This window comes from Streptococcus suis, assembly GCF_902702775.1.
GTDB classification, from domain to species: Bacteria; Bacillota; Bacilli; order Lactobacillales; family Streptococcaceae; genus Streptococcus; species Streptococcus hashimotonensis.
The window spans coordinates 2,076,171-2,189,829 of record NZ_LR738724.1 but is presented as its reverse complement, the minus strand read 5'-3'; the positions used below and the strand labels follow the sequence as shown (position 1 = coordinate 2,189,829).

Below are 113,659 nucleotides of genomic sequence, written 5' to 3'. Positions count from 1 at the left end.
ATTTTCCCCCTTTCACATTATATTCGTTAGAATAGTGTACCATAAAAAATAAAAGTTTTCCACAGATAATTTTAAAAATCCACACTGTTAAGAAAAAGTTTTCCACAAGATGTGAATAAAAGTCAGAACCTTTGCTGGTCCTGACTTTTTGTAATGATTTTAGTGTGGAAAAGAGTGTTTATAAAAATAAATTGTAAACAAGTCTATTTTAAATTGTTGATAATTCTTTCGAATTCATCGAGGTCATTAAAGCTAATTCGAATTTCTCCGCTCCCGTTTTTCTTCTTGAGAATTTTTGTAGCTGTTCCAAGAGTTTTACTGAGTGAATCTTCCTGTTCTTTTAAAAATTGGTCGCGTTGTTTAAGCTTAGTGTGTTTTTTCTTATTTGCAGCTATTAATTTTTCAAGCGTACGCACACTTAAATCTTTTGATAAAATGAGTTGAACCCATTCGGATTGCTTTTCTTCTGAAAATGATACCAATTGTCGCGCGTGCCCTTGTGAAATTTTTCCTTCTTCTACAGCTTGTTTAGTCTGAGATGATAGATTTAGTAGGCGCAATAAATTACTGATATATGGTCTTGATTTTCCCATGATTTGAGCAACTTCATCATGTGTTAACCCTCTACTAATCAATTTTTGATAAGAGGCTGCTTCTTCTATCGGATTTAAGTTAGAACGCTGCAGATTCTCTATGATAGCCTGATAGAGTAAATCATCATCAGTCAGTTCTTTTACCACTGCTGGTATTGTAGTCAGTCCAGCTAATTGACTGGCTCGCAACCTTCTTTCTCCAGCTAATAATTCATATCCGATAATAGAAGATTTTCTTACAATAATCGGTTGAATTAAGCCATTTTCCTTAATAGATTGAGCGAGCTCAAGTAGCTCCTTTTTATCAAAATGAATTCTTGGCTGATAGGGATTGGGATGGATTTCTGAAATATTTAGTGTACGTAATTCTTCCATATATCCTTATTCTAGCAAAAAAAACGAGACTTTACAATTGTGTAAAGTCTCATTTGTCAATTATTCGCTAAGTTCTTCTGTAGAATGTGTCAACTTAATGTCAACAGTTTGTTTCTGATTATTGCGGTAATAAGTTACAGTGATTGTGTCACCAATTTGATGTTTGTAGAGAGCGCTCTGGAGATCACTCTTATTTTGAATAGCTTCTCCGTCAATCTCAGTAATGACATCAAAAGTTTCTAATTTTCCATCTGCAGGTAGTCCACTTTGTGTAGAGACAATTACGACACCGGATGTTAATTCCGTATTTGATAATCCAGCTTTTTCTAATTGACTAGTTGACAAGGTCGTCAAGTTAACCATATGAACTCCAAGAGCAGGTCGGCTAACTTGTCCAGTTTTTTCAAGCTGATTGATAATAGCTACGGCATCATTTGCAGGAATAGCAAATCCCAACCCTTCTACAGCCACGCCTGAGCTATTTGCAGAACTTGAGGTAATTTTGCTAGAGGTAATGCCTATCACTTGTCCTTGGATATTAATCAATGGTCCTCCAGAGTTTCCAGGGTTGATAGCTGTATCAGTTTGAATAGCGTTGGTTGAGATTGTTTGTCCGTCTTCTGATTGTGAAGTAACTGTCCGACTTAGGCTGGAAATAATACCTTGAGTAACTGTATTGGCGTAGACACTACCTAGAGGACTACCAATTGCGATAGTAGTTTCTCCAACTTTGATTGTATCGGAATCAGCAAATTCAGCAACAGTAGTGACTTTATCTGCTGATATTTTTATAACAGCTATATCAGAATAGGTATCGGAACCAACGAGTTCACCGCTGATTTTTTCTCCAGATGCTAAAAGAATATCAATCTTTTCTGCGTTATTAATAACATGCGTATTTGTCACAATATAGGCATATTGACCATCTTTTTTATAGATAACTCCAGACCCCTCTCCAGCAACAGCTAGTTCGTCAGATGATTCAATATTTCCAATGATAGCACCAAGACTATTGTTGGCTGACTTTTGGTAATTAATAACAGACACAACAGCATTTTGTACTTTCTCTACAGCTTTTGTGGTGGAAGTTTCATTATTATATTGAACATTGCTGACACTAGTGATAGCAGAATTTGCTTGTTGAACCTGTGGTTGGAAGAATGAGGCTGATAAGGCCCCGATAAGACCCCCAAAAAATCCAATTACAAATAGAATCGCAAATTTCAAATATTTTTTCATATAAGGAATCCTTTCCATTTCTTTAATTTTCCTTAAGATTACTCTTGCTTTCTTAATTATAGCTTAAAGTTTTCAAAAATCAATCCACAACCTGTGGATAACTCTGTGAATTATGTGAAAAACTGTAGCCATATCATGATTTTCTAAAAATATTTTCTGTCGTATGTTTGTGGATATGTTACAATTATTTTATGAAAATAAAATTGATTACCGTTGGAAAATTGAAAGAAAAGTACCTCAAAGAAGGTATTGCAGAATATAGTAAACGATTGGGACGATTTACTAAGTTGGATATGATTGAGCTTCCTGATGAAAAAACACCAGATAAAGCCAGTCAGGCAGAGAATGAACAAATATTAAAAAAAGAAGCCGATAGAATTATGTCTAAAATTGGAGAGCGAGATTTTGTCATTGCCTTAGCGATAGAAGGGAAACAATTTCCATCGGAAGAATTTAGTCAAAAGCTATCTGATATTGCAGTAAATGGGTATTCAGATATAACTTTTATCATCGGTGGTAGTTTGGGTCTCGATTCTTGTATTAAAAAAAGAGCTAATTTGTTGATGAGTTTTGGACAGTTGACACTTCCCCATCAACTAATGAAATTAGTTCTCATCGAGCAGATTTATCGTGCATTTATGATTCAGCAGGGAAGCCCATATCATAAGTAGTTTCACGTGAAACAAGGAGTGAAAATGAATCAAAAAGATTATCGTGTTTTTGAGGGATTGAGAATTGCTTGTTCATTAACGTTTATCAGTGGTTATTTAAATGCCTTTACTTTTGTGACTCAGGGTGGTCGCTTTGCTGGTGTACAATCTGGAAATGTTATTTCCCTAGCTTATTTTTTAGCTAAAGGTGACTTTGCGCAGGTAGTTAATTTTTCCATTCCCATTTTATTTTTTGTATTCGGACAATTTTTTACCTACTTAGCAAGAAGGTATTTTGAAAAACAAACATGGTCTTGGCACTTTGGTAGTAGTGTAATGATGTTAGTTCTTATTTTACTAACTATCATTTTCTCACCTATTATGCCTGCGTCTTTTACAATTGCTAGCCTAGCCTTCGTAGCCTCTATTCAAGTAGAAACATTTAGAAGGTTACGAGGTGCTCCGTATGCCAATGTGATGATGACAGGGAATGTCAAAAATGCTGCTTATCTCTGGTTTAAAGGAGTTATTGAAAAAGATTCAGAACTTAGAAAAACAGGTAGAAACATCTTATTGACCATTATAGGGTTTATGCTAGGTGTCATTATATCTACTCACCTATCCTTCCAATTTGAAGAATATGCCCTTATCGGTCTAATTTTGCCAGTTTTATATATTAATTATGAATTATGGCAAGAAAAAAGACCTACTCGAGGTAGGTCTAAATGATTCCAGCAGGATTCGAACCTGCGACCGTTCGCTTAGAAGGCGAATGCTCTATCCAGCTGAGCTATGGAACCTTAACCATTTTATTTTACATTAAACAAAGCACTCTGTCAATACAATAAAAAATCAAAAAAATGTATTGACAAACAAAGTCACATGTATTATACTAGTTATTGTTCTAAAAATGGTCCGTTGGTCAAGGGGTTAAGACACCGCCTTTTCACGGCGGTAACACGGGTTCGAATCCCGTACGGACTATTTCTTCCGCCATAGCTCAGTTGGTAGAGCGCATGACTGTTAATCATGATGTCACAGGTTCGAGCCCTGTTGGCGGAGTAGATAAAGCATAGGAAACCTTGAGAAATCAAGGTTTTTTGCTGTTTTGGTCAAAACTTGGTCAATGAACTTACAAATATTTCAACTTCTATTGCATCTTGGATAAGAATGAAAAAATAGTGAAAAATTGGCATGAATAATCATACAAAAGGGAAATTTGGTCAAAACTTGGTCAATTGGTAGATGACATGATTTTCCTAATTTTTTCAGTTTCTTCCTCCTCTTTTTCCTTAATAAGATGAGAGTAAGTTTCTATAATCTGCTTTGTGTCCTTATGACCTACGATTTTTGAAAGTGTCCAAATATCGATTCCTTCAGCAAGTAAAATACTGATGTAGGTAGCTTTATTTTATTATTTTTGATAAATAAAAAAGCATGGTACTAACAATAATTATTGTGTATCATGCTTTTTACTATATTACTTCATCTGTTCCAATAAACTTTGAAAAGCTTTTATACTTTTTTCCTGTTTATCTTTTGGCAGTTCTGATAGTGAATCTAATAATTGTGAGAGTTCAGGGCTATTTTCCTTGATGCTGATATCAAAAAAGTGTTCAATATCTGTTTCAAGAGCCTCTAAAATTCTTTCAAACGTATCAATTTTAATATTTGTGGCTAGTTGTTCTATCTTATAAGCGTAATTCATTCCAAGGTCGGCTTTTTCTTCTAATTCGTCTTGTGTCCAACCTTTTTCTAGTCGTAAATGGCGTATTCTCTTACCAATATATTGTCTCAAACTCGCATTTTCCATCTTGAATACCTCGTTAATAATTATCTTACAAGGTTTATAGTAAAGAAGAAACTTCTTAAAAGGTTTTTAATCATCTATTTTAGTTGTTAGAGACTAAAAAATGTGGTAAAATAACCTTAAAAGATTAGTTTATTGCATATGGAGGTTTTATGAAGAAATTTGATAATACAATGAAGTCCTACGGTTCTATCCGTAAACTTCGCACAGGTGCAGTGGTTTCAACGCTTGCTACCTCGGTTATTTTTGGTTCAGCAGTTTCGGCTGAAGAGGTTGCTACTCAAGAAGTTGCTACGACTACTGAGTCTGTTGTAGTTTCAGAAGATGTTGCTCAACCTGTTGAGGTAACTCAAGCTGATGTTGACACGGCTCAAGTTCAGGTTACTGAGCTTACAAACCAAGTGACAGTTCAAGAAGATGTCGTTGCTCAGGTTTCTACTCAGGTGGAAGATTTGTCTGCTGTGGCGCCAGAGGTCGTTGCTGAATTGGAAACAGCTACAGTTAAGGCTGAAGAAACAGTTGTTCAAGCAGAAACTAATGTGGCTACTGCCGAACAGTCAGTTACTCCAGCTCAAGAGGTTGTGGCTACTCAAGAGGGTATCGTTTCCGAGGCTGAAAAGGCAGTTGAGGTTGCAAATACGACTGTTGTGAATGCAGAGAAAGCTGTAACTGATGCTCAAGCTAATGTTGACGGTTTGAAAAACATTGACGAAACACTTACTCAAGCTCAAGCTACTGTTGTAGCTGATGAGAAAGCCGTTGAGGTTGCAACTGCTCAGGTTGATACTATTAAGGTTGCCGAGCAAGACAAAGCTCAAGCTCTTGCTACTCAAGAGGGTATCGTTGCTGAGGCTAAGTCTACTGTAGATACTAAATCTCAAGCTCTTGCCACAGCTAAGTCTGAGTTGGTTACTGCAACAAATAAAGTCACTGAAACTAAGTCTACCTTGGATGCTTTGACTGCTCAAGCTACAGGCGAAGAAACTCAGTTGACTATTCCTATTTCTGCCGAGTATTTAAACACTCTTAAAGCGTATATTGCAGGCGGTAGTCGCAGTACAGAGCTTTCAAATCGCTTGAAAGAGTTGGGTGCTGAGGCTTACAAGCAAGTCGGTGTAACCTCTATGAACGTTCTTGACGGTCAACTTGTTAAGTTTCAAGATACTGACTGGATTTTGAAGTACTCAGACTACGACAACTCTCGTCGAGTTGAGATTGGTAATTTGACAGATGCTCAGCGTAGTGAGTTAAATGATTACTTCCTAGCTGTCGTGAAGCCTGTTCGTGAAGCTTTTGGGGTATCTGAGTTTAAAACTTCAGATAAGATGGTTGAAATGGCATCTGTTCTTGACTCTCGAACTAATACTCGCCTAATGGGACATGACCTTACGACTCAACGTTAGGTAGCTAAAGAATTCGGTGTACGTACTATTATTGATAATATTGGCTACGCAGGAGGTAATGAAGGTGTAGAAACTATGGCTACGCTCAAGCGTGATATCTTTAGTCAAGCTATGTTGATGTTATACGTTGACGACCATGCTCGTTGGGGACACGCAAGTTGGATGATGAGGGCTAATTTAGATTACACTACTGTAGGTGTAACTAAGTTTGTAGGTGACCCGTACAGTTCACGTAAGATTCACTTCATTTTCACTGAAGGTGTGGAGATGGCAAAACTCCAAGACACAAACGTTCGCACAGCCCCATCATCTGCAACTGACACACGTGCAACAGCCCTAGCAAATGCTAAAACAGCTTACAACACAGCTTTGGCTCAACAAGGTACTGCGAGTCAAAAAGTTACTGCTGTTGAGTTTGAGTTGCAAAATGCACAGTTTGCTTACAACTCTGCTAAAGCTGAACTTGACCGTTTGAAATCAGGCACCTCTAACCTTGCAGATGCTGAACGTACTCTTGCGGAGGCAACAGCTCGCTTGAATGCAAGCCGTCAAAAACTGGTTGAGGTTCAAGCTACTTACAATAACTTGAAAGCAAAAGAAGTAGAAGCTAAACAAACTTTGGCGACAGCTCAAAAGACACTTGAGAACGCTGAGGTTACTCAGGCTCAGGCTGTGGCTCGTTTGGACTCTGAGAAGGTTACACTTGCACATTTTCAAGGTAAGCTGGCTACAGCTCAGGGTATCTTGGACAAAGCACGCTCTACCTACGCTGAAGCGGTCAAAGTACGTGATGAGTTGAAAGCTAAGTTGAACAATGTACGCAATGCAGGTACATTGTTGGCTCAAGCTAAGGCTGACTTGGAGGTTGCTGAAACTCGTTTGGCTAACTTGAAGGTTGCTTTAGGTCGAGCTGAGGCAAATCTTACTTACTTGAGGTCACTTCTCCCAATCACTTCTAAAGGTGAGCCTGCTTACCATGAGTTACCAGCTCTTGAAATTCCAAAAGAATTGCTAGATAAGGTTGACGCTAAGGTTGACGGCAAGGTTGACGGCAAGGTTGACACTAAGGTTGATACTCCTGTGGTTACTGTTCCTCTTACAACTACTCAGGTTGCCAGCTCTGTTCCTGTTCCAGCTCCTGTAGTTGCACCTCAAACTGAGCCTGCTAAGGTTGCAGTTGAGTACAACACGTTACCTGTTACAGGAGAAACTGAAAATATCATGTTGTATATCGGAATCGGTCTACTTGGCTTGGCTGGTTTAAGTAAAAAAAGAAATAAAAGAACAATTTAATTAAGATAACTAAAAAATCTTCTTACATATTGTAGGAAGATTTTTTGGATTCCTAAAAATTTCAGAAAGACTACGCTATTCTAACAATTTTTAGGAATGTTAATAGAATTTTAAATTTTTTAGTTACTCCGAAATACTTCTTTGTCAAAACTTGGTCAGACTGTATTATTATAAAAATTCTGCATAATTTAGGAAATACATAAATATTTTATAAAATTTCATGTGGTCAAAATTTGGTCAAATTCCTTCTTTTCATTACTCCATAGATAAGTGACAAACCCTTGATTATCGCTATTTTTGTTATCTATTTTAACTTATTTTAACGTACAATTATCTGTTGGCGGAGTAGATAAAGCATAGGAGACCTTGAGAAATCAAGGTTTTTTGTTTTTTACAAGAAAAAACCGAGAAAGTTTAGGATTCTCGGTTCTTAGAATAATAGTATCTAATGAATTGATAGGAGAAAAATACAAAAACTGCACCAAAAGAAATCAGTAAACCTAGATAGAAACCATTTGGTATAAAGGTTAAAACTAGTTTAGTTTGACCTGGACTTACATCCACTTTCATAAAACCCTCTTGCGCTTTTTGGATTTTGATAGGTTTACCATCAATGGTTGCATTCCATCCTTTATCATAGGGTAAAGTAAGGAGGAGCGAGGCTTCTTTATCGGTTACAAAATCAACGGTTACTTTATTACCATCAGTTTTTGTTACTACTTGTTTTTCTTGGAGAATGGAAATAGCCTGTTGGAAAGCTAATAAGTCCAATCGATAAAATTGTGGTTTATCAAAAGAAACTTGATTATTTTCAGGAAAATATACATCGACTTGAACTTGTACATCTGTAGTAAAGCTCCCCACATTGAAGAAAGAGAAAGCATTATCTAGTGTAAACTCACTTGACTGATTATTGACAGTAATGACAATCTTTTTTTGATTCTCATTTGAGAATGTTAAATTTGGCAAATTTAAGTATACCTGGCTATTTGCAGGTATATTTACTAAGAAAGTTGCCTTTGCAGCATCCTCATTGTCAACTTTGTTGACAGTCATTCGATTGTTCAGTTCAACTGTATTTTGTGAAACAACATCTGATAAAGTGTGGTAGTATTTTTGAGATAGCCCGGTTAGTTGATTAAGAAAATTTGTTTGATTATCGAGAGTCAGATTTGTAAAATTGACATCTCTGTAAATCCCTTCAGTCAATAGTGCTAACCCTAGATTAAAACTATTTTCGTAAAGATTAATAGTAGACTGACTCTGATTCAGTGTGAAACCAAACTTATTTGGGTCCGTAGTAGCTAAATTATATTTGATTCCGAATAGGCTATCAGCAATAATTGTATTATTCTGATAACGAAGATTCAAATTGGTACCGTCTGAACGGAAACCGAGCTTATCTAGTACTGAGCTGGAAGCACGATTTCGAATGGAGGAGAATTGAGAAATACCGTTGTAATTGAATTTCATGCTATCATTGCCAGTTTGTGGTAATAGACGTTCTATACGATAAAATGAATCAGTTGTAGTCTTTGTAGACTTTACAATACTGTCAATATCTGTCAATTTTTCTTCATAGTTTGATCGGCTAGGGAAATGCCATTCATCAGAAATCCCCTGAACCTGATAATGACTATGTAATCCAAGTTCTAAGAAAGTGAAGAACAATAAAACAATATTAGTCCATTTTAAGGATGATTTATAGCGAATCATTGCTACAAAAAGAATGAAGTAGGCTATTAGAAATTCTAGTGTGAGTAGGAAATTTACATCCATTAGAAACTCATAATGATCTCTAAAAATAAAGGTAGAAGCAAAGCAAATGAGTAAAAATGAAACAATCAGAGTAAAATTTTTAATACTTACTTGACGTAGTCGTACCAATGTCTCTGCTGCTAAATAGATAACGGTTATTGATAGAGCCCATGCATAACGATAGAGGAACATATTTGGCGCATGCATACCTTGCCAAAAAAGATTGAGTGGTTGTAGGTAGAAACTTGAAATAATGAATGTAAAGAATAGAGAATAGGAGAGTTTGACAGTTGGTTTTATTTCTTTTAATGTAAAGAATAATAAAGCGAGTATTAGTGGAACGAGACCAACAGAGATCATGGGAATAGAACCGAATTTTGTTGTATCAAAGCTACCAACTAAGTTTTTTGCAAAGAAGTCCAGATACCAAGAGTCTTCGGTTTTTAGGTTGACAATTTTTGTAAATGTCTCACCGTGAGTTTTTAAATCCAAGTAGGTTGGTAACAACATGAACATGCTACTTAGAGCAGATAAAATTGACACTATTGTAAAGTTGATAAATCTTTTGATTCTCTGACTATCTATCCATGATAATTGAACCAATGTCCATAATGTTAGAAAAATAGCCACCATATACCCGAAGTAATAGTTTTGGATAAACAAGCATGTTAATGTTATGTAGTAGAGAATCGGACCCTGTTTTTTTAATAATCGATGTAATCCAAGAAGAATTAGTGGGAGGAGTATAAAAACGTCTAGCCAGTTGTTTATTTCTAATTGACTTGTACTAAAACTCATCAGAGAAAAACTAATAGCGAGTAATAGTGCCCATTCTTCTTTCAAATTTTTATGGATACCCTTTAGGCTGACATAAGTTGACAACCCAGTCAATCCAAATTTGACAATAGTGACAAGATAGATAGCGTCAGGAATGGATTGTAAATCAAAGAAAAAGACAATTGGAGACAGGAATGAACCTAGGTAATAGGAGGATAGAGCATAAAAATTGAGTCCTAAACCACTTGAAAATGTGTAAAATAAAGAGCCGTCTCCGTGTAAAGTATTTCGTAATGTTTGATTAAAAATAACATACTGATGGAAGCCATCACTGGCCAATATTGTTGTATCACTTCCCCACCAGATTCCTTGAAATGCTAAGACGATAGAAATAATAGTCAGCGGAATAAGGAAAGAGAAGAGATAATAAATGGATGTTTTTGTAAATATTTTTTTCATAGATTTAAAAGAAAAGGCGAATAAATCGCCTTTTTATTATGCTTTCCAAAGTTCTTGTACTTTAGCCTGTACTTCAGCATTTTCCAAAAATTCATCATAAGTTTCGTCGATTCGATCGATAACACCGTTTTTAGAAATGACGATGATATGGTTTGCTAAAGTTTGAATAAATTCGTGGTCGTGGCTGGCAAAGATGATGGACTCTTTAAAAGCTTTCAAACCATCGTTTAGACTGGAAATTGATTCCAAGTCCAAGTGGTTGGTTGGATCGTCTAAGACCAAGACATTTGACTTGAGGAGCATGAGTTTTGACAACATCACGCGCACTTTTTCGCCCCCTGACAAGACGTTTACAGGTTTGTTAACCTCATCACCCGAGAAGAGCATACGTCCCAAGAAACCGCGCAAGAAGGTATTGTCATCTTCTTCCTTGCTGGCAAATTGACGGAGCCAATCAAGGATAGATTCGTTTGTATCGAAGTCACGAGTATTGTCTTTTGGTAAGTAGGATTGACTAGTAGTGACACCCCACTTGACAGTACCTTCATATTCAATATCACCCATAAGAGCACGAATGAGAGCAGTTGTTTGGATGTCGTTTTGACCAATAAGAGCAGTCTTGTCACCTGGACGCAGGATAAAGCTGATATTGTCAAGAATCGTTTCACCATCGATGACAACTTTTAAGTTTTCAACTGTTAAGAGGTCATTACCGATTTCACGTTCTGATTTGAAGTTGATAAATGGATACTTACGGCTAGAAGGAATAATTTCCTCCAACTCGATTTTATCCAACATCTTCTTACGTGAAGTAGCTTGCTTAGACTTAGAGGCATTAGCAGAGAAACGAGCAACGAATTCTTGTAATTCCTTGATTTTTTCTTCTGCTTTGGCATTACGGTCAGCTTGTAGTTTAGCTGCTAATTCACTAGATTGTTTCCAGAAGTCGTAGTTACCAACGAAAATCTTGATTTTACCGAAGTCAAGATCAGCCATATGTGTACATACTTTATTTAAGAAGTGACGGTCATGGGAAACAACAATGACGGTATTTTCAAAATCAATGAGGAAGTCTTCCAACCAGTTGATGGATTGGATGTCTAAACCGTTGGTTGGCTCGTCCAAAAGAAGAACATCGGGTTTACCAAAAAGCGCCTTGGCTAAGAGAACTTTGACCTTTTCACCATTTGTCAATTCGCTCATATTTTGGTAGTGAAGGTCTTCTGAGATGTTGAGGTTTTGGAGTAACTGTGAAGCTTCGCTCTCAGCTTCCCATCCACCAAGTTCAGCAAATTCACCTTCTAACTCGGCAGCTCGGACACCATCTTCATCAGAAAAGTCTTCCTTCATATAGATGGCATCTTTCTCTTTCATGATGCTGTAAAGTTGGTCATTTCCCATGATAACGACGTCAATCACACGTTCATCTTCGTAGTCGAAATGGTTCTGACGAAGGACAGAAAGTCGTTCGTCAGAACCAAGGGAAATATGGCCAGTTGTTGGTTCGATATCTCCTGCTAAGATTTTTAAAAAAGTAGATTTTCCGGCACCATTAGCACCAATCAATCCATAGGTATTTCCTGCTGTAAACTTAATGTTAACATCATCGAATAATTTACGATCGCTGAAACGTAGCGACACATCTGATACTGTAAGCATAGTTTCTCCTATTTTTCTGTCTATTAGTTTTATTGTACTAGAAAGAACTTGAATTTTCAATGAATTACATTGGAATCAAAATATCTTCATTATACTGTTTGTGGTCTTTTTGAAGACTGAATCCACGTCCTTTAACTTGAGTTGCTGGCATGACAATTAGAAATGCAGTATCGTCGATTGCAAGAATATTTGTTTCAAGTTTTTGAATTTCTGGACGTGAAACGGTTGTCATCAGCATTCGTTGTTCTTTACCTGTAAACCCACCAACAACAGGAAATTCAGTAACACCTCGATCAACAACTGTTGTAATGTATTCTTTTATTTCTTCATGATATCTCGATATAATCATTACATTTCGAGAGGAATCAGCACCGGACATCATCAAGTTGACAATATAAGTGATGGTCATCAGTGCGAGGATGGAGTACATTACAGAATCAGGATCAAAAGCAATAAAACCTATAATAACGATTATTCCATCAATTATACCCATTAAAATCCCAATAGGAATCGGGGTTAATTTATTGAGTAATTGAGTAATAATTCCAGTACCGCCAGTTGAAGAATTTCCAAGAAAAACAAGACCAATTCCAATTCCAACAATAATACCACCAAATAGTGCTGCTAATAGCGGATCTTTAGTAAGTGTTGGAAGTGAGTCTGTGAGTTTAAGAAAAAATGGGTAAATATTAGAACCATATACGGTCTTCAAAAAGGTTGTTCTACCTAGAAAAACGTAACATGCAATAAGTAGGGGAATGTTAACGATAAATACAAAGGTGGCTGGATTTATTTCAAATAATTTGTTAATACTAATAGCCAGACCACTTATACCCCCGGAAGCGATGTTGTTCGCTAAAAAGAGGCTGTTAAAGCCAACAGCCATGATAAAGGTACCAATGGTAACTAGAAAAAACTCTTTAAATCGTTGCATAATAAGCTCCACAAAAAATAATTCTATACTATTATCCATCATTCTCTTGGTAGCGTCAAGGCTTTACTGACCTTGACTTTCTAATTTTTTGCGGTTATAATAGGAATCAATCAGAAGAGTAGTAAGTGGATAATTTTTAGAGAGTTTGTGGTTGGTGGAAACAAACAAGAGTCGCTTATGAATGGACTGAGTGAATAGAATCTGAACAAATAAGGATTCGGCTAGCAGGCCTTATGTGCGAAAAGATATAAGCTTATTTAATGCTTATAAGTGAGGTGGCACCGTGTCCTTGACGCCCTCGCACAGTTTTCTGTGCGTGGGCTTTTATTATGTAAAAGGAGAATAATTTATGAGTAAACCGATTATCCTAACAGGAGACCGTCCAACAGGCAAATTACATATTGGACATTATGTTGGTTCGTTGAAAAATCGTGTTTTATTACAGGATGCAGGTCAACATGAACTTTTTGTCTTTTTAGCTGATCAACAGGCTTTGACAGACCATGCAAAGGAACCGGAAAAGATTGTTGAATCCGTTGGAAACGTAGCGCTAGATTATCTAGCGGCAGGACTTGATCCAGCTAAGACAACGATTTTCATTCAGAGTCAAATCCCTGAATTGGCAGAGTTAACCATGTACTACATGAACTTGGTATCTGTTGCGCGTTTAGAGCGTAACCCAACAGTTAAAACAGAAATTGCTCAAAAAGGTTTTGGCGAAGGAATTCCAGCTGGCTTTTTGGTTTATCCTGTATCACAAGCGGCGGACATCACAGCTTTCAAGGCAAATTTTGTCCCTGTTGGAAATGACCAGAAACCTATGATTGAGCAGACTCGTGAACTTGTTCGTAGTTTTAATCATGCTTACCAAACTGATGTTTTGGTAGAGCCAGAAGGCATTTATCCTGAAAATGAGGCAGCCGGTCGCTTGCCAGGTTTGGACGGCAATGCCAAGATGTCTAAGTCACTTGGAAATGGTATTTATCTGGCAGATGACATGGATACACTCAAAAAGAAAGTCATGTCCATGTACACTGATCCCAACCACATCCGTGTTGAAGATCCAGGTAAGATTGAAGGAAACATGGTTTTCCACTATCTTGACGTTTTTGGGCGCGAAGAAGATAAGGCTGAGATTGAGGCTATGAAGGAGCACTATCAACGTGGTGGTTTGGGCGATGTGAAGACTAAACGCTATTTGCTGGACATTTTAGAGAGAGAATTAGGACCAATCCGTGAACGCCGTCTGGAGTTTGCACAGGATATGGGACAGGTCTATGCAATGTTGGAAGCAGGTAGCCAAAAAGCTCGCCAAGTTGCTGCGACAACTCTTGATCAAGTGAAGTCAGCTATGGGAATTAACTATTTTAAATAAGGTTAACAATAAAAGAGCAATGTTGAAAAAATGTTGCTTTTTTCATTTGTTTTACGACACAGCAAAAAACAAACGTTCGATTTTTATAGATAAAACTGAATAGAATTTTCTGAATTTTTAGGATTGACAATATTAAAGCGAATAATGATTGACAAATGATTTCAAAATGTTATCATAATTAAAATACAAATAGCAATCAAGCTACACATAAATAAGAAAAGAGGAAGAAAATGTCAAACTGGGACACTAAATTTTTGAAAAAAGGCTTTACTTTTGATGATGTATTACTTATTCCGGCTGAAAGTCATGTTTTACCACATGATATTGATTTAAAAACACAATTAGCACCAAATTTGACCCTTAATCTTCCGATTATTTCTGCTGCCATGGACACTGTAACAGATAGCAAAATGGCTATCGCTATGGCACGTGCAGGTGGTTTGGGTGTCATCCATAAGAATATGTCTATCGCGGAGCAGGCAGATGAGGTGCGTAAGGTAAAACGTTCTGAAAATGGTGTCATTATCGATCCATTTTTCCTAACACCAGAACACACCATTGCTGAGGCTGAGAAATTAATGGCAACTTATCGTATTTCAGGTGTGCCAATCGTTGAAACATTGGAAAATCGTAAATTGGTTGGTATTATTACCAACCGCGATATGCGTTTCATTTCCGACTATTCACAGCCAATTTCTACCAACATGACAAGCGATGCTTTGGTAACAGCGCCAGTTGGAACAGACCTTGCGACTGCGGAGGCTATTCTTCACAAGCATCGTATTGAAAAATTGCCATTGGTTGATGAAAATGGTCGTTTGTCAGGCTTGATTACTATCAAAGACATTGAGAAAGTCATTGAGTTCCCAAATGCTGCGAAGGATGAATTTGGTCGTCTTTTGGTTGCGGGTGCTGTTGGTGTCACATCAGATACTTTTGAACGTGCAGAAGCCCTTTTTGAAGCGGGTGCAGACGCGATTGTCATCGATACAGCTCATGGTCACTCAGCAGGTGTTCTTCGTAAGATCAAAGAAATCCGTGATCACTTCCCAACTCGTACCTTGATTGCCGGCAACATTGCCACAGCTGAAGGAGCTCGTGCTCTTTATGAAGCTGGTGTTGATGTTGTCAAGGTCGGTATTGGCCCAGGTTCAATCTGTACAACACGTGTCATTGCAGGTGTTGGTGTACCACAAGTGACAGCTATCTATGATGCAGCTGGTGTTGCGCGTGAATATGGTAAAACCATTATCGCTGACGGTGGTATCAAGTATTCTGGAGATATTGTCAAGGCACTTGCTGCGGGTGGTCATGCCGTTATGCTTGGTTCTATGTTTGCAGGAACGGATGAAGCACCAGGTGAGACAGAAATCTTCCAAGGTCGTAAGTTCAAGACCTATCGTGGTATGGGCTCTATCGCTGCCATGAAACAAGGTTCAAAAGACCGTTACTTCCAAGCATCTGTAAATGAAGCCAATAAACTTGTTCCAGAAGGAATTGAAGGACGTGTAGCCTATAAAGGTTCTGTTGCAGATATGATTTTCCAAATGGTTGGTGGACTTCGCTCAGGTATGGGTTATGTAGGTGCTGGTAACTTGAATGAATTGCATGAAAATGCTCAGTTCATCGAAATGTCAGGTGCTGGTTTGAAAGAAAGCCATCCACACGATGTTCAAATTACAAACGAAGCTCCAAACTATTCAGTACAGTAAACAAAAACAAGACCCTCTTGACAGGGTCTTTACTTTTTTGTAAATTTTATTGACAATAGTGTAAACAATCTTATTCTGACTCAGTAACCTTACCAGACTCAATATGGAAGATTTTTAAACTATCAGGTAGCTTATGTAAATGGTCTAAAGAGGTCGTTGTAATAAATGTTTGAATCGTATCTGTAATAGTTTCTAGTAGCTTGATTTGACGATTATTATCCAGCTCACTCATAACATCATCTAAGAGTAGAATTGGGTACTCTCGTGTGACTTCTTTCATCAGCTCGATTTCAGCCAGTTTGAGTGACAGAACGAGACTGCGGTGTTGTCCTTGACTACCATAATGGGCATTCATTCCATTTATAAAGAAAGCTACATCATCTCGATGTGGTCCAACTCCTGTATTTTTCTTAAATAAATCACGTTTGCGACACCTTTCCAATTCCGTCAAGAATATGTCAATTAAATTGACAGAATTAGTAAACTTAATTGAGGATTGATATTCGATAGTTAGTTCCTCTCTCTTATCTGAAATATCTTGAACTTTTCTATTTCCGAATTCCTCTAATTTCTTTAGAAAGTCAATACGATGTTGGATAACACGACTACCATATTCAGCAAGTTGCTGATCTAACACGGATAGGAAGTTCTCATCAATCTTATCTGTAGATTTGAGGTAAGTATTTCTTTGTTTTAAAACGTGGTTATAATTCGATAGGTCAGAGAGATAGAGTGGTTTGATTTGCCCGAGCTCGACATCGATGAACTTTCTTCTCAAAGCAGGGGCACCTTTTATCAGCTGTAAATCTTCTGGAGCAAATAGGACGACGTTCATATGTCCAATGTAATTAGAAAGTTTTGCTTGTTTGAGATGGTTGACCTTGGTCACTCGCCCCTTATCTGTCAAGTGAATGTCAAGTGGAACTTTACCGCTTGCGCGATGGAGTAAACCCGAAATAGATAATTCCTTTTCTTGAAACTGTAGTAGGTCCTTATCTGTCCGTGTTCGATGACTTCGTGTTAAAGCTAAAGCATAGATAGATTCTAGAATATTGGTTTTTCCTTGGGCGTTTTCGCCTAAAAAGACATTGAGCCCTTTGTGGAACTCAATATCTAATTGGTTGTAATTGCGAAAATGTTGTAACTCTAATCGTTCTAGCCACATGTCTACATACCAGGGAAACGAACAGGTTTTCTTTCAGTCTTTTTAGTTGCTTTTTTAGGAGTTTTTACCTGTTTCTTATTCTTTTTATTTTCTTGATTTAACTTTTTAACGATTGCAGCCACACGTTCTTTTTCAGTTTGATCTTCTTGGTGTTGCTGTATTTCTTCTGCACTAGGTGCGACGATTGTGATGCTGGTGTTGTGGTCTGGGAGTGTGATAACATCTCCGACACGGATTTTTTTACCGCGTCTTTTTTCATCCTCTCCATTGAAAAGAATGGTATTTTCTTCTAAAAATCCTTTAATGGCCCCTCCTGAATGGAGAATACCAGTCGTTTTTAATAATGCTTGTAATGTGATGTAGTCATCAAATAATTTAAATTCCATAAGTCACCTCGTTACAGAATATTATATCACAAAATGGTATGTTTCTGATTTTATGTGCTGAAAACCCAGTCGTATCAAGGACTTTTACAGTCCTGTAAAGTCCTGTAAACTGAATTTGTTCACCTTTTTGTACACCCTCAAAGATTCCCGAGAGCTTTTTCATAAAATGTAACAGCATCTTTTGCCCTCTCTTTTGAAAGGTGGCTATAGATGTCCATGGTCATTGATATTCTGGAATGACCAAGGCGATGCTGGAGTTCCTTATAGGGTATTCCGGAGTTAAGCAGCAAACTAGCGTGCGTGTGGCGGAAACCGTGAAAGCCGATGTTAGGCAGTCCGATATTCCTCAGGCGTGTGGTCAACCTGTTCCCTAGGGTCTTATCCTCAGGATAGTCATGGATAAAGTCGGAAAATACTACCGTTTCAGAACGTCCGAGGGTCCAAGCCTCTTGTATCTGTCGCCGTCTGTACTCTTTCAACATGGCTACCGTCTGCCCGTCGATGTTTATATCACGTATGCTGGCGTTTGACTTGGGGGAATTGATTGATCCGTAGCGGTTTAGTGTTTTTGTGATGCTGACCGTGGCGTTGTTCAAGTCAATATCTGACCAGTGCAGTGCCAGCACCTCATTGATACGGCAACCAGTGGCTAATAGAAACTTGTATAAAGTCACTTCGTAGAGGTTTCTGTACCTAGATAGGTCCAAGCCGTCCAAGTAGTCAAGAAACTGCTTAAGTTGCTTATCGTTGAAGTGCTTAACTTTCTGCCTAGTGGCTTTTTTTGCGTTCCTGGGCAATATGACTTCCCGAGCTGGATTGTATGGCAGAACTTGCATAACAACACCGTATTGCAATATACGTTTGTTCAGCGCGTGGATTTTGTCATAGTGCAGACAGGCACCAGCTTCCCCTGTATTTGTTTTGTCTGCTAATTTGATGACGATACTTTGGAGGAGTGGGGTCGTCAGTTTATCGAGCTTATAGGCTCCGAATAGTGGAATGACGTGCCTATTTAACAGTGCTTTGACATTCCCACGGGTATTTGGCTTTACTGTGTGCTTATAGCTATTCCACCACAATTCTGCCAACTCTTTATAACTGGTTGTGGTGGCACTTTGGTAGCGTGTTGCCCCGTCTGTTTTAAAAGTTGCAATAGCTTGCTGAGTTTTGTTTTTAACCTCCTTCTTGGTCCTGCCCGTGATATTAGTCTTGACTTTCTTACCAGTGATGGCATCTACTCCTAGGTAAACACTGGCACGGTAGACAATGCTACCATCTTTCTTTTTTACCTCAGTTATTTTCATGATATTCCCTTTCTATCATCAGCAGGCAAGCCGTAAAGGTTTTATATCATGCGTAAAGCCACGAGAATAGCTCTATTTTCGTTTATTTTGGCTTAGTAGGGTAAAATATATCGGTCAAGATTAAAATGCGAATATGGGCGTTTTGGAGCGTTTGACAGGGTGGATAATATTCTGATATGATAGACAAGCCCCCGGATTTTATTGAAGGGAGGTGATTTACTTGTCAAATGAAACCATCATCATCACGTTTCTTTTGCCTTTGTTGGTTGGTATTCTAACAGCATTGTTTGAGTATTGGCTAAACAACCGCAACAAGTAAAGCCTTTCGGGGCAAAATAAAAACCCTCAACGTTCGGACCGTTGGGGGCTTTTTGTTTGGACTTACTTGTCAAAGTGAAATCCTTTCATCATCTTACCCCAAGTATAGCACCCCTTTATTCAGTTGTCAAATGGTTTAACGGCATTATGTTGCGTTTTACTGCCCTAGAATGCGAGAAACGTAGGATAGTATCAAAATAGACTGGCATTATACAGTATTTTACTTCCTTGGACGATGATAGTATCACGCGCTGACAAATTGCTAAAATATACAACCTTACAAAACCTTACTTTTTTCAGCTATTAACAAAAGCTAACATTTTTAATGCGGACAAATGAGGACTTTTTTCACTCGTAACAAATCGTAACTTTTTTCACTCCCCACAGCCCACCAGAACGCCCCTGAGTTAGATACTTTTACCTAGTCGAACGATGAAAGTAGCTAAAGAATTTCCAAATGTGACAACGTTGTCAGATTTGGGAAACACAGCCCTCTACCACATCGCTATGCAGTTCCGAATTCTTCAATGTTGAAGAATTTCCTTGCAGGGTAAATATACCAGAGGAGTGTTTGAACGTGCCTGGGAGGCTCCTAGGTGCGTGGGTTAGTCTTCGGGAAAAATGGAATTGTAGCCATCTTTTTTCATTTGTTCTAGCACGCCGTCAAGGTCAGCGACAGGCTCAAATAGTCCATCTTTTTGTATTGATTGACCAAAATATTTGTAGTCAGCCCCTATATGTAAGTCAGCAATCATGGAAGAAAATGCTTGAATCTGTTGGTCAGTTAGTAAAAGTGAATTTTCTAATACAAAGTTACCGAACGCATCTTTTACTTTTTCTTTTTCCTGTTTGTATGAGTGAGTAAATATTCTGCTAGTTCGAGGATTTGTGAGAACAAGTTCATCGTCATATTTTTTAGGGTTTGTTTCATACCCCAACAGATACCCAACACTTACCCCAAAATAGTCAGCAAGTGCCTGGGCTTTGTCTGGTTTGATTTGGCTCTCTCCGTTTTCCCAATTTTGTAAAGTTCTATAATGCACACCAATTTTTTTAGCTAACTCTTTCTGAGATAGCTTTTTTTCTTGCCTTAATTCTTTCAATCTATTCATAATTTCACGACCTTTCAAAAGCGATTATATACCATAATTTGAAAAAAGTACACTTTTTTTGTGTATTTTATCAAAAAATAGTTGACAAGAATAGAATTATTGTGTATCATTCAAATCAAGCACAATAAAATTGCGCATACACCCTCCACGACCTTTCACACTTTCAATCTATGGAGGGGGATTTTTCAAAGAAAGGAGAACGGCATGAGCAAACTCAAAGGCTACCGTGTCATGTTAGGGCTAACCCAGCAAGCTATGGCGGACAAGCTAGATATTTCTTTGCAGTCATACAACAACAAAGAAACAGGCAAGACTCCATTTAATGACAAGGAAAAAAGAGCACTCAAGACCATTGTCGCGGAAATTAAGCCAGACATCACCATTGACGAACTATTTTACAGCTAGAAAGGTAAGCAAGCAATGAGGAGAAACTACAGTAAAGTCATTGACGAGCTACGCAATGGCTACGGGCTGAATCTTGTGGCTATTGGTCAACGAATAGGAACAGACCCTAGGACAGTCGGCAAATGGTGGCAGGGGAAGAACATCCCTAGCCCAAAGAGCAGACAGAAGCTGAATAAACTTTATAGAGAGGTTAAACTGAACATGACAACACAGGTAAGTATTTTTGATGAAACAAACGACCGCAGTCGCTATTTACAAGTTATCCACACGGATAATTTTCACGGACACCCGCTAGATGTTTACGGTGATTTTGAAAATCCATTATTCATGGCTAGAGAAGTAGCTGAAATGATTGAGTATACAAAGACAAGTCAAGGTTACTATGATGTACAGGCGATGTTGAGGAAAGTAGACGACGATGAAAAAGTAAAATGTACACCTTTAGAAGGTACTACGAAAAATTTTCGTAGCGGGCAGACGATGTGGTTTTTAACCGAGTACGGACTATATGAAGTGCTTATGCGTTCAAGCAAACCAAAAGCTAAGGAATTCCGAAAAGCAGTCAAGCAAATCTTAAAAGAAATCCGAACACAAGGCTACTACATGCAGGGCGAACTCATTCAGGACCAACCGACAACTCAGTCCTTACCAGGTATCAGCGACTTAACTTATATCAAAAATAAGATAGCTGAGGTGCAGGAAATGGACAATCTAGCAGACATCACCGCAGGTCTTGAGCGAGTGGCTAAGCTAGTGTCAGTGATTGGAGGTTAGTCAATGGAATTAGTCTACATGGACGGACGGAAAGAGCCGTATACATTGAGTAGCATAGTGGCAGAATGTGCAGAGGTGCAACACCACACTGTTACACGTATAATCAGAAAAAATCTTGAACGCTTTGAACGTTTCGGAAAGGTTGGATTTAAAATCCAAGCTATGGAGAGTGGGCAACAGTCAAAAGATTATATTCTAAACGAACAACAAGCAACATTGCTAATCACGTTTTTAAAAAATACCGAGCAAGTCGCAAACTTTAAGGAAAACCTAGTCAAAGCATTCTTCGAGATGCGGGATGAGGTAGCAGCCTTTCGCTACCAGAGGGCACTGGAAAAGCCTAAGCGGAAAACTTTGCACGACAGCATAGAGAACTGGGAAGCGAGACCCAGACACGCGCACAGCACCGTTACGAATCTTTTGCTAAAGGGAACAACAGGTATGAACAAACGTCAGCTAGTGGCAAAACGTGGAGGTCTGACAGGCATTGACAGCCTAACCAGTCAAGAACTAATCAGATACCAGGCACTAGAAGACATGGCAATCGCTATGATTAACCTTGGCATGACTTACCAAGACATAAAGACAAATGGTATTCAGACCATTAAAAAACGCACCAGCAGGCGCGTGAGAACAAGAAAGGACAGTACAGAGTGAACACTAGCAGAATGAACGAGCGTATCACATTTTTTTCCAGAACTGCAGGGCAGAACGAAGATGGCGAAGTTGTAGACAGCATACGGACAGACGTATATTCCTGTTGGGCAGAGGTGTCAAGTTCGAGTGTCAGAGATTTCAAAACAGCATCAGGACTTGAAAGCGGGAAGGCTACCAAAACCTTTGGCATCCGTTACCATCCACATCCGCCGTTTGATAATTCTATGTACGTTGAACACCGTGGCACAGCCTACAAAATCATTGAACTAGAAACTGACCACGCAAACAGGGGCTACATTTTAGTGAAAACGACAGCTGCAGAATAATACACAACAAAAAAGGCTTAGCAATAACCACACCGCAGAGCCTTTCAACCAAGAACTAAAACACAAATTACAAGCAGGCAAGCCGTAAGGGTTTTAGTAAATGTTTTATAGCTAGATTATAGCATATCTAGGACACTTTGACCAGACAGATTAAAAAACGAGGTAAAAACACATGAAAGATAGTAGCAGAGATACGATAATCCATTTTGAAGCATCTAGCAATGAATATGCACCAGTAAAGGCTGCAATATCGGAAGAGCTGGAAGCTGTTATCAGCAAAGTATATCAGCTAGATCATGAAACAGGATGGACATTGCACTATCTAACCGGCATCATGCTGAAATACTTTCACGAGGATGTTGTTCGAGTTCCATATGGTGATTTGACAGCAATTGAACTTGCTTTAAATAGTTTCGTTTCAAGAATTGAACATACTAGGATGCTACTCTTGAAAGCTGGTTACGAGGATAATGTAGGGGCAGGTAATCCGATGTGGTATTTGAAACTAGCTTTACAAGATTTTGAGCATATGAAAAAATTGTCCAGAAAGGAAGCTAAGACATGCAAGAAATGACAATCGAAACAGCTTTGACCCTACTAGCGATTTTTACACCGCTGAACATGGTTCTATGGTTTGGCGTTGGTTTAGGCACTTTTCAGCTTGATATAGAGCCTAAAATCAAGACCGAGGGTAAAGATACCAGACCGCTGACAAATGCGAACTATGGGGCTTATATTCAATCACAGGGCAGATACTACAATTAGGAGGACAAACATGAACAAACTAGACCAGATACTTGAGGAAATCAAAGAAAAACGCCCAGCACTCTATGGGCTTATCATTGGCATCATAGAGAACAAAATACCTAAAGAGGAAGAAGAACGCTTTTTGACACTTTCCCAAGAAGAGAAAAAGCAATGGATCATTGACTGGATGAATCTGCTGGAGGTGCAAGCATGACAGAAAACCAACTACCACCACACCTATACAAAGTTTTCAAGCTACTACCGCTTGGAATGGAATTGCCTATCACGGGGACAGATATTGAACGGCTGACAGGCTTGGACATCCGAACCATTCGGGAGCATATACGCCAGCTTATAGTTGATTATGGTATTCCAGTATGTGGCGGACGTGATAACAAGCTAGGAGGCTACTATATCCCCCAGAATGAAGTGGAACGACTTGCAGGGGTGCTACCACTCCAAAAGCAATACGACCAGGAACACAAGCGTATACACGCGCTTTTGACTGCTGACTTAGAAGATTGGAGGAAGTACCGAGATGTTTAGCCTAAGCAGAGAGAGCGAGCAGGATCTAACTCACGGCTTGCTGGATATGGTTGGTAAGTACTTGGATGCGCGTGAGAAGGTCAAACCAAGGTTACTTGGGCTAATCACTGCCCAGCAGATAAAAGATGAGCTAGATGTCGAATACAAGACCCTGAAGCGTTGGGAGGATAACGGACTGAGACGATACCAACCACCGCTAGAGGATACTAGAAAAATCTTCTATAGGGTCAGTGATATTTTGATATTTTTGGGAGTGGACAATGGCAAAAACTAAGGTATATTTCTGGTTAAAGATTGATAAGAAATTCTTTGACAATATTTTTATCAAGAAATTAAAGACAACCCCTAATGGCTACGCAATGACAGTAATATACATGCGTCTTCTACTGGAAAGCCTTGACAGTGATTGTATCTTGTACTATGAGGGTTATTTTGATAACCTCAAAGATGAATTGGCATTGAAACTAGATGTTTCTGAAGAAGACATGGAAATGACCATAGAATATTTTACAAAATGTGGGCTGATTCAGATTGATGAAGACAAAAACGCAGAACTAACACAAGCCAAAGCAATGGTTATGAGTGAAACAAACTGGGCAAGTTACAAACGTGGACAACGACAAAATAAAGATAGTTTGGACAATGTCCAAAAATCTTTGACAAATTCCAACTCGTGTCCAACAGAGATAGAGTCAGAGATAGAATCAAAGATAGAGTCAAAAAAAGAGATAGAGATAGAATTAGAAGCAGAGTCAAAGTCAAAAAAAGAAAAAAACTATATCTTTGATTTTGACGAAGCATCACCATCATTTGTAAAAATGGCTTTGTCTAATACTGGTTATTCTGTTGATGTTATGAGTGATGAATTTCTGATAGATGCAACTGACGAAGAATTCATAGCAGGTTTAACATATTACTCTTTCAATCGTGAACCAGATACTTATGAAATAAACACCATAAAGAAAAGGTTGAACAAGTTCGATAGATTATTAGTTAAAGAGATATACAAACGAGCAGGGCTTCATGGAGCTGATTCGGTTGCTTATGTTACTACGTCTTTGCAGAATCTGGAAAAAGAGAATGTATACACCATTGAAGATTGGGAAAAATTCCAAAACCTATCTGTTGAGGAGGAGACCGAAGACCTAATCTAGCTTACACTCTCCTCTCCTCTCCTATCCTTACCTAACCTATGCGGACATTTGGTTGGCAATTGGTTGGCATTTGGTAAACCCCAGTATTATCAAGGGTTTAGTGGTATCAGGGGTATACATAGGTTACTATAGGACAAAAAGAAAAATAAAAAAATTAAGACATAAAATACATATATAAAATTAGTACAAAAACAAAAAAATAGTAAATGTATATAAGAAAACCCCTGTAACCCCCTGTACCCCTGTACCAAACCAGTAAAATCAAGGGTTTATCGGTATCAGGGGTCTGTGGCTACCCCTGTAAAAGTATCAGGGGTCTGACCAAAAATGGAGGAAAAAACATGGAAATCAAATTATTTTATGGGAAACACAAGCGGATTGTAAAAAAAATAAGTAAATGACAAAAAGAGGATATAGATATGACCGAACAAGATTTTTTTGAGCAAGCAGAAAAAGACATCGCAGAACTTGACCAACGAAGGGCTGAGTTTATGGCCATGGATTTTGAAGAACTGAACGAAGCAGACTATAAGAACTTTTTAGAAATCGGGAATCGTATTGCGGCTGAGGACGTGACTTTGAATGTTTACGAACTCTACAAACATCCAGATACTCGGGCGAAGTTCTTTGCTACAATCGCCAAAATTGCTTATCACGTCAATAATTTGTTTCAGACTGCAGACCGCATGGAAGCAATGATTGAAAATCTAGAACTACACTTCCAGAATACAGTCAAGAAACTGGTATATCAGACAGATAGTGACAAATTGGCAGAACTGTTGTTGGAAGTCAAGAAGGGCAACCCGAATATGACGGCAGAGCAGGAAAGCCAATTTATCCGAGATATTGCAGTCAGTGGACTATTAGCAATGCAGTAGGAGGCGACACCGTGACCGATGATGCCGAAATAATAAGGAAACTTTCCAAATTTATCAAACAACTAGGGAGAATAAAGACATGACATACAAAACATTTTCAGATACACCAAACACATTCACATTCAACTACACATTCAAAGACTTTGACACCGCACAAGTTGCAGGTCACGCGCTTATGGGCTATATGACAGGAACTTATGATCAGCCAGTTATTGAAGTCAGCTACCACAATGACGGACAGGGCGGAGTTCATAACCAATTAGCAGTTGAGTACGTGGAAGATGATGACCTTATTAAGGTATTCCAGCGTATTTGTGATAGTTTTAAGGACTACTACAACAATCCTGATGATTTAAACGAATACGAACAACAGCAAGCGACTGAACAAGAATACATCCGTAAGCGCGTGGAACAGTTCAAACAAACAGAGAGCTTTGATAGCTTACTGGAAAAAACAGCCAGATTAGAGCTGGAGTTTATGGAACTTGCTGACAGCGTACTAGATGATGACTATCCAGATATGGCAGTGAATGGCGTGCACAGCAACCTAGAGGTGGTAGATGACGAGGCTATGGCTTTACTGAAAAGTCTGGACACAGAGGGAGAGTTTAAAGCCTTGTGGCAATATGCCAGCCGTGATGAATAGTGAAGAGAGCCCCAGGGCTCTTTTCGTGCATATACAGAAAGTAACAATTAGAGGGGGTGGTACGATATTATGACCGACAAACTGAACAAACGACAAGAGACCTTTTTGGCTAACTTACTTTTGACTGGTAATGTGGCAAAAGCGTCTGAACTATCCAACATCACGCGCAAAACAGGTTACGAATATTTGAAGAGCGCAACCTTTAAGCGTGTTTATCGAGAACGCAGGAGCGAGCAACTGAAAGAAGCGACAGCTCTTTTACAAGTGGCAAGTATTAGGGCGGTCAAGGTGCTTACTGACATCATGGAAGATGAGACCGCTAGCCCTTACGCTAGGGTACAATCAGCCCAGACAATCCTAACAACAGCATACAAGGCAGTTGAGGCGGTGGAGATTGTTGAACAGTTGGAAGTATTGGAGGCCAAGTTATTAGATGAATAAGGCAATTAAAAGACGACTAGAAAAATTGAAAGAGCGAACAAATCAACAGGGAATAGGCCTTATTTTCATAACTCCCCTAGAGTCTGGAAATTATGAGGTTAAGCACCAAGATTATACTAAGGGTTTTACTGAAGTAAATTATACTTATCAATCAGAGGAAGAAGCGCACCGAGTGGCTAGTGACATTGCACGAGAAGGCAACTATATTCTATTTTTTGACTATGTGGAAGATGACGAATGAATAAATCAATAAAGAAACGACTGGAAAAGCTAGCAGGATACGCCGAGCAAGGGGATATTATCTTTTACCACTACAGAAAAACAAATGATACTGTTATTATTAAAGATGAATGGTATAACGGCGAATAGGATACAAAAAAAGCCAGCACGCTTGTACCGACTCTGTGAATAAAACTCTAAAACTATTATATCACACGGAGGGCGTTGACTTGAGCAAACAACTAGCAAAAAGAAAACTAAAGGAGTTTCCCCGCTGGTGCAGGGTGGTAGTTCTGCATCATGACATGATACAGGTAGATGAGAATTGGACCATAAAGCTGTTTGAGTTTGACCCTGAAGACTACAAGGGCAAGGTACACGGCTGGCAACGTGAGGCACCAAACGAGGTCAACGAGATTTTGAAAGCTATCAACGCGATAGCTAAACCAAGACATCGAGCTATACTTATCATGAGTTATATATCACCCGACAAGTTACGATCAGTAGAGCAGGCACAACAACTTGGGATAGCTGAAAGTACTTACTACTTGGCTAAAAATGAAGCTTTGCTAGAGTTCGCTGGTCAGTACCGTAGTGGCGAACTACTGCAGCACTTGGATAGTTAAGTTTGGGACCATTCGGAAATACCCCCATCTTTTTTTGAACGGGGGTGGGTTTGTTCGGGAATAAACAACGCCGCCCTCTTCCGTGCACGATTTTCCCTTTTTGAAATTTTTGAGCAATTAGCAACCACGCGCCGCAGTCTATTTCGCCAAAATGGTATTTTTGAACGGATACAGTAAAACACAGTAGGAAACAGTAGAAGCATGATATAATACACTTATCAGCAATCAAAAAAGCGTACCGAATGGATACGCTAGTCCTTGCCTGCTGAACTCATTATTTTTAGTCTATCATGCTATAAATGATAGGCTTTTTTTGTTCCCCTTTTTGTACACTTTCTAGGGAAATGTAACGCTGTATAAAGTTTACACTTTTTTTCAAAAATCCAGTAAAATCAACTGAAAAGGCGTGTAAAGCAACCAAATGCTAAAGCCAAGCATACCTTATCACAAAATGGTATAATGGAAGGTACAATGTTTGAAAGAGGAAGAAGATGAAATTACAAGAGGGAGTAGATCTTCATTTTATTGATACAGATCAGTTTACGACAAATCGTATACGTATTCGCTTTGCAGCTGAAATGAGTGAGGCTACCGTTGCTGGTCGTGTGTTAGTTGCAAATATTTTTGAAATGGGTAACCAAGAATTTCAGACTGCTCAGGCTGTTCGGAGAAGATTGGCAGAATTGTATGGTGCTCAGTTCTCGACCTCAGTTTCAAAACGTGGTAGGGTGCACTGTGTAGATGTGACAATTTCATATGTCAGTCCTCGTCACTTGCCAGAAAATGAGGATATTACAGTAGAGATTCTTGATTTTTTATACACGTGTATATTTAGACCACTGAAAAAGGGACGAGGATTTGATAGCCAGATTTTCGAGGTTGAAAAAACGAATTTAATCAATTTTCTTCAGTCAGAGATAGAAGATAATTTTTATCATGCAGATGTTGAAATGAGTAAGCTTTTTTATAAAGATCCCTCTCTTCAAATTCCACGCGTCGGTAGGCTTGATTTGGTTGAAAAAGAAACAGCAGAATCAACCTTTCAGATTTATCGGAATATGTTGCGTATGGATAAAATTGATATATTTGTCTTAGGGAAGGTTGACAGAGAGCAAGTCAAAAGAAAACTTGAAGATTTTGGTTTTACTTATAGAAATCCAAAATTAGAGTTAGAATATCATCAGGAATACTCAAACATAACGCAAGAAAAAATCGAGCGTAAACAGGCAAGGCAGTCCATTTTGGAATTGGCATATCATTTACAGGTGGTTTACAACGATGTAAACTATCCAGCTTTGATGGTATTTAATGGTCTACTAGGTGCTTTCTCCCATTCGAAATTATTTATGAATGTTCGTGAGAAAGAAAGTTTGGCCTATACAATTGGAAGTCAGGTCTCTATTTTTTCAGGAATGCTGAAGGTCTATGCTGGAATTAGCCGCGAAAATAGACTCAGGGTAATGAAGTTAATTAGTAAACAACTACTTGATTTAAAATGTGGTAAATTTACAGAAGAAGAATTAGAGTTGACAAAAAACATGTTGATTCATTCAGCAACCTTGGCTCAAGATAGGCAGAATAATTTGATAGAACAAGTATATAATCAAGTTACCTTAGGAAATAGAAATTTAAGTTGGCTAGATTGGATTGAGGCTATCAAATCTGTATCAATAGACGATGTCATTCGAGTAGGACAGATGATTAATTTACAGGCTGTTTACTTTATGGAGGGGACAGAAGAATGAAGTTAGTTGAGAAGAAGTATCCTTACATGAAAGAATCTGTCTTTTATGGGAAAGTTGACAATGGGTTGACAGTTGTTTTACTTCCTAAAGTAGATTTCCATGAGACATATGGAATTCTAACGACCAATTTTGGGGGTATTCATACTCGATTTACATTGGCTAATGGTAATAGTGTTGTCTATCCTGCAGGGATTGCACACTTTTTAGAACATAAGCTGTTTGAAACTGAGAATGAAGAGGATATTATGAATGAGTTTGCTAAATTGGGAGCAAGCGCAAATGCTTATACCAGTTTTAGACAGACTAGTTACTTATTTTCAACGACTCAGAAAGTATTGGAGTCTCTATCACTTTTACAATCTTTTGTTCGAGAACCGTATTTTACAGAAGACAATGTAGAAAGAGAACAGGGGATTATTGAACAAGAAATTGAGATGTATCAAGATGATGCAGATTATCGCTTGTTTACGGGAATTTTATCATCGCTTTATCCAGAAAGTCCTTTGGCCTATGATATAGCAGGGACAGTTGAATCAATTTCTGCAATTACTGCGGATGATTTACATGAGAATTTTGATGTGTTTTATCATCCAAGTAACATGAATTTATTCGTTATTGGTAATTTTGATTTAGAGGCAGTTTGGAAACAAATTTCAAGCTATCAAGTAGCTCAGATGGATAATCCAGCTCAGTCGTTTGAATTGGCAGGTGTCCAAAAGTTGCCGATACAGGAGCATCTCTCAGAACAATTTGAAGTATCTACCCCAAAATTGGCTGTTGGTTTACGGGGAAATGACGAGGTTGATAAGGAGACTATTCAGAAATATCGGCTCAGTTTACAATTTTTATTTGCCATGTTGTTTGGTTGGACTTCAAAACGATACCAACAGTTATACGAGCAGGGAAAAATTGATTCTTCTTTCCAGTTCCAATTAGAGGTTACACCTGAGTACCACTATTTGATTATCTCGGGAGATACTCAAGAACCCATTACGCTTTCTAGTATACTGATGAAAGCACTTAGGAAATTTGAGGATGATGCAGATGTGACAGAGGATCATTTACAATTGTTGAAAAACGAGATGTATGGAGATTTTATTCGTAGCTTAAATTCTCTTGAGTTTACAGCTAGTCACTTTGTTTCTCAGTATTCAGAATATGAAAATGTTTTTGATATACCTCAAATGATACAAAGTCTTCAGTTAGATGATATCAGGGAGGCAGGTCGTCGCTTTATTGATCATTGTGATATGACAGATTTCACGATTTTTCCAAAATAAGTGGGCGCAACCCGTCGAAATTTCTTTGGAATTTTGTTAGAATAGTATACTGTACATGATGAGCGATAGAGAGAGGGTATTATGAGACAAAAGAGTATAGGGGAAGTACTTAGAACAGCTAGAGAAGGACGGGGTTGGACATTCGTTGATTTGCAACGGATAACAAAAATCCAAGCTAAATATTTGCAGGCACTTGAGTACAATGATTTTGATTTTATTGCAAACTCAGATGATGTTCATTCTATTTTAAGAGCATATGCTGAGGCTTTGGAATTAGATGCAGATGTCCTACTGGATGCTTACGAGACCAATAGTTTAGTGAAATATTATGAAGATGGAGAAGAAGAACTCCGATCTTCAGAATTGAAAAGAAGCTATAAGGTTCGTAAACGTAAAAAGAACTCTTATCTTCCGTTGATTTACTTATTACTTGCGACGGGTTTGATAATTATTTTTGTGACTTATATTGTTCATAGCAGGCTCCAAAATAGAGCATCTATTACGCCTACTACAACGTCATATAGTATAGTTGAGCAATCTGTATCTGAAGCAAGTAGTGGCACAGAGACGAGTTCTACTGAGCAGGCGCAGTCAAATTCAACGAGTTCAAGTAGTTCCGCTACAGAAAATGTGACTATTTCAGGATCAGGTTCTAACATTGTTGCGACCCTTAAAACAGTGACTTATCCAGTAGAAGTAACTGTAACAGCAAAAAATACAACGAGTTGGATCAGCCTTTCTGACACCTTGTTAGAGGGGGGCGTTACACTAACACCTGATAATCCAACAGTAACTACTACTATTGAAGAAGGAGTGACTTCTACTACACTTGTTCTTGGTGTTGTCAAAGGAGTAGAGGTAACTGTAGGTGGTCAAAAGTTAGATATATCAGCTCTGACAGCCGATACAGGGGCGGTCACTTTAAATTTTGAATAAGGGCAATAAAGGTATTAGAATGAAAAAAGAAAATATTCCCAATGCATTGACGATAGGTAGGATTTTGGTAATCCCAATTTTTATCTTGTTACTGACCGTTTGGGATTCAACAATTAGTCATGTGTTGGCAGCACTTATTTTTGCATTAGCTAGTATTACGGATTATCTAGACGGCTACTTGGCTCGTAAATGGCAGGTTGTAACAAACTTTGGAAAATTTGCGGATCCGATGGCAGATAAGATTTTGGTAATGACAGCGTTTATCATGCTTGTAGAGCTTGGCTTTGCTCCAGCTTGGGTAGTTGCAATTATTATTTGTCGTGAATTGGCAGTGACGGGTCTTCGTCTACTCTTGGTGGAAAATGGAGGAACAGTTCTAGCTGCGGCCATGCCAGGAAAAATCAAAACATTTTCACAGATGTTTGCAGTTATTTTCCTGCTCTTACACTGGAACGTCGTGGGGCAAATAACACTCTATATTGCACTTTTCTTCACCCTATATTCAGGCTATGATTATTTCAGGGGTGCCTCTTACTTATTCAAAGATACTTTTAAATGATGACAAATATTATCGAAGTAAAAAATCTTAAATATAAATACAACCAAGAGGATGAGCGCTATACCCTAAATGATGTCTCGTTTCACGTGAAACAGGGAGAGTGGTTGTCTATTATTGGACATAATGGTTCGGGTAAATCAACAACAGTTCGTTTGATTGATGGTTTGTTGGAAGCTGAATCAGGTGATATTTATATTGACGGTGATGCCTTAACCATTGATAATGTATGGGAGAAGCGACGCTTGATTGGTATGGTTTTTCAAAATCCAGATAACCAATTTGTGGGTGCCACAGTTGAAGATGATGTTGCATTTGGTTTAGAGAACCAGGGAATCCCTTTGGAGGAGATGCGTAGTCGAGTTGACGAAGCTTTGGAATTAGTTGGAATGACTGATTTCAAAACACGTGAGCCTGCTCGTTTATCTGGTGGTCAGAAGCAGAGGGTGGCGATTGCTGGAGTGGTTGCCTTGCGTCCAAAAATTATTATTTTGGATGAGGCTACGTCTATGTTGGATCCAGAAGGTCGTCTCGACTTGATTAAGATTGTCCGTGAAATTAAGGATCGTCATGGTATGACGGTTATCTCTATAACACATGATTTGGATGAGGTTGCATTGAGTGACCGAGTTATCGTGATGAAAAATGGACAGGTTGAATCAATTAGCACTCCAAATGAACTATTTATGCGAGAAGATTTGGTAGATTTAGACTTGGATAGACCATTTACGACAGAACTGGCTTCATCTTTGCGCCAGACTGGACTTGATTTACCGCTCCGCTATTTTACAGAGGAAGAATTAGAGGAAACTTTATGGGAATTGATCTCCAAGAAGTAAGCTATACCTATCAAGCTGGCACTCCTTTTGAGGGGCGTGCGCTTTTTGGTGTGGATTTGGAGATTGTTGATGGCTCTTACACGGCCCTTATTGGGCATACGGGTTCGGGCAAATCAACGATTTTACAACTCTTGAATGGATTAAATGTACCAACAGAAGGAAGAGTAGTCATTGATGATGTTGTGATTACAGCGACGTCTGAAAATAAGGATATTAAGCAAGTAAGGAAGAAAGTGGGGCTGGTGTTCCAATTTCCTGAAAGTCAAGTGTTTGATGAAACGGTCTTGAAAGATGTTGCTTTTGGTCCACAAAATTTCGGAGTTTCTCAGGAAGAGGCTGAAACGATTGCGCGTGAAAAGTTGGCCTTGGTTGGAATTGATGAAAGCTTGTTTGAGCGTAGTCCTTTTGAACTATCTGGTGGTCAAATGCGTCGGGTGGCTATTGCTGGGATTCTGGCAATGGAACCAAGTATCTTAGTTTTGGATGAACCAACAGCTGGCTTGGACCCTGCGGGTCGTCAGGAATTGATGGATATTTTCAAAAAGCTTCATGAATCAGGCATGACAATCGTTTTGGTAACTCATTTGATGGACGATGTGGCTAACTATGCTGATTTTGTTTACATTATGGAAAAGGGAAAGCTGGTCCGTTCTGGTAAACCAGTCGATATTTTTCAAGAGGTAGATTTTTTAGAGAGTATTCAGTTGGGAGTACCTAAGATTACTAAATTTGCAGCTAATTTGGAGAGAAGAGGCTTTGTATTTGAACGTCTTCCTATTACAATTGAAGAATTTACGGGGATGGTGACACATGGATAAATTAATTTTAGGTCGCTATATTCCTGGGGATTCAATTATTCATCGCTTGGATCCAAGAAGTAAGCTTTTAGCAATGTTTGGATTTCTATTGATGATTTTTTGGGCCAATAATTTGGTCACCAATGCCTTGTTGATAGCATTTGTTTTAGGAATGGTTGTTTTATCTCGTATTCGCTTATCATTTTTTATTAATGGTTTGAAACCGATGATAGGAATTATTCTATTTACAACTTTCTTTCAGGTTTTCTTTACACCTGGAGCGACACTTTTATGGGAGTTTTGGATTTTTAAATTATCAGTTGAGGGTTTGCAACAGGCGGCGATTATTTTTGTTCGCTTTGTTTTGATTATTTTCTTCTCAACCCTATTGACCTTGACGACGACACCCCTTAGCTTGGCAGATGGTATTGAATCAGGTCTTGCACCTTTGAAGAAATTTAAAGTTCCTGTGCATGAAATTGGTTTGATGTTGTCCATGAGTTTGCGTTTTGTACCGACCTTGATGGATGATACCACTCGGATTATGAATGCTCAGAGAGCTCGTGGGGTGGACTTTAATGAGGGAAATCTTATTCAGAAGGTAAGGTCAGTTATTCCTATTTTGATTCCTTTATTCGCATCAAGTTTTAAGAGGGCAGATGCTCTTGCGACGGCGATGGAGGCGCGTGGGTATCAAGGCGGAGATGGGAGAACCAAGTATCGGATTTTGGAATGGAAGTTAGCAGATACGTTAGCAATTTTAGTTATGTTAGCTTTAGCTGGACTCTTATTTATATTGAAAAAATGAGTAAAAAACGCTAGAAATAGCGTTTTTATTGTCTAATCTCAATTTGTCTGTAATATTTGTAACAATTTCACAAAGTCTAAGTAATAGTTAGAGGGTATGATAGACACATGACAGAAAGGAATGTGACTATTATGAACATTACATTAAAGAAAAACTTAAAAACAACTATTGCTGGTTTGGTAGCGGGAATCTCCCTTTTGACTGCGGGTGTAGTCAGTGCAGAAACCTATACTGTAAAGTCTGGTGATACCCTGTCTGAAATTGCTGAAACATACAATACTACTGTTGAAAAATTAGCAGAGCAGAATAAGATTACCAACTTAGATTTTATCCATGTCGGTCAAGTTATCGAATTGGGTGATGTGACAGTGAAGACAGTAGAGAGTTCAGTTGAACAAGCTCAATCAACAACATCCTCAACTTCTACTGCAACAGCAACAACTAGCACCTATTCTTCAAACTTGAGTGCTGAAGATGCAGCAGCAAAAGAATGGATTGCAATGAAGGAATCAAGCGGTAGCTATGATGCCCGTAACGGTATCTACATTGGTCGTTACCAGTTGACAAATACTTACTTGAACGGTGATTACTCACCAGAAAACCAAGAGCGTGTAGCAGATGCTTATGTTGCTAGTCGCTATGGTTCATGGTCTGCAGCCAAGGCCTTCTGGTTGGCAAATGGTTGGTACTAAGATAAATTAGAAGAGGTCTAGCGCGATGCTAGACTTTTTTCTATTGTTGAAAGTTGTCTAGCTTTACAGATAGGGTTGTTTTGTTTATAATTGTGAAAAAATTGACTAGAAAAGAAGAACTATGAAATTACAAAAACGAATTTTTCGATTAAATATGATCATGCTTATTTTTTCCTTGGTTGCGATGCTGGGGGTAAGTGTCTATGTGGTTAATAGTATTTATCGTAACCAAGAAACATGGCAGTCCACTAGCCAGAAGACAGCAGGTAGTCAACAGAGTTTGGAAAAATTTTCGGGATTAGATTTTGCAGTATTGGCAGATGAGTTAGCATCGAATGATGCACGACTCTATGTAGAAAGTAATGGTGAGGCTGTCTTTTCAAATCTGAAAGATGATGCGGATGAGATATTGGGAGTGACAGTATCATCAACCACTCACACCTCCTATGTAGATGGAGAAATTGTGATTAGCCGTAAACTCGCCATGGATGGGCAAGTTTATTATTTATATGCCTTGTTAGAAGATTTGGAAGACCAGCAAGAAAGCCAAGAATTTCAAGCCTTCCTGATACAGCTTTTGTTAGTTGGTGGAATAGGTATCGTGGTCGTAGTGGTGCTTAACTTCTTCTTTACTCGCCGTCTCCTAGATGTCATCATGCGTCCTTTGGAGGAATTGCACAGCGGTGTAGAACGTATCCAGCAGGGAGATTATACAGTACCTCTGACCTATCAAGGTGATAAGGAATTTGAAGAATTGACCCAAGGATTCAATCAAATGCAGACTTCTTTGTTAGATGCCCGTGAGAAAAATCGACTGTATGAACAAAATCGAACCCAGATGGTTGCAGATATTTCGCATGATTTGCGGACTCCCTTGACTTCTATCAAAGGTTATGCCAAGGGAATTTTGGATGGTATTGCCAATACGGACGAAAAACGTAATCAGTATTTGACTGTTATCTATCAAAAATCTCAGGTGATGGAGAAATTACTGGAAAAATTATTTGCTTTTTCACAATTGCAGACAGATAAAATGCCATTTGATAAAGTCCAGCTTGATTTGGCTATCTTTTTACAGTCCTATGTAAGAGAGAAAACTGAGGAATTAGTAGATGAGGATATTCGGTTTAGTTTGGAAGTATCAGATGGATTGCCAGTTGAGATTGATCCAATTCAATTTCGTAGAATTCTAGATAATTTGGTGGACAATGCACGAAAATATGCCGCTGTAAAGCCCCTGATAATCAGTATTACTGGACAAATGCAGGAGCAAGAAGTTGTTTGGACTTTTACAGATAACGGAAAAGGTGTAGCAAAGGATAGACTTGACTTAATTTTTGAAGAATTTTACAGGGAAGACGATACCAGACAGCAAGTAGAAGGCCATGGTCTGGGGTTAGCGATTGTAAAAAATATTATGGAGAGACTGGATGGTCAGGTATCTGTTGAGGCGACTCCAGGTCTTCGATTTATCTTTAGATTACCTAGAAAGGATACGAAATGACACGGATTTTAATCGCAGAAGATGATGTAGAGATTGCTTATTTGGAGCGAGATTATCTAGAAATGCAGGGCTACCAAGTAGATTTGGTACATGACGGTGGTCTTGTAGAGGACCAACTCAAAAAAGAGGATTATGCTCTTTTAATGCTGGATGTCATGCTCCCAAATAAAACTGGCTACGATCTTTGTCGTGATTTACGGGATAAGGTGGACTTCCCTATTTTGATGGTTACATCCAAGCAAGAAACTATGGACGTGGTGAGAGGGCTAGGCTTGGGAGCGGATGATTACATCAGCAAACCTTTTGATCCCATGGAGTTGGTGGCGCGTGTAAAGGCTCATTTGGCTCGCTACCAGCGTTTTCAAAAGGATAATGATCATAATGAATTAACAGTTGGGAATATGACTATTTTCTTGGATAATTGGAAAGTGACTTTGGATGGTCAGGAAATCAAATTGCCTAATCGTGAATTTGAATTGCTGGTTTATCTAGCAAAACACCCTAACCGAGTATTCTCTAAAGATCACTTGTTTGAAACCATTTGGGGATATGACTATGTTGGAGATAGTGCGACAGTTGCTGTTCATGTCAATCGACTCCGAGATAAATTGGGAGCGGATTTGATTGAGACTGTCTGGGGAGCAGGCTATCGTCTTAATGATTAATTTATAAGTGTTTAGAATTTGTTTAGAAAGTTTCTCTAAAGTGTTAAAACCTATCCGCTATAATAGACTTATCAGCAAGAGCTGAAGAAAACAAGTTAAAAAGAGGACAAAATGGAAAATAACAATCAACAACAAGAAATTATTGAAGTGGTAGAAAGTAAGAAAACAGGTGTCTGGGAATCAGTCAAACAGAAGGTTACAGGCATGAGTAAGAAATCGATTATCTTATTGTCGGTAGGTGCCTTGGCACTTGTGACGGCTGGTTTTGTCGTAGCAGAAGTCTATGAAAATAAACTAGAGGCATTAGGAGATCAAATTGAGCGACAAGTTGGAATTGCAGATGATGATGACAATCAACAGGTAATAGCACAAGCTAATGCATCATCAGCCTCATCAGTAAATACAACTTCTGCTAGTCAACTCGCAACAAGTTACGGTGTAAAGTTAGTTGATACCTCTGAGCTAGATGGTACTTATACAGCAACATCTGGAAATGACTCCTACACGTTGACTGTAAAAGGGAATCAAGCAACCTTGACAGAAGTTGACAAAGATGGAGATCAAGATATTGAACAAGTTATCTTTGATTTAGATAAAAAACTTGCCTACATTGATGGCGAAGCAGATAGTTATACCTTGAATGGTCCAACTCTTACTTTGACAGAAATTGATGCCAATGATACAACCTTAGAGAAACTAACATTCACGAAACAATAAGAAAAGGGACCGTTATGGTCCTTTTTGGTTTACATTATTGTCAATCTTCTCCAAAAATTTCTTGAGCAAGGCGACGACCCGTCGGTGTAGCTGCAAGGCCACCTTCAGCAGTTTCACGGAAGGCAGTTGGTAGAGCTGCTCCAACTTGGTACATGGCATTGATGACTTCGTCAACGGGGATTTTGGATTCGATACCTGCTAGAGCCATATCGGCAGCTACCATGGCGTAGCTTGCTCCCATTGCATTACGTTTGACACAAGGGACTTCTACCAGACCAGCGACGGGATCGCAAATCAGACCCAGCATATTTTTGATGACAAAGCAGATGGCTTGGCTGGCTTGGTAGGGAGTTCCACCTGCTGCAAGAGTTAATGCTGCGGCAGACATAGCAGAGGCAGATCCGACTTCTGCCTGACAGCCTCCTTCTGCACCTGAGATGGAGGCGTTGTTGGCGATAACTAGTCCAAAGGCTCCAGCTGTAAATAGGAAGTCAAGTTGCTGTTCTTCTATCAAATTGAGCTTTTCAATAGCAACTCCTAGAACGGCTGGTAAACAACCAGCTGATCCTGCTGTCGGAGTGGCACAGACTAAGCCCATTTTGGCATTTAATTCATTAACGGCCATGGCATTTCTTGCGGCGGATAGGACAGCGGAATCTGACAGGGTTTTACCAGATTTCATATAGGCATCTAACTTGGCAGCATCACCTCCTGTTAAACCAGATACGGATTTGCTTTCAGTAAGTCCATCTACGATGGAGTCTTTCATAACTGTCAAGTTTCTTGACATAATTGTCAATATTTCTTCGCGACTACGACCGGTCAATTCAATTTCAGTAGCGATCATGAGTTCAGCTACATTACCAGAAAAGTTGTCTGCTTGCTGAACTAATTCTTCGATAGTATAAAACATGTCTTTCTCTTTCTAGTTGAAGAAGGTTACATTGTGCAGGTGTGGAATTTTTTCAATTTCTGCAATAGAATTTTCACATTGGCGAGCATCCACTTCAATAATCATAATGGCTTTTTCGCCAGCTTTTTCACGTGTCACGTTCATTTGGGCGATATTGATGTCATACTTAGAAAGGACATCGGTCACTTTCGCAATCATACCAGGGACATCTTGGTGAACAATAATAATAGTTGGCGTATTCATATTGAGATTGACAGAGAAGCCGTTGAGCTCTGTTACTTGAATGTTTCCCCCACCGATGGAAACGCCTGTGGCTGAGATGGATTTTTTATCGTTTTTTATGATGATTCTGGTGGTATTGGGATGTGGGGTATTGCTGTCCTTGTTGACACGCCAGTAAACCTTAATGCCTCGTTCTCTTGCAATATCAAGAGAGTCAGGAATGCGGGTATCATCCGTATCCATGCCCAGAATACCTGCTACCAAGGCTACATCCGTACCGTGACCACGATAAGTCTTGGCAAAGGAATTGTAGAGTTGAAATTCCACCTCTGTCGGCTCATCGCCGAAGATGGAAGACACAATTTTTCCAATGCGGACCGCACCAGCTGTGTGACTAGAAGATGGGCCAATCATAACAGGTCCAATAATATCAAAGACCGACTGAAATTTTAAGTTTGTCATAGTAATCCTCACGTTTTTCTTGCTACTATTATATCAAATTTTCCAGTTAGAGAATATGCCTAGATGAATGTGTTTTCTTATGTTAAAATTCTATCGCTTACTCTTTTTGTATGGTATAATACAAGTTGTTCAAAATCGTCAATCGTTTTTGGATAATCAAATTTTGGAATACGACCTTCAAATCGTTATTTCTACGAAAAGATGGGAGAAGATTATGTCAATTGACAATTCTAAAACCCGTGTTGTTGTCGGTATGAGTGGCGGTGTGGATTCATCGGTTACGGCTCTCTTGCTCAAGGAGCAGGGCTACGATGTGATCGGCATCTTCATGAAAAACTGGGACGACACGGACGAAAATGGCTTCTGTACAGCAACAGAAGACTACAAGGACGTGGCTGCAGTGGCAGACCAAATCGGCATTCCTTACTACTCTGTCAACTTTGAAAAAGAGTATTGGGACCGCGTATTTGAGTACTTTTTAGCAGAGTATCGGGCTGGCCGCACCCCCAATCCAGATGTCATGTGTAACAAGGAAATCAAGTTCAAGGCCTTCTTGGACTACGCTATGAACTTGGGGGCGGACTATGTGGCGACGGGTCACTACGCTCAGGTGTCACGCGACGAGGACGGCACCGTCCATATGCTACGTGGGGCAGACAATGGCAAGGACCAGACCTATTTCCTTAGCCAACTCTCACAGGAACAACTGCAGAAAACCATGTTTCCGCTCGGCCATTTACAAAAGCCTCAGGTGAGGGAAATAGCAGAGCGAGCAGGCTTGGCGACGGCTAAAAAGAAAGACTCGACAGGCATCTGCTTTATCGGTGAAAAGAACTTCAAAGAATTTTTAGGGCAGTATTTGCCAGCCCAGCCCGGCCGGATGATGACGGTGGACGGTCGTGATATGGGAGAGCATACAGGCCTCATGTACTATACCATTGGCCAGCGGGGGGGGCTTGGTATCGGAGGACAAATCGGTGGGGACAATGAGCCTTGGTTTGTTGTCGGGAAAGACCTATCAAAAAATATCCTCTATGTCGGCCAGGGCTTCTACCATGAGTCCTTGATGTCAACTTCTTTACAGGCTAGTCAAGTACACTTTACACGTAATATGCCTGAAGAATTCACGCTAGAATGCACAGCTAAGTTCCGCTATCGTCAACCAGATAGTAAAGTAACTGTCAAGGTAAAAGGTGACAAGGCAGAAGTTATTTTTGCAGAGCCACAACGAGCAATCACACCAGGCCAAGCCGTTGTTTTCTACGACGGTCAAGAGTGTCTGGGCGGTGGCATGATCGATATGGCCTACAAAAATGGGGTGGCTTGTCAGTATATTTAATCAAAAATAAAAGCTTAGCACCCTCATGCTAAGCTTTTTATCTTATCCCCAGAAAGCATCTTCGGCTTTTTGGTCGGCTGAGAAGAGCCAAACTTCCTTGATTTTGCCATCTTCCATACGGAAAAGATCGATGCCATTCATGTTTAGTTCTTCACCATCTGTTCGAGTACCGAGGAATGTTACGTTAGCGGCAACAAGAGTATCATTATCGGATACCCAGTTTGTCACTACTTTGAAAGTTCCATTTGTTTTTTCGGCGAAAGTTGCTAGATGTGCTCCGAGTACTTCCTTACCAATTTTAGCACCAGATGTTGAATGATTTCCGGGTTGATGCCAGATAATGTCATTAGCCATTTGTTTCAAAAAGAGCTGCAAAATCACCAGCGATGAGAGCATTGTTATAGGCATTAAAAATTTCCAAGTTTGTTGACATTTGATGTCCTCCAATTTTTTTGATATAGTACAATTATAGATGAAGCATTCCATTATGCAAGTAGGTACTTTTTCATTAGTTGGTATCAAAAGTGATACTATTGTGATAAATAAAGGAGAATTTTTTTGAAAAAAGTTAGTGAATATGGTATTTGCCCTTTTGCAACAACACAAAAAGTCTTGACTGGTAAGTGGGGATTGGTGATTATCTACCAACTCAGTACAGGAACGAAACGCTTCAATGAATTACAGCGACTGATTCCAGGTATTACTCAAACCATGTTAACAAGGCACCTTAGACAATTGGAGGAGGATCGCATTATTAGTCGCACGGTCTATGCAGAAGTCCCCCCTCGTGTAGAGTATAGCTTGACTGAGATGGGCGAAAAATTTCGTTCGGTACTGGATGCTGTTGAGGCTTGGGGCTTAGAATATATTGAAACGTTAGCGTAACACTAGATTTGAAATTCTACAAATCTTTTGATAGAATAAGAGTAACAATTATCATGATGGTCAAAGCTCATGGGAATTGTAGGCTTTTTTGTCCTGCAATTTTCGAGAGTTTTGGCTATTTTTTGCGATTGGGGAGAGAAGATGACCTTTTTGATATTACAAAAATTTCAGAATCAGAACTGAGTCAGTTTCCTAATCTAAAAACGATTGATGGAACAGTGTTATTGATGACAGATGATGTAAAACTGTTCTTGAAATCGAAAGGTCTTCGATTTTTGATTAAGGAGTAGCATGTCAATCTAATTGACAGATGTGTATAAAGGAGGGAGGAGAAGATGCGTGTTGTAGTTATTCAAGCTAGTACAAGAACTGAAATCAACCAGCTCTTATTTGATACAGTTTGTGAAGCTGCGGGAGAACAACATGAAGTTGGCAATCTAGGCGTATTTCCAGAAGAAATAGAAAACTACTCCTATGTGGAAGTAGCTGTTATGATTAGTCTATTGATTGAAACAAATGCAGCTGATTTTATTGTAACGGGATGTTCTTCTGGTCAAGGAATGATGATGGCTTGTAACAGCTTGCCAGGTTTACGTTGTGGATTTGTTCAAACACCTCAGGATGTCTATCTATTTGGTCGGATTAACAACGGTAATGTAGTTTCTTTACCACTAGGCTTAAATTTTGGTTGGTCTGGCGAGTTGAATTTACGTTATACTTTGGAAAAATTATTTGATGGAGAATTTAATACAGGCTATCCAGTTCAAGATGCTGAACGTAAAAAGAAGGAAGCAACTGAATTAGTGCATCTTCATCAGTTGACAACACGCTCTTTTTTGGAAATTTTACCAAATTTTGATGAGCATCTATTGACTAAAATTTTAAGAAGAAAAACATTTGTCGATTATATTTATCAAAACGGGACGAACAAACTCCTTTTAGAAAAGTTAACTGCTTATAAGGTTTGAACTTTAGAAGCAGATTTGATACAATATTTCTAACAAGAACTATGATGGTCAAAGCTCATGGGAATTGTAGGCTTTTTTGTCCTGCAGTTTTCGAGAGTTTTGGCTATTTTTTGCTATTGAGGAGAGAAGATGGACTTTCGGACAGTGGTAGGTAATCAGTCCTTTGGTGTTCGTGCGACAGGATTGTTAGTAAAAGATGAGAAACTATTTCTTGTAAGGGCACCGGAGGGGAACTACTATACCTTGGGTGGTGCTATTCAGCTTGGCGAAACAACTAAAGAGGCTGTACAACGGGAAATGCGAGAAGAACTTGGAATTGATGTGGAGGTTGGACCACTGGCTTTTATCGTTGAAAATCAGTTTAGTTTGCAGGAGAAATCCTATCATCGGATTGAATTTCTTTATCTTGTTACCCCACTGTCTGAGCCAGTTACCTATCTGGAAGAAGGTAATTCTATTCGCCAGTGTGAGTGGATTGCTTTTACAGACTTGAAAAATCTTGACCTTAACCCTGCCTTTCTCAAGACGGAACTAGTTGGTTGGAAGGGACAGTTGCAGCATTTTATTAATTGGGAAAGCTAGCCTATCTAAATGAAATTTTAGAAAAGAGAAGGAAGAATGGATTTTAGGACCAGAATTGACAATCAGATTTTTGGTGTTCGGGCGACTGCATTGATTATAAAAAATGGGAAAATATTCCTCACGAAGGACTCTAAGGGGCGTTATTATACCATTGGCGGTGCGATTGCAGTCAACGAAACTGCACAAGATGCGGTTGTTCGGGAAGTCAAAGAAGAATTAGGGGTTGACAGCTGTGTCAATCAACTAGCTTTTGTAGTTGAAAATCAGTTTACACACGAAGACATAGATTTTCATAATATCGAATTTCATTTTATTGTTGAGCCTATTGGAGAAATGCCTAAGGAGATGATTGAAGGTAAGTTGAAACAAGCTTGTGAATGGATTGAAGTTGACAAGCTTGTCAACCTAGATGTCGTGCCAGCCTTTCTGGCTCAAGAATTGCCAAACTGGAATGGGCAAGTCAAACACATCATGAATATGAAGGAGAAAACAATATGACACATACATTTGCAGAAAACTACGATGTCATCGTGATCGGTGCGGGGCATGCGGGTGTAGAAGCAGGATTGGCAGCCAGCCGGATGGGCTGTAAGACCTTGCTTGCGACGATTAACTTGGACATGGTGGCCTTTATGCCATGTAATCCCTCCATTGGTGGTTCTGCCAAGGGGATTGTGGTAAGGGAAATCGATGCCCTAGGTGGCGAAATGGGCCGCAACATTGACAAGACCTATATCCAGATGAAGATGCTCAATATGGGTAAGGGGCCAGCTGTTCGTGCCTTGCGGGCTCAGGCGGATAAGGCAGAGTACGCAGCGGAGATGAAGCGGACGGTGGAGCGTCAGGAAAATCTGACCCTGCGCCAAACCATGATTGATGAGATTTTGGTGGAGGATGGTAAGGTTATCGGTGTCCGCACGGCTACCAACCAGAAATTTTCTGCCAAGGCGGTTGTGGTGACGACGGGTACAGCCCTGCGTGGCGAGATTATCATCGGTGACCTCAAGTATTCGTCAGGCCCTAACAATAGCCTAGCTTCTATCACGCTGGCGGATAATCTGAAAGAATTGGGGCTTGAAATCGGTCGATTCAAGACAGGGACACCACCGCGTGTCAATGCCCGCACCATTAATTACGACGAAACCGAGATTCAGCCAGGCGATGAAAAGCCAAATCACTTTTCATTCTTGTCCAAGGACGAGGATTATTTGCAGGACCAGATCCCTTGCTGGTTGACCTATACCAATGCGACTAGCCATGAGATTATCAACAGCAATCTCCACCGGGCACCTATGTTTTCAGGGATTGTCAAGGGGATTGGGCCCCGTTATTGTCCGTCAATCGAGGACAAGATTGTGCGTTTTGCCGACAAGGAACGCCACCAGCTTTTCCTAGAGCCAGAAGGTCGTAATACCGATGAAATCTATGTCCAAGGGCTGTCAACCAGTCTGCCAGAAGATGTGCAGCAGGACTTGATCCACTCCATTAAAGGCTTGGAAAATGCTCAGATGATGCGGACGGGCTATGCCATTGAGTACGATATGGTTATGCCTCATCAGTTGCGGGCGACGCTGGAAACCAAGAAGATTTCTGGGCTCTTTACAGCAGGTCAGACCAACGGAACATCAGGTTATGAAGAAGCAGCAGGTCAGGGAATTGTCGCTGGTATCAATGCAGCCCTTAAGGTACAGGGTAAGCCTGAGTTGATTTTGAAACGAAGCGACGGCTACATCGGTGTTATGATTGATGACCTGGTGACCAAGGGAACGGTGGAGCCGTATCGCCTCTTGACCAGTCGGGCAGAGTACCGCTTGATTTTGCGTCATGACAATGCTGATATGCGTCTGACGGAGATTGGTCGTCATGTCGGCCTGGTAGATGATGAACGCTGGCAGTTTTTCCAGATTCACAAAAATCAATTTGACAATGAAATGAAACGCTTGGAATCTATCAAACTCAAGCCAATCAAGGAAACTAACGAAAAAGTTGTTGCTATGGGCTTCAAGCCCTTGACAGACGCTTTGACCGCCAAGGAATTCATGCGTCGTCCAGATGTGACTTATGCAGATGCGGTAGCCTTTATCGGTCCTGCGGCAGAGGACTTGGATGCCAAGACCATTGAGTTGATTGAAACAGAGGTCAAGTACGAGGGCTACATTGCCAAGGCCTTGGATCAGGTGGAGAAGATGAAACGCATGGAAGAAAAACGCATTCCAGCAGATATTGACTGGGATGATATTGATTCCATAGCGACGGAAGCTCGTCAGAAATTCAAGCTGATTTCACCAGAAACCATTGGCCAGGCTAGTCGGATTTCCGGTGTCAATCCAGCGGATATATCCATTCTCATGGTTTACTTGGAAGGACGCAGTCGTTCCATTTCTAAAAACAAATCAAAGGACAGTCACTAAGGCTGTTCTTTTCGCTGTATGTCAGCTATATGTCAACTACTTTAAAATCATGTGAAAAGTAGCTTTTTTACTGAATTTATGGTAGAATGGCAGGCAGAGGTTAGTGATGAAAAGATTTCGATTTTCGACAATTCACTTTGTCATGATAGGTGTCATTTTATTTGGGTTGGTGGCTCTTGTCCACCGACTTTTTCCAATTGGTGCCAGTACAGTTTTTGCGCTACTCATCAGCCTGTTGGTGTTGATTGCGCTGTTTATTTATCAAAAACATTCTTATGAATTTAGTGAGCTAGAACAGATTGAATATCTCAATAATCAGGCCAATTCTGGTTTGATGATGCTCTTGGATAAAATGCCAGTGGGAGTTATCAAAGTTCGACCAGATAGTAATCAGGTAGAATGGTTTAATCCCTTTGCTGAGCTGATTTTTGCTCAAGAAAATGGTGAGTTTGATCAAAAAAAACTACGTGAAATTATTGACGTTGGTCTGGATGAGGAGCGAATTTATGCGAACTTTTCAGGCAAGAGATACGCTGTTAACGTTGATTTTGATCAAGGGTTATTTTACTTTTTTGATGCGTCAACAGAGTATTCAGCGACAAATAGTTTGATCGGAAGCCGTCCTGTTATAGGGATTATTTCAGTTGATAACTATGATGAGCTTGAGGATGCTGTAACAGATTCTCAAATCAGCCAAGTCAATTCCTTCTTGGCTCAATTTGTTTCGGAATTTTGCCATGATTACGGTATCTACTACCGACGCGGTACAATGGATCGATTCTATTTCTTTACAGATTATGCTGTGTTGGAAAAATTGATAGAGAATAAGTTTTCAGTTATTGATAAGTTCCGCGAGGAGGCTAAAAAGTTAGATTTAGGTTTGACTTTGAGTATGGGATTGGCGTATGGTAATGAAAATCATCACCAAATCGGACAGGTTGCGCTCCAAAATCTCAATATGGCTGAGGTTCGTGGTGGAGACCAGGTTGTGGTCAAGGAAAATGATGAGAGTAAACAGCCACTTTTCTTTGGCGGTGGCTCGGCTTCTTCCGTTAAACGAACACGTACGCGGACTCGTGCTATGATGACTGCTGTATCAGATAAACTCAAATCGGTTGATGCTGTTTTTGTGGTGGGACATCGTAATTTAGATATGGACGCGCTTGGATCCGCGGTCGGTATGCAGTACTTTGCTCAAAATATTATGAACAATGCCTATACGGTGTATAATCCAGATGAAATGGCACCAGATATTGCACGTGCTATCAAGAAGTTGAGTGATGAAAATTGTTCTAATTTGCTAACGGTTGAGGAAGCCATGAAGATGGTCACTTTCCAGTCGTTGTTAATCATGGTAGATCATTCAAAGATTGGCTTGACTTTGGATAAGGATTTCTATGAACAATTTACCCAAGTTGTGGTGGTTGATCATCATCGTCGTGATACAGATTTCCCAAATAACGCAGTTTTGACTTATATAGAGAGTGGTGCTAGTTCTGCGAGTGAGTTAGTAACGGAATTAATTCAGTTCCAGAATGATAAACACCATAAGCTTAATCGCATTCAATCTAGTTTATTGATGGCTGGGATTATGCTTGATACAAAAAATTTCACATCTCGTGTGACCAGTCGTACTTTTGATGTGGCTAGTTACTTGCGGACTCGTGGTAGCGATAGCTTGGAAATTCAGCAGATTGCTGCGACAGATTTTGAGGAATATCGTCAAATCAATGAACTGATTTTAAGTGGGCAGAGAATTGAGTCCAATGTTGTTATTGCGTGTGCAGATGATACTAAAGAATACGATAATATTATTCCGAGCAAGGCTGCCAATACAATATTGGACATGGCAGGAATTGAGGCGGTATTTGTTATAACAAGAAATACCAAAGGGTATGTATCTATTTCTGCAAGGAGTCATAGTAAGATCAATGTTCAACGCATTATGGAAGAAATGGGTGGAGGTGGCCACTTTAACCTAGCTGCCGCTCAGGTATATGACCAGACAATCGCAGAAGTATGTGAAAAGTTGACGGATAAAATCCGCGAAGAAATAAATGGAAATTAGGAGAACAGATATGAAAGTAATCTTTTTAGCAGATGTTAAAGGTCAAGGTAAAAAGGGTGAGATTAAGGAAGTTCCAACAGGTTACGCCCAAAATTTCTTGATCAAGAAAAATTTGGCTAAGGAAGCAACAAATCAAGCGATCAGCGCCCTTCGTGGTCAGGAAAAATCTAAGGAAAAGGCTCATGCAGAGATGATTGCAGAAGCAGAGGCTATCAAGGCTAAGTTGGCTGAGGAAGCTACTTTAGTGAAATTTGTCGAAAAAGTTGGTCCAGATGGTCGTACCTTTGGTTCTATTACCAGCAAGAAAATTGCTGAAGAATTGGACAAGCAATTTGGCATCAAGATTGATAAACGCCATATTCAGCTGGATCACCCAATTCGTGCGATTGGTCTCATTGATGTACCAGTTAAAATCTATCAAGATGTAACAGGCATCATTAATTTGAGTATTAAGGAAGCTTAATTATTTATCTAGCCAGTGAGGAGGTGAGATCTTGGCAGAGTTGGATGAATTGCGGGTGCAACCGCAGGATATTCTAGCTGAACAATCGGTATTAGGAGCTATTTTCCTTGATGAAGGCAAGCTAGTCTTCGTTCGTGAATACATCGAAGCTGAAGATTTTTTCAAACATGCTCATAAGCTAATTTTTAAAGCTATGATTGCTCTTTCTGATAGAAATGAGGCAATTGATGCGACTACCATGCGTAACTATTTAGTGAACCATGGTGATTTGGAAAATATTGGTGGCTTGGCCTATTTGGCTGAAATCATTAGTTCCGTGCCGACGGCAGCCAATGCGGAATTCTATGCCAAGATTGTTGCTGAAAAGTCTAATCTCCGTAAACTGATTGCCCGTTTAACGGATGCAGTTAATCAGGCTTATGAGGGTGCGGATGGTTCAGATGACATTATTGCCAATGCTGAAAAAGCCTTGATTGATGTCAGTGAGGGAGCCAGTCGAAGTGGTTTCAAGCGGATTGATGATGTCTTAAATATCAACTTTGATAACCTTGAAACTCGTGCTAAGCAGACGTCGGATATTACAGGGATTGCAACTGGTTATCCTGCTCTTGATGCCATGACAACGGGTCTGCACGAGGAAGAGTTGATTATTCTTGCGGCTCGTCCTGCGGTTGGTAAGACGGCATTTGCGCTCAATATTGCACAAAATATCGGTACAAAACTGGGTTTGACAGTTGCTATCTTCTCTTTGGAGATGGGTGCAGAAAGCTTGGTTGACCGTATGCTCGCTTCTGAGGGAGTTATCAATTCGAGGGCTATTCGTACGGGGCATTTGACGCAGGAAGAATGGAATAAGTACATGGTGGCTCAAGCTAACCTGGCTCGGGCTAGTATCTATATTGATGATACACCAGGTATCAAGATTACAGAGATTCGTTCGCGTTCACGTAAGTTGGCTCAGGAAACGGGCAATCTGGGCTTGATCTTGATTGACTATCTTCAATTGATTACGGGAACAGGTCGTGAAAACCGACAACAAGAGGTTTCTGAGATTTCCCGTCAGCTGAAGATTTTGGCCAAGGAATTGAAAGTTCCTGTTATCGCCCTCAGTCAGTTGTCGCGTGGTGTGGAGCAACGTCAGGATAAGAGACCTGTTCTATCTGATATTCGTGAATCGGGATCTATCGAGCAGGATGCGGATATTGTTGCCTTCTTGTATCGTGATGATTACTATGAGCGCGGTGAGCAGGAAGATGGCGGTATTCCTAACAATACGGTTGAAGTCATCATCGAGAAAAACCGTTCCGGTGCGCGTGGTACCGTGGAACTCATGTTCCAAAAAGAATACAATAAATTTGCAAGTATTTCCAAGAGGGAGGATGGATAGAGAATGAGTGATGCATTTACAGATGTTGCTAAAATGAAGCAAATCAAACAAGATATTAAAGACCATGAGGGACAAATTGTTGAATTGACCCTTGAAAATGGTCGTAAGCGTGAGAAGAATAAGCAGGGGCGTATTGTGGAGGTTTATCAGTCTCTCTTTATCGTTGAATTTGAAGATCCAAACAATACCTTTGTGGAATCTTATACTTACTCAGACATTTTGACAGAAAAGATTTTGATTCATTATTTGGATTAATCGCTATATAAGGCTTTACAGAGCCTTTTTTTTGTGCTATACTAATCTTTGTGCGAAATAACAGCAGGGCAAAATGAAGCTCGTCAACAGAAGGTCAGCAAGAAGAGTAATCGTTGCTGTTTCGATGAAGGCCTCCTGCACGAATCAGGTTTGCTTAAACGGTTATTTCCTACAGAATACTTATTTTTTAGGAGGACATAACTATGTCACGTTATACAGGACCATCTTGGAAACAAGCTCGTCGTCTTGGCTTGTCATTGACAGGTACAGGTAAAGAATTGGCACGTCGTAACTACGTACCAGGTCAACACGGACCAAACAACCGTTCTAAATTGTCAGAATACGGTTTGCAATTGGCTGAGAAACAAAAATTGCGTTTCTCTTACGGTTTGGGTGAAAAACAATTCCGTAACTTGTTCGTACAAGCTACTAAAATCAAACAAGGTACTCTTGGTTTCAACTTCATGCTTCTTTTGGAGCGTCGTTTGGACAACGTCGTTTACCGTCTTGGTTTGGCAACTACTCGTCGTCAAGCACGTCAATTCGTAAACCACGGTCATATCCTTGTTGACGGCAAACGCGTTGATATTCCTTCATACCGCGTTGAAGTTGGTCAAGTTATCTCAGTTCGTGAGAAGTCAATCAAAGTTCCAGCTATCCTTGAAGCTGTTGAAGCAACTCTTGGACGTCCAGCTTTCGTATCATTCGATGCTGAAAAGCTTGAAGGTTCATTGACTCGCTTGCCAGAACGCGACGAAATCAACCCAGAAATCAACGAAGCTCTTGTCGTAGAATTCTACAACAAAATGCTCTAAGATTTGTATCGATATTTTAAAAGCCCTATTTACAAGGGCTTTTTGTCTGTATTTGAGGAGGGATTATGTGGCGTAAGTATTCTTTGCTAGTGGTATTGACTATTTTGGTCGTAGGTGGGGCATTCTTTCTATCTCAATCAGCGGCTGCACCAAATGAATCAGACTACGTGAAGGCTGTCAAGAGTTATCAGGCTATTTCGATAGATGAAGTGGAGCAAAAGGTCCAAGACGAGGAAGAATTTATATTATACATAGGTCGTGAGACATGCCCTTATTGTCGTGATTTTGTTCCTAAATTAACAGAGGCAGTAGAACAATCACATGCGACTATCTACTATTTAGATAGCGAGTCGGATCCGAATGGAAAAATTCAACAATTTCGACAGAGTCAAGGTCTTGCTACGGTTCCTAGTTTAACCTATTATAAATCGGGTAAATTATCTGGAATACTTCGTAAAGGGAGTCAAGCAACGCTATCCGAAATAGAGAATTTTTTAGCTCTTCAAGGGCAGTAAATAGTTTTAAAAATGTATGAATCGAATATCATACATTTTTTTGTTCATGTTTGTGAAAAATATTTCAAAACAGATTGAAAAACATTTCACAATCTTGTATAATACTAATATCAGATAAAAATTGGAGGTTTATCATGAAAAAGAAAGCTTGGTTAGGCTTGTTGATGAGTCTACTTGCTGTTTTGTTTTTAGTGGCGTGTGGAGGTAAGTCTGAAAAGACAGCTACATCTTCATCATCTACGACTTCTTCTTCATCAGAAGAAGCTGTTTCAGGTGCATCTGAGAAAGTTTATACAGATCCATCTGAGTTGAAAGATAGCTACGATGTTATCGTTGTTGGTTCAGGTGGTGCAGGTATGTCGGCAGCTATCTCAGCTAAAGACGCTGGTGCTAGTGTTGCTCTCTTGGAGAAAATGCCTGTTATCGGTGGTAATACGGCTAAATCATCAGCTGGTATGAATGCTTCACAGACTAAATTCCAAGAAGCGGAAGGTATTGCTGATTCAAACGATAAATTCTACGAAGAAACGCTTAAAGGTGGTAAAGGGACAAACGATCCTGAATTGCTTCGTTATCTTGTAGATAACTCTGCTGGTGCAATTGACTGGTTGGATGGAATGGGGATCACTCTTAGCAATCTAACTACAACTGGTGGTATGAGTGAGAAACGTACCCACCGTCCAGCAGATGGTTCAGCTGTTGGTGGTTACTTAGTAAATGGTCTTTACCACAATCTTGTTGAACGTGAAGTACCAATTTTTGTAAATGCAGATGTTACAAAACTTCAAGATAAAGATGGAGTTGTAACAGGTGTTGAAGTGAAGATTGCTGGTGAAACTAAGAAAGTTTCTGCAAAAGCAGTTGTATTGGCTACAGGTGGTTTCGGTGCGGATTTAGACATGGTTGCTAAATTCAATCCAGCACTTGAAGGTTATGTCACTACTAACCAAGAAGGTTCAACAGGTGACGGTATTGCACTTGCTGAATCAGAAGGTGCTGCGACTGTTGATATGGAACAAATCCAAATTCACCCAACTGTTGAGCAAGAAACTTCTTACTTGATTACGGAAGCTGTTCGTGGTGAGGGTGCTATCCTTGTCAATTCAAAAGGTGAGCGTTTTGTTAATGAATTGGAAACTCGTGATAAAGTTTCTGCGGCTATCAATAGCTTAGAGCCAAACTATGCTTATGTTATCTTTGATGATGCCTTGAAAGATCGTGTGAAAGCTATTGCTCAATACGAAGAAAAAGGTCTTGTAAAAACGGGTGCTACACTTGCAGATTTGGCTAAGGAAATTGACCTACCTGCGGATACACTTCAAACAACACTTGATACTTGGAACAAGGCTGTAGCAGATAAGAATGATGCGGCATTTGGTCGTACATCAGGTATGGACCATGCTTTGAATACTGGTTCTTACCACGCGATTAAAGTTGCACCTGGTGTTCACCATACAATGGGTGGTGTGAAAATCAATACCAATACTGAAGTATTGAAAACAGATGGTTCAGCAATTTCTGGTCTTTATGCTGCTGGTGAAGTAACTGGTGGTGTTCATGGTCAAAACCGTATTGGTGGTAATGCTGTAGCAGACATCATCGTATTTGGTCGTCAGGCTGGTGAACAAGCAGCTGGATTTGCTAAGAAATAAATTTTAATATGAGGAGTTGGCTACAGTCTAACTCCTCTTTTTGTATTGTCGTCATTCATCTAAGATGATATACTTTTAAGGTATGAAGAAGAAAATAGTATTATTGTTAGGAGCTATTGCAGTCATTGTTTTGATTTGGTCTGCTATTGCTGGCCAGCGTCAGCAATCCTATGTCGAGGCTGCATTAAGAGACCAAGATAAAATTTGGATTATCACAGATTTGCATTATTTATCACAGGATTTATTTGATGATGGAGAGGCTTTTTCTTATATCGAAAAAACAGCTGCTGGCAAGGATTTACGTTATGGAAAAGAGCGGATGGAGTCCTTGGTTGAGCAGGTTGAGCGTGAGCAACCGTCCTTGTTACTAGTCAGTGGGGATTTGACTCTCAATGGTGAAAAGCAGAGCATGGTTGAGTTGGCGCAGTATTTTACCCAGATTGAAGAAAAAGGAACAGAGGTTTTGGTCATTTCTGGTAACCATGATATTGCCAGTGGCTGGGCTAGGGCTTTTAAGGGAGATCAGCAGGTAGTGACAGATCAGGTCACCGCTCAGCAATTTTCAGATATATTTGACGATCATGGCTATCAACAAGCCAGCAGTCGTGATCAAGCCTCATTGAGCTATCTGGCCAAGCCATTTTCCAATGCTTGGTTTCTGATGATAGACAGTAACATCTACTCTGATGGCTACGGTAAAGGAGCTCCTCCAACCAATGGACGTATCAAAAAAGAGACCTTGGATTGGATAGAAGTACAGCTTCAGGCAGCCAAGGAAGCTGGAGTGAGCCTGATACCTGTTGTCCATCACAATGTCTTGCAACAGCATGCCATGCTCTCAAAAGGCTATACTTTGGATAATACTGCCGATTTGAAGGCCTTGTTCAATCAATATGGCATTCAATTTGGTTTTTCAGGACACACTCATTCTCAGAATATTGTTGAAGAAGACTTGGGGCAAGTCAGCTATACTGAAGTGGTCAATGGAGCATTTTCTATTTATCCAGCAATTATCGGCCAATTGAGCCTAGGTAATGCAAGCATTCACTATCAAAAAACTCAACTTGATATGGCTTCGTGGACAGAAAAACACCAACCTAGTGATCCAAATTTACAGGATCACGTAAAGTACTTACAAACCGTCTTTGACAATACCAGTGACATCATGGTCCACAATGTGTTGAACGATGAACGGTGGTATGATGGCGAGACGGCAGATGCAATTTCACAATTTATCATGCCAGCCAATCGTGCTTATTTTTCAGGAGAAAAATTGGACCAGACTTGGCTTGATGAGACGGTATTTCCAAGCCAAGCCTATCAGACCTTGCAAGCAGCATCACCGAGAAGTTTCTTGGCTGATTATCTTGATGTGATTATAAAACGGAGTCAAAGTCGAGATGTGGAGCAAGTGACGGTTTCTAAATGATGAATAGAAAGAAAATCCCGCCTTTAAACGGGATTTTTCTATGCTTGTAAGGGGAGAATGATTTTTAGTTGCACCCAATTATCTTCCTTGCTAAGTGTGAGACTGCCACCGTATTTATTGGCAACATACTCCATACTCTTAAGACCGAATCCGTGGTAGTCCTTATTTGTTTTTGAGGTTTCAGGGAGCTGTCCTGTGGATAAGTCTAGTGAAGAGGTATCGTAGTTGTCTAATCGAATGATGAGAAATTGCTGATGGCTGGCAACCTTTAAAGTAATCAAGCGTTGTTCAGGGTTATCTATTTTTTCAACAGCCTCGATGGCATTGTCAATGGCATTTCCAAACAGAGCTGAAATATCCATTACATCCATAAAATGAAGGGGTTCTCCCTGAACAATACAGGTAAAGTTGATTCCATTTTGCAGACAGTAATAATTTTTCTGGCTGAGAATGGTATCTAGAACGGGATTTCCTGTTTCAATCTTGGCATCAAGGGTCTGGATCACCTCGCTCATTTCCTCCAGGTATTTCTCCTTTTTTGTTTTATCCGATTCTTGCTGAATGATGGCCAGTTGATGCTTTAAATCATGGACCTTACGGTCAAGAATCTCACTGTTTTCACGATAGGCTTGGTATTGCTTGTATTGAAGTTGAAACATATTATTGATAGAAGTCAATTCCTGCCGTAAGTAGCGATCGTATTGTTGAGATTCTTGGGTAAATAGGAGCAGAAGACCAGAGAGATTGACGGTTGTCCGGAGGATGAAAATGCTGGTCGAGTCTTGAAATTGGCGCGTGCCTGAGAGGATGAAACCAATATTACTAAGAACAAAGATAGATAAGGTTGTAAAGACAGCTACCGTCACATCTCGCTGCTCAATGAATTTATCCAATTCTTCTAAGTAAACTTTTTTATCTTGTAGATAGATGAGCCAGTAAGAAAGTAGAGAAGTTATCAACAGAAATAACCCCTGTGTCCACAAGTTATCCACAGGTTGTTGATAAATCGTCAAACAGTAGAGATGCCAAGTAATGGAGGCTACTAATTCGGCAATAATAAAGGCTTTTGCTGTCAAATAGAGACTTGTCCTCTTGTGGATAACTCCAAGCAATCGAATGGAAACAAACATCCAAGCGATATTGATGCCCATTCCCACAGTCCAAAAAAGCAAAGGGAGTTTGCCAGCTACAAGTTGAAGTAAGATTTGTATGAGGAAAATCAGGAAGATACGGAACTGTTTGTGTGACCATTTTTCAGACAAAACAAGTGAGGAACAGACCAGTAGGCAGGCCAAGCTTTCTGTTAGAGCAGAATAGAAACGTGGAATATCAGGGAAATTGATCATAGTAGGCTATCTCCGATGAAGTTGGTTAGAGCTGTCATAAATTCTTTTTTTCTTGGGCGGCTAATCGGCAAGGCTGTATTTGTGACGTAAACAAGGCTACCTTCCACTTTTTGAACGTGGGACAAATTGATGATATAGGCGGAGTGGGCCCGTACAAACAATTTACTGTCTAACATGGCTTCGAGATTCTTGAGACTATTATGGGTAATCGTTAGGCCACCGTCAACTGTGTAGATATGAACCTGATGTCCTTGACTTTCTAGGTAAACAATATCTTCTTGATAGAGTTTTACAGTGGATTGCTTGCTTTTTATATACAAACTTTGTTTCTCTTGACTATCGGGTAATTTTCTCAGAATTTTTTTAAAATGTTCCTCAAAGACAAAGGAGCTCAGTGGTTTGAGAAGAAAATCAATGGCCTCAACAGAATAACCCTGAATAGCGACATGGGAATGATTGGTCACAAAGACGATGAGAACATCTTTATCCACAGACCGAATCTTTTGAGCAGTGGTCATCCCGTCCATAATCTCCATCTCGACATCTAGGTAAATCAGGTCAAATTGTTTTTGATAGTCACTAGTGATATGGAGACCGTCATTAAAACAGCTGATTTCCACTGCAATCCCAGCTTTTTGGCAGTAGGTTTTGATGTAATTGGACAATCTATCTTGCTCGATTTTTTGATCTTCTACAATCGCGATTTTCATAAAGTACCCCTTTTATTTTCTATCAGTATATCAAAATTAAAATGAAATTGTTAGCTATATTTTAGAAAAATCAAATGATAAAATAGCAAGAGTAGGATTATTTTTCTCAATTTACAAATTATGAAGGTTAAATGACAGATTATGAAGAAAGGGTTTTCATTGAGTGTGTTAATTGATATAGTGGATTCAAGAAAAAGAAAAGGCTTACATGAAAGCCGAAACGTTTAGGAGGAAGTCTTATGAAGGCTTGGAAAAAACTTGGTTTAGCAAGTTTAGTTACTCTCATGGGAAATGTCGGAGTAACGGTATTTGCGGCGGAAGATTATGCCAGTTCCTATCAAGCATGGGATGCAGCAGGGATTGCAAAGACTGTTTTAATATGTGGTAGCTTAGCAGTCGTAGCTTTATTCGCATACTATATTTACAAAGGTATGAAGAATAAGGCATTTGTTTCCAAAAAATCAAAGATCTTTACTTCACTTTTGGCATTATTAGGTGTAATAATCATTGGTGCCAACTATGCTGTCAATATGTTTGTCAATGTAATCGACACCTATTTTGCGCCGTCTTATGCAGATGAGACAAAAATAGCTGAGGCAGAAGAGGTTTCTAAATCTTTGGTAACAACTATTCAAGAAGAAGGCACTGTCTTGCTTGAAAACAAAAATCAGACCCTACCGCTTGAAAAATCATCTAAGGTCAATGTCTTTGGTATTTCTTCTGTAGCCATTACTTACGGAGGATCTGGTTCAGGTGCTGCGGATGAGTCTAAAAACGTTAATCTGCAACAAGGTCTTGAAAATGCTGGTTTTGAAGTCAATAGTGAATTGACTGATTTCTACACAGAAAACCTACCAGAAAAAGAAGGTACTAACATCTTCTCTCTTAATGGTGGAGATTACAATATCTATGAGCCAACTCAAGACAAATACACAGATGAATTGCTAACAAACGCGAAGAACTTCTCCGATACAGCCTTGCTGGTCATTTCTCGTAACGGTGGTGAGGGTGCAGACCTTCCACAAAATATGGCAGAATACCAACAAGGTGACAAGGATAAGCACTATCTTGAACTTCAAGATGTTGAGAAGGCTATGCTGAAAACTGTGACTGAAAACTTTGACAAAGTTGTTGTATTGGTCAACTCTTCAAATGCTATGGAACTTGGCTTCTTGGAAGATGCAGGTGTCGATGCAGCTCTATGGATTGGAGGACCAGGTTCAACTGGTTTGAACGGTGTAGCCAATGTCTTGGCAGGAGATGTCAACCCGTCTGGTCGCTTGGTCGATACCTATGCCTATGACTTGGAAACCAACCCAACCTACTGGAATACAGGGGACTTCTCTTATACAAATATTACTTATGAAGATACTCCATGGGGAGCAAAAGAGCCTCAGACCTTTAACTACAAATTTGTTAACTACCAAGAAGGCATCTATCTAGGCTATCGTTACTATGAAACTCGCTTTGTTGACAACGCGACTGGTCAAGTAGATGAGGCAGCCTACGATGCAACAGTGCAATATCCATTTGGCTACGGTTTGAGCTATACAACATTTGACCAAGAAATCACCAGTATGAAAGAAAATGGTGACAAGATTGAGGTCAATGTCAAAGTAACTAACACTGGTGATGTAGCTGGTAAAGAAGTTGCACAAGTTTATTACACTGCTCCATATACCGAAGGTGGCATTGAAAAATCCCATGTTGTCTTGGCTGGCTTTGACAAGACAGATGTACTTGAACCAGGACAAAGTGAAGAAATGACAATTTCCTTCGACCGTGATGACATGGCATCTTACGATGAAAAGACTGAAAAAGCCTATGTATTGGATAAAGGTGACTACCAGATCAAACTCATGAATAATGCTCATGATGTATTGGACTCAGAAACTTACACAGTTGACAGCAAGGAAGTCTTGAAGCAACGTTCATCTGACAAGGCTGAGGTAACTAATGCATTTGAATATGCTGTTGGCGATGTTAAGTATGTAACCCGTGCGGACTGGGAAAGTACTTTGCCAACTGAACGTACAAAAGATAAAGAAGCTAGTGAGCAAATTGCTGCTGAGGTTGATCGCTCGAACTTCCGCATTGACGAATCTTCAGAAACACCGATTGATACAGTAACAACAGAAGATAATGGACTTCGTTTGGTTGATTTGATTGGTGCAGACTATGATGATGAGCGTTGGGAACAATTAGTTGCTCAAATGTCTATTGACGAAATGGTCAACTTAATCGGTTATGGTGGTTATGCAACAGGAGCAGTCAAATCAATTGATAAACCAGCTGTTGTTGACTTGGACGGCCCTGCTGGTATTAACGGTATCTTCCAAGGTATCAAAGGTGTTCAATACAATTCAGAAGTTGTTGTTGCTTCTACTTGGAATACTGACTTGGCTGAAGAAATGGGTGATGCTTTTGCCAAAGAGGCATTGGCACATGGTATCGTTGGTCTATATGCCCCAGCTGTGAACATCCACCGCTCACCATTTTCAGGTCGTAACTTCGAGTACTATTCAGAAGATCCACTGATTTCAGGTAAAATGGCAAGCTCACTGGTAGCAAAAGCTCTGGAAAATGGAGTCTATACCTTCACAAAACACTTTGCTCTCAATGACCAAGAAGATAACCGTGATGGTGTTGCAACATGGTCTAATGAACAAGCTATCCGTGAAATCTATCTGAAAGCCTTTGAAATTCCTGTAAAAGAAGGCGGAGCGACTGCTATTATGTCATCCTTTAACCGTATTGGTACCCTCTGGGCAGGGGGTAATAGCGACCTCTTGAATACTGTCCTTCGTGACGAGTGGGGCTTCAAAGGGATGGTGATTACAGACTTTGCAGGTAAGGATTACATGAGTCCAGACCAGGCTATCCGCAATGGTGGTGACCTCATGTTGACACCTATGGGAAGCCTCCCTACAGCAGCATCAACAGGTACAGAAGAAGGTGTTGCAGCACTTCGTCAGGCAAGCAAAAATATCTTGTACACCGTTGCTCATTCTGCAGCCTTTGACATCTACAAACCAAAAACGAAATGGTGGATTGTAGCTTTAGTAGCAAGCAATATTGCCCTAATCGGATTGACAGGTTTCGGTCTTGTCAAGTTGACAGGTAAGAAAAAAGAAGAAAAAAACGCAGCATAACAAGGGGGGCTTTCCCCCTTGTCTTCAAGGAGACCGTATGAAAGAATGGATTGCTAAACACCCAGACTTGTGGGAATTTATCAAGTTTAATGTATTATCAAACATAGCGACCATTACAAATTTCTGTGTTCTTTGGTTGTCGACAAATTTCCTCTTTACAGCCTTGTCAAGTCAGCCATTTCACTGGTTCATCTTCCATTATTCCGTAGAAAATGGCGGTTTAAACGGCTTTCTCTCCTTCTTATTGGCCTATGTAGCGGCACAGATTGTCAACTATATCGTCCAAAGGAAGTTGGTATTTGGTGCAGAAAATGATATTTCCAAAACCCTCCATTGGTATATCATAACTGTTCTAGTTGCAGGAATTTTGTCCATTGTGCTACCACCTTATACTACTCAGCTTTTTACATCATGGGGCTTGAGTTTGGGTTGGGCACAGACAGCAGCCAATTGGGTCAATATTTTCGTTCAAGTGGCTGTCAACTATCCGATGATGAAGTTTGTAATCATGAAATAATACTCTTCGAAAATCAAACTCAGCCGTTGTTGACTTGATTTGATGAGTGGAAAGCTCCAGTGGAGGTTTCCAGCCTGTCACTTGACAATAATAAAGTGACAGAGTTCTATCTGCTCATATCGAAACGAACAAGGTTCGTCCTATCTCCCACCTCCAACAGTCTATTCTCAGACTGTTGGAGCTAGCCTGATTTTTATTTTCATTGAGTATAAGAAGTAATAAGAGCGATCTCCCTAGTATTTTCTGGGGAGGTTTTTTGTAGCAGATTATGCCTAAAATCGTACAGATTATGAAGAAAGCGTTTTAATTGCCCCTTTAGTCTGATATGATAGTGGTAAAGAAATAGAATGAGGAAAAGATGATGAAGCATCAGGAGATTATTAATCGTTTAACATTGGAAGAAAAAGCTGCACTCATGTCAGGAAAATCTGTTTGGGAAACCAAGGATTACCCCGAAAAAGGAATTCCATCTATCTTTTTGTCTGATGGGCCACATGGAATTCGCAAGCAAGAAGGTGAAGGTGATCACTTAGGGCTGAATGCGTCTGTCCCTGCAACTTGTTTCCCAACAGCTGCTACCTTGGCAAATTCTTGGGATGTGGATCTGGTTGAACGTGTCGGACAAGGTCTCGGCGCAGAAGCAAACAGCTTGGGTGTCAATGTCATTTTGGGTCCGGGGCTTAATATCAAGCGCAGTCCCTTATGTGGTCGAAACTTTGAGTATTATTCAGAAGATCCTTATCAGGCGGGAAAACTGGCGGCCGCAATGATTCGAGGAATGCAGTCGCAAGGTGTTGCGGCAACACCTAAGCATTTAGCTGTAAACAGTCAGGAATTGCGCCGTATGGCTTCAGACTCCATTGTTGATGAGCGCACGCTGAGAGAGCTCTATCTGACAGGATTTGAGATTGCTGTGCGTGAAGGAAATCCAAGGGCAATCATGTCTGCATATAACAAAATAAACGGCGTCTATGCTAATGAAGATAAGCGCCTCTTGCGTGACATTCTTCGTGACGAATGGGGCTTTACTGGCTTTGTCGTATCGGATTGGGGAGGCTCCAATGACCATGTTCTCGGTGTTGAAAATGGTAGTCATTTGGAAATGCCAGGTACAAAAAAGGTCGGTCAAAAGGAAATTGTTGACGCTGTTCAGTCTGGTCGTCTGTCCGAGCAGGTATTGAATGAGCGCGTGGATGAGCTACTTGATGTGGTTTTGGAGTTGGCCAATGCTGAAAAACAAACTGTAGATTATTCTGCACAACATGAATTGGCCCGTCAGGCTGCTGCTGAAAGCATTGTATTATTAAAAAATAAGGATCAGACCTTGCCCTTATCTAGCGAGATAAAAATAGCCCTCATCGGAGAATTTGCCCAAAATCCTCGCTATCAAGGAGCCGGTTCTTCATTAATCAATACAAGACAATTAGATAAAATAGTGGATTGTATCGCGGATTATCCATTAAATGTCATTGGTTACGAACAAGGCTATCAACGTGTAGATAAAGAGGATGGGGAGTTAGTTGACAAAGCTGTCAACCTTGCTAACCAAGCAGAACTTGTTCTGTACTATATGGGGCTGGATGAAATGAGTGAAAGTGAAGGCTTGGATCGTCAACATCTAAGTCTCCCCAAAAACCAGGTATCCTTACTGAATGCCTTGGTAGGGACAGGTAAAAAAATCGTTGTTGTCCTATCAGCTGGTTCGGTTGTGGATATGAATTGGGATGTGGATGTAGATGCGGTTCTTCACGGCTATCTATCAGGAGAAGCTGGCGCTAGAGCCATGTTAGATACCTTGACAGGTCGTGTCAACCCGTCAGGGAAACTAAGCGAGACCTATCCTGTTGAATTGGCAGATGTTCCGTCTTCTGAGGGCTATCCTGCTGAGGGAGATTTTTCCCTCTATAAGGAATCTCTCTATGTAGGCTACCGTTACTTTACAAGTGTTGACAATGTTGTCAAGTATCCCTTTGGCTATGGATTGTCCTACACAGACTTTTCTTACAGTCAATTAGAAGTGTCTGAATCAGGGATTTCCGTCACGATCACTAATACAGGAATGGTAGATGGGGCTGAAATTATCCAATTGTACGTAGGCAAAGAAGACAGTCAGATTTACCGACCTGTAAAGGAATTAAAAGGCTTTAAAAAGGTATTTATAAAAGCAGGCGAGTCCAAACAAATTTTTATCCCTTTTGAGGACTATACTTTCCGTTATTTTAATAAAGAGACAGGCCAATTTGAAGTAGAGGCTGGAAATTATCTCTTGTATGTAGGTGCAAGTAGTCAGGATATTCGCTTGGTTGGTGAGATTACCCGGCATGGTACAGTAGACCAATTTCCTGCTTCAGAACAGCTTCCGACTTATCTGACAGCCCAAGTACAGGCTGTTTCATCGCAGGATTTTGCACAATTGCTTGGACGTCCAGTTCCAGAAGAAACTTGGAAAATCGGTCAAGAACTGAGCCTGAACGATCCAGTTTTGAAACTCCAATTTGCGAAGAGTGGGTTGGCACGTGGTGTGCATAAACTATTGGTTAGCTTACTCAAAAAAGCAGAGCAGAAAGGGACTCCTGACTTGAACCTGCTGTTCCTTTATAATATGCCATTTAGGGCAATGGCAAAGATGACAGGTGACATGCTCGATTTACCGATGGTAGAAGGGATTCTAACTATTGTCAATGGCCATTTTTTCAAGGGTTTAGGCCAACTATGGAGAGCCTATCAAGCAAAAAGAAAATATCAAAAGCAACTTTCCTGAAAATGTGATAAAATAGTAACAAATTGTGTCAAATGGAGAGAAAGATGACCTTACTAAGCATTGCCATTCCGAGTTATAATTCGGAGGCCTACCTTCATTATTGTGTTCATTCCCTTGTAATGGGTGGTGACAAGGTTGAAATTCTGATTATTAACGACGGGTCGACCGATCGGACTCAGGAAATCGCAGAGGGACTAGAGAATCAATTTTCAAACGTACGTGCCATCTATCAGGACAATAAGGGCCATGGCGGAGCTGTTAATACAGGGATACGTGAGGCCAAGGGGAAGTACTTTAAAGTTGTAGATTCAGATGACTGGGTCGATACCAGGGCCTATTTGAAGATCCTGGAGAGTTTGCAGGCTTTGGAAGATGAAAATACGCCAGTTGATGCCTTTATCTCCAACTTTGTTTACGAAAAAGAGGGACAATCTCGTAAAAAATCCATGTCTTATCAATCCACTCTACCTGAGAACCGTATTTTCGGCTGGGAGGATGTGGGTGCCTTTTCTAAGGGTCAGTACATGATGATGCATTCCTTGATTTACAGGACAGATTTATTGCGCGAGGTTGGTCTCGTTCTACCAGAACATACCTTCTATGTGGATAATATTTTCGTATTTACCCCTTTACAGGCTGTGAAAACGATGTTCTATCTGCCAGTAGATTTTTATCGTTACTTTATTGGGCGAAATGACCAGTCTGTCAATGAGTCTGTCATGATTAAACGAATTGACCAGCAGTTGAAAGTCAATCGAATCTTGGTAGACAATTTAGACTTGGAGGCGATTGACAATCCTGATTTACGGAGTTATTTGCTCAATCATGTGGAAATTACCACCATTATCTCCTGTGCTCTTCTCAATCGTGCTGGAACAGCTGAACATATGATGAAAAAGCAGGAACTCTGGCACTATATTCGGGATAACAATCCATCTCTATTTAAGATTGTTCGAAAAGGGTTACTCGGTCAATTAACCAACCTTTACGGTTACCCAGGCCGAAAAATTTCCAATGCCGTCTATAAAATCGCGAAAAGAATTTATGGTTTTAACTAAAACTCAGTTTCGGCTGAGTTTTAGTTATAATAAGGAATATGAAAAGCGTTTACAAAGGAGAAGATAAATGCAAAGATTAGGACAAACAGGTCTAGAAGTTTCACGAATTGCTTTAGGCTGTATGCGAATGGCTAGTTTGACAGAGCAGGAAACTGCTAAAGTATTAGATACAGTCGTTGGACAGGGAATCAACTTTTTCGACCATGCGGATATTTATGGTGGTGGTGAGTCAGAAATCCGTTTTGCTCAGGGCACCAAGTTGGCAGGTCTCAAGCGTGAGGACCTGCTTCTCCAGTCCAAATGTGGCATTCGTAAAGGTTATTTTGATTTCTCAAAAGACTATATTTTGGAATCTGTGGACGGGATTTTGAAGCGCTTGGATACAGAATATTTAGATGTTCTCGCCTTACACCGTCCGGATGCTCTAATGGAAGCAGAGGAAGTGGCAGAAGCCTTTCATCTCTTGAAAAAAGCAGGGAAGGTTCATCATTTCGGCGTCAGCAACCAAAATATTTACCAAATGGAGTTATTGCAATCCTATCTAGATCAACCGCTTGCAGTTAATCAATTGCAGCTATCTCCTGCTCATACGCCTTTGATTGATGCAGGACTACATGTCAATATGAAAGATGATGCTGCGACTATGCGTGATGGTGGACTGATTGACTATTGCCAGCTTAAAAAAATCACTATCCAAGCCTGGTCTCCTTTCTTGATTGATTTGCAACGAGGTATTTTTGCCAACCATCCTGACTATGCTCTTTTAAATCAAACGATTGGGGAAATAGCAGAGCGATACAATGTTTCACATGAAACAATTGTCGTAGCTTGGATTTTGCGTCATCCAGCAAAGATTCAAACCATAGTTGGGTCCATGAATCCAGAACGTTTGACCAAGATTGCACAAGCTAGTCAGATTACCTTGACTCGACCAGAATGGTACGAAATATATAAAAGTGCAGGCAACATCTTGCCCTAGGAGGAAGCTATGCAGTGGGAAATAAAAGCATTTGACCAACTAAGTTTACAGGAACTTTACGGTATATTGACACTGAGAGTTGATGTCTTTGTCGTTGAACAGGCCTGTCCCTATCCTGAAGTTGATGGAAAGGATCCAAACTGTCTTCATCTTTTGGGAACTGATGAAGGAGAGTTAGTGGCTTACTTGAGAATCTTGCCAGCTGGTCTAAGCTATGACGAAGTTTCTATCGGCCGTGTGGTTATCAAGCCAAGTCATCGTGGCAAAGGCTTAGGAAGACCAATGATGGAGCAGGCAATTCGCTATATTACACACGAATGGAAAGAAAGTCAGATTAAAATCGGTGCCCAAGCCCATTTAGAAAAGTTCTATGGTTCGCTAGGTTTTGAGGCGGTTTCAGAAGTCTATCTAGAGGACGACATTCCACATTTAGATATGCTTTATACTAAACCAGTCGTTTAAGGCTGGTTTTTTAAGCCTGTACTCACAAGTCAAGTTATATAAGAGGTAGTTTTTTGAAGGAATACGGACTATATTTTGGAAAAAATAAGGCTGAGTAGCTGAATAAAAAATCTAAGATAGGTGTGCTGAACGGTGAATACAGTTTCTTAGATTTTTCTCGGCAATTTCCCCCAAAAATCAGCCATTTTATGGTAGAATGAATAGGTATAAAATCAGTAAAAGAGGAAGAAAATGAAACGTTCTATGTACGCTGGACGTGTTCGTAAAGAACATGTCGGACAGGAAATTACTTTGAAAGGTTGGGTTGGCCGTCGTCGTGACTTGGGTGGTCTGATTTTCATTGACTTGCGTGACCGTGAAGGTATTATGCAATTGGTGATTAACCCTGAGTCAGTTGAAGCTGAAGTGATGGTAAAAGCGGAGAGTCTTCGTTCCGAGTTTGTTATCGAAGTAACAGGAACGGTTGTGGAGCGTGAGCAAGCTAACGACAATATCCCGACAGGAGCTGTTGAACTGCAAGTAACCAGCTTGACAGTGTTGAACACGGCTAAGACAACTCCGTTTGAAATCAAGGACGGCATTGAAGCCAGTGATGATACCCGTCTTCGTTACCGTTATTTGGATCTTCGTCGTCCAGAAATGCTCAACAACTTCAAATTGCGTGCAGCTGTAACCCACAGCATTCGCAATTATCTGGATGACTTGGAATTTATTGATGTGGAGACGCCAATGTTGACTAAGTCAACACCAGAAGGTGCACGCGACTACTTGGTACCATCTCGTGTGTCAAAAGGTCATTTCTATGCCCTGCCACAAAGTCCACAGATTACTAAGCAGCTTTTGATGAATGCTGGTTTTGACCGTTACTACCAAATCGTTAAGTGTTTCCGCGATGAGGACTTGCGTGGGGACCGTCAACCTGAGTTTACACAGGTGGACTTAGAAACCTCATTCTTGAATGAGGTTGAAATCCAAGACATCGTAGAAGGCTTGATTGCTAAGGTTTTGAAAGATACCAAAGGAATCGATGTGACCTTGCCATTCCCTCGTATGGCCTATGACCATGCTATGAATTTCTATGGTTCAGACAAACCAGATACTCGTTTTGAAATGCTTTTGCAAGACTTGACAGAACTTGTCAAGGAAGTTGATTTCAAAGTCTTCTCAGAAGCACCAGTTGTCAAAGCCATTGTGGTCAAGGGTGCGGCGGATAGCTACTCACGTAAAGACATTGATAAATTAACAGAATACGCCAAACAATTTGGTGCCAAGGGACTTGCTTGGGTTAAAGTAGACAAGGGAGAATTAGCGGGTCCAGTTGCTAAGTTCTTGACAGGTATTACAGATAAGTTGACAGCAAGTTTACAACTTGAGAACAAGGACCTGGTTCTCTTTGTGGCGGATGAATTGGAAGTAGCCAATAATACCTTGGGAGCTTTGCGTAACCGCTTGGCAAAAGAGCAAGGTTTGATTGACGAAAGCAAATTCAACTTCCTCTGGATTGTAGACTGGCCAATGTTTGAGTGGTCGGAAGAAGAAGGTCGCTACATGAGTGCCCACCACCCATTCACTTTGCCGACGGAAGAAACAGCTCATCATTTGGATGGTGATTTGGCACAGGTTCGTGCAGTTGCCTACGATATCGTTTTGAACGGTTATGAATTAGGTGGCGGTAGCCTTCGTATCAACCAAAAAGATATGCAAGAACGGATGTTCAAGGCTCTTGGTTTCTCAGCTGAAGATGCGCATGAGCAGTTTGGTTTCTTGCTTGAAGCTATGGACTACGGCTTCCCACCACACGGTGGATTGGCTATCGGTTTGGACCGCTTTGTCATGTTATTGGCTGGTGAGGATAATATTCGTGAAGTTATCGCCTTTCCGAAGAATAACAAGGCATCTGATCCGATGACACAGGCACCAAGTACGGTTGCATCAGCTCAATTAGAGGAATTGGCTTTAGACATTACACTTGAAAATGAATAAATTTTTCAGAAAACAGCGTGTACGCTTTTTAAGAAAGGCCAGAAAGAATAAGTTTTGGTCGGTCATTTTGGGAATTTCTCGGGAAAAATATGCTGAACGGATATCGGGGTCCATTATTTATGGACTCCTATCTAGTATTGCAGTCAATTTTTTCTTTAGACCAGGGAATGTCTATTCGTCTGGAGTTACTGGTCTTGCACAAATTGTTTCTGCTCTGGCATCTTCTTACGCTGGTTGGAATGTACCGATTGCGGTGGTCTACTACGGTCTGAACATCCCCTTGCTTATCTTAGCCTGGTATAAAATTGGTTATAAATTTACTATCTTTACCTTTATTACGGTATCCTTCAGTTCTTTCTTTATCCAATTTATGCCGCCAGTTACCCTGACGACGGATCCGTTAGTCAATGCTATTTTCGGTGGTCTCATGCTGGGAACTGGGATTGGCTTTGCGCTTAGGAACAATGTATCCAGTGGTGGTACTGATATCGTCTCTATTATTATTCGCAAGAAGACGGGACGTCAAGTTGGTTCCATTTCCTTGATTGTCAATATTATGATTATGTTGATTGCAGGGATGACCTTTGGCTGGCAATATGCCCTGTATTCAATGGTTGCGCTGTTTATCTCCAGTCGCATGACAGATGCGATTTTCGTGAAACAAAAACGGATGCAGGCCATGATTATTACCAATCATCCTGAACGAGTCATTAAGAAAATCCATAAGAAGCTCAATCGCGGTGTGACCATTATCAACGGTGCTGAGGGTGCTTATAACCATGAGCAAAAGACGATTCTCATTACCATCATCACTCGTGCAGAGTTCAATGATTTCAAGCATATTATGAAAAAGGCAGACCCCAAAGCCTTTGTATCGGTAGCTGACAACGTTAATATTATTGGTCGGTTTGTGGAAAGCGACTGATTGACAAACACTACATGTAGGAGTAAAATAGTATTTACAGTCTACATGTAGTGTTTTTATATAAAGAGGAAATGTATGAAGAAAATATATTTGGTTTACATCAGTTTGAGTGGCAATACAGAAAGTTTTGTGAAACGCCTAAAGTCCTTTTTACAATTTCAAACTGACTGGGAGGTTGAACTGGTCCATGTTAAAGATTTGGTCAAGCAGGATATTCCTTTCTATCAGCTAGATGCACCCCTTGTCGCCTTTTTACCAACCTACTTAGAAGGTGGAAATGGAGTGGACAACGGAGATGTGGAAATTCTGACCAATCCTCTTGGAGATTTTATCGCTTTGGGGACCAATGCAGAGCTCTGTCTGGGTGTCGTTGGCTCAGGCAATCGGAATTTCAACAACCAATATTGTCTGACTGCTAAGCAATATGCTGAGCGATTTAATTTTCCTGTTATAGACACCTTTGAACTCAGAGGGATGCAGAATGACATTGAACGCATTGGTCGGAAGATAATGGAATTGATGTAAAGAGCCTCAACTCAGCTTTATGCTGGGTTGTTTTTTTGTCACACAAAAAAACTCACCAGCGTGACCAGTGAGTTTTAAGGAGATTATGAAAAATATTTAGGATTGACTATAGTATACCTCAGACTATATCGTGTTTCATCGGTCTAAAGTCCTATTTGTCTTCTAAAATGCAAATACTCTGTCCTGCAATTGTGATTTCTTGCTGATCACACTCTTCGACTGGAGGATAGTTGTAGAGAACTGTCTTATTTTTTTCACGTTCATAGGTAAAGTCGCTATCCGCAAAGTTGATGATAAATTGAATGGTCTTTTCTTCACTTGTCACTTGATAGCGAAGAACATATTCAGTTAACCAGTAGAAATCACAAGTTTCTTGGATACTTTCGTAGTTATCCTGGCTGAGTATTGGATTATTTTTGCGGAAGGTAATTAATTCCTGAATGAATTCGATATGTTCCTTATAGCGAATAGCTCGTGTCCAGTCCAGACGGTTGATACGGTCAGGGACATTGTAAGTATTATCTATTTCATCTTTTGTACGGAAAAATTCCTGTCCGCTGTGAATGAAGGCCATACCCTGAGAGATTAAGATGAGCTGGAGACCAAAACTTGCAGCACGTTTCTGCTGTTGAGGTGTCCAGTTTGGATTCTCAATATGGAAATAGTCAAATGCTGTAGCATTATCATGGCATTCGATGTAGTTAAGGGACTGTTGAGGCGTTAAGAAATGGCTTAATCGGCTACCAGTCAGGAGATGTTGTACCTTTTCGTGCAATTGCTTATCTACTAGACGGTTTGGATTGAGCAAGAGTTTCTTAAAGGTATCACGGTAATCGTCGTTGAAGAAGCTGATTTCAGGTAACTGCTCTGCATTGTACTGATGAGCCAGCTTTTCAAATTCGAGGCCTGTTGCCATTTTCCATCCTTCACCATAGAGGTAGACATTTGGGTAAATGGCAGATAATTCAGTTTGAATCTGGTTGATTGTTTCGCTATCTAAAATACCCATAAGGTCGAAACGGAAGCCATCAAAACCATAGAGTTCAAGCCATTGGCGAAGGGATTGTTTGATGTAGTTGCGGACCATACTGCGCTCGCTGGCAACGTCGTTACCGCAGAATGTCCCGTCTGTTCGCATGCCGTGGTCATCATAGCGATAGAAGTAGCCTGGAACGATGAGCTCAAATGCGTACTTTTCAGCATGATAGACGTGGTTGTAAACAACGTCCATAATAACTGAAATATCTGCATCATGGTAGGCCTGAATAGCTTCTTGTAGCTCTAGAATACGTGCGTAAGGATCGTTTGGTTGGCTAGAATAAGAACCTTCTGGCAGATTGTATTGCATAGGGTCGTAGCCCCAGTTGTAAACAGCTTGGGGTTTATTTTCATCTACACTGCCAAAATCATAAACAGGCAATAATTGAATATGGGTAACGCCTAGTTCTCTGATGTAATCCATTCCTAGCTTCATTCCATCCATGGTAGGAGACTCTGTCAATCCGAGAAATTGACTGCGATGCTTGAAACCAGCTTCTTTTTGCCATGAGAAATCACGGACGCTCATTTCATAGATAATGGCCTGAGAGATAGGTCGTTGGGTCTTAGCACGACGGATTTTATGAAGTTTATCTGGATTGATAACGTAGCTGTCACCTGAGTTGGCTGTGGAAGACAGGGCATAGGGATCGTGAACGGAAATCCATTCACCGTTTACTTTGTGGAGATAGTGATAGCTGTGCGCTTCTAGGTCTCCTTCAACAGTAATTTCCCAAACTCCTTTTGCTCCCTTAGTCATTGCATGTGGGTTTCCTTCTAGAACAAGAAAAACTTGCTTAGAAATAGGTGCCCATAACTTAAAGGTTGTTGCCTCTGGTCGATAGGTTGCTCCCAAGTCTTGCCCATTGTATGTATAACTTTGTTCAAAAAGTGTCGAGCGAACGATATGACCATAGCCGAGTTCAGCTTTATTACGGTCCTGGTCGTAGATGGTATAGTCCTTGTCCAATGTCAATGCATGGAGGCTGGTTAGATAATAGATAACGAGATTGTCTACTTCTAGACAGGAATGGATAAAAAGTTGAGACGTAGCATCATTTGATTCGAGTGAGAAGCTCATATGTTCGGAGTCGAATCGTTTTTCCATGACCAAGCGAATAGTTGCTACATCATCAAGGAATGCTTGGAATTGTCGTAATGCCATGAGCCAAAAGGCTCCTTTCTAAGTTAGAGTTCGGTAATGGTATGTGGAATGACACGTCGGTAGCAGACTTGCTTGTCTTCCTTGTTGTCATTGATGATTTGGTGCAGGGTGTTGAATGCGACACGTCCTAGTTTAATAGCGTGGACGTCAACGTAGGCTTCAATATCTAGTTTTGGCTTGACGGAGTCGAAAGAAATGATAGGAAGTTTGACTCCGACTTCGTTGAGATATTTGACAACACCTTCGGCAACGGAAGTGTCGGTTGTGACGATTGCATCCAGGTCTTGTTTGAGTAATTTCTTAGAAATTTTATAGGCACTATCTTCGAGAAGGAAGCCAGACACAAACTTGACCTTGTTTTCATCCAGGGGAATATTGTGCGATTTAAGGGCGTTCTTGTAACCTGTATAACGGTCTTGAGATACGACCAACTCTTTGTTACCAGCGACGAAGGCAATGTTTTTGTAACCTTTATTGATGAAGTAGTTGGTAGCTTCAAAGCCGGCCTGGATATTATCATTATCAACTAGTGATATGAATGGAGAATCCGCCTTACCAAGAATGAGGAAGGGGAATTTGTGTTGGATAGCCAATTGTACCAATGGATCGTCGGGCTTGGAATAGAGGAAGATGAGTCCATCCACTCGTTTGCCGTAGACCATCTGAGAAATCGCTTCTAGACGCTGTTCTTCATTCTTTCCTGTGGAGATTTGGATGGCATAATTATGATCTGCTGCAACTTGAGAAATTCCTCGTAAGGCAGTAGGGAAGAAGGGGTTTTGATAGAAAACATCCGAGTCATCTGGCAAAACCAGTCCGATAACCTGTGTATAGCTAGAAACTAGGCTTCGAGCGTTGAGGTTTGGATGGTAGTTGAGATCCGCCATGGCTTTCCGCACCAAGTCTTTCGTTTTTTGGCTAATGGCAGAGCTATTTTGAATGACACGAGTAACTGTAGATGGCGAGACACCAGCTAATTTAGCCACATCTTTGATGGTTGCACGCATATAGACCTCCTAAATTTCATCTCTGAATTTTGTTTTGAAAAATACCCATAACAAGCATAGCACAAATAGGATATTTTGTATGGTTAGAAGGGTAGTCACAGGTTGACCAAATAGTCCAATTAGACAGGCTATAAGAGTAGGCAGGCCCAGACAGTTGAGAGCAAAATTATAGCACTCTGCAAACGTTTCAAAATGGAAGAAACGAGACTTTTTAGTCAAAAAGAGGAAGAAGCTGGCTCCTAGTAGGATGAAGAGTAGGTTTGTTGTTAAAATAAAGGTCGAAATAAGAGTGATGGACAGTCCGACAGCTGCTCGGTTGGCTTGATACCATTTTTTAGAGATGGCTGCAGTTAATGTCTCCTTACTAGCAAAATCGTCAGTATTCAAACCTTCATAAGTCAATTCGCTTAGAATATCACTTCCTTTACGAATAGTCAGAGACTGATTGGCAAATTGATAAGTAAAGTCAGAACTAGAGCTAACAGTATCACCAAATGTCACTTGCTCCCAGTTAGTATTTCCAGTATAGGTTAGGTGGTTGTTTTCGATGACTGCATGTTGACGGAGGTCATCTACGACCTGATCTGTCAGAGGTGCATAGATACCTTCTACGAAATTTTCTAAAGGATAGGTTTCGAGATTGACAGTCTGTAGGGAGCTCGGAATGAGCAAGAGCGCCACTAAAAAAAGCGTTGTAAACAACCGTTGCCAAAGGTTCATTAGTCTACGATTGGCAAACATATTTCTTGGAGAGAAGATACTAGAAAAATAGGAAAAAGGATATGGGAGCATTCGTTGGACCTTTCATAAATATCAATGTTTCCCCTAAAAAGGGAAAAGGTGGGACAGGGTTATCCCTTGTCGCCACCGCTTGTTAAACCAGATACAAAGTTCTTTTGTAGGAAGAAGAATAGGATACTGATAGGGAGGGCAATAAGAATGGCACCTGCCGCAAAGTAGGCAATCTTCATATTTTTCACATCACTGATGAAGGTTTGAAGGCCGACAGCTACAGTATAGAATTCTTTTTCACGAAGCAAGAATTTGGATAGGATGTAATCTCCAAAAGGTCCCATGAAGGCCCAGAGCGCTTGTACAGCAATCATTGGACGAACGAGTGGGAGGACGATTTGCCAGAAACGTCTGAAGTGACCGGCACCGTCTAGTTTTGCAGATTCATCAAGTGAGATTGGCACCGTATCGAAGTAGCCTTTCATGAGCCAAGCGTTCATTGGGATACCACCACCGACATAAAGGAAGATGAGGAACCAGCTTTGGTTGAGCGCATTGAGCATGAGGGCCATAACGAAGAAGGCGGTAAGAGCAGCCATGGTTGGTACCATTTGGATAATCAAGAAGAAAACCAAACTCTGCTTACGAGCGATGAAGTTATAGCGACTATAAGCGTAACCCGCTAGTACCACTATACTTGTTTGAATAACCATTGTCAAGAGAGCAATGATAAGCGTATTGAGGTACCAGGTTCCGTATAGAGTCTCGCTAAAGAGCTTGCTGAAATTGTCTAGTGTAAAGTTGATATTGCTATCCAATTTGAAGGCAACCACGTTACCAGACTTGAAGGCGGACATGATTGTAATCAAGAGAGGATAGATGATGATAACAGACAGAACAATCAGATAGAGATAGGTTAAGGTCTGATTGATTCTACGTCTAAATTTTACAGATACTTTCATCTTATACATCCTCCATTTCAAAAGCATTTAGTTTTTTGAAGGCAATCATGGAAATACTGATGACAATCATTGAGATAATCAATGTAACTGCTGCCGCCATTGAGTATTGAGGTGATGTACCTGTGGTTAATTTATAAATCCATGAAATCAAGATGTCAGTTGAACCTGCTCCACCACCGACGCTACCAGGACCACCATTGTTGAAGAGGTAGATGATAGAGAAGTTGTTGAAGTTGAAGGTGTATTGACTGATTAGTGTTGGAGCTGCTACTGCTAAAATCATCGGAAGGGTGATGTTACGGAATTTTTGAATGGCACTTGCACCATCAATGTAAGCAGCTTCGTACAAGTCGTTTGGAATGGATTGTAAAATACCCAAGGTCAAAACATAGATATAAGGGAAACCAAGCCAAGCCTGCATCATAATGAGAGCAACTTTAGTCCAGAATGGGTCGGTCTTCCAAGGGATAAGGAAATTATCGATGAATGGTAGGAATTTGCTCAGGAATGGCAATACCTGTGTGTTAATGGCACCGACACTATCGTTGAACATGTTACTAAAAGTCAAGATAGTTACGAAGGCAGGAACAGCCCATGGGAGCAAGAAGATAACACCGAAGATGCGTTTTCCTTTGATGAATGGCTGATTTGCGATGATGGCTGTCAAGATACCGATAACAATTTGAGCTGTTGAAGCGCAGAGTGCCCAGATAATTGTCCAGCCAAGTACAGAACCAAATGCGGTACGGAATGTGCTTAGTTTCCAGATGTTTGTAAAGTTAGTAATACCAATCCAATCCAACAATGCGCTTGGTGGCAGGTGTTTGAAGTCGTAGTTTGTAAAGGCGATAAACAATGTAACGACAACTGGGAAGATGATAGCAAAGGTCATCGCAATATATGATGGGATAATCAAGAGATATGGGAAACCATTCTCATAGATACCTTTTACCATTTCTTTTAATGTGGTAGCCACTGGCATCCCTGAATTCCATCGTTTCGCGGTATCACGCGCATCTTTTAGGTTGAGTGCATAGAAAGCGAGATAGACAACCGTGATAATCAAATGGAAAGAACCGCGAATCAGCATGAATAGTGAATTATCTTGTCCACGAACACTACCGAGGGTAATCAAGTTGCCTAATTCACCAGCTGCAATAGCAATAAAATAAACAAGGAAGGCAAGGGTAACACCCAAAAAGATGTATCCTTTGGCTTTTTGTTTATTGTAGATTTGTCCGAGACCAGGGATCAGGGACAAAAGGAGTGCCTTACCTGGATTTTGTTTCATAGTCATAGTCTCCTTATATAGCTTCTGAATAGATGGTAGATTTTATCTATTCAGTTTATCGTTAAGTAATAAAGTAGACTGGGAGGAACTCCCAGTCCAACTTTAAACTTGACTAGTTGCTGTGTTTTTGAGCAATTTCGTCTGCAATAGCTTTCACAGCGTCTGTTGCAGCAGTTTTAGCGTCTTTTGCACCACTTGCAGCTTCGAAGAGCATGTTACCAGCTGGTGTCCAAACTGAACCCATTTCTGAGATGTTTGGCATTGGTTGAGCTGAAGCGAACTGGTTGATAACTGCAGTTGTCAATTCGTCGTTTTTGCTTACAGCATATTCACGAGCTTCAGTGTTAGCTGGAACTTCGTTTGTAGCGTCGTAAAGTGCTTTTTGTTGGTCTGTAGCAGTCAAGAAGTCAACAAATTTTTGAGCCATTTCTTGGTTTTTAGCGCCTGTAGGAACAATCCACGCTTTACCACCACCGAATGCTGAGTAGTTTTTACCGTTTACAAGAGTTGGGATTGTTGCTACACCATAGTTTACACCAGCTTCTTTATATGAAGCTGCTTTCCAAGGTCCTTCGATGATAGCAGCTGCTTTACCGTCTGTAAATTGAGTGTTAATCAAGTTGTTTGCAGCAGTACCGTCTTGAAGACCTTGAGGCCATTTTTCATACCAAGTTTTAGCGTATTCAATCGCTTGGATTGCGCCTTCGTTAGCAAGACCGATGTCTTTTGGATTAGTACCGTTTTCACCAAATACGTAGCCACCGTAACCAGCTAGAAGTCCGTAAGTGTAGTAGAAGTTTGTCCAGTCAGCAAGGAAGGCAGTTGTTTTACCAGCTTCTCCTTCAAAGGCATATTTGCTATCTTTAGCAAGTGTTTCAAGTTCTGCAAATGTCTTAGGAGCTTCAGTCAACAAGTCTTTGTTGTAGTAAAGAACAAGTGTCTCGATAACTGCTGGTGAACCGTAAACTTTACCACCGTTTGTTACAAGAGCTGTTGTTGTCTCATCTGCTTTGCTATCATCTGCAAGTGTCAATTCAGATAATTGACCTTCAGAACCAAGGCTACCTACACGGTCGTATGGTGCCATCATAACGTCTGGAGCTGAACCAGATTGGTTATCCAATGACAAGTTATCCAAACCAGTCAAAGCATCACCAGTTTTAACTGTAACAGTCACACCATTTTCTTTTTCGAAGTCAGCTTTGACGTCGTTGATATAAGATTCATAACCTTGGTCAACGTAGACAGTCAATTCTTTGCTACCTTCAGCAGACTTAGATGCCTCTGTTGATGAACCTGAGTTTGAGCAAGCAGCTAAAACAGCAGTTGATGCAGCAAGAAGAGCAACGCTCTTAAGGAGATTGTGTTTCATTTTCTTCCCTCCGAAGATAAATAGTTTTGTGTGACGTCTGCTTTGCGCAAACGTTTTCCTAAGTTGACTTCATTATACACCAGATCGAATCCGTTTGCAAGCGTTTTTATAAAAAAATTTAAAAATTTTTTTGAGTTTTAAAAAACATAAGAATTTTTTTGTATATATAATGAAGAGAAATATGGAATGGTGTAGGAACGAACATAATTAAAGGAAAATCCCTTGATTTGTTACCGTTTTCAGTATATAATGAAAAAGAGAAAACGTTTGCGTCGTGTAAGCGGATTAGATAGGAGAGCTTATGAAAGTAAGACAGAGTGGTGTGCTGATGCACATTTCATCATTACCAGGAAAATATGGAATTGGTTCCATGGGACAATCGGCCTATGAATTTGTTGATTTTTTGGTAAGAACTAAGCAGCGCTATTGGCAAATCTTACCTTTGGGAACAACCAGTTATGGAGATTCTCCTTACCAGTCATTTTCAGCTTTTGCAGGGAATACTCATTTTATTGATTTCGATATATTGATTGATAAAGGTTGGCTGGCAGCAGAGGATTTACAAGGTGTTGAGTTTGGGCAGAATCCTACAGAGGTAGATTACGCAGCCATTTTTTATGCTCGCCGTCCATTACTGGAGAAGGCAGTTGCCAACATGAAGGCACAAGGCCTGCCAGAAGATTATTGGATGTTCTTAGGGGAGAATGACTTTTGGATTCATACCTTTGCGGAGTATATGGCTATAAAAGAGCATTTTGATCTCAAACCTTGGACAGAATGGGAAGATCAAGGGGCGCGCTTACGTTACTACGATACCTTGGAATATTATCGTCACTTGTTGGCAGATCGAATTGATTATCACCGCATTACACAATATTTATTCTTTTCACAATGGAAGGCTTTAAAGGCTTACGCCAATGCCAAAGGTGTTGAGTTTGTTGGGGATATGCCGATTTATATCGCGGCTGATTCTGCCGATATGTGGGCTAATCCACATTTCTTTAAAACAGATGAAGAAGGCAAGCCGAGTGTGGTTGCAGGCTGTCCGCCAGATGCCTTTTCGGAAATTGGTCAGCTTTGGGGTAATCCGATTTATGATTGGGAAGCGATGAAGCATGACGGATTTACTTGGTGGGTTGCTCGTTTACGTGAATCCTTTAAGATATACGATATGGTACGTATCGACCACTTTATCGGCTTTGCCTCCTTCTGGGAAATTCCAGCAGGTGAAGAAACTGCTGTAAATGGCTATCGTGTCGAAGCACCAGGTTTTGAATTATTTGATACAATCAAGCGTGAACTTGGTGATTTAAATATTATTGCTGAGGATTTGGGCTCTGTGACAGATAAGGTCATCCAATTACGTGATACGACAGGTTTTCCTGGTATGAAAGTCCTGCAATTTGCCTTTGATCCTGAGGGCGACAGCATTGAAATGCCACATAACCATCCTAATAATGTGGTGGCATATACGGGAACCCATGACAATGATACGATTCTTGGCTGGTACGAAAATGAAACAACGAAAGAATCGCGTGCATTCTTAGATAAGTACAGCAATCGTCGTGAGGGCGAAACGGTCAGTCATGCTCTTTTCCGCCTGCTCTTTGGTTCGCCTGCCTTTATGGCGGTGGCTACTATGCAGGACCTACTTGGTTTGGATGGTTCAGCTCGCATGAACTTGCCAAATACGCTTGGTGGTAACTGGACTTGGAGAATGACGGCAGATCAATTGACACCAGAGATTGAAGCGGAATTGCTAGACCTTACAGAAACCTATCGTCGGGTTAATGTGCATTTGGTTGATGAAAAGTCAGAATAAAATGAACTCCTCTAAGCAGCTAACTTAGAGGAGTCTTTGTTATCTCTGTTTACGGACATAGAGCCAGTAGCGAATCCAGTAGTAGATGGTGTAGAGTAGGCAGGCTACGATAGTCCAAATGAAAAATGTATTCAGCACTTTAGCAAGACTTGACAATAACCAGTTAATCAGTAGAGTAACTACAAAAATAATCACTCCGATATAGGTGGGTAATTTCTTCATGAGTTTTCCTCCTTTGAATTTAGTATAACAAAATTATATTTGTAGTCAAATGAAATATATGATTGACAATACAAAAATATGAGTATAAAATATAGAAAAAAGGAGGCTATTATGAAAAGACCAATTCATTTGTATATTTTTGTTGTGCTGTCATCTATTGCGAGCGTATTGCGTGGCTTTAATATATTTTTTGCGAAGTACGATGAGGCGGTTGTGCGTCAATTGTTGCAGAATTTTAATGTTGAGGGGATTGATGAGGCATATTTTACCTACATGAGAGAATCTATCAATTTCCAGACGAATCTTGTCAATAAGGCATTTGCAGTTGTGTTATTACTTGCTGTGATTGCGACGATTGTGCTGCTTTTCCTCAAGAAAAATGAGCAGGCTTCTTATACCTACCTGGGTTATCTTTTTGTAACTCTCCTATTTTCGACCTATGCTTTTATTGGTGAGAAAGGGTTGGGTCAAATTTATACGGATTCAGTTATGCGTCAGTCAGTAGAGGCGCAGGCAATGATGAATTATATTATTCGAGTTGTCCTATTTGCTATCTATTTTGGGGTAACTATTTTCTTCCATCTACGTAAACCGAAAGAAAAACCGAGCACAGCTATTAATTCGACAGATATTTAATGAAAAAGCACAGTCTAAAAAGATTGTGCTTTTAAGTTTTGTCTTTTTTGTGATTAGGAGATGGCGATGTAGCGTCGAGCACCTGAGTAACTGATATAGCTAATCCATGTGCGACCTTCGGCAGTAATAACTTTATCATAGCGAACGACTGAGCCAGCTCCGTAGAAGGTGATTTCAGGACTGGACAGACTTGGATTGTTGCGGACACTAGAGTAGGACTGGATGGTGTAGCTACCTGACGCTGGTAGGCTGTTGTTTGTAGATGGAGTAATGGTAGGCTGGATGGCGATATAGCGCCGAGCTCCAGAATAGCTGATATAGCTAATCCATCGTTGTCCGTCGGCTTCAAGAACCTTGTCGTAGCGGACGCTTTCGCCAGCATAATAGTAATCGAGGGTAGGGCTAGATAGACTAGCTTGAGATTTGATGGCCAGTTGGCTGGTAAAAGTATAGGTGCCGCTTGGGGCTAAGGCGGGTTGAGAGTTGGTTGTTCCCGCTCCGAGGTCTTTAAAATGAATGTAGCCGCTAACGGCATTTTTGGGGATAACTCGCCTTCCGTAGGTATAGCGAACACCGTAGTTGTATTCCTCGATCTCTACGGTATCTCCATTTACCGCAGAAACCCATGCGACATGCATGGGAGTTTCCCACCAGGCAACGGCGCCGACAGTAGGTGTCCTGTTAACTTGATAACCTTCTTGCTTGGCACGATGGCCCCAAACATTGGCATCACCATAGGCAGGTGGCAATGTAAAACCGTTAACTGTGCTAAGTCGAAAGGCTACAAAGGAGGTGCACTGGCGTGTGTAGAGTCTCCATGGATCGACTGCATCAACTGCTGTGTAGGGATAGTCATTTCCTCGCGCATTGGCTGAGGCTGAAGGTGGGGATTGTAAATTGATACCGACAATGAAAATGGCGGCTAGAAGCTGACAGGCGATTCCTTTTCTTCTCAAGAATGTTTTCATTATTTCTCCTTGTGTAGTAGATGTAGAGGTATCACGTGTACCTCCCATCTATATATTCGTAATTGAAATGAATCTTTTTGATTTTCATTTGGCATAAGGAGTTGTTGTGATAAGGAATCGGAAACGATAGTAGGCAATGTGGTAGAAAAAAAGCCTCGGCTGATAGCCGAAGGCTTTGATTACATTTTTTCTGGTGCTTTTACGCCGAGAAGACGTAGAGCTTCTTTGAGGACAAGTCCTGTTGCGTAGGCAAGTGCTAGACGGCTGTCACGCTCTGGGCTTTCATCCAAGATACGCGTGTGTGCGTAGTACTTGTTGAAGGATTGAGCTAGGTTGATAGCATATTTAGCGATGAGAGATGGGTCAAATTTGTCACCGGCACGTTCTACAACGTTTGAGAAGTTTTGGATGTGCTTGATGATTTCCCAGCTTTCTGCGTCAGCTAGTTTGTAGTCATTTTCTGCGCTTGGTACAAAGTTTGCCTTGCGCAGGATAGACTGGATGCGGGCGTATGCGTATTGTACGTAAGGACCTGTTTCGCCCTCGAAGGAAACCATAGCTTCTAGGTCGAAGTCGTAGCCGTTGTCACGGTCGGTTTTGAGGTCGTAGAACTTAACAGCGCCTACACCAACTGCGTGTGCCACTTCTTCCTTGTTTTCAAGGTCAGGGTTTTTAGCTTCGATTTGAGTAAGAGCGCGTGAAATAGCTTCATCTAGAGTTGGCTCGAGTAGGATAATATTTCCTTTACGAGTAGAGAGTTTTTTCTTATCCTTGGTAACCAGACCGAAGGTGATGTGGGTCATATCGTCGCTCCAGTCGAAATCCATTTCTTTCAAGACAGCCTTGAGCTGTTTGAAGTGGTTGATTTGCTCCTGACCAACGACATAGATGCTTTTCACAAAGTCGTAAGTGCGTTTGCGGTACATAGCTGTTGCCATGTCACGTGTGATGTAAAGTGTTGCACCGTCTGTTTTCATGATGAGGGCTGGTGGAAGATTGTAGCTTTCGAGGTCAACGATTCTTGCACCTTTAGATTCTTGAAGAAGTCCTTTTTCTTCTAAGATTTGGATACCTTCGTCCATCTTATCGTTGTAGAAAGCTTCACCATTATAGCTGTCGAAGGTTACATCGAGTTTGTCGTAGATGCGGTTGAATTCAACCAAGCTTTCATCACGGAACCATTGCCATAGCTCGTGAGCTTCTGGATCGCCATCTTCCAATTTTTTGAACCATTGACGAGCTTCTTCGTCCAACTCAGGCTTTTCTTCCGCTTCAGCGTTGATACGCACATAGAGTTTGAGGAGTTCTGAAATTGGGTCTGCTTCGACCGCAGCCTTGTCACCCCAAAGTTTGTAGGCAACAATCAACATACCGAACTGTTTACCCCAGTCACCCAAGTGGTTGATGCGGATTGGCTTGTAGCCAAGCTTTTCGTGGATGTTAGCAAGGGCATCACCGATAACGGTTGAGCGCAAATGTCCAACTGAGAATGGTTTAGCAATGTTTGGACTAGACATGTCGATGGTTACATTGCGTCCTTGACCAATGTTGAGTTGACCGTATTGGTCTTTTTCAGTAATAACATCTGTCAAGACTTGGTGGGAGATAGCAGCCTTGTCCAAGAAGAAGTTGACGTAAGGACCGGTTGCAACAACGTTCTCAAAGCCAGTTGTATCGAGTTTTTCAACGATGTCCGTTGCGATAGCCTGTGGAGCCTTGCGTTCCACTTTAGCAAGTGAGAAGGCTGGGAAGGCAATATCGCCCATTTCTGATGATTTTGGTTTTTCTAGCAGATTGTAGATAGCTTCCACTTCCAAACTCGGAAGGATGGCAGCCAATCTTTCTGCAATCACTTGTTTTTGATTCATATAGGATTTCCTCCAAAGTTATTGATTCTATTTTAACACATTTCTAGGCTAATAGCGGGGAAAAGTGTTATAATATTTCTATAAATATACATTTTGAGGTAAAATGATGAATAAAGCAGGACGACATGATTTAATAAAGGCCATGATTCGTCAAGAAAAAATAGGGCGACAAACGGATATTCAGCAAGGTTTAGAGGCTCGAGGGGTAGTGGTAACCCAGACAACCTTGTCTCGTGATTTACGTGAGTTGGGAGTGATAAAAATTCATGAAAATGGGCGTTCATTTTATTCCTTAGCTATCGAAGAAGAGCGCGTGAATTTTATCCAATTATTGGCACAATATGCGTATAAAGTAGATAGGGCTAGTTTTATTCTGGTCCTTCATTCAGAGCTGGGAGAAGCGGCCTTGATGGCCAATATCATTGATGCAGAAAAGCCAGAGACTATTTTGGGAACGCTGGCGGGAGCTAATACACTTTTAGTTATTTGTCGAGATGATGTAGCGGCTCAGCAAGTTGAAGCGGAGATTAACTACTATTTGAATTAGAACAAGGAGAGATGATGGCAATAGAAAAAATTTCTCCGGGAATGCAGCAGTATCTGGATATAAAAGCACAGTATCCAGATGCTTTTTTGCTTTTCCGTATGGGAGACTTTTATGAGTTATTTTATGAAGATGCGGTAGAAGCGGCACAGATTTTGGAACTGTCCCTGACCAGTCGGAATAAGAATGCGGAGAATCCGATTCCTATGGCGGGGGTACCGTATCACGCGGCACAACAGTATATCGACACACTTGTTGAATTGGGGCATAAGGTCGCTATTGCTGAGCAGATGGAAGATCCTAAGCAGGCAGTCGGCGTGGTCAAGCGGGAAGTAGTGCAGGTCATTACTCCTGGTACGGTAACAGATTCGTCCAAAATGGGAGCCGACAGTAACTATTTGGTTGCGATTGACCGTCAGGGAGTGCAGTTCGCACTTTCTTATATGGATGTGTCAACAGGTCAGTTTTTTGTGACTAGTTTGGATGATTTTACCAGTCTTTGCGGTGAAATCCGCAATTTACGGGCACGTGAATTGGTCATCGGCTATGCTCTGTCGGAGGAAGAGGAGCAGGTTTTCTCGAATCAGATGAACTTGTTGCTGTCTTTTGAGGAGGAGGTGACGGAGGATGTTCAGCTGATTGACAACTCGCTGACGGATTTGGAAAAGGCTGCGGCTGGGAAACTCCTCAGCTACCTTCATCGGACTCAGATGCGAGATCTGAGCCACTTGCAAAAGGTGGTCCATTATGAAATCAAGGACTATCTGCAAATGGACTATGCAACCAAGTCTAGCCTGGACCTGCTTGAAAACGGTCGGACAGGTAAGAAGCATGGTAGTTTGTACTGGTTGTTAGACGAAACCAAGACAGCCATGGGTATGCGACTATTACGGACATGGATTGATCGTCCCTTGATTGACCTTAAGCGGATTGAGAATCGTCAGGCTGTCGTTCAGGTTTTTCTGGATTACTTCTTTGAACGGAGTGACTTGGTCGAGGCTTTAAAAGGTGTCTATGACATCGAACGCTTGGCCAGTCGGGTGTCTTTTGGAAAAACCATGCCCAAGGATCTCTTGCAGCTCTCCCAGACTCTGGGAAATATCCCAGCAATCAAGAATATCTTGCTACAAATCAATGAGCCTGCTCTAGGCAATCTGGTAGCTGGATTGGACCCAATTCCAGAACTGCATGCTCTCATCAGCTCTGCTATTGCCCCAGAAGCCCAAGGGACCATCACAGATGGAAATATCATCCGTACGGGCTTTGACGAAACGCTGGATCAGTACCGTCTGGTCATGCGTGAGGGAGCGGGTTGGATTGCGGAGATTGAGGCCAAGGAGCGTGAAGCGTCTGGTATCAACAATCTTAAGATTGATTACAATAAAAAAGACGGTTACTATTTTCATGTGACCAATTCCAATCTGGGCAATGTGCCTAGTCATTTCTTCCGTAAGGCGACCTTGAAAAACTCGGAGCGCTATGGAACGGAAGAGTTGGCTAAGATCGAAGGGCAGATGTTGGAGGCGCGTGATAAGTCTGCTAATTTGGAGTACGAGATTTTCATGCGGATTCGCCAAGAGGTTGAGAAGTATATCGGTCGCTTGCAGAAGTTGGCTCGGACCATTGCAACCATCGATGTTTTGCAGGCTTTTGCAGTTGTGGCAGAGCAGCAACATTTGGTTTGTCCACGCTTTACAGTTCAAAGAGAACTAACCATTGACCGTGGACGTCATGCAGTGGTGGAGAAGGTCATGGGCAAGCAGACCTATATTCCCAACTCTATTCACTTGAATACCGATACGCATATGCAACTGATTACTGGTCCAAACATGAGTGGTAAGTCTACCTATATGCGGCAGTTGGCGGTTATTGTCATTCTGGCGCAGATGGGTTCTTATGTGCCTGCGGATCAGGCTGCATTGCCGATTTTCGATGCTATTTTCACTCGGATTGGGGCGGCAGACGACTTGGTCAGCGGTCAGTCTACCTTTATGGTCGAGATGATGGAGGCCAATAAGGCGGTCCGTCTGGCGACAGATCGGTCGCTCATCCTCTTTGACGAACTTGGACGGGGAACGGCCACCTATGACGGTATGGCCCTGGCCCAGTCTATCATCGAGTACATCCACGACAAGATTGGTGCCAAGACTCTCTTTGCCACCCACTACCATGAGTTGACAGACCTTAGCCAGACCTTAGAACACCTAGAGAATGTCCATGTATCGACCTTGGAGAAGGACGGCCAAGTCACCTTCCTCCACAAGATTGCCCAAGGTCCAGCTGACAAGTCCTACGGGATCCATGTGGCTAAGATTGCGGGAATGCCAGAGGAGCTATTGCAGCGGGCGGATAGGATTTTGCAGACGCTTGAAAACCAAGCCCCTACTGCACCAACTCACCCAGCTCCGTCAGTTGTGGAAGAGCCGTCTGGTCAAATCGACCTCTTCGCAGACACGCCATCTCACCCAGTCCTCGATGAACTGGCAAAACTGGACATCTATAATATGACCCCAATGGAAGTCATGATGAGGGTGGCAGAATTGAAGAAGAAACTATAAGACAATGAAAGTCAGGACAGTTGTTCTGGCTTTTTTGCAGTTTAGTCTCTCGGAACCATTATTTCTCTCATAACCTCTGCTATTGTCGGACAAGGAACTTATCTACCTCTTCTGGTTTATCTTTATCTTGGTCTACGCTTTGCTATTTTTCCTAAATTATCGGAAAATGGAGCGGCAGATTAAGGACATCAACGGTCGTTTGTAGTATAATAGCACTATCATTTAATTGGAGTGTCTTATGAAAATTATTTTGACGATTGTCTATAGTTTAGGGGTAGTGTGGAATACTCTCTATATTGCCTACAATGTCGGTAAACTTCCTTTGTTGAATTTGCTTTGGCCTGCTGTGATTTTAGTGGCCTGTGCTATTAACCTGTACTTTTTATGGACTAGAAAACAAGAGTCAGAATAGGCTCTTTTTTTGATCCATAAATATTTTTTATGGCTGGCTATAAATAATTTAAAATATACAAAAAAGAGAGAGCATGATAAGATAGTGTCTATACATTACGAAAGGAGGGCAGGATGGGGAAACCGATTATTGGCATCACCAGTAATGAAAAGCCTGTCGCAGAGGGGATTCCGATTATGAAGTTATCGGTGTCTCGTAACTTTGCAGATGGAATCAAGCGAGCGGGGGGCCTTCCTTTTTATATCCCCTTGTCTGGTGAAACGGATGTTGTCGACTATGTGTCGGCGATTGATAAGTTATTACTGACGGGTGGTCAACATGTATTACCTCAGTTTTACGGTCAAGAAAAACTCATCGAAAGCGATGACTATTTCAAGGAACGTGACGAATTTGAACTGAAATTGGTCCACGAAGCCTTGAGACAGGAAAAACCGATTTTGGGGATTTGCAGGGGGATGCAGCTTTTCAATGTTGCACGTGGAGGAACTCTCAAACAAGCGGTAGAGGGGCATCGGTCCATGCCTTTTGATCTGATTCACCAGGTGGAATGTAAAGAGGCAACGCCTCTGGCTAGTATTTTTGGTCAGAGAGTAGCTGTCAATTCTATTCACAGCCAGGCGATAGAGAATCTGGGTCAGGGGCTAGAAGCGATTGCGCATTCTGTGGATGATGGTATTATTGAGGCTGTCCAATCAATGGATGAGACACGTTTTCTGGGTGTCCAGTGGCATCCGGAACTTCTGATTGATCAAAGTGGCGGTAATCAGAAGCTATTTGATTATTTTGTGCAGACCTTGTAGGTCTGACTTGCTGATACAAAAGGAGAATTACTATGAAATTAAGAACTATTCTATCACTGGCTGGTATTACAGCCCTTGCGACAGTTGCTTTGGCAGCTTGCTCGTCTACCTCAAACTCATCAAACACTAGCTCTTCAGAAGCGGATAAAAAAGAAACCATCGTAATGGGAACTGTTGGGACTACCAAACCTTTTTCTTATCGAGATGAGAATGGAGAGTTGACAGGGTTTGATATTGAATTGGCTCGAGCTATCTTTGATGGTTCTGACCAGTATGAATTGACCTTTGAAACAACAGATGGTAGCGGTCAATTCCCTGGCTTGGATTCAGGACGCTTTGATTTGTTAGGGAATAATACTTCCTATACAAAAGAGCGTGGTGAAAAATACCTCTATTCTTATCCAACGGCCTCTACACCGTCTGTTTTAGCTGTGCCAAAAGATACGGATATTCAGTCTTATAATGATATTGGTGGTCATTCTACACAGGTAGTTACAGGGACAACAACAGCTGCTCAGCTAGAGGAATACAATACTCAGCATACGGATAAACCAGTCGACATCAACTATACTGGTGAGAATATCACACAGATTTTGACCAATATAAATGATGGCAAGTATGATTTTAAAATTTTTGATGCCCCTACGGTTAATGCTATTATTGCAGATCAAAATTTGACAAATCTTAAAACAATCGAGCTTGAAGCAGCAGAAAAACCGTTTATTTACTATGTATTTTCTTCGGACAATACGGCTCTACAAAGCTTTGTCAACGACCGTATCAAGGCTTTGAACGAAGATGGGACTATTGCAAAATTGACAGAGCAATTCTTCGGAAAAGACTATGCTCCAACGGCAGAGGAACTAGCTGTTCCTAATGAATAGGAGTCGATAGTATTGTGACAGGAGGGAGCAGTCCAAGTGGGCTGTTCCTTTTTCATTGTCTTTTTATAATCATTAAGATTACTTATCACAGCCATAAAATATATATAAGGTTGATGTGGGTGGTTACATGATAAAATAGAGTATACGGCAGAAAATCTGTCATTTTTAAATGTTTGGAGAAGAGTATGATTGGTGTATTAGGAATAACAGGACCGGCATGGTATCAAGGTTTTTTAGAGTGGTTACCGGATGGTAAGCTATTTAGTATTAGGGCTGTTTTTGATGCCCTACCATCCATTATTGAACGTTTACCGATTACGATTGGCTTGACGCTCGCTGGTGCTTTTTTTGGTTTGATATTGGGCTTGGTTTTTGCGATTGTAAAGATTAATCGTGTGCGATTCGTATATCCCGTTCAGGCAGTTTTTGTTAGTTTTTTGCGAGGCACTCCTATCTTGGTGCAGCTGATGTTGACCTACTATGGAATTCCATTGGTTCTCAGAGGGCTTAATCAGGAATATGGTCTTAATTGGAATATCAATGCTATTCCTGCAGCTGTCTTTGCGATTACAGCCTTTGCATTTAATGAGGCAGCCTATATGAGTGAGTCTATTCGTGCTGCGATTCAGGCTGCTAGTCCAGGGGAGATTGAGGCAGCTCGTTCCTTAGGTATGACTTCTGGCCAGGTTTATCGTCGGATCATCATTCCTAATGCGGCTGTGATTGCAACTCCGTCGTTGATTAACACCTTGATTGGTCTGACTAAAGGAACTTCCCTAGCCTTCAGTGCGGGTATCGTTGAGGTCTATGCACAGGCACAGATTCAAGGTGGGGCAGACTATCGCTACTTTGAGCGGTACATTTCTGTCTCTTTGGTCTACTGGGCGCTCTCTGTTCTGATTGAGTCTTTCGGCCGTTTCCTTGAAAATAAAATGGCTATTCAGGCCCCTGAATCAGTAGATATTTCTGGAGTTGGAGGTGATCGCTAGTGATTAAAATTCGCAATTTAGTCAAGGAATTTTCAGGACAAAAAGTACTAGATGGAATCGATATGGACATTGAAAAAGGGCAGGTTATTGCCCTTGTTGGACCATCTGGAGCAGGAAAATCAACAATTTTGCGTAGTCTGAACTATCTGGAGCAGGCAGATGCAGGGAGTATCGAAATTGATGGTTTTACAGTTGATTTTACCAATATTTCAAAAGAGGAGATATTGACCTTACGCCGCAAACTGGCTATGGTCTTTCAGCAGTTTAATCTGTTTGAACGAAAGACAGCTCTTGATAATGTCAAGGAAGGGCTTAAAATTGTCAAGCGGATGGATGATGCCTCTGCAACCGCCCTTGCCAAAGAAGAATTGAGAAAGGTCGGTCTGTCAGAACGTGAGAACCATTATCCAAGACATCTGTCAGGTGGTCAAAAGCAACGTGTGGCTCTTGCACGTGCTCTTGCCATGCAACCAGACATTTTGCTACTAGATGAGCCGACTTCGGCGCTTGATCCAGAGTTGGTTGGAGAAGTAGAACGTTCCATTGCCGATGCGGCTAAGACAGGACAAACGATGATTTTAGTTAGTCATGACATGAATTTCATTTACCAAGTGGCGGATAAGGTATTATTTCTAGAAAACGGCCGTATCCTGGAGCAGGGGACACCTGAGGAGCTTTTCCATCATCCTAAAGAAGAACGGACTAGAGAATTTTTCGCCTCTTATTCAAATCCTCAATTTTAAAGAGGCATGTGGTGACCCGCCCTAGCCTATTTTCAATACATAGAGCCAGCCCTGTTAGAGGGCTGTTTTTTAGATTTTCTGATAGAGAAGTTATATCTTTACCCCAATCTGTTTTCATATTTCAATCTAGTAATTCATCCTTGTCAAGTGGTGAAATTGAGCACAGTTGTTTTCCAATTGATAGAATTTTTGAGACCTATATATAGTGCATAGATAGGTTGTTTAATATTTTTTTACACAAGATATTGATTTTTATTTTGTGAAGTGCTACACTAATAGAAGTGAAGAATTTTGGAGGTTTGTCAGATGAATGTGCAAGAAAATGTCTTACCGAGTATAGAATTATTGGTTTTGAAACGTGATGGACGGACAGTATCCTTTGATCAGGATAAGATTTTTTCTGCTCTTCGGCGGGCAAACCAAGAATTAGAACATCCTGTTTCAGAGGCAGGTTTAAAAATTGTATTAGAAGCTGTTTTGGCTGAAATTGGTCGCCGATTTGAGAAAGATGTTCAAATTTACGAAATTCAAACGGTCGTTGAACAGGAATTGTTAAAGGCTCATTTATATGATTTGGCGGAGCTTTATATTCAATACCGAACACGCCGTGATTTTCGCCGTCATCAGGCTACCGATATTAATTTTGAGATTCATAAGCTGTTGAGCAAGGACCAGTCTGTGGTCAATGAAAATGCCAATAAGGATGCGGATGTGTTCAACACTCAACGGGACCTGACAGCAGGTATTGTCGGCAAGTCTATCGGTCTCAAATTATTGCCAGCTCATGTGGCTAATGCCCATCAAAAGGGGGACATCCATTATCACGACTTGGATTACAGCCCTTATACACCAATGACTAACTGTTGTTTGATTGATTTTAAAGGGATGTTGGCACAGGGCTTCAAGATAGGAAATGCGGATGTAGAAAGTCCGAAGTCTATCCAAACAGCTACGGCTCAGATTTCACAAATCATTGCCAATGTGGCCTCTAGTCAATATGGTGGTTGCTCAGCTGACCGTATCGATGAAGTTTTGGCGCCCTATGCGGAACTCAATTACCAAAAGCATTTGAAAGACGCCAAGGATTGGGTGTTAGCAGACAAGCAAGAAGAATATGCGCGTGCTAAAACGCAAAAAGACATCTATGACGCTATGCAGTCTTTGGAGTATGAAATCAATACCCTTTTTACTTCCAATGGACAAACACCCTTTACCTCACTCGGTTTTGGGCTAGGGACATCGTGGTTTGAGAGAGAAATTCAAAAAGCGATTTTGAACATTCGTATCAAGGGTCTGGGGCGCGAAGGTCGGACAGCTATCTTTCCTAAGCTGATTTTCACAGTTAAGCGTGGATTGAACTTGGAGCCAGATTCTCCAAACTATGACATCAAGCAATTAGCGATTGAATGTGCGACCAAGCGTATGTATCCAGATATGCTTTCTTATGACAAGATTATTGAGTTGACAGGTTCCTTCAAGGTGCCAATGGGCTGCCGCTCTTTCCTTCAAGGTTGGAAGGATGAAAATGGGGAGGATGTGACATCTGGTCGTATGAACCTAGGTGTCGTAACCGTCAATTTGCCACGGATTGCCATGGAGTCTGCAGGAGATATGGATAAGTTCTGGGAAATCTTTGCAGAACGCATGGCCATTGCCAAGGATGCTCTGGTCTATCGTGTGGAACGAGTGAAGGAAGCAACTCCAGCTAATGCTCCAATTCTCTATCAATATGGGGCATTCGGCAAACGCTTAGCTAAGACAGACGCTGTAGATGAAGTCTTTAAAAATCGTCGAGCAACCGTATCTTTGGGCTACATTGGTTTGTATGAAGTTGCAACAGTATTTTACGGTGGTGAATGGGAGACCAACCCAGAGGCAAAAGATTTCACGGTGGATATTATCAAGAAAATGAAAAACTTGGTTGAAGATTGGTCGGATGAATATGGTTATCATTTCTCAGTTTATTCGACACCATCTGAAAGCCTGACAGACCGCTTCTGCCGTATGGATACAGAGAAATTTGGCATTGTTAAGGACATTACGGATAAAGAGTATTACACTAACAGTTTCCATTATGATGTACGCAAAAATCCAACACCATTTGAAAAACTGGACTTTGAGAAAATTTATCCTGCTGTAGGTGCTAGTGGTGGATTTATCCATTACTGTGAATACCCTGTGCTGCAACAAAATCCAAAGGCCTTGGAGGCTGTTTGGGACTATGCCTATGACCGTGTAGGTTACTTGGGGACCAATACTCCGATTGACCATTGTTACGCTTGCGATTTTGAGGGCGATTTTGAGCCTACGGAGCGTGGCTTCAAGTGTCCAAGTTGCGGAAATAGTGATCCTAAATTGGTAGATGTTGTTAAACGAACTTGTGGGTATCTAGGCAATCCACAGGCCCGTCCGATGGTAAAAGGTCGTCACAAGGAAATTTCGGCGCGTGTGAAACACATGAATGGGTCGAGCTTATAAGTAATAAACAGACTATGTAGAGCTTCCACAGTTCCAGTTAGCTGTGGAAGTTTATTATAAACGAACAAGAGATAAAAAAAGAGGAGAAAACAATGGGAAAATATCAATTAGACGATAAGGGGAAGGCCCTGGTGGCACGCTATCATGAGAAGAATTCTAATGTGAAGCAGGATAAAAAAGCGCGTGTGCAGGAATTGCTCAAACAAGCAAAAAACAAGAAAAAATAGCATGGACTATACAGATATTAGTATTCTCCATACCAATGATATGCATTCCTACATGGAGAATTTTCCTAAGAAGGCGCAACTGATTGCGGATATTCGGGATGGTAATGAGAAAAAGGGGATTCTGAGCTACAGATAGGTCTCGACCCTCAGATGTGGGGCATAGTCCCAGACGGTGAGGGTTTTATGGTCAATGGCAGAGCAGTCGAGCCAGATAAGGTCTATCAGATTATGACCAACTCTTTTGTCTGGAGCGGCAAGGACAACTATGATGATTTCCACAAGGCAGAAATTGTGCAGGACTTGGGACTGGATATAGACATCATCAGTGAATTTTTCAAAAGACAATATGGAGGCTAGAATGGAACTAAGAAGACCAACTGTGGCAGATAAGGAAACGATTTTGGATATGTTGGCCGAGTTTGAAGCAGCAGGCTCTGCTATGGACGGAGGCTTTATCTCCAAAGATGTGGACTTTGAAGACTGGATTTTGAGAAACCAAGATTATGAGGCAGGTCTCAATCTGCCAGACGGTTTTGTTCCTTCTATTCAATATGTGTCATTTGACCAAACAGGTCGAGCCCTTGGTTTTCTCAGTCTACGCCTACGGCTCAACGATTTCCTGCTTAATAAAGGCGGTCACATTGGCTATTCCATTCGTCCGACCGAGCGTGGAAAGGGCCATGCCAAGGAACAACTTCGACTTGGTTTGCAGGAAGCCGCAACCAAAAATATTTCCAAAGTCCTTGTGACCTGCTCGGCAGACAATCAAGCCAGTCGCCGCACGATTGTGGCTTGTGGTGGCGTTTTGGAAGATGTTCGAGACGGGGTAGAAAGATACTGGATTGAGGATTAATGGGAGTGACAAACTACTGAATCAAAACAGGAAAGGAATTGAGATTGGTTCTGCACTAGGCTTGCTGGGATCAATCCGAGCTAAAGCATTGGAAGTACCATTTATGGATAAAAACAGTCTGTGTACTGGTAAAACGGAATTCATCCAAACGATCAGATTTCATTTGCTTATGCTCAGGTATTTGAAATGAATAATCCTAAACCACAAGAATGGAAGAGCGAGGAACTTAGCCAAGGGCGAATAATGGACTACAAAGCCTTTAACTTTGTGGATGGAGAAGGAGTCCGTTGCTCTCTATATGTTAGTGGCTGTCTGTTTCACTGCGAGGGCTGCTACAATGTTGCAACCTGGTCTTTTAAAGCTGGGATTCCCTATACCAAGGAGCTTGAAGACCGCATTTTAGCAGACTTGGCCCAGCCCTATGTGCAGGGCCTAACCCTCTTGGGTGGCGAGCCTTTTCTGAATACGGGCACGGTCCTCCCACTCGTAAAGCGAATTCGGAAAGAACTGCCAGAAAAAGACATTTGGTCTTGGACAGGCTACACATGGGAAGAAATGATGTTAGAAACTCCGGATAAGTTAGAGTTACTATCCTATTTAGATATTCTAGTTGACGGCCGCTATGACCGTACCAAGCGCAATCTTATGCTGCAATTTCGAGGCTCATCGAATCAACGCATCATCGATGTACAGAAATCATTGCAGGAAAAACGAGTTGTCCTGTGGGATAAGTTAAAAAAATAGCCCTTCACAATGTGAAAGGGTTCTTTTTGACCAAATTTTGACCAAATTCACTATAAAACGAGAAAAAGCCTTGATAAAACAAGACTTTCCTCATATCAACCAATCCTCCCTGTAGGGATCGAACCTACGACCCACGGATTAAGAGTCCGCTGCTCTGCCAGCTGAGCTAAGGAAGGTAAAAAATAAAAATGCTGTATTGGTACCGGTTATCCATGGATTGTATTGATCCCGCACGCTAAAAGCAGGTGGGTGACGCGTTTCTAACTTAGTTGCTTCTGGGTGTGCCAGCTTGCATACTGTCAGAGGATCTTTGTCTCCCTAGTAATACAAAAATAGTCGGTCAACACATAGGTATGAATTCGTATACCACAGCAGTTCTTATTTATGATTTAATAATACCACTTTTTTTTGAAAAATCAAGAGAAAAATGGCAAAAATGTAAGCGGTGTCAAAGGGTGTGTGCCAAAAAACCAGTTCTATCAAGGATTTTGGCGTCTATTTTTTTTCAAATTTTTTATCTTTTCTTGGGTCATACCCAAGGCACGCTCGTATTTGCCGGTGTCGTTGGCGGTGAAGTAGTCCGCATTCAGTAACTTATCGGGCAGGTATTGCTGGTCCACCCATTTTTCAGGATAGGCATGCGGATACTGGTAGCCAATAGCATTTCCCAGCTCCTTACTACCAGCATAATGGCCGTCCCGCAGGTGATTTGGAATAGGCAGATGACCGTTTTTCCGCAAATCAGCCAGAGCTGCATCCATAGCCTGATAGGCAGAATTGGACTTGGGAGAAAGAGCCAAATCGACTACCACATTGGCAATCAAAATCCGTGCTTCTGGAAAGCCGATTTTCTGGGCAGCTTCAAGGGCCGTCACCGTATGAATCTGAGCCTCTGGATTGGCCAAGCCGATGTCTTCGTAGGCAATGACCATCAAGCGACGGGCCAGACTAGGCAGGTCTTCCGCCTCAATCAAACGGGCGGCGTAGTGGAGGCTGGCATTGACATCGCTACCCCGAATGGATTTTTGCAGAGCCGAGAGGATGTCGTAGTGGGCATCGCCGTTCTTGTCCATGCTGATGTAGGACTTTTGCAGGCTATTTTCCACGGCGTCCAGATCAATGTGGCGGCTACCGTCATCACTTTCCTTGGTCGAAAGCACAGCTAATTCTAGCGAATTGTAAGCAGCACGTAGGTCACCGTTGGTGGCGTTGGCTAGGAAATCCAGAGCCTCAGGCTCAATGGTAATGGGGAAGTCAAAACCACGTTCACTGTCTGTCAGAGCCAGTTCCAAGGCCTGTCGGATGTGGCTGGTTTGCAAAGGTTGTAATTCAAAAATCTGCACTCGACTGCGAATGGCAGGCAGAATTGAGAAGAAGGGATTTTCCGTCGTTGCCCCAATCATGATGATATTGCCATTTTCCAAGAGAGGAAGCAGGAAGTCTTGTTTGGTCTTGTTGAGACGGTGGATTTCATCGAGCATGAGGACCAGACCGCCAGAAAACTTGGCCTCTTCAGCGATTTCCTGCAGGCGTTTTTGGTTGTCGGTCGTGGCATTAAAGGTCCGAAAGGCATACTTGGTCGTACCAGCAATGGCGGACGCAATCGAGGTTTTGCCAATCCCAGGCGGACCGTAGAGAATCATGGACGACAGCATATTGGCATCAATCATGCGGCGGATAATCTTTCCAGGACCGACCAGGTGTTCCTGACCGATGACTTCATCAATGGATTTGGGCCGCATACGAAGGGCGAGATTGGCTGGCATAGGCTTCCTTTCGTTTCTTTTGTTAGCTGAATATGGTACACTTATTATAACATAAAATCGAAAGAGGTCTGATATGGCAAAACATGGCTTTTTAGATGTGCTGGAAGCGGCACTGGACAAACATTTTACTTACGATTACGAGCTTAACTGGGACAAGAAAAACCACGCAGTTGAGTTGGCTTTTATCTTGGAAGCACAGAACGCGGCTGGGGTTGAAACGGTGGACGACGAAGGCAATGCTTCTGCGGAGGATATTGTCTTGGAGGAGTATGTCCTTTTCTACAACCAGGACAAGTCCCGCTTTGATGCGGAAGACTACCTGGTCGCTCTGCCATTTGACGCCAAGAAGGGCTTTTCAGCAGAGTTTCTGACCTACTTCGCAGGTTTTCTCAAGGACACCGCCGACCAAGGTTTAGACGACCTCATGGACTTTTTGGCGGACCCAGAAGCCCAAGAGTTCGCGATTGCTTGGGACGGTGAGGCTTTTGAAAAAGGCAGAGCAGAATTGGTGGAGGGGGAATTTTACCCATATCCGAGGTATTGAGATGGTTCATGAAATGTTACTGGCTCCAAAACCGTTTGAAATGATGAAGTCTGGTCAGAAGACCATTGAGCTACGACTTTACGATGAGAAGCGCAAGCATATACAAATTGGAGATCGCATCCGTTTTTATTGTACAGAGAATCAGACGCAAACGATCGAGGTGCAAGTATTAGATCTTCACATATTTGATAATTTTGCTCAGTTATACAAAGAACTGGATTTATTATCTTGTGGGTATACGCAAAGCAGTATCAGAGAGGCGAAACCAGAAGATATGGAAGTTTACTATTCGCGAGAACAGTTAGAACAATATGGTGCAGTAGGTATAGAATTGAGGGTAATAGATTCTATTTGACATTCCGTTTCCTCTCTTGCTTGACTGCAGGCGAAACTTTTGCTATTATAAAAATAGAAAAGGCGTTGAGTTCCAGCTCAACGCCCAGTAGGACCGCTAAACGGTGGTTCAGTTCGTTAGATTAAATAACCGTCAGAACTGTGTCAAAGTTTGCTGACGGTTATTTTTTATCTCGAATAGCTAAAATGATGACGATTATCAAGCTCAGTATTTCAACAAGTAGACTTGATAAATATAAATCCAGAGATCTCCGACGCTCGAGTTTTGAAACGATATTTTTCAAAACTCGAGCTAGTGCGAGCCCTAGACAAATCTTATAGGATTTGTCGTTGCCAGATGAGTAAGTTAACTTACCATCTGGCATGGGCTAGCCTTTCTAGCAGATTTGCTGTCCACTTTCATGGGCATCACCTCCGTTCAGAAACTTGGAACCACCGTCTCAAACTTTCCTACACATGTTTATTCGCAGTGCGATTAGAAAATTTTCGAAAAAGTATTATTAGGGCTCCATTGCGTAACATTAACTTGTAAAAAAGGCTAGAAATCGGTACAATAATACAGTGATTGACGCATAGAAAAGAAAAGGAACAACAAACATGAACTCATGGCAAGAATTAACGATTCACGTGCATCGTGATGCAGAAGAAGCAGTTTCAAATCTGATGATTGAAACGGGCAGTCAGGGGGTGGCCATTAGCGACTCGGCTGACTATGTGGGACAGGAGGACCGTTTTGGTGAACTTTATCCCGAGGTGGAGCAGTCGGATATGATTGCGATTACGGCTTACTATCCTGATACTGTGGATATTGAGGAAGTTAAGGCAGACTTGGCGACCCGCTTGGCGGATTTGACAGGCTTTGGCTTGGAAACGGGTCAGGTCAGCCTAGAAAGTCAGGAACTGGCGGAGGAAGACTGGGTGGACAACTGGAAGAAATACTATGAGCCAGCCCGCATTACCCACGATTTGACCATTGTGCCGTCTTGGACCGACTATGAGGCGACTGCTGGTGAGAAGATTATCCGCCTGGACCCAGGCATGGCTTTCGGTACGGGCACCCACCCGACGACCAAGATGAGCCTCTTTGCCTTGGAGCAGGTCCTACGTGGTGGCGAAACGGTCATTGACGTCGGCACAGGCTCAGGCGTCCTCTCCATTGCCAGCTCTCTCTTGGGTGCTAAGGAGATTTACGCCTATGACTTGGATGAAGTGGCGGTGCGTGTGGCCCAGGAAAACATTGACCTCAACGCCCATACTAGCAACATCCATGTCGCGGCAGGCGATCTACTTCGTGGCGTTGACATTAAAGCAGAAGTCATCGTTGCTAACATCTTGGCGGACATTCTCATCCATCTGACCGAGGATGCCTACCGTCTGGTCAAGGACGAGGGCTACTTGATTATGAGCGGTATCATCGCGGACAAGTGGGACATGGTGCGAGCATCTGCGGAGGCGGCGGGCTTCTTCCTTGAGACCCACATGATTCAGGGCGAGTGGAATTGCTGCGTCTTCAAGAAAACCGCTGACCGCTCAGGTGTGATTGGAGGCTAGGATGCAGCAGTATTTTGTCAATGGCAGAGCACCGCAGGGAGTTCTCCAGATTAAGGATAAGGACACTGCCAAGCATATGTTTTCTGTTATGCGCTTGCAGGCAGACGACCAGATTGTCCTGGTCTTTGATGATGGCATCAAACGCTTGGCGCGGGTAGTGGACAGCCAGAGCCAATCTGTTGAAATCATCGAAGAACTAGCAGACAATGTTGAATTACCCGTTTCCGTCACCATTGCCATGGGCTTTCCCAAGGGAGATAAGCTCGAATTTGTCGCCCAAAAGGCAACGGAATTGGGCATGGCAGCCCTCTGGGCCTTCCCAGCGGATTGGTCTGTGGTCAAATGGGACGGTAAAAAACTGGCAAAAAAAGCAGAAAAGTTAGAAAAAATCGCCCAAGGCGCAGCCGAACAAAGCAAACGCAATCGCATTCCGGCTGTTCGATTATTTGAGAAAAAATCAGATTTCCTAGCTCAGCTGACAGGATTTGACCAGATTATCTTAGCCTACGAAGAGGTCGCCAAAGAGGGCGAGCAAGCCAATCTAGTGAAAATCTTGTCTGGCTTAGAAACTGGCCAATCAGTCCTTGTCATCGTCGGTCCAGAAGGTGGCGTGTCGCCTGAGGAAGTCGCTGCATTTGAAGGAGCAGGAGCGGTCAAGACAGGTCTTGGTCCACGTATCTTACGAGCGGAAACGGCTCCCCTTTACGCTCTTTCTGCCATTAGCTACGCGACGGAATTGTTGAGGTAGTATATGTTTGCCTTAGGAACGATTATCAATACCATCGCCATTGCACTAGCAGGTTTGCTAGGGTCTTGGTTTGGACATTTACTGAAAGAACGGCATCAGTCTGGGTTGACGATGGCGAGTGGTGTTGCTGTTCTTTTTCTGGGGATTTCTGGTAGTTTAGAGGGGTTACTGACAGTTATAGATGGTCAGATCACAAGTCAGAATAGTATGCTTCTGGTCATCAGTCTGGCTTTCGGTACTTTCTTAGGAGAAGTGCTTCATATCGAAGGTTGGTTTGAACGCTTGGGGATCTGGCTCCGAGAAAAGTCGGGCAATGGTCAAGATTCACAGTTTTTAGATGCTTTTCTCACGGCCTCCCTGACTGTTTGTATCGGTGCCATGGCCATTATCGGCTCTATCCAAGACGGCTTGACGGGAGATTATACCCTCCTCGCCATTAAGAGTATTCTGGATTTTATCATCATCTTTATCATGACGGCCAGCTTGGGCAAGGGGGCAGGATTTTCGGCAGTACCGGTTTTGATTTTTCAAGGCTCTGTGACTCTTTTGGCGCGCTTGATTGAGCCTTTGATGACGGATCAGGCCCTTGCCAATCTCTCCTTTATCGGCTCCGCCCTCATCTTCTGTGTCGGTGTCAATATCGTTTGGGATAGGAAAATCCGAGTGGCCAATATGCTGCCAGCCATCGTGATTGCAGTTATTTGGTCATATTTTACATGATTTGGTTTACATTTACATACTTGATTAGTTGTTTTTTAAAGAACATGTTGATATACTATAAATTGTGATAAAGATGAATGATCTGTCGTTTATAAGGAAGAAGTTTGTCCCGAAAACACGTTAGCAAATAGTGAATGTATAGCTCCGAACGATTCGAATAAACAGGATCATGATGGATTCGTTCATAGCTCAATGGTCGTTGCAATTAGCGAAGATTGAGGAGATATGTGATGGAGATTGCCCATGAAAAGATTGAGTACCCCTATTTTTGCTGCTCTTGGATTTTTCTTGATAGTCTTTGTTGCTCTTAATCAATTTGGTAGAGTTCCAGGGACTAGCTATCAGATTATCTCGGAATTGGTTTTGTATAATCAAGCAACAGAGCAGACCTATGAGTTTGAAAATCATGAAGTGAGAAAGGCTTTTATTCGTCAATTATCGAGTACGTCTAGTCGAGGTTTTCAAGCGTCTGATAGTCGTACTTCTCTCGAAGCAACCTATCATGAAACCATTATGAGTGAAAATCTGATTTCTTCGATTTACGGTGGAGAAGAAGGCAGAATTATGGAGTTTAGTCGTCCTAGAAAAACGGCTTTGGGGAATCTCATTTTTGCTTCAGAAAGCGTTTCTTACCCTGTTTTTGCAAGGAAGTATGGAAACATTCGCTTAGAAACAACGATACTTTGTCAGGAGTTTAGAGTAGAACAGCGGTTGGCGAATCAATCAAACTGGGTATATTTGGGAACCTATACAGTAAAAAGTCCTAAAGAAACCCGCTATGTACCGATTTATTGGGAGTAGCGATATACATATAAAAACGGCTCGAGTACGTCTTCGAGCTATTTTTATATGCTTTGATTAATTCATCTAGAGAGTATATGAGGGTAAAAAAAGAGCTTGAAAAAACAAGCTCTTGATTATTGCCCTGTTTTTTTACTGTCTTCGTTCAAACCTTAAAAGGTTAACTTGTCCCAATCCCTTCCAGTCTTCCTCAACTCGCCCGATTTGTTGGAAGCTATTCTTTATCAGTACCTTTTGTGAGGCTTGGTTTTCGGGTAGGACGAGGGCGACGATTTCTTTTATTTGGCATTCTTCTATCAAGTAATGGCAGAGCAGGCTAACTGCTTGGCTAGCCAGACCTTGATTCCAGAAGGCGTGGTGAATCCGATAACCAATGGTCACCGACGCAGACCGTTTCTTGTGGTCAAAAACTTCCAAAACGCCAATCAATTTCCTCCCGCATTCTACTCCTAGAAACAGGCGTTTTTTCTTGTCAAAATCTCTTTGGAAATGACCGATACGCTTGCGGAGAGTTTCTTTATTTTGTGTGGAGGTGTTGGGAGTCATCTGAAAGTGAATGGGGTTGGAATAGATTTCCCAGAGGTCTTCCAAATCGTTTTCTCGGATGAGGCGTAGGCATAAGGTTGCGCTAGTAAGGCGTGGAATGTTTTGGAACATAATTTCTCCTTTATAAAACAGAAGAGTTTGGGCTCCCAAACTCTTGCTGATTATTTTAATGTTCTTTTTTCTTAGTCCATGCGCCGACAAAACCAATCAAAGTGAGGCCAAGCAGACTAAGCATAGAGGTAGCTTCTCCTGTTGCAGGGAGTGTCTTGGTGCTCGCTTGTGAATGTGGACTAGCCAATTTATGTTGTGGAGCAGGAGCTGGTGGATTTACCGCTGGAAGAGTAATTCGTTGACCAGATTCGAGTACAATATCTTGACCTGTGTTACCTTGATCTGACTGCTGTTCATCTGGAGTCACTACTTTAGGTTCAGTATAGACGAATTTGAACTCACCGAACCCTTCGCTGGCAGTTGAAGCCTGTAGGTAGACAATACCTTCTTGGTCAGCAACTAGAGCTTTCGCACGATCTGCTGTCAAGAAGCGGAGGTCGAGTCCCTTGATGCTATCTGTAAAGGTCCAGTTATTGTCTGCTGTAGGGTTGATAACTTTCTCAGCGATAATATAATTGATGATGGCTTGGCGGTTTTCCAGGTTGAGCAAGTAGTTGACAGAAGCTTCGCGGACTCCAGGGAAAGTACCGTTTGCACGGTAGTTGTTGGTCACGACGATGAATTCTTGATCAGCCGTCACATCTTGCCCATTGTATTGCAGATTCCGAACTCTGCTGGCGGTTTCGTTGACTACCTTACCATTACGATCGTATTTATTTGGTTGCGTAATATCGTACTGATAAGTTACTCCGTCAATAACGTCAAAATTGTAAGTGCGGAAATCTGTGTTGACTAGGTTTTGTGGCTCTGTTGAGCCTGGATCAACTTGGTTGAATTGCCCTGCGGACATTTCCAACCATTCTTTGAGTTGGGCACCGTTGACTTTTAAGATAGCTACAACGTTGTCGTAGAGGTAAAGGTCTGCTACGTTCTTGATGGCGATTGGGCCAGCAGGAATGTCTGTATAGGCTGAAGCATCGCCTCGAGTACCAGCCTTAAATGGTGCAGCTGCAGATAGGATTGGTAGATTAGCTTCTGAAGTACCCGCCAACTGTTGTTTTGCATACCAAATTTGTGCATTGTTAACAATCTGTACAGAAGGATCATCTTGAACAAGGGCAAAGAAGCTGTTGATTGGAGCAGTTGTTTCACCGACTTGTTGACGAACATATTTGATGGTTTCGTTATGGGCTTCTTTAGCAAGGTCGATGATGCGACCATCTGCTACAGATGATTTTGTATCGATTTTACGAATAGCCGCTTTGCTAGAAGTAGTTGTCCATTTGCCATCTTTAAAGACCAGATTGAGGTCGATGACGCCGAGGTGATCACCGTATTTACCCGCCATGGTGACAGGAGTGCCGTTGATTTTACCATTTGTATCATCCACGCCAGAGTATTTAGCATAGAAGCTTGGTTTTTCGGCAGTTCCTGGGAATTCTGCGTGGGAGTGACCTGTGATGACCGCATCAACTCCTGACAGGCTGGCGATTTGGTAACCGACATTTTCCTCGCCGACTTCATATTGGTCATCGCCGATACCTGAGTGGGAAAGGACCAGAACGATGTCTGCGCCATTTTCTCGCATGGTTGGGATAATATCGCGAACAGCTTCAACTGCATCACGGACGATCACTTTTCCTTCTAGATAAGCTTTGTCCCAGTTGAGAATTTGAGGGGGAACAATCCCTGTAACACCGACATTTAGTGTAACACTTTTACCCTCGGTGTCTGTGAATGTCTTTTTCACAATGGTATAAGGGGTGTAGAGAAAGTCTTTTGTAGTCGGATCGAGGACATTGGCATTGACTAGAGGCATGTTGGCTGTACGAATTACTTTTTCGAGGTAGGCAAGGCCGTAGTTAAATTCGTGGTTGCCAAGTGTACCGACATCAAATCCCAGAGTCTCTAAGGCGGCGTACATAGGATGTTGTTCGCCTTCTTCAATAGGATCAACGATAGACTTGTAATTTCCAAGAGGAGTACCTTGAATGGTGTCTCCATTATCTACCAATACAACATTTGGATTTTCTTTTTTTGCCTCTTCGATAAGAACAGCTGTTTTTGCTAGACCAAGCGTTTCCACTGGTTTATCTTGGTAATAGTCATAGTTGACCAAGTTCGTATGGAGGTCAGTTGTTGCGAGAATGCGAACATCAACAGTTTGTCCTTCAACAGGCTGGCTAGTTTCAGTTGCAGCAGGAGTGACCGTGCGTGCTTCTGAAGCAGTTGTGTCAGTTGTCTCGCTCGTAGGATCACTAGTTTCAGCTGTCTCGGAAGAGCTTGGATTTTCAGCTTCGGTAGTGGCTGGAGCAGGAGATTCCGTACTATCAGCTTTCTCTGTGGTGTCAGTTTCAACTGGTACAGCCTGACTTGCTTCTGTTGAAGAAGCTGGAGTTGTATTGAGAATCTCTTCGGCTTGAGCTAATTTTGGATTGCTTGCAGCCAAGAGAGCTAGTGTGAGTGCTACAGCACACTTACTGAAACGAAAATTCATAAGAATCCTCCATTTTCTTTTTGTAATAATCTTCTACAATCATTATACAGCTAAGAAATGCAAAATTCAAGACCAATTCTGAACGTTCGTTTGAAAAACGAGTGAAAACAACGAGAAAACGAAAGAAAATAAGAACGTTCGCTGAATCTGAACTTGGTTTAGATTGTTTGTAATTAGTAGTCTTATGTTAGATTCCTTTTTCTTTTTTCGTGAAAATGGTAGAATAGTAGGAAATATAAGAGGAAGAGTAGAGATATGAAAGAAATTAACTACACTGGGGAGGAAGTGGTTGCCTTGACAGCCACCTATTTACCGGAAGAAGATGTTATATTTGTCAAGAAAGCTTTGGATTTTGCGACAGAGGCACACAAGTCCCAATTTCGTAAATCGGGCGAACCCTATATTGTACACCCGATCCAGGTAGCAGGTATTTTAGCAGGACTCAAGCTGGATGCTGTGACGGTTGCCTGTGGTTTCTTACATGATGTGGTTGAGGATACGGATGTAACCTTGGATGATATGGAGGCTGAATTTGGTCCAGAGGTTCGCCATATTGTCGGTGGTGTGACCAAGCTGGGTAAGGTTGAGTATAAGTCACATGAGGAGCAGCTGGCTGAAAACCACCGAAATATGCTGATTGCTATGTCTCAAGATATGCGGGTAATTCTGGTCAAATTAGCCGACCGTTTGCATAACATGCGGACTCTTAAGCACTTGCGCAAGGATAAGCAGGAACGTATTTCACGTGAAACAATGGAAATCTATGCACCGCTTGCCCACCGTCTAGGTATTTCTTCTATCAAGTGGGAATTGGAAGACATGTCTTTCCGCTATCTCAATGAGATTGAATTCTACAAGATTACTCGAATGATGAGCGAGAAGCGTCGTGAACGGGAAGAGTTGGTCAATGAAGTTGTTGATAAGCTAAGAGACTATACAGAAGAGCGCCATCTACATGGTCAGATTTACGGTAGACCCAAGCATATTTACTCTATCTATCGCAAAATGCACGATAAGAAAAAGCGGTTTGATCAACTCTATGACTTGATTGCCATTCGTTGTATCATGGATACTCCGAGCGATGTCTATGCTATGTTAGGGTATATTCATGAATTGTGGAAACCTATGCCAGGTCGCTTCAAGGACTACATTGCCAACCAAAAAGCTAATGGCTACCAGTCTATTCATACCACGGTTTACGGACCGAGAGGTCCAATCGAGTTCCAAATTCGGACCATGGAAATGCATCAGGTGGCGGAATACGGGGTGGCAGCTCACTGGGCTTACAAGCGTGGTGGCAAGGCAACTGCTAGTGAAAAAGAGTTGCGCTGGATTAACAACCTGATTGAACTCCAAGAAGGGGCTGGGGATGCGCAAACCTTTGTCAATTCTGTCAAGGACGATATTTTTACAGAGCGTATTTACGTTTTCACGCCAGATGGCGCGGTGCGTGAATTGCCTAAGGACTCCGTACCGATTGACTTCGCCTATGAAATTCATACCAAGGTCGGCGAGCGGGCGACAGGTGCCAAGGTCAACGGCCGTATGGTGCCTCTGACGACCAAGCTTAAGACAGGCGATCAGGTGGAAATCATCACCTCAGCCAACTCTTTCGGTCCAAGTCGTGACTGGGTCAACCTGGTTAAAACCCACAAGGCCCGCAATAAAATCAAGCAGTTCTTCAAGAATCAGGACAAGGAATTGTCTGTTTCAAAAGGGCGTGAGATGCTTCAGAACCTACTCCAAGAAAATGGCTACGTTCCCAACCAATACCTGGACCGTCGTCACATGGATGAGGTCCTGCAAAAGACCAGCTATAAGACTGACGAATCCCTTTTTGCGGCAGTTGGTTTTGGAGAAGTTTCTGCCATATCAATCTTTAACCGTCTGACAGAAAAAGAGCGTCGCGAAGCTGAGCGGGCTAAGGCTAAAGCTGTCGCGGATGAATTGGTCAACGGTGGCGAAGTCAAACACGACAACAAAGATAGTCTGAAAATCCGTCACGAAGGTGGCGTGGTCATTGAGGGGGCATCAGGCTTGCTGATACGGATTGCCAAATGTTGTAATCCAGTACCTGGCGATGAAATTGTCGGCTATATCACCAAGGGGCGTGGGGTAGCTGTTCACCGTGTAGACTGTATGAATCTCAAGAGCCAAGAAAACTACGATGTCCGCCTGATTGATGTGGACTGGGAGGATGAAAATTCGACCAAGGAATATATGGCAAATATTGACATTTACGGTCTCAACCGCTCAGGTCTTCTCAACGATGTCCTCAAGGTTTTGACCAATGCCAGCAAGAACATTTCTTCGGTCAATGCCCAGCCGACCAAGGATATGAAGTTTGCGACCATCCACGTTTCCTTTGGTATTTCCAACCTGGCAACCTTGACCAGTCTGGTGGACAAGATCAAGTCAGTGCCAGAAGTTTACTCAGTGAAAAGGACCAACGGATAAGATGAAAATTATATTACAACGTGTATCACAGGCCAGTGTGACCATCGAAGGAAGTATCCATGGGCAAATTGAACAAGGGCTTTTGCTCCTAGTCGGTGTGGGGCCAGATGACAGCCAGGAAGACCTGGACTATGCTGTTCGAAAAATCGTCAATATGCGGATTTTTTCAGATGAGGCAGGCAAGATGAACAAGTCTGTTCAAGATATAGGGGGCAAGATTTTATCCATTTCCCAATTTACCCTTTTTGCGGATACCAAAAAAGGCAATCGCCCTGCTTTTACAGGAGCTGCTGCTCCTGCCCTAGCCAGCCAACTCTATGATGCCTTTAACCAAGCCCTAGCAGCCTTTGTGCCTGTTGAAGTGGGCGTTTTTGGGGCGGATATGGCGGTCAGTCTGGTCAATGATGGGCCGGTGACCATTGTTTTGGATACGAAAAATAAGTAAAACTTTTGGCAATGGTATGTACTCTATTTATGTATTTTGATATACTAATATTGAAAAAATAGGTATGGAGGCTGCTATGAAAAAATTGCTCACAAATCATTTCTTTTATTTGACGACTGCGTTTCTTTTGATTTTAGTGATTTACTTTAGTGGAATAGATAAACATTGGATTATTTTGGCAAGTTTTCTTTATTTTATTCCATCGCAGATTTTATACCGTCGTCGCCTAAAAGAGCGACTCCAAGAAAACCAGCCCAAGTAGGCTGGTTTTTTCGACAGTATTGGTTATTTGAAAACAATCTGCTATAATAATATTGTCAAAAAGTGGTAGTTTATGCTTTGAAGTTAGGATGGGGTGATTAGGAATATGAGAAAAATTTTTCAAGACCTTAATCAAGAGTATCTGGAAACCAGAAGTTCAGTTGGAGAAGATTGGCTGGAGTGGGTTATCCAGAGAAAGATGACCTGGGGCATGCGGTGGGGGTTGGTAGGGATTCTCATGTTTGTCTTGCAGCCTTTAACCTATAACCCTCACTTTCTATTGGGCTGTTTTTATATAGGTTTCCTACTTTGGTTAGTGTATGTATGTGGGCAACTATTTTTTGCAGCCAGATCTATTTTCCGTAATTTGAAAAAGAGGTAACTATTTATTTTAGAAGAAAAAATCGCTCAGCTTGTTTAGGCTGGGCGATTGCTTTTTTCGATGAATAATTGTTGAGCGATGGCTGTTGGGACGGCGAGCTCTTTGTCCTTGTACTGGATGGTGATGGTTTGGGCAAAGTGGTCGAAGTCTGTGACGGTTAGTAAATCGCCGACAGCTAATTCATGTTGTTCCAAGTACTGAAGGAGTTGATAGAAGTCATGGATACGGACAAGCCGGTAGTTCCCTGTCTCAGTTAGCTGTGACAGCCGTGTCTGGTAGCGTTCGATGAGCGGTTGTCCTGCTTGAGGAATGCTTCCCCCGTGAGGACAAGTTTGGGGCTGTTCCAGTAGCAGGTCTAGGCGATTGATAAAGTGATCTGAAACGGTGTGCTCTAGAATCTCAGCCTCTTCATGTACTTCTTCTGGGGAGTAGCCAAGTTGCTCAACTAAGAATACTTCAATCAAGCGGTGTTTGCGATAGAGGCTGGCTACCATTTCGAGGGCGGTTTGGCTGAGGAGATAACCTGCCTTGGCATCCTTAGAAATGAGCTCTTCGGCTACCATTTTTTTGAGCATTTCGGAAACGGCTGGTGCGGAGAAGGCCATCTTCTCTGCGATGAGTTTATTGGTAATTTTTTGGTCTAATTGACCCAGTTCATAAATACATTTTAGGTAATCTTCTTTGTTTGGTGTCATGAGAACTCGCTTTCTACTGAAACTATTATATCAAAAAATTTAAAAATCAGTTGACAAAATGATTTTTTTAGCTTAATCTAATTATATAGTTAGGTATGCTTAATAAAAATAAAAGGAGAACCTATATGAAGAAAATATTGTTCAGTTTTGCTCTGCTATTGTCCCTAATAGGGCTAGGAGCTTGTCGTCCATCGCAAACCACAGAAGGCTCTAGTAAGCCAAGGGTGGCTGTGACTACTTCCTTCCTCAATGACATGGTCTATCAGTTGGCAGGCGATGAGGTGGAACGTGATTTGCTGATTCCAGCAGGAGAAGACCCTCATTTGTACGTAGCCAAATCTAGTGATTTATCAAAATTACAAAAGGCTGACCTTGTTCTCTACCACGGTTTGCACTTTGAAGGTAAAATGGTTGAAGCTTTGGAGAAGACCGGAGTAGCTGTTTCTAAAAACTTTAATGCAAAAGACTTGAATACGATGGATGAGGATGGGGAAGAAATTGTCGATCCGCACTTTTGGTTTTCAATTCCCTTGTACAAGTCAGCTGTAGCTGTAGCTTCAGAGGAACTACAAAAACTCTTGCCTGCTAAAGCTGAGATGATTCAGAAAAATACAGAAAAATACCAAGCGCAGCTAGATGATTTGCATGCTTGGGTAGAAAAAGAATTAAGTGTGATTCCAAAAGAAAGTCGCTATTTGGTAACGCCACATGATGCCTTTAATTACTTTGCTGCTAGTTATGACTTCACTCTCTATGCTCCTCAAGGAGTGAGCACCGACTCAGAAGTGGCTAATAGTGACATGATTGAGACAGTTAACCTAATCATTGACCATAATATCAAGGCTATCTTTACAGAGTCTACAACTAATCCAGAACGCATGGAGAAATTGCAAGAGGCAGTAAAAGCCAAAGGCGGTCAGGTTGAAGTTGTTACTGGCGAAGGTAAGGAGTTATTCTCAGATTCCTTGGCACCAGAAGGCGAGGAAGGGGATACCTTTATCGACATGTACAAACATAATGTTAAACTGATGGTTAAATATCTGAAATAGTACAGATCCAACGGACTTGCTATTCAATGAAGACTAGAGAAATTGCCGAAGGTAGAGTTGATAGGTACCAATATGAGGGACAATCAATTGTTTTGAGCACAAGCAGTATAGGACTTTTTCTATAGGAGGTAGCAACGCTTGGGGGAGGATAGGCGTTAGTAGCAAATCTGAGGTCCTTGACTAGAAATACTGTTTGTAGACCTCGGTGCTGTTGGTTCACAGCGGGACTTTATATATCAGTAGTCTGTGCGTGAATAGGGATTTCAAATGAGTAGTAAAAAGGACTCGGTCTAGGTCGAGTTCTTTCCGTTTTTGGACCATTTTTAACAGAATTATAAACATACAATTGAAAGAAGCATTGGTGCTTTGCGAAAATCAAATTCATGTACTGATGTGTTGAAATGAGCGCGGTATAGGGTTTGCCAGCAATTTGTTGGTACGTATCTTAATCTTATCGACTTTCTCAGCTTGGTAGATTGGTCTGATTTTGATTTTCATTGAGTATGAATGAGGTATATCATTTTTTTAAATAGGAGGAAATATGTCAGCAATCATTGAATTAAAAGATGTTAATTTAGCATATACAGCCAGCCAGACCATGGCTTTAGAAGATGTCAATTTGGTGATTCCCAGAGGGAGTCGTACGGCTATTGTTGGACCAAATGGTGCTGGGAAGTCCAGTCTATTCAAGGTCATTTTGGGGTTGGAAAAACCTGACACAGGACAGGTTCGCTTGCTTGGTCAGGAGGCAGGTCTAGAGAGGTTGATTGCTCAAAAAGTAGCCTATATTCCCCAATCCAGTCAAGTAAACTGGCAATTTCCTGCAACAGTTTTTGAAATTGTTCTGATGGGACGCTTCGCTCATAGTAAGGGAATGTTTAGAAGACCGACTAAGGCTGATAGACAGATTATTGAGCTGGCTCTAGAGCGGTTAAAAATTGCGGATTTACGCCATCGTCAGATTGATCAGCTTTCAGGTGGGCAGCGTCAGCGGGTCTTTCTAGCCAGAGCCCTGGCACAGGAAGCAGAATTGTACCTTATGGATGAGCCTCTGGCAGGGATTGATCAGGCAACAGAAATCATGATCATGGATATGCTCAAGGAGTTCCAATGTGAAGGGAAAACTTCCATTGTCATTCATCATGACTTAACGACGCTGGATGCCTACTTTGATCACCTTGTCTGGCTTCATAAGCATGTGATTGATTCTGGTCCGATGGATGAGACTTTGACAAGTGAGAATTATCAGGCGACCTACGGTATAGGAAATGGGCTGTTTCTAGGAAATGCCAAAGGAGGCAGTCATGTTTGAGGTTTTCAAAGAGTATTCTTTCTGGACAGTCGCTTTAGGGACCGTTAGCCTAGCTGTGGCAACCAGTACTATCGGAAGTATATCTGTTCTTACAAAACAGAGTTTGCTTGGGGATGCTCTTGGGCATGCTTCTTATCCTGGAGTGATTGTCTCTTTCATGATTTTTCAGTCGCGACATCCTCTCTACTTGCTGTTAGGAGCAGTGTTGTCAGGCTACCTTTCTTATGCACTTGTCCATTGGCTGCGTCGAAAAGGTGGTCACAGTCTAGTCAATGCCCTTTCGTTGGTATCTGCTTCTTTCTTTGGTTTGGGCATGGTCTTGAAAAATGCTATTCAGGGAAATGAAGTCTTTGCAGGTGCTTCCCAAGCTGGATTGCAAACCTATCTATTTGGACAGGCAGCCTTTATTCAGCTGGATGATGTGATACTCATCGGAATTATTTCTCTATTGGCTTTGGTATTGTTTGCTTTCTTTTATCAAGACTATAAGCTGTATCTGTTTGATCAAACTTTTGCAAGGGTTATTGGTGTTCGTGTAAAGTACTTACAGCAGTTGACGATGTTTTTAATGATTTGCCTAATTGCAGTAGGATTAAAGTTAGTCGGGGCTATTTTGATGAGTAGTTTTTTGATTGCGCCAGCTGTCTTTGGCTTGATGCTGGGAAAATCGTATCACAAGAGTCTGTTACTGGCAGGAATCGTTGCAATTGGGTCGGCTTTTGTAGGGACCTGGATTAGCTCTAGTGTATCTGGCTTGTCGACCGGACCGACTATTATCGTCTGTCTGACAGGTCTGACCTTGTCTGCATTTGTGTATGTTACCTATGTCAGAAAGGAGAATGGTCGTGTTTGAAGTATTACTCATTTTGATGGTTATTGCTAGTTCTTGTGGCTTGCTTGGCTCGATACTGGTTGTAAAAAATCAATCGATGCTGGCAGATGCGCTATCGCATTCTGTCTTGCTTGGGATTGTTCTGGGATTTTTTATTAGTCATAGTTTGGATTCGCCGTTGCTAATAGTTGGTGCTAGTCTGTTTGGGTTATTATCGGTTCTTGCCATTGACCGTCTGCATAGTCGAAAGATAGCGCATGATGCCGCAACAGGTCTAGTTTTTTCTTTCTTTTTTGCGGTGGCGGTTTTGCTTATTTCTCTTTTTGCTCGCAATGTTCACTTGGATGTGGATCTGGTTTTGCAGGGGGAAGTACTTTTTGCTCCGCTCCATCGTATGGATGTTCTAGCCTGGTCACTCCCTGTTAGTCTGGTCAAGTCGAGTTTGGCTTGGTTGGTTATCGTTCTATTTTTTGTTTGGGCTTACCATCGTTTACAAGTGTACCTATTTGACAGCAACCATGCTCGTTTGTCTGGCTTACGAACAAGGATGTTAGAAATGGTCATTTTGATTCTAGTTTCCTTAACTACTGTTCTGGCCTTTGAAGCGATTGGCTCGATGACTGTTATTGTTTTCTTGGTGGCACCAAGTATGGCTGCCCTACGTTGGGTCAAATCCTTTTGGCAATTGCTTCTTTTAGGGCAAGGTATCGCTATTCTAACGGTTGTGCTAGGTTTTTTAGTGGCCAATCAACTGGATTTAACCATGTCAGGGACCTGTGCCGTTGTCAGCCTTCTTGTGGTTTGCTCGAGTATTATTTTAAAAAATACTTGGTCACGGTCATCTGATAAGTGAAATTGTCAGAATTTTTTGTTATTATAGTCATTAAGAAAGACAAAGGAGAAAATCAATGACACGTTTACAAGATGATTTTTACGAATACGTCAATGGTGAATGGGCAAAAACAGCCGTGATTCCAGATGATAAGCCAAGAACAGGTGGTTTCTCAGACCTGGCGGACGAGATTGAAAAGCTCATGATTGACACGACCAATGCTTGGTTAGCGGGAGAAAACGTCCCAGAAGATAGCGTTTTGCAAAACTTTGTGGCTTTTCACAAACAAGTAGCTGACTATGAAACCCGTGACCGTTTGGGGGCAGAACCTGCCCAGGCCTTGATTGCAGAGTACAAGGCTCTTAACTCTTTCGAAGAATTCACTAGCAAGCTGGCAGAATATGAGTTGGCAGGCAAGCCAAACCTCATGCCTTTCGGTGTGGCACCTGACTTTATGGACGCGACCACCAATGTCCTCTGGGCAGATTCTCTAGGTATTATCTTGCCAGATACGACCTACTATGAAGAAGGTCATGAAAAAGGAGCCGAATTGCTCAAAATGTGGAGAGAGAGTCAAGAAGCTCTCTTGCCTAAGTTCGGTTTCAGCGATGAGGAAATCAAGGACCTATTAGACAAACGTTTGGAATTGGATGCCAAGGTTGCCAAGTATGTCTTGTCAAATGAAGAGGGGTCTGAATATGCCAAACTCTATCATCCGTATGAGTGGGCAGATTTTACTGCCTTGGCGCCAGAGTTGCCTTTGGATGATTTCTTTACAGTGATTTTAGGGCAAACGCCAGACAAGATTATCGTGCCTGAGGAACGCTTCTGGCAGGCTGCTAAGGAAATTTACAGTGCGGATAATTGGGAGCTTTTGAAGTCGACCTTGATTTTGAAAGCGGCAGGAGCTTATACAGCCTTCCTATCGGATGAAATCCGTATTCTAGCAGGAGCTTACAGCCGTGCCCTTTCTGGTACACCGCAGGCTCAAAATCAAGAAAAAGCAGCCTACAATCTGGCACAAGGCTACTTTAACCAAGCCCTCGGTCTTTGGTATGCTGGAGAAAAATTCTCACCAGAAGCCAAGGCCGATGTGGAAGCAAAAGTTGCTAAGATGATTGAGGTCTACAAGTCTCGTTTGGAAACGGCAGACTGGTTGGCTCAGGAAACGCGTGACAAGGCCATTGTCAAACTCAATGTTATCAAGCCTTACATCGGCTACCCGGAAGCCTTGCCAGAGCGTTACTATAAGAAAATTGTTGACCCAAGCAAGTCCTTGGTGGAAAATGCTATCGAACTAAACAAGATTGACATTGCTCATGGTTGGAGCAAGTGGAACAAGCCTGTGGACATTAAAGAATGGGGCATGCCAGCTCACATGGTCAACGCCTACTATAACCCGCAGAAAAACTTGATTGTCTTCCCAGCGGCGATTTTGCAGGCGCCATTCTACTCGCTGGAGCAGTCTTCATCAGCTAACTATGGTGGAATCGGTGCGGTTATTGCCCACGAGATTTCCCATGCCTTTGACTCAAACGGTGCTTCCTTCGATGAGCATGGTAGCCTTAATAACTGGTGGACAGAGGAAGATTATGCAGCCTTTGAAGCTCGTACTCAGCAGGTCATTGACCAGTTTGAAGGTCAGGATTCTTATGGTGCCAAAATCAATGGTAAATTGACCGTGTCAGAAAACATTGCCGACCTTGGTGGGATTGCAGCAGCCTTAGAAGCAGCCAAGTCAGAAGAAGACTTCTCCGCTGAGGAATTCTTCACCAACTTTGCTCGTATCTGGCGAATGAAGGCCCGTCCTGAGTTCATGCAGATGTTGGCAAGTGTGGATGTCCATGCACCAGGTCACCTACGTACCAACATCCAGTTGCCAAACTTCGATGAATTCCATGAAACATTTGGCGTTCAAGAAGGCGACGGCATGTGGCGTGCAAAAGAAGACCGCGTGATTATTTGGTAAAAATGGGAAAACAGCTAGTGAAAACTGGCTGTTTTTGTCTTTCCCAATTCCCCAAAAACGTGATATAATAGTAAAGATAATTTATTGACATGGAGAAATGACATGAGCTTCTACAATCACAAGGAAATCGAGCCCAAATGGCAGGAATTTTGGGCAAAAAATCATACTTTTAAAACGGGAACAGATGCAGATAAGCCAAACTTTTATGCCCTAGATATGTTCCCTTATCCGTCTGGAGCAGGCTTGCACGTTGGTCACCCTGAGGGCTATACTGCGACGGACATTCTCAGCCGTTACAAGCGTGCCCAAGGCTACAACGTTCTTCACCCAATGGGTTGGGATGCTTTCGGTCTGCCTGCGGAGCAATACGCTATGGATACGGGAAATGACCCAGCTGACTTTACAGCA

116 protein-coding genes, 4 tRNA genes, 1 other RNA gene, 2 pseudogenes and 1 other annotated feature (1 of these 124 running past the window's edge) are annotated in these 113,659 nt (G+C 41.4%); of the genes and pseudogenes, 92 read left to right on the top strand and 31 right to left on the bottom strand.

Annotated elements, in window-relative coordinates; all coding sequences use genetic code 11:
* Positions 1-203: 203 nt before the first annotated feature.
* Positions 204-968 (bottom strand): ParB/RepB/Spo0J family partition protein, encoded by a 765-nt coding sequence (locus tag GPW69_RS10615; protein ID WP_074391312.1) that lies wholly within the window; start codon positions 966-968, stop codon positions 204-206.
* Between the two features lie 60 nt (positions 969-1,028).
* Complete coding sequence (locus GPW69_RS10610; RefSeq protein WP_074391311.1) at positions 1,029-2,225, bottom strand: S1C family serine protease; 1,197 nt, start codon at positions 2,223-2,225, stop codon at positions 1,029-1,031.
* Between the two features lie 173 nt (positions 2,226-2,398).
* On the opposite strand from GPW69_RS10610, the gene rlmH reads away from it, so the two are divergent.
* On the top strand, positions 2,399-2,878 hold the full coding sequence (rlmH, locus tag GPW69_RS10605; protein WP_004194528.1) for a 23S rRNA (pseudouridine(1915)-N(3))-methyltransferase RlmH: 480 nt from the start codon (positions 2,399-2,401) through the stop codon (positions 2,876-2,878).
* Positions 2,879-2,902: 24 nt separating this feature from the next.
* Positions 2,903-3,586 (top strand): YoaK family protein, encoded by a 684-nt coding sequence (locus tag GPW69_RS10600; protein ID WP_053867304.1) that lies wholly within the window; start codon positions 2,903-2,905, stop codon positions 3,584-3,586.
* On the opposite strand, the gene GPW69_RS10595 is transcribed toward GPW69_RS10600, so the two are convergent.
* Positions 3,584-3,657, bottom strand: a tRNA-Arg gene (locus GPW69_RS10595). The two genes, GPW69_RS10600 and GPW69_RS10595, sit on opposite strands and share 3 nt — an antisense overlap.
* A 112-nt stretch (positions 3,658-3,769) precedes the next feature.
* Here GPW69_RS10595 and GPW69_RS10590 point away from each other — a divergent pair.
* Together GPW69_RS10590 and GPW69_RS10585 are read left to right on the top strand one after the other, a co-directional pair.
* Positions 3,770-3,841 (top strand) — tRNA-Glu (locus tag GPW69_RS10590).
* Positions 3,842-3,846: 5 nt separating this feature from the next.
* A tRNA-Asn gene (locus GPW69_RS10585) sits at positions 3,847-3,919 on the top strand.
* 418 nt (positions 3,920-4,337) lie between these two features.
* Here the strand turns inward: GPW69_RS10585 and GPW69_RS10580 are convergent.
* Complete coding sequence (locus GPW69_RS10580; protein WP_024378806.1) at positions 4,338-4,670, bottom strand: helix-turn-helix domain-containing protein; 333 nt, start codon at positions 4,668-4,670, stop codon at positions 4,338-4,340.
* Between the two features lie 149 nt (positions 4,671-4,819).
* On the opposite strand from GPW69_RS10580, the gene GPW69_RS10575 reads away from it, so the two are divergent.
* The 3 genes and pseudogenes from GPW69_RS10575 to GPW69_RS10835 all read left to right on the top strand — a co-directional run bounded on the left by GPW69_RS10575 (position 4,820) and on the right by GPW69_RS10835 (position 7,363).
* Positions 4,820-6,070, top strand: a complete 1,251-nt coding sequence (locus tag GPW69_RS10575; RefSeq protein ID WP_074391310.1) for a hypothetical protein — start codon at positions 4,820-4,822, stop codon at positions 6,068-6,070.
* 12 nt (positions 6,071-6,082) lie between these two features.
* Positions 6,083-6,679: pseudogene (locus tag GPW69_RS10840) on the top strand (SEC10/PgrA surface exclusion domain-containing protein); the annotation flags it as partial.
* A 63-nt stretch (positions 6,680-6,742) separates the two neighbouring features.
* Positions 6,743-7,363 (top strand): LPXTG cell wall anchor domain-containing protein, encoded by a 621-nt coding sequence (locus tag GPW69_RS10835; protein ID WP_269472432.1) that lies wholly within the window; start codon positions 6,743-6,745, stop codon positions 7,361-7,363.
* A 414-nt stretch (positions 7,364-7,777) separates the two neighbouring features.
* Here GPW69_RS10835 and GPW69_RS10565 read toward each other — a convergent pair whose 3' ends face one another.
* The 3 genes from GPW69_RS10565 to GPW69_RS10555 form a co-directional block, all read right to left on the bottom strand.
* The gene (locus tag GPW69_RS10565; protein WP_074391308.1) at positions 7,778-10,357 is read right to left on the bottom strand and encodes a YfhO family protein; all 2,580 of its coding nucleotides are present in this window, start codon (positions 10,355-10,357) and stop codon (positions 7,778-7,780) included.
* 36 nt (positions 10,358-10,393) lie between these two features.
* A complete protein-coding gene (locus GPW69_RS10560) occupies positions 10,394-12,016 on the bottom strand; it encodes an ABC-F family ATP-binding cassette domain-containing protein (protein ID WP_074391307.1) in 1,623 nt (540 codons plus the stop codon).
* A 64-nt stretch (positions 12,017-12,080) separates the two neighbouring features.
* Positions 12,081-12,953, bottom strand: a complete 873-nt coding sequence (locus GPW69_RS10555; RefSeq protein ID WP_024391641.1) for a YitT family protein — start codon at positions 12,951-12,953, stop codon at positions 12,081-12,083.
* Positions 12,954-13,046: 93 nt separating this feature from the next.
* Positions 13,047-13,253, top strand: a binding site (T-box leader).
* A gap of 46 nt (positions 13,254-13,299) precedes the next feature.
* Between GPW69_RS10555 and trpS the strand changes: the two genes are divergently transcribed.
* Together trpS and guaB are read left to right on the top strand one after the other, a co-directional pair.
* Complete coding sequence (gene trpS / locus GPW69_RS10550; protein WP_024391640.1) at positions 13,300-14,325, top strand: tryptophan--tRNA ligase; 1,026 nt, start codon at positions 13,300-13,302, stop codon at positions 14,323-14,325.
* A gap of 230 nt (positions 14,326-14,555) precedes the next feature.
* Positions 14,556-16,037, top strand: a complete 1,482-nt coding sequence (gene guaB, locus GPW69_RS10545; protein ID WP_074391306.1) for an IMP dehydrogenase — start codon at positions 14,556-14,558, stop codon at positions 16,035-16,037.
* Between the two features lie 70 nt (positions 16,038-16,107).
* Here guaB and recF read toward each other — a convergent pair whose 3' ends face one another.
* From recF to GPW69_RS10530, 3 genes are all read right to left on the bottom strand, one after another.
* Positions 16,108-17,202, bottom strand: a complete 1,095-nt coding sequence (gene recF / locus GPW69_RS10540) for a DNA replication/repair protein RecF (RefSeq protein ID WP_074391305.1) — start codon at positions 17,200-17,202, stop codon at positions 16,108-16,110.
* A 2-nt stretch (positions 17,203-17,204) separates the two neighbouring features.
* Complete coding sequence (gene yaaA, locus GPW69_RS10535) at positions 17,205-17,588, bottom strand: S4 domain-containing protein YaaA (protein WP_074391304.1); 384 nt, start codon at positions 17,586-17,588, stop codon at positions 17,205-17,207.
* Between the two features lie 137 nt (positions 17,589-17,725).
* Positions 17,726-18,892: a tyrosine-type recombinase/integrase gene (locus GPW69_RS10530; RefSeq protein ID WP_074391303.1), complete on the bottom strand. Its 1,167-nt coding sequence runs from the start codon at positions 18,890-18,892 to the stop codon at positions 17,726-17,728.
* A gap of 211 nt (positions 18,893-19,103) precedes the next feature.
* Here GPW69_RS10530 and GPW69_RS10970 point away from each other — a divergent pair, with 211 nt between their 5' ends.
* Entirely contained in the window at positions 19,104-19,211 is a 108-nt protein-coding gene (locus tag GPW69_RS10970; RefSeq protein WP_363316190.1) for a type I toxin-antitoxin system Fst family toxin, read from the top strand.
* Between the two features lie 604 nt (positions 19,212-19,815).
* On the opposite strand, the gene GPW69_RS10755 is transcribed toward GPW69_RS10970, so the two are convergent.
* Positions 19,816-20,322, bottom strand: a complete 507-nt coding sequence (locus tag GPW69_RS10755) for a helix-turn-helix domain-containing protein (RefSeq protein ID WP_232051804.1) — start codon at positions 20,320-20,322, stop codon at positions 19,816-19,818.
* Between the two features lie 204 nt (positions 20,323-20,526).
* Between GPW69_RS10755 and GPW69_RS10515 the strand changes: the two genes are divergently transcribed.
* The 27 genes from GPW69_RS10515 to GPW69_RS10390 all read left to right on the top strand — a co-directional run bounded on the left by GPW69_RS10515 (position 20,527) and on the right by GPW69_RS10390 (position 38,280).
* Positions 20,527-20,727, top strand: a complete 201-nt coding sequence (locus GPW69_RS10515; protein ID WP_074391302.1) for a helix-turn-helix transcriptional regulator — start codon at positions 20,527-20,529, stop codon at positions 20,725-20,727.
* A gap of 15 nt (positions 20,728-20,742) precedes the next feature.
* Entirely contained in the window at positions 20,743-21,501 is a 759-nt protein-coding gene (locus tag GPW69_RS10510) for a BRO family protein (RefSeq protein ID WP_079848510.1), read from the top strand.
* Between the two features lie 3 nt (positions 21,502-21,504).
* A complete protein-coding gene (locus GPW69_RS10505; protein WP_141668696.1) occupies positions 21,505-22,158 on the top strand; it encodes a Rha family transcriptional regulator in 654 nt (217 codons plus the stop codon).
* Between the two features lie 11 nt (positions 22,159-22,169).
* The gene (locus tag GPW69_RS10500; RefSeq protein ID WP_370695984.1) at positions 22,170-22,484 is read left to right on the top strand and encodes a phage head closure protein; all 315 of its coding nucleotides are present in this window, start codon (positions 22,170-22,172) and stop codon (positions 22,482-22,484) included.
* 172 nt (positions 22,485-22,656) lie between these two features.
* Positions 22,657-23,058, top strand: coding sequence for a hypothetical protein (locus tag GPW69_RS10495; protein WP_074391300.1), 402 nt, complete (start codon positions 22,657-22,659; stop codon positions 23,056-23,058).
* Positions 23,046-23,249, top strand: coding sequence for a hypothetical protein (locus tag GPW69_RS10490; RefSeq protein WP_074391299.1), 204 nt, complete (start codon positions 23,046-23,048; stop codon positions 23,247-23,249). The genes GPW69_RS10495 and GPW69_RS10490 overlap by 13 nt, the downstream gene beginning before the upstream one ends.
* A 10-nt stretch (positions 23,250-23,259) precedes the next feature.
* Entirely contained in the window at positions 23,260-23,445 is a 186-nt protein-coding gene (locus tag GPW69_RS10485; protein ID WP_074391298.1) for a hypothetical protein, read from the top strand.
* A complete protein-coding gene (locus GPW69_RS10480) occupies positions 23,442-23,777 on the top strand; it encodes a hypothetical protein (protein WP_074391297.1) in 336 nt (111 codons plus the stop codon). The genes GPW69_RS10485 and GPW69_RS10480 overlap by 4 nt, the downstream gene beginning before the upstream one ends.
* On the top strand, positions 23,770-24,051 hold the full coding sequence (locus GPW69_RS10475) for a transcriptional regulator (RefSeq protein WP_074391296.1): 282 nt from the start codon (positions 23,770-23,772) through the stop codon (positions 24,049-24,051). The genes GPW69_RS10480 and GPW69_RS10475 overlap by 8 nt, the downstream gene beginning before the upstream one ends.
* Complete coding sequence (locus tag GPW69_RS10470) at positions 24,038-24,931, top strand: phage replisome organizer N-terminal domain-containing protein (RefSeq protein ID WP_141668695.1); 894 nt, start codon at positions 24,038-24,040, stop codon at positions 24,929-24,931. Before GPW69_RS10475 ends, GPW69_RS10470 begins: the two co-directional genes overlap by 14 nt.
* 419 nt (positions 24,932-25,350) lie before the next feature.
* Entirely contained in the window at positions 25,351-25,809 is a 459-nt protein-coding gene (locus GPW69_RS10465) for a hypothetical protein (RefSeq protein ID WP_074391295.1), read from the top strand.
* A 79-nt stretch (positions 25,810-25,888) separates the two neighbouring features.
* Complete coding sequence (locus GPW69_RS10460; protein WP_074391294.1) at positions 25,889-26,455, top strand: hypothetical protein; 567 nt, start codon at positions 25,889-25,891, stop codon at positions 26,453-26,455.
* Between the two features lie 69 nt (positions 26,456-26,524).
* Complete coding sequence (locus GPW69_RS10455) at positions 26,525-26,896, top strand: replication protein (protein ID WP_074391293.1); 372 nt, start codon at positions 26,525-26,527, stop codon at positions 26,894-26,896.
* A complete protein-coding gene (locus tag GPW69_RS10450; RefSeq protein ID WP_074391292.1) occupies positions 26,889-27,137 on the top strand; it encodes a hypothetical protein in 249 nt (82 codons plus the stop codon). The genes GPW69_RS10455 and GPW69_RS10450 overlap by 8 nt, the downstream gene beginning before the upstream one ends.
* On the top strand, positions 27,134-27,265 hold the full coding sequence (locus GPW69_RS10830; RefSeq protein WP_269472429.1) for a hypothetical protein: 132 nt from the start codon (positions 27,134-27,136) through the stop codon (positions 27,263-27,265). Before GPW69_RS10450 ends, GPW69_RS10830 begins: the two co-directional genes overlap by 4 nt.
* A gap of 80 nt (positions 27,266-27,345) precedes the next feature.
* Positions 27,346-27,741 (top strand): ArpU family phage packaging/lysis transcriptional regulator, encoded by a 396-nt coding sequence (locus GPW69_RS10445; protein WP_074391291.1) that lies wholly within the window; start codon positions 27,346-27,348, stop codon positions 27,739-27,741.
* A 491-nt stretch (positions 27,742-28,232) separates the two neighbouring features.
* On the top strand, positions 28,233-29,486 hold the full coding sequence (yfmF, locus tag GPW69_RS10440; protein WP_014638852.1) for an EF-P 5-aminopentanol modification-associated protein YfmF: 1,254 nt from the start codon (positions 28,233-28,235) through the stop codon (positions 29,484-29,486).
* On the top strand, positions 29,483-30,766 hold the full coding sequence (gene yfmH / locus GPW69_RS10435; RefSeq protein WP_074391290.1) for an EF-P 5-aminopentanol modification-associated protein YfmH: 1,284 nt from the start codon (positions 29,483-29,485) through the stop codon (positions 30,764-30,766). Before yfmF ends, yfmH begins: the two co-directional genes overlap by 4 nt.
* A gap of 81 nt (positions 30,767-30,847) precedes the next feature.
* A complete protein-coding gene (rodZ, locus tag GPW69_RS10430) occupies positions 30,848-31,702 on the top strand; it encodes a cytoskeleton protein RodZ (RefSeq protein ID WP_074391289.1) in 855 nt (284 codons plus the stop codon).
* Positions 31,703-31,721: 19 nt separating this feature from the next.
* Positions 31,722-32,261 carry a CDP-diacylglycerol--glycerol-3-phosphate 3-phosphatidyltransferase gene (pgsA, locus tag GPW69_RS10425; RefSeq protein ID WP_014638849.1) on the top strand — a complete coding sequence of 180 codons (540 nt, stop codon included), beginning with the start codon at positions 31,722-31,724 and terminating at the stop codon, positions 32,259-32,261.
* Positions 32,261-33,097 (top strand): energy-coupling factor ABC transporter ATP-binding protein, encoded by an 837-nt coding sequence (locus GPW69_RS10420; protein ID WP_074391320.1) that lies wholly within the window; start codon positions 32,261-32,263, stop codon positions 33,095-33,097. The genes pgsA and GPW69_RS10420 overlap by 1 nt, the downstream gene beginning before the upstream one ends.
* Positions 33,073-33,915 (top strand): energy-coupling factor ABC transporter ATP-binding protein, encoded by an 843-nt coding sequence (locus GPW69_RS10415; RefSeq protein ID WP_002938195.1) that lies wholly within the window; start codon positions 33,073-33,075, stop codon positions 33,913-33,915. Before GPW69_RS10420 ends, GPW69_RS10415 begins: the two co-directional genes overlap by 25 nt.
* Positions 33,908-34,702: an energy-coupling factor transporter transmembrane component T family protein gene (locus GPW69_RS10410; RefSeq protein ID WP_044667418.1), complete on the top strand. Its 795-nt coding sequence runs from the start codon at positions 33,908-33,910 to the stop codon at positions 34,700-34,702. The genes GPW69_RS10415 and GPW69_RS10410 overlap by 8 nt, the downstream gene beginning before the upstream one ends.
* Before the next feature lie 131 nt (positions 34,703-34,833).
* Entirely contained in the window at positions 34,834-35,394 is a 561-nt protein-coding gene (gene apf / locus GPW69_RS10405; RefSeq protein ID WP_044683079.1) for an aggregation-promoting factor, read from the top strand.
* A gap of 121 nt (positions 35,395-35,515) precedes the next feature.
* On the top strand, positions 35,516-36,898 hold the full coding sequence (locus GPW69_RS10400) for a HAMP domain-containing sensor histidine kinase (protein ID WP_044683078.1): 1,383 nt from the start codon (positions 35,516-35,518) through the stop codon (positions 36,896-36,898).
* Positions 36,895-37,563, top strand: a complete 669-nt coding sequence (locus GPW69_RS10395) for a response regulator transcription factor (protein ID WP_014638843.1) — start codon at positions 36,895-36,897, stop codon at positions 37,561-37,563. The genes GPW69_RS10400 and GPW69_RS10395 overlap by 4 nt, the downstream gene beginning before the upstream one ends.
* 111 nt (positions 37,564-37,674) lie before the next feature.
* Positions 37,675-38,280 (top strand): DUF3642 domain-containing protein, encoded by a 606-nt coding sequence (locus tag GPW69_RS10390; RefSeq protein ID WP_044683077.1) that lies wholly within the window; start codon positions 37,675-37,677, stop codon positions 38,278-38,280.
* Between the two features lie 40 nt (positions 38,281-38,320).
* Here the strand turns inward: GPW69_RS10390 and sdaAA are convergent, their stop codons facing one another.
* Together sdaAA and sdaAB are read right to left on the bottom strand one after the other, a co-directional pair.
* Positions 38,321-39,193 (bottom strand): L-serine ammonia-lyase, iron-sulfur-dependent, subunit alpha, encoded by an 873-nt coding sequence (gene sdaAA / locus GPW69_RS10385; protein WP_074391288.1) that lies wholly within the window; start codon positions 39,191-39,193, stop codon positions 38,321-38,323.
* Between the two features lie 12 nt (positions 39,194-39,205).
* On the bottom strand, positions 39,206-39,877 hold the full coding sequence (sdaAB, locus tag GPW69_RS10380) for an L-serine ammonia-lyase, iron-sulfur-dependent subunit beta (RefSeq protein ID WP_074391287.1): 672 nt from the start codon (positions 39,875-39,877) through the stop codon (positions 39,206-39,208).
* A gap of 214 nt (positions 39,878-40,091) precedes the next feature.
* Between sdaAB and mnmA the strand changes: the two genes are divergently transcribed.
* Positions 40,092-41,216: a tRNA 2-thiouridine(34) synthase MnmA gene (gene mnmA / locus GPW69_RS10375; RefSeq protein ID WP_074391286.1), complete on the top strand. Its 1,125-nt coding sequence runs from the start codon at positions 40,092-40,094 to the stop codon at positions 41,214-41,216.
* A 42-nt stretch (positions 41,217-41,258) separates the two neighbouring features.
* Here mnmA and GPW69_RS10370 read toward each other — a convergent pair.
* Positions 41,259-41,649 (bottom strand): annotated as a pseudogene (locus GPW69_RS10370) (nuclear transport factor 2 family protein).
* 125 nt (positions 41,650-41,774) lie between these two features.
* On the opposite strand from GPW69_RS10370, the gene GPW69_RS10365 reads away from it, so the two are divergent.
* The 14 genes from GPW69_RS10365 (at position 41,775) to GPW69_RS10300 (ending at position 54,646) form a co-directional block, all read left to right on the top strand.
* Positions 41,775-42,101 (top strand): winged helix-turn-helix transcriptional regulator, encoded by a 327-nt coding sequence (locus tag GPW69_RS10365; RefSeq protein ID WP_014638837.1) that lies wholly within the window; start codon positions 41,775-41,777, stop codon positions 42,099-42,101.
* A gap of 53 nt (positions 42,102-42,154) precedes the next feature.
* Positions 42,155-42,391, top strand: a complete 237-nt coding sequence (locus tag GPW69_RS10360) for a hypothetical protein (protein WP_018375149.1) — start codon at positions 42,155-42,157, stop codon at positions 42,389-42,391.
* A gap of 45 nt (positions 42,392-42,436) precedes the next feature.
* Entirely contained in the window at positions 42,437-43,069 is a 633-nt protein-coding gene (locus tag GPW69_RS10355) for an RpiB/LacA/LacB family sugar-phosphate isomerase (protein WP_074391285.1), read from the top strand.
* A gap of 129 nt (positions 43,070-43,198) precedes the next feature.
* Positions 43,199-43,651, top strand: a complete 453-nt coding sequence (locus GPW69_RS10350; protein ID WP_074391284.1) for an NUDIX hydrolase — start codon at positions 43,199-43,201, stop codon at positions 43,649-43,651.
* Between the two features lie 36 nt (positions 43,652-43,687).
* Positions 43,688-44,149 (top strand): NUDIX hydrolase, encoded by a 462-nt coding sequence (locus tag GPW69_RS10345; protein ID WP_074391283.1) that lies wholly within the window; start codon positions 43,688-43,690, stop codon positions 44,147-44,149.
* Positions 44,146-46,062 carry a tRNA uridine-5-carboxymethylaminomethyl(34) synthesis enzyme MnmG gene (gene mnmG, locus GPW69_RS10340; protein ID WP_074391282.1) on the top strand — a complete coding sequence of 639 codons (1,917 nt, stop codon included), beginning with the start codon at positions 44,146-44,148 and terminating at the stop codon, positions 46,060-46,062. The genes GPW69_RS10345 and mnmG overlap by 4 nt, the downstream gene beginning before the upstream one ends.
* Positions 46,063-46,168: 106 nt before the next feature.
* Positions 46,169-48,130, top strand: a complete 1,962-nt coding sequence (locus GPW69_RS10335; protein WP_024407743.1) for a DHH family phosphoesterase — start codon at positions 46,169-46,171, stop codon at positions 48,128-48,130.
* Between the two features lie 10 nt (positions 48,131-48,140).
* Positions 48,141-48,593: a 50S ribosomal protein L9 gene (gene rplI, locus GPW69_RS10330; protein WP_012775408.1), complete on the top strand. Its 453-nt coding sequence runs from the start codon at positions 48,141-48,143 to the stop codon at positions 48,591-48,593.
* Between the two features lie 31 nt (positions 48,594-48,624).
* Entirely contained in the window at positions 48,625-49,980 is a 1,356-nt protein-coding gene (dnaB, locus tag GPW69_RS10325) for a replicative DNA helicase (RefSeq protein ID WP_002938217.1), read from the top strand.
* 3 nt (positions 49,981-49,983) lie between these two features.
* Entirely contained in the window at positions 49,984-50,235 is a 252-nt protein-coding gene (locus tag GPW69_RS10320) for a Veg family protein (RefSeq protein WP_002938218.1), read from the top strand.
* 203 nt (positions 50,236-50,438) lie between these two features.
* Positions 50,439-51,050: a 30S ribosomal protein S4 gene (gene rpsD / locus GPW69_RS10315; RefSeq protein ID WP_002938227.1), complete on the top strand. Its 612-nt coding sequence runs from the start codon at positions 50,439-50,441 to the stop codon at positions 51,048-51,050.
* 65 nt (positions 51,051-51,115) lie between these two features.
* On the top strand, positions 51,116-51,565 hold the full coding sequence (locus GPW69_RS10310; protein ID WP_074391281.1) for a thioredoxin domain-containing protein: 450 nt from the start codon (positions 51,116-51,118) through the stop codon (positions 51,563-51,565).
* A gap of 134 nt (positions 51,566-51,699) precedes the next feature.
* A complete protein-coding gene (locus GPW69_RS10305) occupies positions 51,700-53,217 on the top strand; it encodes a flavocytochrome c (RefSeq protein WP_074391280.1) in 1,518 nt (505 codons plus the stop codon).
* 82 nt (positions 53,218-53,299) lie between these two features.
* On the top strand, positions 53,300-54,646 hold the full coding sequence (locus GPW69_RS10300; protein ID WP_074391279.1) for a metallophosphoesterase: 1,347 nt from the start codon (positions 53,300-53,302) through the stop codon (positions 54,644-54,646).
* Positions 54,647-54,684: 38 nt separating this feature from the next.
* Here GPW69_RS10300 and GPW69_RS10295 read toward each other — a convergent pair whose 3' ends face one another.
* Positions 54,685-55,992: a sensor histidine kinase gene (locus GPW69_RS10295; protein ID WP_074391278.1), complete on the bottom strand. Its 1,308-nt coding sequence runs from the start codon at positions 55,990-55,992 to the stop codon at positions 54,685-54,687.
* Positions 55,989-56,702, bottom strand: a complete 714-nt coding sequence (locus GPW69_RS10290) for a LytR/AlgR family response regulator transcription factor (protein WP_074391277.1) — start codon at positions 56,700-56,702, stop codon at positions 55,989-55,991. The genes GPW69_RS10295 and GPW69_RS10290 overlap by 4 nt, the downstream gene beginning before the upstream one ends.
* Positions 56,703-56,941: 239 nt before the next feature.
* On the opposite strand from GPW69_RS10290, the gene GPW69_RS10285 reads away from it, so the two are divergent.
* The 9 genes from GPW69_RS10285 to nrdI all read left to right on the top strand — a co-directional run bounded on the left by GPW69_RS10285 (position 56,942) and on the right by nrdI (position 69,064).
* Positions 56,942-59,854 carry a glycoside hydrolase family 3 C-terminal domain-containing protein gene (locus tag GPW69_RS10285; protein WP_074391276.1) on the top strand — a complete coding sequence of 971 codons (2,913 nt, stop codon included), beginning with the start codon at positions 56,942-56,944 and terminating at the stop codon, positions 59,852-59,854.
* 37 nt (positions 59,855-59,891) lie between these two features.
* On the top strand, positions 59,892-60,371 hold the full coding sequence (locus tag GPW69_RS10280) for a GtrA family protein (RefSeq protein WP_074391275.1): 480 nt from the start codon (positions 59,892-59,894) through the stop codon (positions 60,369-60,371).
* 361 nt (positions 60,372-60,732) lie between these two features.
* Positions 60,733-63,132 carry a glycoside hydrolase family 3 C-terminal domain-containing protein gene (locus tag GPW69_RS10275; protein ID WP_074391274.1) on the top strand — a complete coding sequence of 800 codons (2,400 nt, stop codon included), beginning with the start codon at positions 60,733-60,735 and terminating at the stop codon, positions 63,130-63,132.
* 44 nt (positions 63,133-63,176) lie between these two features.
* Entirely contained in the window at positions 63,177-64,190 is a 1,014-nt protein-coding gene (locus GPW69_RS10270) for a glycosyltransferase family 2 protein (RefSeq protein ID WP_171841462.1), read from the top strand.
* 67 nt (positions 64,191-64,257) lie between these two features.
* Positions 64,258-65,169, top strand: a complete 912-nt coding sequence (locus GPW69_RS10265) for an aldo/keto reductase (RefSeq protein ID WP_074391272.1) — start codon at positions 64,258-64,260, stop codon at positions 65,167-65,169.
* Between the two features lie 9 nt (positions 65,170-65,178).
* Positions 65,179-65,631 (top strand): GNAT family N-acetyltransferase, encoded by a 453-nt coding sequence (locus GPW69_RS10260; protein WP_074391271.1) that lies wholly within the window; start codon positions 65,179-65,181, stop codon positions 65,629-65,631.
* 231 nt (positions 65,632-65,862) lie between these two features.
* Entirely contained in the window at positions 65,863-67,614 is a 1,752-nt protein-coding gene (aspS, locus tag GPW69_RS10255; RefSeq protein WP_074391270.1) for an aspartate--tRNA ligase, read from the top strand.
* A complete protein-coding gene (locus GPW69_RS10250) occupies positions 67,601-68,539 on the top strand; it encodes a YitT family protein (RefSeq protein WP_074391269.1) in 939 nt (312 codons plus the stop codon). The genes aspS and GPW69_RS10250 overlap by 14 nt, the downstream gene beginning before the upstream one ends.
* A 75-nt stretch (positions 68,540-68,614) precedes the next feature.
* On the top strand, positions 68,615-69,064 hold the full coding sequence (gene nrdI, locus GPW69_RS10245) for a class Ib ribonucleoside-diphosphate reductase assembly flavoprotein NrdI (protein WP_074391268.1): 450 nt from the start codon (positions 68,615-68,617) through the stop codon (positions 69,062-69,064).
* A gap of 151 nt (positions 69,065-69,215) precedes the next feature.
* On the opposite strand, the gene pulA is transcribed toward nrdI, so the two are convergent.
* From pulA to GPW69_RS10215, 6 genes are all read right to left on the bottom strand, one after another.
* On the bottom strand, positions 69,216-71,267 hold the full coding sequence (gene pulA, locus GPW69_RS10240) for a type I pullulanase (protein ID WP_074391267.1): 2,052 nt from the start codon (positions 71,265-71,267) through the stop codon (positions 69,216-69,218).
* Between the two features lie 23 nt (positions 71,268-71,290).
* On the bottom strand, positions 71,291-72,274 hold the full coding sequence (locus GPW69_RS10235) for a LacI family DNA-binding transcriptional regulator (RefSeq protein ID WP_002936122.1): 984 nt from the start codon (positions 72,272-72,274) through the stop codon (positions 71,291-71,293).
* Positions 72,275-72,283: 9 nt separating this feature from the next.
* Complete coding sequence (locus GPW69_RS10230) at positions 72,284-72,994, bottom strand: hypothetical protein (RefSeq protein ID WP_232051800.1); 711 nt, start codon at positions 72,992-72,994, stop codon at positions 72,284-72,286.
* 131 nt (positions 72,995-73,125) lie between these two features.
* Positions 73,126-73,968 (bottom strand): sugar ABC transporter permease, encoded by an 843-nt coding sequence (locus GPW69_RS10225; protein ID WP_024384271.1) that lies wholly within the window; start codon positions 73,966-73,968, stop codon positions 73,126-73,128.
* 1 nt (position 73,969) lies between these two features.
* Entirely contained in the window at positions 73,970-75,265 is a 1,296-nt protein-coding gene (locus tag GPW69_RS10220) for a sugar ABC transporter permease (protein ID WP_009911009.1), read from the bottom strand.
* Positions 75,266-75,371: 106 nt separating this feature from the next.
* Positions 75,372-76,631, bottom strand: coding sequence for an extracellular solute-binding protein (locus tag GPW69_RS10215; protein WP_074391265.1), 1,260 nt, complete (start codon positions 76,629-76,631; stop codon positions 75,372-75,374).
* A gap of 301 nt (positions 76,632-76,932) precedes the next feature.
* Between GPW69_RS10215 and malQ the strand changes: the two genes are divergently transcribed.
* Positions 76,933-78,453 (top strand): 4-alpha-glucanotransferase, encoded by a 1,521-nt coding sequence (gene malQ / locus GPW69_RS10210; protein WP_074391264.1) that lies wholly within the window; start codon positions 76,933-76,935, stop codon positions 78,451-78,453.
* 39 nt (positions 78,454-78,492) lie between these two features.
* Here the strand turns inward: malQ and GPW69_RS10205 are convergent, their stop codons facing one another.
* Positions 78,493-78,675 carry a hypothetical protein gene (locus tag GPW69_RS10205; RefSeq protein ID WP_074391263.1) on the bottom strand — a complete coding sequence of 61 codons (183 nt, stop codon included), beginning with the start codon at positions 78,673-78,675 and terminating at the stop codon, positions 78,493-78,495.
* Between the two features lie 111 nt (positions 78,676-78,786).
* Here GPW69_RS10205 and GPW69_RS10200 point away from each other — a divergent pair, with 111 nt between their 5' ends.
* Positions 78,787-79,311, top strand: coding sequence for an ABC transporter permease (locus tag GPW69_RS10200; protein WP_024384267.1), 525 nt, complete (start codon positions 78,787-78,789; stop codon positions 79,309-79,311).
* A 53-nt stretch (positions 79,312-79,364) separates the two neighbouring features.
* Here GPW69_RS10200 and GPW69_RS10195 read toward each other — a convergent pair whose 3' ends face one another.
* Together GPW69_RS10195 and argS are read right to left on the bottom strand one after the other, a co-directional pair.
* The gene (locus GPW69_RS10195; RefSeq protein WP_074391262.1) at positions 79,365-80,279 is read right to left on the bottom strand and encodes an SH3 domain-containing protein; all 915 of its coding nucleotides are present in this window, start codon (positions 80,277-80,279) and stop codon (positions 79,365-79,367) included.
* Between the two features lie 179 nt (positions 80,280-80,458).
* Positions 80,459-82,147 carry an arginine--tRNA ligase gene (gene argS / locus GPW69_RS10190; RefSeq protein ID WP_074391261.1) on the bottom strand — a complete coding sequence of 563 codons (1,689 nt, stop codon included), beginning with the start codon at positions 82,145-82,147 and terminating at the stop codon, positions 80,459-80,461.
* Positions 82,148-82,253: 106 nt separating this feature from the next.
* On the opposite strand from argS, the gene argR reads away from it, so the two are divergent.
* From argR to nrdG, 14 genes are all read left to right on the top strand, one after another.
* Positions 82,254-82,694: an arginine repressor gene (argR, locus tag GPW69_RS10185; RefSeq protein WP_002937036.1), complete on the top strand. Its 441-nt coding sequence runs from the start codon at positions 82,254-82,256 to the stop codon at positions 82,692-82,694.
* A gap of 14 nt (positions 82,695-82,708) precedes the next feature.
* Entirely contained in the window at positions 82,709-85,249 is a 2,541-nt protein-coding gene (mutS, locus tag GPW69_RS10180) for a DNA mismatch repair protein MutS (protein ID WP_074391260.1), read from the top strand.
* A gap of 82 nt (positions 85,250-85,331) precedes the next feature.
* Entirely contained in the window at positions 85,332-85,454 is a 123-nt protein-coding gene (locus GPW69_RS10175) for a DUF3021 family protein (RefSeq protein ID WP_074391259.1), read from the top strand.
* A 33-nt stretch (positions 85,455-85,487) separates the two neighbouring features.
* Positions 85,488-85,661, top strand: coding sequence for a hypothetical protein (locus tag GPW69_RS10170; RefSeq protein WP_002941962.1), 174 nt, complete (start codon positions 85,488-85,490; stop codon positions 85,659-85,661).
* Positions 85,662-85,774: 113 nt separating this feature from the next.
* Entirely contained in the window at positions 85,775-86,461 is a 687-nt protein-coding gene (locus GPW69_RS10165; RefSeq protein ID WP_074391257.1) for a gamma-glutamyl-gamma-aminobutyrate hydrolase family protein, read from the top strand.
* 32 nt (positions 86,462-86,493) lie between these two features.
* The gene (locus GPW69_RS10160; RefSeq protein ID WP_024384261.1) at positions 86,494-87,345 is read left to right on the top strand and encodes an amino acid ABC transporter substrate-binding protein; all 852 of its coding nucleotides are present in this window, start codon (positions 86,494-86,496) and stop codon (positions 87,343-87,345) included.
* Positions 87,346-87,530: 185 nt separating this feature from the next.
* Positions 87,531-88,334 (top strand): amino acid ABC transporter permease, encoded by an 804-nt coding sequence (locus GPW69_RS10155; protein ID WP_074391256.1) that lies wholly within the window; start codon positions 87,531-87,533, stop codon positions 88,332-88,334.
* Positions 88,334-89,077 carry an amino acid ABC transporter ATP-binding protein gene (locus GPW69_RS10150; RefSeq protein WP_013730659.1) on the top strand — a complete coding sequence of 248 codons (744 nt, stop codon included), beginning with the start codon at positions 88,334-88,336 and terminating at the stop codon, positions 89,075-89,077. Before GPW69_RS10155 ends, GPW69_RS10150 begins: the two co-directional genes overlap by 1 nt.
* Positions 89,078-89,383: 306 nt before the next feature.
* Positions 89,384-91,555: an anaerobic ribonucleoside-triphosphate reductase gene (gene nrdD, locus GPW69_RS10145; RefSeq protein WP_074391255.1), complete on the top strand. Its 2,172-nt coding sequence runs from the start codon at positions 89,384-89,386 to the stop codon at positions 91,553-91,555.
* Positions 91,556-91,647: 92 nt separating this feature from the next.
* Positions 91,648-91,782 carry a hypothetical protein gene (locus GPW69_RS10825; RefSeq protein ID WP_014638808.1) on the top strand — a complete coding sequence of 45 codons (135 nt, stop codon included), beginning with the start codon at positions 91,648-91,650 and terminating at the stop codon, positions 91,780-91,782.
* A 1-nt stretch (position 91,783) separates the two neighbouring features.
* Positions 91,784-91,918, top strand: coding sequence for a hypothetical protein (locus tag GPW69_RS10820; protein WP_258526609.1), 135 nt, complete (start codon positions 91,784-91,786; stop codon positions 91,916-91,918).
* A 14-nt stretch (positions 91,919-91,932) separates the two neighbouring features.
* The gene (locus GPW69_RS10135; RefSeq protein WP_074391254.1) at positions 91,933-92,139 is read left to right on the top strand and encodes a metallophosphoesterase; all 207 of its coding nucleotides are present in this window, start codon (positions 91,933-91,935) and stop codon (positions 92,137-92,139) included.
* A 1-nt stretch (position 92,140) separates the two neighbouring features.
* Positions 92,141-92,635, top strand: coding sequence for a GNAT family N-acetyltransferase (locus GPW69_RS10130; protein ID WP_074391253.1), 495 nt, complete (start codon positions 92,141-92,143; stop codon positions 92,633-92,635).
* Positions 92,636-92,821: 186 nt separating this feature from the next.
* The gene (gene nrdG / locus GPW69_RS10125) at positions 92,822-93,379 is read left to right on the top strand and encodes an anaerobic ribonucleoside-triphosphate reductase activating protein (RefSeq protein WP_012027991.1); all 558 of its coding nucleotides are present in this window, start codon (positions 92,822-92,824) and stop codon (positions 93,377-93,379) included.
* Between the two features lie 103 nt (positions 93,380-93,482).
* On the opposite strand, the gene GPW69_RS10120 is transcribed toward nrdG, so the two are convergent.
* The 3 genes from GPW69_RS10120 to GPW69_RS10110 all read right to left on the bottom strand — a co-directional run bounded on the left by GPW69_RS10120 (position 93,483) and on the right by GPW69_RS10110 (position 95,145).
* Positions 93,483-93,555 (bottom strand) — tRNA-Lys (locus GPW69_RS10120).
* A gap of 8 nt (positions 93,556-93,563) precedes the next feature.
* Positions 93,564-93,757: non-coding RNA, 6S RNA (gene ssrS, locus GPW69_RS10115), on the bottom strand.
* A gap of 101 nt (positions 93,758-93,858) precedes the next feature.
* Positions 93,859-95,145 carry a replication-associated recombination protein A gene (locus GPW69_RS10110; RefSeq protein WP_014636735.1) on the bottom strand — a complete coding sequence of 429 codons (1,287 nt, stop codon included), beginning with the start codon at positions 95,143-95,145 and terminating at the stop codon, positions 93,859-93,861.
* A 73-nt stretch (positions 95,146-95,218) separates the two neighbouring features.
* Here GPW69_RS10110 and GPW69_RS10105 point away from each other — a divergent pair, with 73 nt between their 5' ends.
* The 6 genes from GPW69_RS10105 to GPW69_RS10075 all read left to right on the top strand — a co-directional run bounded on the left by GPW69_RS10105 (position 95,219) and on the right by GPW69_RS10075 (position 99,863).
* Positions 95,219-95,689: a DUF3013 family protein gene (locus GPW69_RS10105; protein WP_014636734.1), complete on the top strand. Its 471-nt coding sequence runs from the start codon at positions 95,219-95,221 to the stop codon at positions 95,687-95,689.
* Between the two features lies 1 nt (position 95,690).
* The gene (locus GPW69_RS10100; RefSeq protein WP_014636733.1) at positions 95,691-96,044 is read left to right on the top strand and encodes an ASCH domain-containing protein; all 354 of its coding nucleotides are present in this window, start codon (positions 95,691-95,693) and stop codon (positions 96,042-96,044) included.
* A 596-nt stretch (positions 96,045-96,640) separates the two neighbouring features.
* Positions 96,641-97,594 carry a 50S ribosomal protein L11 methyltransferase gene (prmA, locus tag GPW69_RS10090; protein ID WP_074391252.1) on the top strand — a complete coding sequence of 318 codons (954 nt, stop codon included), beginning with the start codon at positions 96,641-96,643 and terminating at the stop codon, positions 97,592-97,594.
* A 1-nt stretch (position 97,595) separates the two neighbouring features.
* Positions 97,596-98,342 (top strand): 16S rRNA (uracil(1498)-N(3))-methyltransferase, encoded by a 747-nt coding sequence (locus GPW69_RS10085; RefSeq protein ID WP_074391251.1) that lies wholly within the window; start codon positions 97,596-97,598, stop codon positions 98,340-98,342.
* Positions 98,343-98,345: 3 nt separating this feature from the next.
* Complete coding sequence (locus tag GPW69_RS10080) at positions 98,346-99,062, top strand: DUF554 domain-containing protein (RefSeq protein ID WP_074391250.1); 717 nt, start codon at positions 98,346-98,348, stop codon at positions 99,060-99,062.
* 243 nt (positions 99,063-99,305) lie between these two features.
* Positions 99,306-99,863 (top strand): hypothetical protein, encoded by a 558-nt coding sequence (locus tag GPW69_RS10075; protein ID WP_044674666.1) that lies wholly within the window; start codon positions 99,306-99,308, stop codon positions 99,861-99,863.
* A 132-nt stretch (positions 99,864-99,995) separates the two neighbouring features.
* Here GPW69_RS10075 and GPW69_RS10070 read toward each other — a convergent pair whose 3' ends face one another.
* Together GPW69_RS10070 and sntA are read right to left on the bottom strand one after the other, a co-directional pair.
* Positions 99,996-100,520, bottom strand: a complete 525-nt coding sequence (locus GPW69_RS10070) for a GNAT family N-acetyltransferase (RefSeq protein ID WP_074391249.1) — start codon at positions 100,518-100,520, stop codon at positions 99,996-99,998.
* A gap of 55 nt (positions 100,521-100,575) precedes the next feature.
* Positions 100,576-103,017: a heme-binding protein SntA gene (gene sntA / locus GPW69_RS10065; protein WP_074391248.1), complete on the bottom strand. Its 2,442-nt coding sequence runs from the start codon at positions 103,015-103,017 to the stop codon at positions 100,576-100,578.
* Positions 103,018-103,272: 255 nt separating this feature from the next.
* Between sntA and GPW69_RS10060 the strand changes: the two genes are divergently transcribed.
* From GPW69_RS10060 to GPW69_RS10050, 3 genes are all read left to right on the top strand, one after another.
* Entirely contained in the window at positions 103,273-105,474 is a 2,202-nt protein-coding gene (locus tag GPW69_RS10060; protein WP_014636726.1) for a RelA/SpoT family protein, read from the top strand.
* A gap of 1 nt (position 105,475) precedes the next feature.
* Entirely contained in the window at positions 105,476-105,919 is a 444-nt protein-coding gene (gene dtd / locus GPW69_RS10055) for a D-aminoacyl-tRNA deacylase (protein ID WP_074391247.1), read from the top strand.
* Positions 105,920-105,995: 76 nt separating this feature from the next.
* Positions 105,996-106,181, top strand: coding sequence for a hypothetical protein (locus GPW69_RS10050; RefSeq protein ID WP_171841460.1), 186 nt, complete (start codon positions 105,996-105,998; stop codon positions 106,179-106,181).
* A gap of 416 nt (positions 106,182-106,597) precedes the next feature.
* Here GPW69_RS10050 and GPW69_RS10040 read toward each other — a convergent pair whose 3' ends face one another.
* Positions 106,598-107,257 (bottom strand): metal-dependent transcriptional regulator, encoded by a 660-nt coding sequence (locus GPW69_RS10040; protein WP_074391244.1) that lies wholly within the window; start codon positions 107,255-107,257, stop codon positions 106,598-106,600.
* A gap of 125 nt (positions 107,258-107,382) precedes the next feature.
* Between GPW69_RS10040 and GPW69_RS10035 the strand changes: the two genes are divergently transcribed.
* The 6 genes from GPW69_RS10035 to leuS all read left to right on the top strand — a co-directional run.
* Positions 107,383-108,306, top strand: a complete 924-nt coding sequence (locus GPW69_RS10035; RefSeq protein WP_024408065.1) for a metal ABC transporter solute-binding protein, Zn/Mn family — start codon at positions 107,383-107,385, stop codon at positions 108,304-108,306.
* 541 nt (positions 108,307-108,847) lie between these two features.
* Positions 108,848-109,618, top strand: a complete 771-nt coding sequence (locus tag GPW69_RS10025) for a metal ABC transporter ATP-binding protein (RefSeq protein WP_074391243.1) — start codon at positions 108,848-108,850, stop codon at positions 109,616-109,618.
* The gene (locus tag GPW69_RS10020; protein WP_074391242.1) at positions 109,611-110,471 is read left to right on the top strand and encodes a metal ABC transporter permease; all 861 of its coding nucleotides are present in this window, start codon (positions 109,611-109,613) and stop codon (positions 110,469-110,471) included. Before GPW69_RS10025 ends, GPW69_RS10020 begins: the two co-directional genes overlap by 8 nt.
* Positions 110,464-111,303, top strand: coding sequence for a metal ABC transporter permease (locus tag GPW69_RS10015; protein WP_074391241.1), 840 nt, complete (start codon positions 110,464-110,466; stop codon positions 111,301-111,303). Before GPW69_RS10020 ends, GPW69_RS10015 begins: the two co-directional genes overlap by 8 nt.
* A gap of 55 nt (positions 111,304-111,358) precedes the next feature.
* Positions 111,359-113,251, top strand: coding sequence for a M13 family metallopeptidase (locus tag GPW69_RS10010; RefSeq protein ID WP_074391240.1), 1,893 nt, complete (start codon positions 111,359-111,361; stop codon positions 113,249-113,251).
* A 102-nt stretch (positions 113,252-113,353) separates the two neighbouring features.
* Positions 113,354-113,659, top strand: the 5' end (the start) of a protein-coding gene (gene leuS, locus GPW69_RS10005) for a leucine--tRNA ligase (RefSeq protein WP_044680373.1). It continues 2,196 nt past the right edge of the window; 306 of the gene's 2,502 nt are visible here — the first part of the coding sequence; the start codon lies at positions 113,354-113,356; its stop codon lies off the right edge, out of view.

Bases quoted from the DNA above. Each gene is read 5' to 3' on its own strand.
- GPW69_RS10260 (WP_074391271.1), top strand. From the start codon at position 65,179: ATGCAGTGGGAAATAAAAGCATTTGACCAACTAAGTTTACAGGAACTT.
- GPW69_RS10450 (WP_074391292.1), top strand. From the start codon at position 26,889: ATGAATAAGGCAATTAAAAGACGACTAGAAAAATTGAAAGAGCGAACA.
- GPW69_RS10075 (WP_044674666.1), top strand. From the start codon at position 99,306: ATGAAAAGATTGAGTACCCCTATTTTTGCTGCTCTTGGATTTTTCTTG.
- nrdG (WP_012027991.1), top strand. From the start codon at position 92,822: ATGAATAATCCTAAACCACAAGAATGGAAGAGCGAGGAACTTAGCCAA.
- GPW69_RS10105 (WP_014636734.1), top strand. From the start codon at position 95,219: ATGGCAAAACATGGCTTTTTAGATGTGCTGGAAGCGGCACTGGACAAA.
- GPW69_RS10295 (WP_074391278.1), bottom strand. From the start codon at position 55,992: ATGATCAATTTCCCTGATATTCCACGTTTCTATTCTGCTCTAACAGAA.
- yaaA (WP_074391304.1), bottom strand. From the start codon at position 17,588: ATGGAATTTAAATTATTTGATGACTACATCACATTACAAGCATTATTA.
- GPW69_RS10195 (WP_074391262.1), bottom strand. From the start codon at position 80,279: ATGAAAACATTCTTGAGAAGAAAAGGAATCGCCTGTCAGCTTCTAGCC.
- GPW69_RS10300 (WP_074391279.1), top strand. From the start codon at position 53,300: ATGAAGAAGAAAATAGTATTATTGTTAGGAGCTATTGCAGTCATTGTT.
- GPW69_RS10505 (WP_141668696.1), top strand. From the start codon at position 21,505: ATGGAATTAGTCTACATGGACGGACGGAAAGAGCCGTATACATTGAGT.
- GPW69_RS10360 (WP_018375149.1), top strand. From the start codon at position 42,155: ATGATGGTCAAAGCTCATGGGAATTGTAGGCTTTTTTGTCCTGCAATT.
- GPW69_RS10025 (WP_074391243.1), top strand. From the start codon at position 108,848: ATGTCAGCAATCATTGAATTAAAAGATGTTAATTTAGCATATACAGCC.
- GPW69_RS10495 (WP_074391300.1), top strand. From the start codon at position 22,657: ATGAAAGATAGTAGCAGAGATACGATAATCCATTTTGAAGCATCTAGC.
- GPW69_RS10280 (WP_074391275.1), top strand. From the start codon at position 59,892: ATGAAAGAATGGATTGCTAAACACCCAGACTTGTGGGAATTTATCAAG.
- GPW69_RS10320 (WP_002938218.1), top strand. From the start codon at position 49,984: ATGAGTGATGCATTTACAGATGTTGCTAAAATGAAGCAAATCAAACAA.
- GPW69_RS10390 (WP_044683077.1), top strand. From the start codon at position 37,675: ATGGAAAATAACAATCAACAACAAGAAATTATTGAAGTGGTAGAAAGT.
- GPW69_RS10610 (WP_074391311.1), bottom strand. From the start codon at position 2,225: ATGGAAAGGATTCCTTATATGAAAAAATATTTGAAATTTGCGATTCTA.
- GPW69_RS10200 (WP_024384267.1), top strand. From the start codon at position 78,787: ATGAAAAGACCAATTCATTTGTATATTTTTGTTGTGCTGTCATCTATT.
- GPW69_RS10135 (WP_074391254.1), top strand. From the start codon at position 91,933: ATGTGGGGCATAGTCCCAGACGGTGAGGGTTTTATGGTCAATGGCAGA.
- GPW69_RS10500 (WP_370695984.1), top strand. From the start codon at position 22,170: ATGAACGAGCGTATCACATTTTTTTCCAGAACTGCAGGGCAGAACGAA.
- argR (WP_002937036.1), top strand. From the start codon at position 82,254: ATGAATAAAGCAGGACGACATGATTTAATAAAGGCCATGATTCGTCAA.
- pulA (WP_074391267.1), bottom strand. From the start codon at position 71,267: ATGGCATTACGACAATTCCAAGCATTCCTTGATGATGTAGCAACTATT.
- GPW69_RS10310 (WP_074391281.1), top strand. From the start codon at position 51,116: ATGTGGCGTAAGTATTCTTTGCTAGTGGTATTGACTATTTTGGTCGTA.
- mutS (WP_074391260.1), top strand. From the start codon at position 82,709: ATGGCAATAGAAAAAATTTCTCCGGGAATGCAGCAGTATCTGGATATA.
- nrdD (WP_074391255.1), top strand. From the start codon at position 89,384: ATGAATGTGCAAGAAAATGTCTTACCGAGTATAGAATTATTGGTTTTG.
- GPW69_RS10170 (WP_002941962.1), top strand. From the start codon at position 85,488: ATGAAAATTATTTTGACGATTGTCTATAGTTTAGGGGTAGTGTGGAAT.
- GPW69_RS10455 (WP_074391293.1), top strand. From the start codon at position 26,525: ATGACCGACAAACTGAACAAACGACAAGAGACCTTTTTGGCTAACTTA.
- GPW69_RS10285 (WP_074391276.1), top strand. From the start codon at position 56,942: ATGAAGGCTTGGAAAAAACTTGGTTTAGCAAGTTTAGTTACTCTCATG.
- GPW69_RS10225 (WP_024384271.1), bottom strand. From the start codon at position 73,968: ATGAAAGTATCTGTAAAATTTAGACGTAGAATCAATCAGACCTTAACC.
- rlmH (WP_004194528.1), top strand. From the start codon at position 2,399: ATGAAAATAAAATTGATTACCGTTGGAAAATTGAAAGAAAAGTACCTC.
- GPW69_RS10155 (WP_074391256.1), top strand. From the start codon at position 87,531: ATGATTGGTGTATTAGGAATAACAGGACCGGCATGGTATCAAGGTTTT.
- GPW69_RS10130 (WP_074391253.1), top strand. From the start codon at position 92,141: ATGGAACTAAGAAGACCAACTGTGGCAGATAAGGAAACGATTTTGGAT.
- aspS (WP_074391270.1), top strand. From the start codon at position 65,863: ATGAAACGTTCTATGTACGCTGGACGTGTTCGTAAAGAACATGTCGGA.
- GPW69_RS10530 (WP_074391303.1), bottom strand. From the start codon at position 18,892: ATGAAAATAACTGAGGTAAAAAAGAAAGATGGTAGCATTGTCTACCGT.
- GPW69_RS10205 (WP_074391263.1), bottom strand. From the start codon at position 78,675: ATGAAGAAATTACCCACCTATATCGGAGTGATTATTTTTGTAGTTACT.
- recF (WP_074391305.1), bottom strand. From the start codon at position 17,202: ATGTGGCTAGAACGATTAGAGTTACAACATTTTCGCAATTACAACCAA.
- GPW69_RS10275 (WP_074391274.1), top strand. From the start codon at position 60,733: ATGAAGCATCAGGAGATTATTAATCGTTTAACATTGGAAGAAAAAGCT.
- pgsA (WP_014638849.1), top strand. From the start codon at position 31,722: ATGAAAAAAGAAAATATTCCCAATGCATTGACGATAGGTAGGATTTTG.
- GPW69_RS10305 (WP_074391280.1), top strand. From the start codon at position 51,700: ATGAAAAAGAAAGCTTGGTTAGGCTTGTTGATGAGTCTACTTGCTGTT.
- mnmA (WP_074391286.1), top strand. From the start codon at position 40,092: ATGTCAATTGACAATTCTAAAACCCGTGTTGTTGTCGGTATGAGTGGC.
- GPW69_RS10265 (WP_074391272.1), top strand. From the start codon at position 64,258: ATGCAAAGATTAGGACAAACAGGTCTAGAAGTTTCACGAATTGCTTTA.
- GPW69_RS10475 (WP_074391296.1), top strand. From the start codon at position 23,770: ATGTTTAGCCTAAGCAGAGAGAGCGAGCAGGATCTAACTCACGGCTTG.
- argS (WP_074391261.1), bottom strand. From the start codon at position 82,147: ATGAATCAAAAACAAGTGATTGCAGAAAGATTGGCTGCCATCCTTCCG.
- GPW69_RS10060 (WP_014636726.1), top strand. From the start codon at position 103,273: ATGAAAGAAATTAACTACACTGGGGAGGAAGTGGTTGCCTTGACAGCC.
- trpS (WP_024391640.1), top strand. From the start codon at position 13,300: ATGAGTAAACCGATTATCCTAACAGGAGACCGTCCAACAGGCAAATTA.
- guaB (WP_074391306.1), top strand. From the start codon at position 14,556: ATGTCAAACTGGGACACTAAATTTTTGAAAAAAGGCTTTACTTTTGAT.
- GPW69_RS10510 (WP_079848510.1), top strand. From the start codon at position 20,743: ATGAGGAGAAACTACAGTAAAGTCATTGACGAGCTACGCAATGGCTAC.
- GPW69_RS10600 (WP_053867304.1), top strand. From the start codon at position 2,903: ATGAATCAAAAAGATTATCGTGTTTTTGAGGGATTGAGAATTGCTTGT.
- GPW69_RS10560 (WP_074391307.1), bottom strand. From the start codon at position 12,016: ATGCTTACAGTATCAGATGTGTCGCTACGTTTCAGCGATCGTAAATTA.
- GPW69_RS10085 (WP_074391251.1), top strand. From the start codon at position 97,596: ATGCAGCAGTATTTTGTCAATGGCAGAGCACCGCAGGGAGTTCTCCAG.
- GPW69_RS10220 (WP_009911009.1), bottom strand. From the start codon at position 75,265: ATGACTATGAAACAAAATCCAGGTAAGGCACTCCTTTTGTCCCTGATC.
- GPW69_RS10480 (WP_074391297.1), top strand. From the start codon at position 23,442: ATGACAGAAAACCAACTACCACCACACCTATACAAAGTTTTCAAGCTA.
- GPW69_RS10080 (WP_074391250.1), top strand. From the start codon at position 98,346: ATGTTTGCCTTAGGAACGATTATCAATACCATCGCCATTGCACTAGCA.
- GPW69_RS10485 (WP_074391298.1), top strand. From the start codon at position 23,260: ATGAACAAACTAGACCAGATACTTGAGGAAATCAAAGAAAAACGCCCA.
- GPW69_RS10470 (WP_141668695.1), top strand. From the start codon at position 24,038: ATGGCAAAAACTAAGGTATATTTCTGGTTAAAGATTGATAAGAAATTC.
- GPW69_RS10270 (WP_171841462.1), top strand. From the start codon at position 63,177: ATGACCTTACTAAGCATTGCCATTCCGAGTTATAATTCGGAGGCCTAC.
- GPW69_RS10020 (WP_074391242.1), top strand. From the start codon at position 109,611: ATGTTTGAGGTTTTCAAAGAGTATTCTTTCTGGACAGTCGCTTTAGGG.
- GPW69_RS10820 (WP_258526609.1), top strand. From the start codon at position 91,784: ATGGACTATACAGATATTAGTATTCTCCATACCAATGATATGCATTCC.
- yfmF (WP_014638852.1), top strand. From the start codon at position 28,233: ATGAAATTACAAGAGGGAGTAGATCTTCATTTTATTGATACAGATCAG.
- GPW69_RS10110 (WP_014636735.1), bottom strand. From the start codon at position 95,145: ATGCCAGCCAATCTCGCCCTTCGTATGCGGCCCAAATCCATTGATGAA.
- GPW69_RS10035 (WP_024408065.1), top strand. From the start codon at position 107,383: ATGAAGAAAATATTGTTCAGTTTTGCTCTGCTATTGTCCCTAATAGGG.
- rodZ (WP_074391289.1), top strand. From the start codon at position 30,848: ATGAGACAAAAGAGTATAGGGGAAGTACTTAGAACAGCTAGAGAAGGA.
- prmA (WP_074391252.1), top strand. From the start codon at position 96,641: ATGAACTCATGGCAAGAATTAACGATTCACGTGCATCGTGATGCAGAA.
- GPW69_RS10830 (WP_269472429.1), top strand. From the start codon at position 27,134: ATGAATAAATCAATAAAGAAACGACTGGAAAAGCTAGCAGGATACGCC.
- apf (WP_044683079.1), top strand. From the start codon at position 34,834: ATGAACATTACATTAAAGAAAAACTTAAAAACAACTATTGCTGGTTTG.
- GPW69_RS10395 (WP_014638843.1), top strand. From the start codon at position 36,895: ATGACACGGATTTTAATCGCAGAAGATGATGTAGAGATTGCTTATTTG.
- GPW69_RS10515 (WP_074391302.1), top strand. From the start codon at position 20,527: ATGAGCAAACTCAAAGGCTACCGTGTCATGTTAGGGCTAACCCAGCAA.
- nrdI (WP_074391268.1), top strand. From the start codon at position 68,615: ATGAAGAAAATATATTTGGTTTACATCAGTTTGAGTGGCAATACAGAA.
- rpsD (WP_002938227.1), top strand. From the start codon at position 50,439: ATGTCACGTTATACAGGACCATCTTGGAAACAAGCTCGTCGTCTTGGC.
- GPW69_RS10490 (WP_074391299.1), top strand. From the start codon at position 23,046: ATGCAAGAAATGACAATCGAAACAGCTTTGACCCTACTAGCGATTTTT.
- GPW69_RS10755 (WP_232051804.1), bottom strand. From the start codon at position 20,322: ATGAATAGATTGAAAGAATTAAGGCAAGAAAAAAAGCTATCTCAGAAA.
- mnmG (WP_074391282.1), top strand. From the start codon at position 44,146: ATGACACATACATTTGCAGAAAACTACGATGTCATCGTGATCGGTGCG.
- GPW69_RS10235 (WP_002936122.1), bottom strand. From the start codon at position 72,274: ATGCGTGCAACCATCAAAGATGTGGCTAAATTAGCTGGTGTCTCGCCA.
- GPW69_RS10165 (WP_074391257.1), top strand. From the start codon at position 85,775: ATGGGGAAACCGATTATTGGCATCACCAGTAATGAAAAGCCTGTCGCA.
- GPW69_RS10230 (WP_232051800.1), bottom strand. From the start codon at position 72,994: ATGAACCTTTGGCAACGGTTGTTTACAACGCTTTTTTTAGTGGCGCTC.
- GPW69_RS10350 (WP_074391284.1), top strand. From the start codon at position 43,199: ATGGACTTTCGGACAGTGGTAGGTAATCAGTCCTTTGGTGTTCGTGCG.
- GPW69_RS10070 (WP_074391249.1), bottom strand. From the start codon at position 100,520: ATGTTCCAAAACATTCCACGCCTTACTAGCGCAACCTTATGCCTACGC.
- rplI (WP_012775408.1), top strand. From the start codon at position 48,141: ATGAAAGTAATCTTTTTAGCAGATGTTAAAGGTCAAGGTAAAAAGGGT.
- yfmH (WP_074391290.1), top strand. From the start codon at position 29,483: ATGAAGTTAGTTGAGAAGAAGTATCCTTACATGAAAGAATCTGTCTTT.
- GPW69_RS10355 (WP_074391285.1), top strand. From the start codon at position 42,437: ATGCGTGTTGTAGTTATTCAAGCTAGTACAAGAACTGAAATCAACCAG.
- GPW69_RS10050 (WP_171841460.1), top strand. From the start codon at position 105,996: ATGAAAAAATTGCTCACAAATCATTTCTTTTATTTGACGACTGCGTTT.
- GPW69_RS10040 (WP_074391244.1), bottom strand. From the start codon at position 107,257: ATGACACCAAACAAAGAAGATTACCTAAAATGTATTTATGAACTGGGT.
- sdaAA (WP_074391288.1), bottom strand. From the start codon at position 39,193: ATGTTTTATACTATCGAAGAATTAGTTCAGCAAGCAGACAACTTTTCT.
- sntA (WP_074391248.1), bottom strand. From the start codon at position 103,017: ATGAATTTTCGTTTCAGTAAGTGTGCTGTAGCACTCACACTAGCTCTC.
- GPW69_RS10215 (WP_074391265.1), bottom strand. From the start codon at position 76,631: ATGAAACACAATCTCCTTAAGAGCGTTGCTCTTCTTGCTGCATCAACT.
- GPW69_RS10575 (WP_074391310.1), top strand. From the start codon at position 4,820: ATGAAGAAATTTGATAATACAATGAAGTCCTACGGTTCTATCCGTAAA.
- GPW69_RS10825 (WP_014638808.1), top strand. From the start codon at position 91,648: ATGGGAAAATATCAATTAGACGATAAGGGGAAGGCCCTGGTGGCACGC.
- GPW69_RS10160 (WP_024384261.1), top strand. From the start codon at position 86,494: ATGAAATTAAGAACTATTCTATCACTGGCTGGTATTACAGCCCTTGCG.
- GPW69_RS10290 (WP_074391277.1), bottom strand. From the start codon at position 56,702: ATGAAAATCGCGATTGTAGAAGATCAAAAAATCGAGCAAGATAGATTG.
- GPW69_RS10010 (WP_074391240.1), top strand. From the start codon at position 111,359: ATGACACGTTTACAAGATGATTTTTACGAATACGTCAATGGTGAATGG.
- GPW69_RS10335 (WP_024407743.1), top strand. From the start codon at position 46,169: ATGAAAAGATTTCGATTTTCGACAATTCACTTTGTCATGATAGGTGTC.
- malQ (WP_074391264.1), top strand. From the start codon at position 76,933: ATGAAAGTAAGACAGAGTGGTGTGCTGATGCACATTTCATCATTACCA.
- GPW69_RS10415 (WP_002938195.1), top strand. From the start codon at position 33,073: ATGGGAATTGATCTCCAAGAAGTAAGCTATACCTATCAAGCTGGCACT.
- dtd (WP_074391247.1), top strand. From the start codon at position 105,476: ATGAAAATTATATTACAACGTGTATCACAGGCCAGTGTGACCATCGAA.
- GPW69_RS10410 (WP_044667418.1), top strand. From the start codon at position 33,908: ATGGATAAATTAATTTTAGGTCGCTATATTCCTGGGGATTCAATTATT.
- GPW69_RS10615 (WP_074391312.1), bottom strand. From the start codon at position 968: ATGGAAGAATTACGTACACTAAATATTTCAGAAATCCATCCCAATCCC.
- GPW69_RS10420 (WP_074391320.1), top strand. From the start codon at position 32,261: ATGACAAATATTATCGAAGTAAAAAATCTTAAATATAAATACAACCAA.
- GPW69_RS10460 (WP_074391294.1), top strand. From the start codon at position 25,889: ATGACATACAAAACATTTTCAGATACACCAAACACATTCACATTCAAC.
- GPW69_RS10580 (WP_024378806.1), bottom strand. From the start codon at position 4,670: ATGGAAAATGCGAGTTTGAGACAATATATTGGTAAGAGAATACGCCAT.
- GPW69_RS10465 (WP_074391295.1), top strand. From the start codon at position 25,351: ATGACCGAACAAGATTTTTTTGAGCAAGCAGAAAAAGACATCGCAGAA.
- GPW69_RS10400 (WP_044683078.1), top strand. From the start codon at position 35,516: ATGAAATTACAAAAACGAATTTTTCGATTAAATATGATCATGCTTATT.
- GPW69_RS10345 (WP_074391283.1), top strand. From the start codon at position 43,688: ATGGATTTTAGGACCAGAATTGACAATCAGATTTTTGGTGTTCGGGCG.
- sdaAB (WP_074391287.1), bottom strand. From the start codon at position 39,877: ATGACAAACTTAAAATTTCAGTCGGTCTTTGATATTATTGGACCTGTT.
- GPW69_RS10565 (WP_074391308.1), bottom strand. From the start codon at position 10,357: ATGAAAAAAATATTTACAAAAACATCCATTTATTATCTCTTCTCTTTC.
- GPW69_RS10100 (WP_014636733.1), top strand. From the start codon at position 95,691: ATGGTTCATGAAATGTTACTGGCTCCAAAACCGTTTGAAATGATGAAG.